Genomic DNA, 112,657 nt, shown 5'->3' with positions numbered 1-112,657 from the left:
CCCCATCACGGCCTTCGCGAGCGTCGAACGGCCCGAGCCGTTGCGCCCGAGCAGCGCGAGCGTCTCGCCCGGCGCGAGCGCGAGATCGACGCCGTCGAGCACGGGCTGCCTCCCGTACCACGCGCGCAGGCCGCGAATGTCGAGCAGCGCGCTCATGCGACGTCGCCGAGATAGGCGGCGCGCACGGCCGGGTCCGCGCGGATCGCGTCGGGCGCACCGGTCGCGACCACCGCGCCGCGCACCAGCACCGTGACGCGCTCGGCGAAGCCGAACACCGCATCCATGTCGTGCTCGATCATCAGCACCGTGCGGCCCTGCGTCGTCGCGCGGATCAGCGCGATCATCCGCGCCGCCTGGTCGCGGTTCATGCCGGCCGTCGGTTCGTCGAGCAGCAGCGTGCGCGCGCCGCTCGCGAGCGCGATGCCGAGATCGAGCGCGCGCTGTTCCGCGTAGCCGAGTTCGCCGGCCGGCGCGTCGCGCCGCGCATCGAGGCCGATGTCGTGCAGCACGCGCGCGGCCGCGCGATCGACCGACGCCGATTCGCGCAGCCGGTTCCACCAGCGCCGCCGCTCGTCCGGCGCATGCAGCGCCGCGCAGCGCAGGTTGTCGAACACGGAGAGCCGCGCGAACGCGCTCGTCTGCTGGAAACTGCGGCCGATGCCGAGCCGGCTCGCGACGACCGGCCCGCGTCCGCGCAGCTCGACACCGTGCAACACGACGCGCCCGCGCGTTGGCCGCGTCGCGCCGGCAATCACGCCGAACAGCGTCGACTTACCCGCGCCGTTCGGCCCGATCAGCGCGTGACGCTCGCCGGCGCAGACGCTCAGCTCGATACCGTCGAGCACCGTCTGTGCGCCGAAGCGCTGCACGATGCCGTGCAGCGCGATCGCGTTGCCGTTCATCGCCCGTCCTCCCGCTTGCCGTGCCCGGGGTGCATCAGCCGCGCGCGCCAGCCCCACAGCAGCATGCCGACGCCGGCCGCCGCGCACGCGACGACCCAGCCGGCCGGCGCATCGGCATCGATGCCCCACGCGCCGAATGCAGTGCCCACGCCGTCGTCCTGCGCGAAGCGCCACGCATAGCCAAGCTCGGCCGCGCAGACGATCGCGACGCCCCAGAACACGCACGCGCCGACGCCGCACAGCACGCGCCAGCGCTCGGCGGCCGGTGCGTCGCGGCGCAACGCATGCGCGAGCGTCTGTGCGACGCCCGCGATCCCGCCGGGCGCCGCGACGACGACCGCGACGAACAGCACGCCCAGATACAGCGCCCACGCACGCGACACGCCGGCGACGACCACGCTCAGCGCGGTCAGCACCACGGCACCGGCCGCCGGCCCGAAGAACGTGCCGGTGCCGCCGATCACCGCGGCGATCAGCACGGTCGCCGAGCGCGCCATCGACAGGCTGTCGGGCGTCGCGATCTCGACGTCGATCAGCGTCAGCGTGCCGGCGATACCCGCGAAGAACGACGCGCAGGTGACCATCGCGAGCCGCACGCGGCGCGGCTCGGTGCCGAGCGCAGCCACGCGCGCGGGGTTGTCGCGCACCGCGTTCGCGAGCCGAGCGAGCGGCGTGCGCGTCAGCGCGCGCATCGCCAGCGCCGACACGATGCACCACGCGGCGATCACCGCGTAGGCCTGCGCCGGCGCGCCGAACTGCCAGCCGCCCCAGGGCGTGCCGCTCGCGCGGTCGATCGGCACGCCGCCGAGGCCGCCGAACCACGCGGGCACGCTCCACGCGGCGGCCGCGACGCATTCGGCGAGACCGAGCGTGATCATCGCGAACACGGTGCCCGCGCGGCGTGTCGCGAGCAACCCGGCGATGAACCCGAAGCCGGCGCCCGCCACGCCGCCGACGAGCGGCAACAGCGGCAGCGGACCGCCGACACGATTGAACCAGTGCGCGGCGGCGAACGCGCCGAGGCCCGCGAACGCGGCATGACCGAACGACAGCAGCCCGGTCGTGCCGAGCTGCAGGTTGTACGACAGCGCGAGCACGACGAGCGCGGCCGTCTGCGTGAGATAGCCGAGCACCGCGCCATGCGGCCACAGCCACGCGGGTAGCGCGACGCACGCGGCGAACAGCACCCAGCGCAGCGCGCCGGCCCGCCTGCGGCTATCCATCGACACGCTCGCCGAACAAGCCGTGCGGACGGGCGACCAGCACCGCGACGAGCAGCAGATACGGCACCAGCGGTGCCAGTTGCGCGATCGATACGGCCGCGACGCCGTCGGGCAGCGCGACGCCCGCCCATTGCGCGAGGTCGCGCAGCGACGTGTCGCTGGACGCCGCGAAGGTCTGCGCGAAGCCGACCGCGAGCGACGCGACGAACGCGCCGCCGAGCGAACCGAGCCCGCCGATCACGACCACCGCGAACACCACCGACCCGACCGTCTCGGCCAGCGCCGGTTCGATCACCGCGAGCGGCGCGCCGATCACGCCGGCCAGCGCCGCGAGCGCGGTGCCCGCGCCAAACAGGCCCGTCATCACGCGCGGCACGTCGTAGCCGAGCGCCTCGACGGCCGCGCGGTGCGTGAGCGCGGCCCGCACGACGAGCCCGATGCGCGACGCGCGCAGCAGCACGCCGAGCGCGACCAGCATCGCCGTGGACATCGCCATCATGAAGAGCCGGTAGCGCGGCAGCGCGAGGCCGAACGCGGTCACGGGCGCGCCGTCGAACAACAGCGGCACCGGGGCCGGCAGCGGCGTGAGGCCCCATACGAGTTTCGCGCCCTCGCCGATCAGGTAGGCGAGGCCGAAGGTCAGCAGCAGTTCGCTCGTGTGGCCGCCGCGCGCCTGCACGCGGCGCAACAGCCAGCGCTCGCAGCCGGCGCCCAGCAGGCCGACGGCGAGCGGCGCGAGCACGAGCGCGGGCCAGAAACCCGCACCGGCCGCGATGCTGTAGCCGACGTACGCGCCAAGCATGTAGAAGCTCGCATGCGCGAAGTTGAGCACGCCCTGCACGCTGAAGATCAGCGTCAGGCCGGCCGACAGCATGAACAGCAGCAACCCGTAGCTGAGGCCGTTGAACGCCTGGAGCGCGAACGCGTGCAGCACCGCGCGCCTGTCAGCCGGCGAGCGGTTCGAGCGCCGCGCGCAGCGCGTCCGGCAGCGGCACCGGGCGGCGCGTGCCGCGATCGACGTACACGTGCACGAAATGCCCCTGCGCCGCCGGCGAGGATTCCCCTGCCGCGAACAGCCCGATCTCGTAGCGCACGCTCGACGTACCGAGCTTCGCGACGCGCAGCCCCGCATCGACCGACTGCGGAAACACGAGCGGCGCGAAGTAGTTGCATTGCGTGTCGACCACGAGCCCGATCGTCTGCCCGTGCTCGACGTCGAGCACGCCCGAGCGGATCAGGTATTCGTTCACGACGGTGTCGAAGTAGCTGTAGTAGACGACGTTGTTCACGTGCCCGTAGACGTCGTTGTCCATCCAGCGGGTCGTGATCGGCAGGAAGTGGCGATAGGCGTCGCGTGGACGCGGCTGCGGCTTGTCGGACATGGCGATGGCGGTCAGGACGAGTGGGACGCCGCGCGGGACGGCACGCCGGTGAGCGGCGAGGTGCCGCGACGCGAGCGTGCGCGGCGCGACGGATGAAATGTCGGAAGCGGCGCGGGCCGTCACTGCCCCGCTCGATCGACGAATTCGAAATCGAGGCCGCGCGCGCGCATCCAGTCGGCCAGCGCGTAGCCGGTGCCGGCGCGCCACGGGCGCAGCAGCGGCGGATCGACGAGCCGGTATTCGAGCAGTTCCGGCGACAGCGCGACGGTGCCCGATGCGCGCACGTGGTACGCGATGATCAGCTCGTTCTTGCGGATGAATTCATAGACGCCGACGAGCGTGACCTGCTCGGCCTTCAGCGCGGTTTCCTCGAACACCTCGCGCGCGATGCCGTCCTCGGGCGTCTCGCCGTTCTCGAGGAAGCCGGTGATCAGCGCGAACATCCCTTCCGGCCAGGCCGCGTTGCGCGCAAGCAGGATCTTGCCGTCGAGTTCGACGATCGCGGCCACCACCGGCAGCGGGTTGTTCCAGTGCACGTAGCCGCACGCATCGTCCGGGCAGGCCCGGCGGACGCGGCCGCCCTCGTGTTCGGGATCGGCGCGCTCGGTGAGCGGGCTCGCGCAGCGCGGGCAAAAACGGTAGTCGGCGGTGGTCATCGATGAGGATCTGGCGGACGCCGGCGGCGGCCCGCAGGCCGCCTCACGCCCGCTCGGCGCGGGAAAGGCTTCATTCTAGCGAGTTTGCCCGCGCCGCAGACGATCCGGCCCCGATGATGTCAGGGTCGCGCGCGCCCGTGCGCGGCGGTCGCCGCGAAGCCGGCGGCCCCGACGAGCAACGCGCCCGCCGCGACCCACAGCGCCGGCGAGAACGACCCGAAACGCGCGGTCAGCGGCGCGGCGACGAGCGGGCCGAGAATCTGCCCGACCCCGTACGACGCGGTCGCATAGCCCATCAGCCCGGCCGCGCGCTCGCCATGCAGCCGCCGCGCCTCGCGCATCGCGAACAGCGTGATCGCGGTGAACGGCAGGCCGAGCAGCGCGCTGCCGACCGAGAAGCCGGCCGCGTTCGGCCACACGATGCCCGCCGCGATCCCGAGCGCCTGCGTCGCGCAGCCGGCAGCGAGCAGCAGCCGATTGTCCCAATGGCCGGGCAGCCGCGCGGCGGCGATCGCGCCGACGATCAGCGCCGCGCCGAACATCGGCCAGAACAGGTCCGGCCACGGCGAGCCGGCCGGCAGCGCGGCGCGCGCGATCACCGGCAGGAACGTCGCGGTGATGATGTAGCCGAAGCCCGGCATTCCGTACAGCACGACGAGCCACGCGGCGTCGGCCCGATGGCGCCGCGCGTCGTGGGGTGCCGCGGTCGGCGTCGTATGCCTGGCAGGAGCGGCCGCCCCCGGCGCGGTGCCGAATATGCGCCAGATCGCGACCGACAGCACCGCGGACAGCGCCGCGAAGCCGAGCCACCCGGGCGCCGCGCGATGGCCGGCGAGCGCGCCGCCGATCAGCCCCGTCAGCACGATACCGACACCGGGCCCCGCGTAGATCACCCCGCTCCACTCGGGCGCGTGCAGCTCGGTGAGCCGCCGCAGCCCCCATTGCGACACGAACACGAACGTCCACGCGCTGACGACACCCGCGACGAAGCGCACCACGAGCCATGCCGAAAGCAGATGGCCGACGCCCATCGCGGCGGTCAGCAGCACGGTGGCGGCGAGGCCGAAGCGCACCATCCGCGCGGGCGCGACCCGCACCGCAGCGCAGCTGACCGCGCCGACGAAATAGCCCGCGTAGTTCGCCGACGCGAGCCAGCTGCCGGCCTTCAGGCCGATCGAGCCGTCGGCGAGCATCAACGGCAGCAGCGGCGTGAACGCGAAGCGGCCGACGCCGAGCGCGACCGCGAGCCCGATCATGCAGGCGAGCGCGGTCGCGCGGGCGCGGCGGTCGGCGTCATCGGACAGGTGGGTGCCGGCGGCGGCACTCGGCGCATCGGAACGGGACATGGCGGCATGGGCCGCGCGCGGTGCGCGCCGGCCGGAACGGAAATCGGAACGCTTGTATCGTAGCTTGACCAAACGTTCTCTAAAAATGAATAATTCAGAATCCACATATCTCCCGGAGAGAATCATGGACCTGGCGGCACTGGCGATTTTCCGGGCCGTCGTGCGCGAGAACGGCGTCACGCGCGCGGCGGCGAAGCTCAATCGCGTGCAGTCGAACGTGACGACGCGCATCAAGCAGCTCGAGGAGGAACTCGGCGCGGCGCTGTTCGTCCGGGATGGCCGCCGGCTGGTGCTCACGCCGGCTGGCGAGACGCTGCTGCCGTATGCGGAACGCTTGCTCGCGCTCGCCGACGAGGCGCGCCACGCGGTGCGCGAGGACCGGCCGCGTGGCCGGCTGCGGCTCGGCGCGATGGAAAGCACGGCCGCGAGCCGCCTGCCCGCGGTGCTCGCCCGCTACCACCAGGCCTGGCCGGAGGTCACGCTCGAACTCGTGACCGGCACGACCGGCTGGCTGATCGACAAGGTCCGCGCGTTCGAGATCGACGCCGCACTGGTCGCCCGGCCGCCCGCGCCGGACGCGTTGCCGGACATGTTCGACACGGTGCAGGTGTTCCGCGAGGAACTGCTGCTGCTCACGCCGCGCGGCCATCCGCCGGTCCGCTCGCCGCGTGACGTGATGCTGCCGACGCTGATCGCGTTCGAACGCGGCTGTACGTACCGCAGCCATGCCGAACAATGGTATGCGGCGCATGGCGTCAAGCCGGCGCGGGTGCTGGAACTCGGCTCGTACCATGCGATCGTCGCATGCGTCGCCGCGGGCGCGGGCGTCGCGGTGGCGCCGCGCTCGGTGCTCGACCGGCAGCCGGAGGCCGAGAACCTGGCGTTGCATGCCGTTCCGGCTTTCGACGCAATCGACACCTTGTTGATCTGGCGGCACGGCCACGCGTCCGCCGCGCTCGGTGCGTTGCGGGACGTGCTGCAGGCGGCGGCTCGCGAAGCGATCGCGGGCGCCCCGGCCAGTCCGCCGGGTCGCGACGTAGCGCTGCCCGCCTGACGTCCGCGGCACGGACAAACAGAAATGGCCCGGCCGGCAAGTGCATGCCGATCGGGCCATTTGATGTAACCGGGTTTCAGAGATCCGTCGTCCGGAACGACGGATGTGGCGCACCGTCACCCTTCGCCCATGCGAAGCGCGACGGTGCGCGGTTCATCACTTCATGACTTCAGCAGACCGGACGATCAGCGATACGCGATCCCGACCGGCTTCACGCCGGCCGCATCGCCGGTTGCACTGTTTCCCTTCAGGACGCCGGAATTACCGCCGGCAAGCGCGCCGAACGTCTGAAGGTAGCCCGGCGTGGTGACGATCTTGCTCGACGTAGTGGAATCCAGCACCCAGCCCCCGTTCAAGCCGACCAGCCCGCCCAGCTTCGCGTACCTCCCGCCGCTCACCGTGCTCGACGACGACGAGCCGCTGACGGTGCCGGAGTAGTTCGTGCCGACCAGCCCGCCGATGTAGCTGCGATCGCCGCCCTTCACCGAACCGCTGGCCGACGAGGATTCGACCGTGCCGTCCTGGAGGAAGCCCACCAGCCCGCCGACCGAGCTGTCGGACCCGGCGAAGACGTCGCCCGTCGCGCTCGAGCCCGATACGCGGCTGTTGCGACCGTAGCTGAAACCGACCAGGCCGCCGGCGTTGCCTGCCCCTACCACCGTCACGGTACCGCTCGCGCTGGATCCGTTGACCGTCCCGCCATTGGCGCCGATCAGGCCGCCGGCCGAGCTGCCGTTGCCGGCCGTGACCTTGCCGGACGCCTTCGACGCGAGCACGTCATCGTCGTTGCTGCCGACCAGGCCGCCCACGCGGCTGTTGGCGCCGGCCGTCACCGCACCGCTCGCCGACGACGCGTCGACGAGCGCCTTGTTGACGCCGACCAGACCGCCCGCCTTCGCGTTGCCGGCCGCCTTGACCTCGCTGGACGAGTTCGATGCACGGATCGTGCCGCGGGTCTTGCCGTTGACGTCGTTGATACCGACGAGGCCGCCGACCACGGCACCTTCGCCGTCCACCTGGACGGAACCGGCGCTCGACGACCCGGCGATCAGGCCGGTGTTGCGCCCGACCAGGCCACCCGCGCCGACGAAGCGGCCCGGCGTCATGCCCTTGACCACGACCTGGACGTCGGCCGTGCTATTGGTGATCGTCGCCTCGCCCACCTCCGGCGGCAACACCGTCAGGTTTTCGCCCACCAGGCCGCCAATCTTGATCGTGCTGCGGTCACCCTCGACGCGCCCCGACACCGACGCGCGATCGATCTGGCCGCTCAGGTTCCAGCCGACCAGGCCGCCGAGAATCGTTGTGCCGCTGCCCGTGCCCGTGACCAGCACGTCACGCGCGGCGACGTTCGAGAGGGTGCCGAAGTTGATACCGACCAGCGAGCCCACGAAGAGCGGCTGGCCAGACGCATACGACGACACGCCGTTGACGGTGCCCCCCTGCAGCTTCAGGTTGGCAATGCGCCCCCAGTTGGTCCCGAACAAGCCTACGCTGTCCGCATCGGCGTCGTTGTAGAGGGTCAAGCCGCTGACCGTGTTGCCGAAGCCGTCGAATACGCCGCCGAACCCGTTCGAGCCGCCGATGCTGCGGAAGCGGCCGCTGCCCTTGATCGCATTGCCCAGCACGTAACGGCCGGACAGGTTCGCGTCCACGTTGCGCAGCCCGGCCAGGTCGTGGATCACCGTATAGTCCTCGCCGTTCGCGCGGAACGACGCGTTCTGGCCCGACAGCGTGACCACCGCATTGGCGTTGGTCAGCGTGTGACCGCTGCCCGAGTTCAGTTCCAGGTGCGCGTTGCGGCCCGTCAGCGTCACCTTGTCATGCACGCGGATCTGCTTCGCCGCGTTCACGGTCAGCCCCGCGTTCTCGCCGCTCGCGTCGAGCGACTTCTTCAGATCCACGTCGCCATGCTGCGACGTCAGCGTCAGCGTGTTGTCGCTCGCCCAGTTCACCGAGCCATCTACCGTCAGGTTGCCCTTCGTATTGGCCAGCTCGACATTCGTCGTGCCCAATGCGCGCGACAGCGTATCCGCGCCGAGTGCGTCACTGCCCGACTCGCTGGAATTGCCGTTCAGTCCCACGCCGGCGTTCGCGGCTTCGATCTTCCATGTGCCCGTGCGACCGCCCGGCGCGCGCGTGTCGACCTGCACGTCGTTCGCCACCTCGACACGCTCGCCGCGCGTCGTCACCACCCCACCCGATGCGTCCGCTTCCTGCCCGCTCGCATCCAGCTTGCCGGCCACCTTCACCAGGTCGCCTTCCAGCGTGATCTTCCCGCTGCGCGAATTCAGTCCCTTCGCCTCGATCGTCCCCGTGTTGTTCACCACCGCGCCCAGCAGGTCACCTGCCGCGCGCGCCGTCATCAGCACCTCGCCGCCGTCCGCTTTCAGCAGGCCGCCGTTGCTCACCTGCGCGTCCACCGCGCCATCGTCAACCTGCAGGTTCAGCAGCCCGTTGCCGTCGAAATTCACGGTCATCGTATTGCCCGCGGCCAGCGCCACGCGCCCCAGCTTCGCCTGGATCGTCCCGCTGTTCGACACCTGCGCGCCCAGCAGCGCCACGCTCCCGCCTTCCGCAGCCGTGATTGTCCCTTCGTTCACCACCGCGTTCTTCGACGTGCCCGTGAACCGGTACTTCCCGTCCATGAAATCCGCGTCCGAGATGTTGCGCGTCGTCGCCACCAGCCCGCCCACGTTCACCTGCGCGCCCTTGCCGAACACCACCCCGTTCGGGTTCACCAGAAATACCTTGCCGTTCGCATCCAGCTGACCCTGGATCTGGCTGCCGTTCGTCCCGATCACCCGATTCAGCGCGATCGACTTGTCCGTCGGCTGATGGAACGACACGCGCTCCCCGCCTGCAATGCTGAAGTCCTGCCAGTTCGTGATCAGCTTGTCCGTGTGCTGGTTCACCGACATCGCCTTGCCGTCCGACGACGTCGCGATGTCGCCCTTGCCGCCCACGATCGCCCCACCCGTCGGCAGCGCGTGCGCGCCCGTCGCCACCAACCCCAGCAGCGATGCCGCCACCGCGATCGCGCGCTTGCCGCCCGAGCGCTTGCCGCGACGGCGGGCCGTTTCCCCTGCCACGGTCCAGCCGCCCTGCACGTCGTTCCATACCAGCGAATACGCGTTGTTCATTTTGGAATCCTCATTTGTTTTATCACTATGTCCCCGTTGCCGAGGGTGGTACTACAGAATTCGCTCAGAAATACTGAGCGGCCTGAACCCAGACGCTCGGCGCACGCGTCGGCGAAGCGAACGGTGAACCGAGTGCCCATGCCGCGGCCAGCGTGACCGTTGAGCTGCACCCGCCCCGTGTCGATGAACGTGCTGAGCTGCAGCCCCGGCGCGGCGCGATAGCGCAGCTCCGCGCTCGCCTGCCAGCCCTGGTCGCCGCTGCCGGCGCTGAACCCGTATGCACGCACGCCGTACGGGCCGCCCAGGCTGAATTTCTCGGACGAATCGAGGTTGCGCGACGCGAGCTGCGCGTTGAACTGTGCATAGAACTGGAAGCGCCGACCGAGCGACTGGACGCGCAGCGCGCTGACGTTCAGCTTCGAGAACGAGCCGATCGTCTTCGCGAGGGTATTCATGCCGATCGGATCGTTGCTGCGCAGCCGGCCGGCGCCGAACGTCACCGACACGCCGTTGCGGCCGCCGCCGAACCAGCGGTCCTCACTGCTGCCGCTCAGGCTGAAGCTCCACAGGCCGACGTTCTTGTCCGTCTGGAGATCGAAGATGCCGTAGGTGTCGTGCAGATTCTTGTTTTCGTACTGGATCTGCGCGGTGAGGTCCATCTGCCGGGCGCGCACGAGCGGCTGCGCGACGAACACGCTCTGCACGCTCGCGCGGCCGTGGTATTCGAGATCCGAGAACTCGCCGGCAAGCCGGTAGTGCATTTCCGAATACGCGACGCCGAGCCGAGTCGACAGCGGGCCCACCGGAACCTGGTAGCCGGCACGGTAGTAGCGCTGCCACTCGTTGCTGACGAGGCCGCGCAGGCTCAACTGATCGCCGAGCCGCAACGGCGAATTGACGTTGACGCTGCCGCCGAGCCGATACCGGCCGGTGGAGGCATCGCCGTAGTTGTCGAACTCGAGCGACCCGGTTGCGAATGGCCCCTTGTCGACATCGACGACGAGATCGGTCGTGCCCGCCGCGTCGCCGGGGCGCAGCGTGCCGCGTGCCGAGACGCCGGCGAGATCGTCCAGCAGCACGAGGCTGCGCTCGAGGTCGCCGCCGCGCACGACGCCGTCCGGGCGGATGCCGGCCAGCGGCTGCCGCACCGCGACATCGAGCACGCGCGAGCGGTTGTTCAGCTCGATCTTGCCGTAGCGACCTTCGACCACGTCGATGCGCACGACGCCGTCGTCGATTTCCTGGTGCGGCAGATAGGCACGCGCGAGCACATAGCCGCGCTCGCGGTAGTAGGTCGTGATTCGGGCGGCCGCCTGCTGCAGCTCGGCGAAGCTCAGGTCGCGCCCGGCAAGATCGGCGACGAGCGGCAGCAGCGTGCCGCTGTCGAACACGCGGTTGCCGTCGAGCGTGAACGCCCGCACGTGCACGCGTGGGCCGGTATCGGGGAGAGGCGCCTGCGCGTCATCGGACTTCGGGATGTCGAGGGCGGGTGCGGCGGTGGAAGGAAGGGTCGGGCGCGGCGTTTCGATATCGCGCATCGCCTGCCCGGCGTTCGGCACTTGTGCGTGCGCGTGCGCGGCGAACAGCACGGCGCCGACACTCACCGCCAGCGCGACGCCGAACGGTGCGCGGCGCCGCAGCGGCGCGGCGCCGTGGGTGCCGTGGGCGCCATGACAAGGACACCGATCGGCACACGATCGGCAACGGTTCCAGCACCGGACATGAGCCAGCTTCCTAACGACACACATCAAACGCACCACTCGAGATTGACAGGACGATCGGGGCCCGATTCGTCAGCGGCGAATGTTACCTAACGCAATCCTTTCCATCTGTAGTACGCGTATCAAAATTAGTTAATTTTCTTCTATTAATAAGTCTCGTTCGAATTTCAATTCCATTCGAATGAAATTCCGCCACGACAAAACAATCGCGATTGCCGACTCAACGGCAAACCCTGCCACAACCGGCTCTCCCGCGCCTGCCGATGGATGGCCGATGGCATTCGGCGCACCGGAAAAATGCGCGGAAATCCAATTCGTCGAATCGAAATAAAAAATCGGTCAAGACAAGATTGACCGAAACGACATGCACGCAAATGGATCAGGGTGTTTCGAGGTATTTCGTCACGCATTTCGCGAATTGAGCGCGGCGACGGCAGCGAATCGCGAAATGGAGGGAGGGGGATGTGTGATGTGGCGGCTCACCGGCCGGCCGCGACCGGCATCCGCACGGACCACCCCTGCGGCGCACGAAGCGCCGAACGTCAGCAAAACCGCCGCGATGCCGGGGGAGAACCGAACATCGCCGGCATCGGGCGACGGCGCCGCGTTGCACGGCGCCGTCGTCGTTCTGATTACAACCGCTCTTCGACCCAGCCCTTCACGCCGGCCAGCGCACCCGGCAGGTTCGCCGGTTCGGTGCCGCCCGCCTGCGCCATATCGGGACGGCCGCCGCCCTTGCCGCCCACCTGCTGCGCGACGAAGTTCACGAGCTCGCCGGCCTTGACCTTCTTGCTCGCATCCGGCGTGACGCCCGCGATCAGGCTGACCTTGCCGCCTTCGACGGCCGCCAGCACGATCGCCGCGCTCTTCAGCTTGTCCTTCAGCTTGTCGACCGTCTCGCGCAGCGTCTTCGCGTCCGCGCCGTCGAGTGTCGCGGCCAGCACATACACGCCGCCGATTTCGGTGGCCTGCTGCGCGAGCTCGTCGCCCTGGCTCGACGCGAGCTTCGACTTCAGCGCGCCCAGTTCCTTCTCGAGCGACTTCACCTGGTCCTGCACCTGCGCGATGCGCTGCGTGAGTTCCGACGGTTGCGCCTTCAGCGCGGCCGCGGCTTCGTTCACGCGCGCATCGAGTTCCTGCACGTAACGCACCGCGTTGTCGCCGGTGATCGCCTCGACCCGGCGGATGCCGGCCGCGACGCCGCCTTCGACGACGATCTTGAAGAAGCCGATGTCGCCGGTGCGATGCACGTGCGTGCCGCCGCACAGTTCGCGCGAGAAGCCAAGATCGAGCACGCGCACTTCGTCGCCGTACTTCTCGCCGAACAGCGCCATCGCGCCGCCCTTCACCGCTTCGTCATACGGCATCACGCGCACGATGCCCGGCGCGTTCGCGAGGATTTCGTTGTTGACGATCTGCTCGACGCGACGGATTTCGTCGTCGGTCATCGGCGCGTTGTGCGCGAAGTCGAAACGGGTTTTCTCCGCATCGACGAGCGAACCCTTCTGCTGCACGTGCGCGCCGAGCACTTCACGCAGCGCCTTGTGCATCAGATGGGTGGCCGAGTGGTTGCGCTGCGTGCGGGCGCGGCGGTGCGCGTCGATTTCCGCGCGCAGCACGTCGCCGATCTTCAGCGTGCCCTGCTCCAGCGTGCCGTGATGGCCGACCACGTCGGCCTGCACCTTCAGCGTGTCGGCCACCGCGAAGCGCGTCGCGGCGTTCGCGAGCACGCCCTGGTCGCCGACCTGGCCGCCCGATTCCGCGTAGAACGGCGTGTGGTCGAGCACCACGACCGCATCCTGGCCGGCCTTCACTTCGTTGACGGCCGAACCGTCGACGTACAGCGCGACGACCTTCGCGTCGTCGAACGCGATTTCCTCGTAACCGTGGAACGTGGTTTTCGCGCCCGAGTATTCGAGCCCCTGCGTGGCCTTGAACTTGCCGGCCGCGCGCGCCTGCTCGCGCTGGCGCGCCATCGCGTCGTCGAATGCCGGCTCGTCGACCGTCATCCCGCGCTCGCGGCACACGTCGGCCGTGAGGTCGAGCGGGAAGCCGTAGGTGTCGTGCAGCTTGAACGCGAGCTCGCCGTCGAGCACCTTGCCGCCCTTCGCCTCGACGTCGGCGAGTGCCGCCTCGAGGATCGACATCCCGTGCTCGATGGTTTCGAAGAAGCGCTCTTCTTCCTGGCGCAGCACGTCGGTCACGCGCTGCTCGGCTTCCTTCAGCTCCGGATAGGCCGCGCCCATCTCGGCGACGAGGTCGGCCACCAGCTTGTGGAAGAACGAGCCCTTGCGGCCGAGCTTGTAGCCGTGGCGGATCGCGCGGCGCACGATCCGGCGCAGCACGTAGCCGCGTCCTTCGTTGCCCGGAATCACGCCGTCGACGATCAGGAACGAGCACGCGCGGATGTGATCGGCGATCACCTTCAGCGAGTTGTTGGTGAGGTCGCTGATCTCGGTCACGCGCGCGGCGGCCTTGATCAGGTTCTGGAACAGGTCGATCTCGTAGTTGCTGTGCACGTGCTGCAGCACCGCGGCGAGGCGCTCGAGGCCCATGCCGGTGTCGACCGACTGCTTCGGCAGGCGCGTCATGTTGCCCTGCGCGTCGCGGTTGAACTGCATGAACACGAGGTTCCAGATCTCGATGTAGCGGTCGCCGTCTTCCTCAGGCGACCCCGGCGGGCCGCCCCACACGTCCGGGCCGTGGTCGTAGAAGATTTCCGTGCACGGGCCGCACGGGCCGGTGTCGCCCATCGTCCAGAAGTTGTCCGACGCGTAGCGCGCGCCCTTGTTGTCGCCGATCCGGATGATCCGCTCGGTCGGCACGCCGACTTCCTTCGCCCAGATGTCGTAGGCTTCGTCGTCTTCCTGGTAGACGGTGACCCACAGTTTTTCCTTCGGCAGCTGGTAGACCGTGGTCAGCAGCTCCCACGCGAAGCGGATCGCGTCGTGCTTGAAGTAGTCGCCGAACGAGAAGTTGCCGAGCATCTCGAAGAACGTGTGGTGGCGCGCCGTGTAGCCGACGTTCTCGAGGTCGTTGTGCTTGCCGCCCGCGCGCACGCTGCGCTGCGCCGTCGTGGCGCGCGAGTACGGACGCGGGTCCGTGCCGAGGAATACGTCCTTGAACTGGACCATGCCCGAGTTCGTGAACATCAGCGTGGGGTCGTTACCGGGCACGAGGCTCGACGAGCGGACGATCGTGTGGCCCTTCGATTCGAAGAATTTGAGGAATTTCTCGCGGATTTCGGCAGCTTTCATGGCGTGCGGGGAATGTCTGGCTGAGACGGCTTCAAACGCCGGCCGTCCTCGCGGACGCACGGCGGGCAAATATCGTAAACGATCGATTATACGATACCGACCGGCGGCCCAGACGGCAGCGGCCCGCCGTGCCGGACGACGCCACCCGCGCGACCGATTCGCCTTAAGATGGTCGGCATGCCGATCCGCGTTGCCCGACGCCAAGCCATGAAAGGAGACGATTCGACGATGGGTGCCCTGAGCCATATCCGCGTGCTGGACCTCACCCGCGTGCTCGCGGGCCCGTGGTGCGCGCAGACCCTTGCCGATTTCGGCGCGGACGTGATCAAGATCGAGCGCCCCGGCGCCGGCGACGACACGCGCCACTGGGGGCCGCCGTACCTGAAGGACGCAGCCGGCGCCGATACGGCCGAGGCCGCGTACTACCTCGCGGCGAACCGCAACAAGCGCTCGGTCACGGTCGACATCGCGACGCCGGAAGGCCAGCAGATCGTGCGCGAGCTCGCCGCGCAAAGCGATGTCGTGCTGGAGAACTACAAGGTCGGGCAGCTCGCGAAATACGGACTCGACTACGAATCGCTGCGCGCGGTGAAGCCCGATCTCGTCTACTGCTCGGTCACGGGTTTCGGCCAGACGGGCCCGTACGCGCATCGCGCGGGCTACGACTTCATCGTCCAGGGCATCGGCGGCTTCATGAGCATCACCGGCGAGCGCGACAGCGAGCCGGGCGGCGGCCCGCAGAAGGCCGGCGTCGCGATCGCCGATCTCGCGACGGGCCTCTATTCGACGATCGCGGTGCTCGCCGCGCTCGCGCATCGCGACCGCACGGGCGAAGGCCAGTACATCGACATGGCGCTGCTCGACGTGCAGGTCGCGCTGCTCGCGAACATGAACACCAACTTCCTCGCGAGCGGCAAGCCGCCGGTGCGCTGGGGCAACGCGCACCCGAACATCGTGCCGTATCAAACCTTCCAGACGAGCGACGGCTGGATCATCGTCGCGGTCGGCAACGACGGGCAGTTCCGCAAGTTCGTCGAGGCCGGCGGCCGCGCCGAGCTGGCCGACGACGAACGGTTCGCGACCAATCCGTCGCGCGTGCGCCATCGCGACACGCTGGTGCCGATCCTCGCGGAGATGGTGAAGACCCGCGCCAAGGCCGACTGGATCGGCACGCTGGAAGCGGCCGGCGTGCCGTGCGGGCCGATCAACGAACTCGACGAAGTGTTCGACAACGAACAGGTGGTCGCGCGCGGGATGCAGGTGTCGCTGCCGCATCCGTGCGGCGCGGACGTGAAGCTCGTGCGCAATCCGATCCGGATGAGCGCGACGCCGCCCGATGCGCGCACGGCCCCGCCGCTGCTCGGCGCGCAGACCGAAGCGGTGCTGCGCGACATGCTCGGCTACGACGCGGCGCGCATCGCCGCGTTGAAGGCGAAGCAGGCGATCTGAGCTGGCCGGGACGTTCGCGTCGCTGCGCCGTCGGCGGCGTGCGACCGATCCTCGACGGCCAGTGAATCGATGGCTAGCGCGCGAGCGCGTCGAGCCAGCCGCGTGCGTCGGGCCAGTCGCCGAGCCCGCTGTCCGCGTTGAGGTGGCCGCGCGGGCCGAGGTCATGGAACGCACTGCCCCACGCGCGTGCGCAGCCGCGCGCGAACGCGAGCGAGCCGTACGAATCGTCGCTGCTCGCGGCCACACAGGTCGGAAACGGCAGCCGTTCGTGCGGCACGGGCCCGAAGCCGTGCGCGTCGGCCGGAAACCCGGGCCCGGCCGGATCGGGCAGCGCGACGAGCAGCGCGCCGCGCACCTTCGCGAGCGCGGCCGGCCGCGCGTAGCGGGTCGCCCACCACGCGGTGGTCAGCGTGCCGAGGCTGTGCGCGGCGATCAACACCGGGCCCGGCGCGGCCTCGACCGCGCGATCGAGCGCGAGACACCAGCCGTTGCGGAACGCACGGTCCCAGTCGGGCATCGCGATGCGCACGAAACGCGCGTCCGCGCGCTCCCAGCGGCTTTGCCAGTGAAGCGGACCGGAGTTGCCGTAGCCCGGCAGCACGAAAACGGGAAAGTTGCTCATGGAGGATTCGTCGACGCATGAAGTCGTTATGTGACGTCGACGAAGTGTCGCACACCCGTTCCTCCCTGATGTTGCCTGTCGAATCGCGGAAGGGATGTGCGAGGTCGTGACGCGGGGCGAACCCCGTCACGACCGGCCGGCGCGCATGCGCGCCGGTGTCGATCAGCGCACGCCGGCGCCGACCAGGCCGCCTGCCGCCGCGCCGGCCACCGTGCCGACCGGGCCGCCCGTGATCAGGTAGCCGAGCGCGCCGCCCGCGGCCGCGCCGATACCGGCATTACGTTGCGTATGCGTCATCGCGCATGCGCCGAGTTGCGACAGGACCGCGACGATCACCGCGGTACGAACGAGAAAAGTGGTCTTCTTCATCATGGATTATTGGCTTCCTCCCGCCAGCAAAAAGGCCCGCCGGCGGCATTGAATCGGTGAAGCCATCATAGGAAAAGCCGAACGCGCCGGGCAATCCGATTTACGTCGTGTTACAGCCGACACATTATCGAGATATTGCGGGACGTAGCGCTCACCGGCGCCTGCGGCGCCACAACCCGCGCGGGACGGACCCCGCTCAGGTAGAATTACAGGATTAAACCGGCGCGACGCGCCGACACAACCTGACGCCAACCGCATGAGCACCGAACGTAACGACGCCCCCGCGGCTTCCAACTTCATCCGCAACATCATCGACGACGACAACCGCACCGGCAAATGGGGCGGCCGCGTCGAAACGCGCTTCCCGCCCGAGCCGAACGGCTATCTGCACATCGGCCATGCGAAGAGCATCTGCCTGAACTTCAGCGTCGCGCGCGACTACGGCGGCGTGTGCCACCTGCGCTTCGACGACACGAACCCGGAAAAGGAAAGCGTCGAGTACGTCGACTCGATCGTCGACGCGGTGCGCTGGCTCGGCTTCGACTGGCGCAAGGATGCGGTCGATCATCAGTATTTCGCGAGCGACTACTACGACAAGCTGTACGAATTCGCCGAGCTGCTGATCCAGCGCGGCAAGGCGTACGTCGACAGCCAGAGCGCCGACGAAATGCGCGCGAACCGCGGCTCGCTGACCGAAGGCGGCAAGCCGTCGCCGTACCGCGCCCGTTCGCCCGAGGAAAACCTCGACCTGTTCCGCCGGATGAAGGCCGGCGAGTTCAAGGAAGGCGAGCACGTGCTGCGCGCGAAGATCGACATGGCGTCGCCGAACATGAACATGCGCGACCCGGTGATCTACCGGATCCGCTACGCGCACCACTACCGCACCGGCGACGCATGGTGCGTGTATCCGATGTACGACTACACGCACTGCATCTCGGATGCGCTCGAGGGCATCACGCACTCGCTGTGCACGCTCGAGTTCGAGGATCACCGCCCGCTGTACGACTGGGTGCTGAACGAACTCGCGGATGCCGGCGTGTTCACGCGGCCGCTGCCGCAACAGATCGAATTCTCGCGCTTGAACCTCACGTACGCGATCACCAGCAAGCGCAAGCTGCTGCAGCTCGTCACCGAAGGTCACGTCGAAGGCTGGGACGATCCGCGCATGCCGACGATCGTCGGGATCCGCCGCCGCGGCTTCACGCCGGAGAGCATCCACCTGTTCTGCGAGCGGATCGGCGTGACGAAGGTCGATTCGTGGATCGACATGAGCGTGTTCGAAGGCGCGCTGCGCGACGATCTCGACGACAAGGCGCCGCGCTCGGTCGCCGTGCTCGATCCGCTGAAGCTCGTGATCGACAACTATCCGGAAGACCTCGAGGAAGCGTGCACGGCTCCCGTGCATCCGCATCATCCGGAGCGCGGCGTGCGCACGTTCCCGATCTCGCGCGAGCTGTGGATCGAACGCGAGGACTTCGTCGAGAACCCGCCGAAGGGCTATTTCCGCCTGTTCCCGGGCAACAAGGTGCGCCTGCGCTACGGCTACGTGATCGAGTGCACGGGCTTCGACAAGGACGCCGACGGTAACGTGACGGCCGTGCACTGCAACTACTTCCCGGACAGCAAGTCGGGCACGGACGGCGCGAACACGTACAAGGTCAAGGGCAACATCCACTGGGTCAGCGCGAAGCATGCGCAGCCGGCCGAAGTGCGGATCTACGACCGGCTGTTCAAGGAGCCGCACCCGGACGCGGGCGGCGCGAACTTCCTCGAGGCGCTGAACCCGGATTCGAAGAAGATCACGCAGGCTTACGTCGAGCCGGGCGCCGGCGATGTCGCGCCGGAAACGCGCTTGCAGTTCGAGCGTCACGGCTATTTCGTTGCCGACCGCGTCGATTCGAAACCGGGCAAGCCCGTGTTCAACCGGATCGTCGGGCTGCGCGACAGCTGGGGCAAGCCGGCGTGACGGCCTGCGGCGCGCGCGGCGTGGGGCTTCGCGCCGACGTCGCGCGACGATGAAAAAAACCGACCCTCGCGGTCGGTTTTTTATTGCGTGCGCGGCATCGAAGCAACAGCGCTCACCCGCCCGTCAACCGCCGATGCAGATCCGCGAGCGACAGCGTCGTGCGAAACAGCCGCGCGAGGCTGCGGCTCGCATACGTATCGACGTCGGCGGGCGCCGTCCAGCGATACGCGTCCATCTCGGGAATCAGCGAGCCGTCGCGACGGCTCGGGAACAGCGACGTGCACGTGCAGTGCGCGGGATCGATCTCGTCGTCGGCGACCTGCACCGCGAACAGGTGCAGGTCCTTGTCGTGACGGTACGCGAAGCGGCCGAGATCGACGAGGCGTGCCGGCGCGAATTCGATGCCGGTTTCCTCGCGCAGCTCCCGCAGCGCCGCGTCGGCCGGCGATTCGCCCGGCTCGCCCTGCCCCTTCGGGATGTCCCAGTGCGTGGTATCCGTCGCATGCGCGAGGAATACGCGGCCGGCCCCGTCGAGAATCACGACGCCGCACGATACCGTGCGCGGCGCACCACTGCGCTTCATCGCACCGCGCTCAGCGTTTCTGCAGTTGCCACTTGCCCGCGGCGGTCTTGCAGAAGACCGGCTTGAGCGTCATCGACTGGCCCTTCGCGGTGATTTCGGTCGCGATTTCGCGGCAGGTCTTGCCGTCGGTTTCGGACGTCGACGGCGTGAGCTTCGCATCGATCTGCGTGCCGCGGCCGTTGCTCTGCCACGTCGTGGTTTCGCCGTCCTTGCCTTCGTCGCGCACCTGCGCGACGGCCTTGGTCAGCGACGCGCGGTCGGTCTTGCTGAAGTAGGTCAGCGGCGTGTCGTTCAGGAAGCCCAGGTTGCTTTGTGCGTGGGCGGGCAGCATCGCGGCTGCGCACGCGGCGCCGGCCAGCACGCGCGTGACGATGGAAAGGGATGCACGCATCGACATGTGTTGTTCTCCTTGGATGTTCGATCGAACGGCGTGGCGCGCGGCCGGCGAACCGGGGGCCGGCCATCCGGCACGCGCCACGCCCGTCAGCGAGCGAGCATAGCATGCGTGCCGCAAGGAACGCCTTCTAGCGCGCAGCCGACTCGGCCGCCGGTTGATATCCGTCGGTCAGCGTGTTCAGGAACGCGATCACGTCCTTGATCTCGGCCGCGTTCAGCGCAGGTGCGTCGCCGCGCTTGCGATCGAACGGCGGCTCGCGGTTGATGTTCGGCCAGTAGCGCTTCGGCAGATCGTCGTACACCTGCACCTTGCCGTGCACGACCGGATAGAACTTCTCCGGATGGATGTCGCGCTCGACGTAGAAGCGCATCACGTCCTCGAGCGAGTGGTACACGCCGTTGTGGAAGAACGTCTTGCGCAGCGCGACGTTGCGCAGCGACGGCGTGCGGAACAGCCCGCAGAATTCGTCGCGGCCCTTCAGGTCGGTGCGCTCGGGGCCGCACGCGCCGAGATCGTGGAAGCGCGGATCGCGATTGACCGGCAGCGCGCGGTTGCGCGGCACCGCGATCGCGATCAGGCCGAAATCGCTGAACTGCGGCGGCGTGCCGTCGAGCGCGCGCTGGCTGATGTGGCAGCTCGCGCAATTACCCTTCTTCTCGTCGTTGAACAGTTGCAGCCCGCGCAGTTCGGCCGGCGTGAGCGGGGCCCGCCCGGCGAGGTACGCGTCGTACTTGCTCGAATACGGCGAGAACAGCTCGGGGGTCTGCTCGAACGTCTCGAGCGCGCGCAGCACGGCCTTGAACGTCGCCGCGTCGTCGTCGAGCACCTGCACGCCGAACACCGCGCGGAACTCGTCCGCATACGGCGCGGCCTTCACGGCCCGTGCGACCTTCGCGGGCGTGCTGTTCATCTCGAACGGCGACGTGAGCGGAATGCGCGCCTGCTCGGCGCCCGTGTCGACGCGGCCGTCCCACGTGAGGCCACCGGTCGGGCCCGCATCGACGCTCTCGTCGCCTTCGTCGTCGGAGTCGTGGAAGTGCTCGGTGAACTGCGGCACGCCCTGCAGATACTTGAGCGACGGCACCGCGCGAAAGCCCGAGCGCTTCATGTCGTCGCCGCCGAACTGCACGGCCAGCGCATTCGGCGGACCGAACGCGTGCTCGGGGCTGTGACACGACGCGCACGCGAGCTTGCCGGAACCTGACAGCGTAGGGTCGAAGAAAAGTTGCTTCCCGAGCGCCGTCATCCGGCGCACGCCTTCGTAAACCTGCGCGCGGGTCTGCGGCTGGTTCGCGGCGACGACCGGGCCGCTCGCGGCGATCGTTGCGGACGCAACCTGCTGCGAGGCACCCGATGCCTGCGAGGCGACGGCGGCCTGTGCGTTCGACGCACCGGCATCCGGCTGTGCGTCACAGCCGGCAAGGGTGGCAAGCGCGGCGGCCAGCGCGAGTGCGCCGCTCAGATGCAGCCACGCGCGCACACACGCGCCGGCTGCCGGTTGGCGAGACTTCATCGATTCGTCGGAAAGTAGGTTCATGAGCGGGCGGAGTTTATGTCAGCCGCATGACCATTCCATGACGGCCTACTGACAGGCAATCGAAAGCACCCCTACACCCGCCTGTCAAATCACGCCCCCAAAATGCGCACTGCCGGACACACGACGGTCACCTTCGGGAACCGGCCGCACACGGATGCTCCGGTCCCCCACGCGACAAGAGAGAGATGAGAGTAGAACGTATGAAAACCCACGCCTGGATTCGCTTTACGCCGCTCGCGATTGCCGCGGCCGTCGCCCTCACCGCCTGCGGCGGCGACGACGTACAGCAGCAAGGTCTGTCGACGGTGAAGAACGTCGTCGTGATCTACGCGGAAAACCGCAGCTTCGACAACCTGTACGGCAACTTTCCGGGCGCTAACGGCCTGCAGAACGTGACGGCTGCCAGCGCGCAGCAGAAGGACCGCAACGGCCAGCCGCTCGCGACGCTGCCGAAGGTCTGGGGCGGCCTGACCGCGAAGGGCGTGACGCCGGCCGTGACCGAGGCGATGACGGCCAACCTGCCGAACGCGCCGTTCGCGATCGATGATCCGAACGGCTTCAACACGCCGATGAGCGTGACGACGCGCGACCTGTATCACCGCTTCTACGAGAACCAGATGCAGATCAACGGCGGCAAGAACGACATGTTCGCCGCGTGGGCCGATTCCGGCGGTCTCGTGATGGGCCACTACACGCCCGACGCGACGAAGCTGCCGCTGTGGAAGATCGCGCAGCAGTTCACGCTCGCCGACAACTTCTTCATGGGCGCGTTCGGCGGCTCGTTCCTGAACCACCAGTACCTGATCTGCGCGTGCGCGCCGTTCTACGCGAACGCGGACAAGAGCCCGGCGGCCGGTTCGATCTCGGCCGTCGCCGCCGACGGCAAGTCGCTGCAGCTCGCGAGCAACTCGCCGGCGTCCGCGCTCGACGGGACGCCGAAGTTCGTGAACTCGGGCAACCTGACGCCGGACTTCTACGCGATCAACACGATGCAGCCGCCGTACCAGCCGAGCGGCAACAAGGCCGCGGCGGGCGGCGATGCGAACCTCGCGGATCCGTCGGCGCCGACCACGCTGCCGCCGCAGACGCAACAGAACATCGGCGACCTGCTGAACAACGCGGGCGTGTCGTGGGCGTGGTATGGCGGTGCGTGGAACCAGGCGCTGCAGGCCGCGCAGAGCGGCACCGCGAACGTGATCTACGGCCCGAACATGACGGCGCCGAACTTCCAGCCGCACCATCAGCCGTTCAACTACTACGCGAACCAGGCGCCGGGCAGCACGAACCGCGCGCAGCACCTGCTCGACGGCGGCACGGACGGCAGCGAGTTCCTCAAGGCGATCGACGCGGGCACGCTGCCGCAAGTCGCGTTCTACAAGCCGCAGGGCAACCTGAACGAACACCCGGGCTACACGGACGTCGCGAGCGGCGACCAGCACATCGCGAACGTGCTCGCGCACCTGCAGGCGAGCCCGCAGTGGAAGAACATGGTCGTGGTCGTCACGTACGACGAAAACGGCGGGTTCTGGGATCACGTGGCGCCGCCGAAGGGCGACCGCTGGGGCCCGGGCACGCGGATTCCGGCGCTGATCGTGTCGCCGTTCTCGAAGAAGGGTTTCGTCGACCATACGCAGTACGACACCGCGTCGATCCTGCGCTTCATCACGCGCCGCTTCTCGCTGCCGCGCCTGGCAGGCCTGCAGCAACGCGACGACGCGCTGAAGGCGAACGGCGCGCAACCGATGGGCGACCTGACGAACGCGCTCGCGCTGTCGCCGAACCTGTAACGGCATCGCCATCACCGCGAACGGGCCGGCCATGCCGCCGGCCCGGACGAACGAAGGGCGACCCTGCTCACGCGGGGTCGCCCTTTTTCATGCGCCGTGCGCGCTACCACCCATACTTCAGCTCAACACCGACGTAGTCCGCGTTGTGCCCGCCCGCCTGCCGGATCGCGTCGCCGACCTGGAAATGCACGGCCTCGACCGCGCCGATCAGGTTCGCGGCGATCGTCCAGTCCGCGCGCAGCTGCACGTACATCCCCGTCCATGAGCCGCCCTTGCCGGCGGTGCCAGGCACCGCGACGTTCGCCTGCTGATAGACGGCGTCGCCGGTCGTCTCGCGCCACTGGAAGCCGAGTGCGCCGAGCAGCGACAGGTTCGGCGCCGGCTTCAGCGTCACCGACGGCTTCACGTGGATCAGGTTCGAGTAGCCCGTGAAGCCGGCCAGCGTGAAGTAATAGCCGTTCGGAAACAGCGGGTTGAAGGTGCCGACGCGGCCGTCGTGCGGATGCCGGTCGCCCGATGCCGCATCGACCTGGAGCGCAACACGTGGGGACCACGGCATGTCGAGCTTGTAGCCCGCGATCGAGCCGACGGCCCACGCGCCGATCGTGTTGTTGCCGACCGTCCCGCTCTGCAGCATCGTCTCGAGATCCCAGTCGAAACGGCCCTGCGTGCCCGAGTAGCGCAGATCCCACACGTCGCGATGCTCGGGGCCGCTCGCATCGAGAAAGCGCGCGTTCTTGCGGTTGTACCGCGACCAGTAGCCGGACAGGTCGCCCGGCCCGATCGACTGCCGCTCGAAGCGCAAGCCGCTGAACGTGAGATTGCGATTGGACACGTCGTCGAAATCGGATGCGTTGCGGTTCTGCACCGGCTGCGTCGCATAGCCGATGAAGCGCCACTTCCCGTATTCGTAATCGGCCCACACCGCATCGAACGATTGCCGCACGTTCGGGCCGTCGCGCGCGGCGATGAAGCGCTGCAAGTCGAACGCCATCTCCTGCCGGCCGACGCGGACCTTGACCGTGCCGCCGCCGAGCTCACCCGTGTAGGTCGCGAACGCCTGCTCGAGATCGAGCGGGTTCCGGTCGACCGGCGACACCGTGTTCTTGCCGAACGCGCGCGCGTCCTGCAATTGCACGAAGAACTGCCAGTGCTGGCCGAGATGCGCATCGGCATGCACCTCGACGCGCTGGATCAGGTAGGTATCCGATTGCGCGGAGCCGATCCCGAACAGCGGCGCGTCGTTGGTCTCCAGCCGCTCGCGCAGGTTCACGCCGAGCGAAAGATAGGATGACGGATCATTGCCGAGCGGAATGTATTTCAGCCCGTCGAGCGGCGCGCGCGGCACACACGGATTCGCGAGCACCGACCAGTCTTCCTGCCAGCGGTTGAACAGCACCGTCGGCCGCTTGGCCGTGCAGGTCGATGCAGTGGTCGCCACGGGTGTCGTTGCCGATGTAGAAACCGATGGCGCAGTCGAAGCCGGCGCCGGTTCTTGCGCCGGCGTCGAGGTCGATGCTGCCGGCGTCTGCGCGAACGCCGCGTCGGCGCCCGCGACCAACAGCCCCGCGACGATCGACAGGCGTGCGGCCCGCGCGAAGCGGCGGCCGTGACGTGTCCGGTGCCTGCCCGCCTCTCGCCCGATCATGCGCGCTCCTGCGTGGCCGGCGCGGCCGCTTGTGACGAACCCAGCGCAAGCGTCGCCAGCGCGCACACCGGCGCGAGCAGCGCCGCAAAGCCGATGTAACGGAACCCGAGCGCACCGCCGGCCGCGCCGAGCGCGAACGCGACGATCGCCGGCAGCATCTTGCCGAAGCGTGCGCGCGCGGCCACGCGGGCGCTGTCCGTCGTGCCGGCCGACAGCAGATCGACGACATCGAGGATCGCCTGCGTGACGTTGCCCGTCATCACCGTGTTCGGCACGCCGGCGCGCGCCATCACGCGCGGATGCGCGTTCTGCACGCCCATCGCGAACGTACCGACGATGCCGGCCACGAGCACCGGCAGGCTGTCGGATTGCGTGACGGGCGTCGCCCACAGGCCGGCCAGGCAGAAGCCGAGCAGCAGCACGGCCTGCACCGTGTGCAGTGCGCGCGTGCCCTGCCAGCCGGGCCGCCCGGACATCGACCGCGCGATCAGGCTCGCCGCGACGACGCCGCACACGAACGCGGGAAACACGCTGAGCTTCAGCACCACGCCCTGGCCGAAGCCCGCGATGCCCGCGCCGATCAGCACGAAGTTGCCGGTCACGTGTGCGGTGAACAGCCCGAACAGCGCGACGAAGCTCAGCGTGTCGACGAAGCCGGCCACCGCGGCAAGGATCGTGTCCTCGTGCTTCATCGCGCCGCGCTCGCGTGGATCTCGGCGACGTAGCCACCCGGGAACTGCACGAGCGCCGCGTCGCGGCCGTCCGATGCGAACGGCGGCACGAGCACGGTCACGCCGGCGGCTTCGGCCTTCTTCAGCGTTGCGGCGAGGTCAGGCACTTCGTAGCCGGTCATCTCGCGCCCGAACGGGTACGGCAGGCTACCGTCCGTCACGAGCACGGTCATCTTGCCGAAGCCCGATTCGATGCGGATGCGGCGGAACGTGTCGTTCGGACGACCGATCTCGACGCCCGGCGCCTTCAGGTTGTCGGACACGACCTTGCCCTTCGAGAACTTCACGAAGTCGTGCACGAACTTGCGCACGCTTTGCGGCGACACGTACACGCGATTCTCGGGAATGGTCTGCAACGCGTCGTAGTGCGGCGCCTGGGTATGCCAGTAGAGCTGCATCTTCACGCCGCCCGTCCACGCGATGATCGCGTCGCGGCCGATCGGATCGGGGAACGTGTCGACGATCACGTCCGCGCCGTGCTCACGCGCCGACTTCACCGCGACGTCCATGTCGGTGACGAGATAACCGGTGCGCTCCCCGCAGAACGGATACGGGATGGGCGTCTTGAAGCCGAACACCGACACCGTGCCGACCGGCGTGAGCACGAGCTGCGACATCGTCTGGCTCGGCGTCGGCGTGACCTGGAACACGCCCTGCTTCGACTTCTTGCCGCCGAACGTCGCGACGAAGCTGTCGGTAAAGCGGTCGAAATCTTCCGGCGCGACGCACACGTGCGTGGTGTCGTACTGCGGACCGACGGCCAGCGTCGGCGTGACCGCGGGCGGCACCGGCGGTTTCGCGAACGCGGCGGGCGCGGCGACGAGACCGCAGGCAATCGTCAGCGCCAGCAGCGCGGAACGAAGGGTTTTCATAACGGAGGTCCTTGTTGTTTGATCAGAGGATGGATCGGCTTGGGCAATCCCGGTCACACGCGGCCGTTGTCGGCCAGTTGCCGCGCATCGTCGACGATGGTCGCGAGCACGAGTGCCGCGATCAGCCCGAGATGCTCAAAAAAGCTGTTCAGCGCCATGAAATGGTCGGCGCCCGAGCGATTCCAGAAATCGTTCGCCACGACCATCGCGACCAGCGTCAGCATCCCGAGGCTGCCCGCGCCGAGCCACGTGAAGCGGCGAAACACCACGCACAGCGAGCCGCCGATCTCGACCGCAATCGCCAGCGCCGCCCACAGCGCGGGCGGGTGCAGGCCGAAATGCGCCTGCTCCGCGATCGCATCGCCGAAGTGCATCGCCTTGTTCACCCCGCCGATCAGGAACGCGGAAACGAGCGCGAGCCGAACCAGCGCGCCGACCCATGGCTGGGAAAGAAGCGCGCGAATCCACCCGGGGCTACATCGGCCGGTCAGGGTCGTCATGTCAGACCGCCCAGCACGAACAGCCGAACGCGCCCCAGAAGCCCTTCGCGTCCGACGTCGGCAACGTGCGGCCCCATGCGTTCGCATGTGCGTGGCCGTGCATCCCGCACGCGGTCGAACAACCGCACGCGGCAGCGGCCGCTGCTGCGCGCTGCAGCGGCGCGCCCTCGCGCTGCGTCGCGCCCCAGCCGCCATAGCCGCCGTACGCGCGCACCGGCGACCAGTCCGGCATCGCCGGCGGAATCGGCATATCGTGCGACGCGAACGGCCCGGCACCCCACACGATCCGCCCGCCGACCACCGTCAGCAACGCGGTCGTGTCGGCGATATCGTCCTCCGCGCACGTGAAGAAATCGCGGTCGGGGACCATCAGGTCTGCCAACTGCCCGACCGCGATGCGGCCCTTCTTGCCCACTTCGTTCGAGAACCACGTCACGTACTCGGTCCACATGCGCAGCGCGGTTTCGCGATCGAGCAGGTTGCGCTGCGGATACAGGCGCGTGCCGCCGACCGTCTTGCCCGTCACGAGCCACGCGAGCGACACCCACGGGTTGTACGACGCCACCCGCGTCGCGTCCGTGCCGGCCGACACCTTGATGCCCTTGGACAGCATCTTCGCGACCGGCGGCGTCGCCTCGGCCGCCTGCGCGCCATAACGCTCGACGAAATACTCGCCCTGATACGCCATCCGGTGCTGCACCGCGATGCCGCCGCCGAGCGCCGCGATCCGGTCCATCGATCGCTCGGAGATCGTTTCCGCGTGATCGAAGAACCAGTTCAGCCCTTCGAGCGGGATGTCCTCGTTGACCTTCTCGAACACGTCGAGCGCGCGGCTGATCGTTTCGTCGTAGGTCGCATGCATGCGCCACGGCCAGCGGTTCTGCGCGAGCACGCGCACGACGCCTTCGAGATCGTCCTCCATCTGCGCGGGCAGATCCGGACGCGCGACGCGGAAGTCCTCGAAGTCGGCCGCGGAAAACACCAGCATCTCGCCCGCGCCGTTGTGGCGGAAGTAGTCGGTGCCGTCGTGATACTTGACGCTCTTCGTCCAGTTCACGAAGTCTTCCTTCTCCGCGTTCGGCTTCTGCGTGAACAGGTTGTACGCGATGCGGATCGTCATCTCGCCCGCGTCGTGCAGCTGGCGGATCACTTCGTAATCGTCGGGGTAGTTCTGCGAGCCGCCGCCCGCGTCGATCACGCCCGTCACGCCGAGCCGGTTCAGCTCGCGCATGAAGTGGCGCGTCGAGTTGTACTGGTACTCGAACGGCAGCTTCGGACCCTTCGCGAGCGTCGCGTAGAGGATCGTCGCGTTCGGGTTCGCGAGCAGCAGGCCCGTCGGGTTGCCCGCGGCGTCGCGCAGGATCGTGCCGCCCGGCGGCTCCGGCGTGTCCTTCGTATAGCCGACGACGCGCAGCGCGGCCGCGTTCAGCAGCGCGCGATCGTACAGGTGCAGGATGAACACCGGCGTATCGGGCGCGGCCGCATTGAGCTCGTCGATCGTCGGCAGGCGCTTCTCGGCAAACTGATGTTCGGTGAAGCCGCCGACCACGCGCACCCATTGCGGCGCGGGCGTGATCGCGACCTGCTGCCGCAGCATCTCCATCGCGACGGCGAGCGAGCGCACGCCGTCCCAGCGCAGCTCCATGTTGTAGTTCAGGCCGCCGCGAATCACGTGCGTATGGTTGTCGGTCAGGCCCGGCAGCACCGCGCGGCCGTCGAGGTCGACGACCTTCGTTGCGCGGCCCGCGAGCGGCATCACGTCCGCGTTGCTGCCGACCGCGACGAAGCGGCCGTCCTTGATCGCCACCGCGGTGGCGACGGGGTTCGCACGATCGAGCGTCGTGATGCGCCCGTTGTGCAGGATCAGATCCGGTTGGGTATCGGTTGCGCTCATTAACATGTCCTCGAAACAGTCAGAAGCCGAGCCAGTGACGCACGGGCCCGATGGCCTGCGCGCCGACCAGCATGCCGGCAAGGCCGATCAGTGCGATCAGCGGCGGCGCCGGCGAGCGCACCTTGATCACGCTGTACACGACGCCGATCAGCAGGCCGGCCGCCAACGACGATAGATAAGATTCCATAACGATTTTTCTCCCGACCGGATTAGAATGACCCGCATCGCGTCGGCCGCATGCTTCGCTGCCTTCGCTTCCTCTTCGCTTCTCTGTCACCCTGTCCGGCCATGCAACATCTTCCTGATCTCGAAGCCTGGGCCATCTTCGCGCGCGTCGCGGAGACCGGTTCGTTCGCGAAAGCCGCGGAACTGCTCGGCATCTCGCAACCGACCGTGTCGAAGGCCATCGCGCGCCTCGAAAAACGCCTCGGCGCGATGCTGCTGTACCGCACGTCGCGCAAACTGTCGCTCACGCCGACCGGCGAGCTGCTGCGCGACCGCGCGATCCGCCTGCTCGCCGATGCGGAACTGATCGAGAGCGAGGCCTGCGCGCAAGCGCTTGAACCGCACGGCCTCGTGCGCGTGAACGCGCCGATGTCGTTCGGGCTGCGCCATCTGTCGCCGCTACTGCCCGCGTTTCTCGAACGCTATCCGCGCGTCGACATCGACCTCGTGCTGACCGACAACATCGTCGACATCGTGTCCGGCGGGTTCGACATCGCGATCCGCATCGCCGAGCTGAGCGATTCGTCGCTGCGCTCGCGCCGCCTGTGCGCGGTGCGCCGTCCGCTCGTCGCATCGCCCGCGTATCTCGAGCGGCGTGGCCGCCCGACGCATCCGCGCGACCTCGAACAGCACGTGTGCCTCACCTACACGAATCTGCCGACGCCCGAGCACTGGCGCTTTCGCAATCCGGCTTCGGGCGAGGATGTCGGCGTGTCCGTGCAGGGACGCATCCGCACCAACAATGCCGACGTGATCGCCCCTGCACTCCTCGCCGGTCACGGCCTCGCGCTGCAGCCCGAGTTCCTCGCGTGGGACGCGCTGCAGAGCGGCGAGCTCGAGGAAGTGATGCCCGAGTGGAAAATCGCCGACGTCAACGTCAACCTCGTCACGCCGCCCGGCATGCTGCGCGCCGCACGCGTGACGGTGCTGCTCGAGTTCCTCGCCGACCACTTCGCGCACGCGCCGTGGGCGTTGCCCGTGGCCTGAGCGAGCGGCGGCCTGCGAAACACCGCGGCCGCCGCATGCGTCGATCGCAGCGGCCGCGGCGAACGCGGCCTGTTGCCCGTTACTTCGCCGGAACCGGCGGAATCGACTCGTGCGGCGTCGCGGTGCGTTGCGGCGCCTTGTGGACCATCGTGTACGCGTAGTCGACGCCCATCCCGTACGCGCCCGAATGCTCCTTCGCGATCGCCATCACCGCGTCGTAGCTGTCGCGGCGTGCCCAGTCGCGTTGCCATTCGAGCAGCACCTGCTGCCACGTAACGGGAACCACGCCGGCCTGCACCATGCGCTGCATCGCGATGTCGTGCGCGGCCTGCGACGTGCCACCCGATGCGTCGGCGACCATGTAGATCTCGTAGTCGCCCTCGAGCATCGCGCACAGCGCGAACGTCGTGTTGCAGACTTCGGTCCACAGGCCCGACACGACCACCTTCTTGCGGCCGTTCGCGGCCAGTGCGTCACGCACCTTCTGGTCGTCCCACGAGTTCATCGACGTGCGTTCGAGCGTCTTCTGGTTCGGGAACACGTCGAGCAGCTCGGGATAGGTGTGGCCCGAGAAGCTGTCGCTTTCGACCGTCGTGATCGTGGTCGGGATGTTGAAGACCTTCGCGGCCTTCGCCAGGCCCACGACGTTGTTCTTCAGCACCTGGCGATCGATCGACTGCACGCCGAACGCCATCTGCGGCTGCTGGTCGATGAAGATCAGCTGGCTGTTCTGCGGGGTGAGTACTTCAAGTTTCGGATTGCTCATGGCGCGTGGAGTCCTGTGAACGAAAAAAAGGGAGGCCTGCCTCGGCCGTGAGAACGGGAGGAGCCGGAAATGCATCACGCCGGATCGTGACCCGGCGCGACGTATTTAATCGGCAAACGCTCGGCGTGACCACCCAAGAAACGGAATCGATGCCATTCCGGAAACGACGTGCGTTCGGGGCCCCTCGCTCTTTTTTTCTTCACGCAAACCCGATACGCTCTCAAGACTTTGACGGCGCTGTTGCGGCGTCGCTCGCCATCACCGGACGCTCCCCATGAAACCGTATGTCCTCTCGCTGCTCGCCGGCATCCTCGCCGGCGTCATCTACGGCGCGATCGGCGTGAACTCGCCCGCGCCGCCGATCATCGCGCTCACCGGCCTGCTCGGCATGCTGGCCGGCGAACAGATCCTGCCCGTCGCGCGGCGCATGCTCGCGGGCCACCGGCTGAACGCCGCATGGCGCGACGCGAAGTGCGGCCAGCACATGTTCGGCCCGCTGCCGGGCGGCAGCACGAACGAACGCACGCCGTCCTGATGCACGCTTCCCGCACGCACCGCGCATGAGCAACGTCGAGCTGTTCCATTACCTGCTGCTGTTGATCTGCGGCGCGGGCGCGCTCACATGGCTCGCCGAGCGGATCTCGATTCCGCCGGCCGTCGTGCTGCTGCTCGGCGGCTGTGTAGTGGCCGTTGCCGGCAAGCGCGTGCCCGACATGGACCCGGCGCTGCTGCTCGCGGCCGTGCTGCCGCCGCTCCTGATGTCGAGCGGCTTCTACACCGCGTGGAAGGAATTCCGGCACGAGCTCGCGTCGATCGCATCGCTCGCGCTCGGCGCGGTGGTGTTCACGACGGTGGCGGTCGCGCTCGCCGTGCATGCGCTCAATCCGGCGCTGCCGTGGGCCGCGTGCTTCACGCTCGGCGCGATCGTGTCGCCGCCCGACGCGGTCGCCGCGAAGGCGATCCTGCAGCGTCACCCGCTGCCCGCGCGGCTCGTCGCGGTGCTCGAAGGCGAAAGCCTCGTCAACGATGCGTCGGGCCTACTGCTGTATCAGATGGCCGTGTCGGCCGCGCTCGCCGTCACCATCACGACCGCGAGCGCCACCGGCCTGTTCTTCTCGCTCACGCTGATCGGCATCGCGGTCGGCCTCGCATGCGGCCATGCGATGTGCTGGGTGCTGCCGCGCCTGCGCGAGCCGATGCTCGGGATCGTCGTGACCTTCGCGATGGCGTGGGGCAGCTACGGGATCGCGGAAGCCGTGCACGGCTCCGGCGTGCTGTCGGTCGTGACCTGCGGCCTCGTGCTCGGCGTGCGCCAGCATCGCGTGTTCGACGCCGACCTGCGGATCAAGGCGAAGGCGACCTGGGAAGCGATCGTGTTCGTGCTCGACGCGCTGGTGTTCATCCTGATCGGCCTCGCGCTGCACGCGATCCTCGCACGCGTGAACCACGAAGGCGCGCTGCTGATGGCCGGCCTGCGCGTCGCGCTGCCGGCGACGGCCGCCGCGATCGCCGCGCGTGTCGTGTGGGTGTTCGTCGCGATGTGGCTGCCGGGCCGTCTGCGCGCACGGCGCGCGGGCCATCCGCCGTGGTCGTGGCGCGAGGCCGTCGTGCTCGGCTGGTCCGGCATGCGCGGCGTCGTGAGCCTCGCGGCCGCGATCGCGCTGCCGAGCGATTTCCCCGGCCGCGACCTGATCCTGTTCAGCACGTTCCTGCTGATCATCGCGACGCTGGTCGTGCAAGGCGGCACGCTCGCGCCGCTGATCCGCGTGCTGAAGCTGCGCCCGGCCGCGCGGCACACGATGTCCGAGCACGCGGTGCGCGCGCATACGTTCGGCGCGGCGCTCGCCGAGCTCGATGCACGCGAGCAGCGCGGCTCGGGCCTCGAACGCGCATCGCTCGACCGGCTGCTGACCGAATATCGCAGCCGCGTCGCATTCAACGAAAGCGCGCATCGCGACGGCGCGGAACCGGCGGGCGTGCGCGCGCGGATGCTGCGCGTCGAGCTCGAGCTGGTCGGCGTGTCGCGCGACGCGCTGCTCGACCTGCACCGCGACGGCCGGGTCGACGACGCGGTGCTGCACCGCATAGAATCGGAGCTGGATTTCGAGGAACTGCGGCTGCAGCGTCTGCTCGAACCGTAACGCCGGGCCGGCAGCCGGCCCGCCTCCCCTTTCCCCACCTGGAACTGCAATGAGCGAACTGTCCGTCGAAGCGAGCATCGGCTCGGTCGATTACCTGGTCCATTTCACCGACGGCGTTCATCAATGGCGCGCCGACGAGCCGACTGCGCTCGGCGGCGGCGACGCCGCGCCGACGCCCGTCGCGCTGCTGCTGTCGAGCCTCGGCGCGTGCACCGCGATCACGCTGAAGATGTACGCGCAACGCAAGGGCTGGCCGCTCGCCGAAGTGCACGTGAAGCTCGCGCACGAATCGGGCAGCGCGGGCAGCACGATCGTGCGCCGCATCACGCTCGACGGCGACCTGTCGGACGAGCAGCGCGAGCGCCTGCTGCAGATCGCGAATGCATGCCCGGTGCACAAGATCCTCACGCATCCGATCACGATCGACACGGCGATCGCCTGACCCACCGAACACGAGAGTCTCACCATGTCCGCATCGATCAAGACCGTACTCACGCCTCGCGAAAGCGACATCGGCAACCTCGTCGTGCGCCGCGTGCTGCCCGCGCGCGCCGCGCGCCTCGTCGGCCCGTTCATCTTCTTCGACGAAATGGGGCCGGCCGTGCTGCCCGCCGGCAGCGGCATCGATGTGCTGCCGCATCCGCACATCGGTCTCGCGACCGTCACCTACCTGTTCGACGGCACGCTGATGCATCACGACAGCCTCGGCTTCCGGCAGAAGATCGTGCCCGGCGACGTGAACTGGATGACGGCCGGACGCGGCATCGTCCACTCGGAGCGTTCGCCCGACGAGGACCGGCCGCTCGAGCAGCCCGTGCACGGAATCCAGACCTGGGTCGCGCTGCCGGTCGAGCACGAGGACACGGCGCCCGCGTTCGCGCATCACGCGGCCGACACGCTGCCGTCGTTCACGCGCGACGGCGCGAGCGTGCGCGTGATCGCGGGCACCGCGTTCGGGCTCACGTCGCCGGTCGCCGTGTTCTCGCCGACGCTCTATGCGTATGCGGAATTCGCGGCGGGCGGCCAACTCGCGCTCGACGCGGAGCACGACGAGCGCGGCGTGTATCTCGTCGACGGCGACCTCACGATCGACGGCACGCCGCTCGCCCCCGCGACGATGGCCGTGCTGGAACCGGGCGCGACCGTGGCGCTCGCGAGTGCGAACGGCGCGCGCGTGATGCTGCTCGGCGGTGCGCACCTGCCCGGCGAGCGGTTCATCGAATGGAATTTCGTGTCGAGCGAGCGCGCGAAGATCGAGGCGGCCCGCAACGCGTGGGCCGCGCAGACCTTCGGCAAGGTGCCGGGCGAGGAAAACGAATGGACGCGCCAGCCGGCGCGCAAGGCGCAGTAAGCCGGCATCGGTCGGTCCATCCCCATCCATACACGGCGGCCGGCATTCACGCCGGCCGCCGAGCGCTCACCGCTTCAATCCCATCAGCTTCGCGAGCGTCGGCCAGCGTTCGAGCGATTCGACGAACGCGCGCCGCGCCTGCTCGTCGACATAACGGGCCGGGTCCAGCGCGGGCAGGTGCCGCGCGAGGCCGAGCACGTCGTTCGGCTGCGACAGGCGATCGTCGTCGCCTTCGCCGATATTGATCACTGTTCGTCGATCCATACGCCATCCGGAGTCTTGACCGCGTAGCCCGCGCTCGTCTGCATCGTCACCGTGCCTTCGTTCTCGCCCACCATCCGCGTGCGCGGCAGGTCGGCCGCATATTGCGCGAGCGTCGTGCCCGGCTTGAACGGGCTGTTCGATACAAGGTTCGACAGCAGCTGCGAGAGCGCGAGGAAGCTCGTCGGCTGGTCGATCACGGTCGTCTGGCCGTGATTGCCGGCGAAGCCGACGAGCCGCACGCCGACCGGCCCGTGGACGATGCGCGGCGTCGGAATCTCGCGCAGGCCGGCCACTTGGTTCTTGTCGCCGCGCAGCGCGGCGCCGTGCTCGGGCACGAACACGATCACCGCGCGCCGGCCCGACTGCGCGATCAGATCGGCGAGCCGGTCGAAGTCGCTCATCAGCTTGTTGGCGCGCTGCGGATACGAATCGATGCTGGCGAGCGGGCTGCCCACCACGCGGTTGCCGTCGTGCAGGCTGATCGTGTTGTAGTACAGCGCGACCGGGCCCGGCACCGACGCGCGCTGCGCGTACCAGTTCGCGAGCGTGCCGTAGTCGTCCTTGATCGCCGTGCCGTCGAACGCATGCATCGCGACCGGCGCGGCCGCGTTCGGGATCATCGGCGCGTCGGGCACGCCGATGTTGTCGTGAATGACCTGCAGGAAGTTGTCGAAGTGGCCGTCGTGGTTCAGCAGCGACTGCACCGTGTAACCGGCGGACGCGAGCTGCGAGAACAGGTAGCACTGCTGCGGCGCGCTCTTGTACAGGTCCGCGTGCGCTTCCTGCCCGCAGCTCGCGCGCAGCACGCGGATCGCGGCCGGGCCGCTGTAGCTCGCGGCCGTGCTGAAGTTGTTGAACAGGTAGTCGAAGTGACTCAACATCGGGTGGTTGCGCACCTTCGCCGCATCGAGATCGTCCCACGACAGCGAGCAGATGTGCAGCACGATCACGTCGAACTGCGCGGACGGATCGCTCGGGAGATGGCCGAACGCGACCTGCCGCTGAGACTCCTGCGCGCGGAACGTCGCGAGTGCCGCGTTGTGATCCTCGGGCTGGTCGGAGCGCCCGCCCGTCGCGCCGACCTGCTGCTGCGGCGGCGCGACGACGCGCGCCATCAGCCCGTTGCCGGCCTGCCACAGCGGCATCACGATCAGCACGGCGAGCACGAAGGTCGCGACGCGCACCCAGCGGTTGACGATGAAATAGACGATCAGAACGCCCACCACCGTCAGCACGAGCACCGGCGGCAACAGGCGCGGCAGCAGCTCCATCCAGTAGTCGACGCGGAACGTGCTGACTTCGCGCGCGGCTTCGGCGAGGCGCGCGAGCGGCGGCGCATGCAGTTCGCGCGCGAGCAGCGGCACCGCGATCGCGATCGCGACGAGCTGCCGCACGATCCGCCATCCGCGCTGCCGCACCGGCGCGCTCGCCGCGAGCGCCAGCGCGAACGCGAGGTTCGCGAGCCACAGCGGCTGCAGGTGGCCGGTCGCGAACAGCGCGAACTTCAGGATGAAATACAGATTCCAGAACGTCATCTAAACCACTCCGTGATGGGCGCCGCGTCAGTCGCGCGCCCGATCGAGCTTCGGTGCCAGCATCGACTGCACGCCGCGCGCGACACCCTTCCACATCCGTACGTAACCGTCGAGGCCCACGCGCAGCACTTCCTTCAGCCCGCGCAGCGGCGTGTCCGTGCGCGTGCTCGCGTGCCAGTCGAGCCACGCGTCCGCGCGGCCGAACGTGCACTGCACGAGCTGGCGCTCCTGCTCGAGCGTCAGCGCCTCGAAGCTCACGCCGACGTGGGTCGGCGTCACGCGGCTCACGCGTACCGGGAACGGGAACGGCCGGTCGCCGCGCGTCACGCACACCGTCAGCGTGTCGCCGATCGCGAGCGGCAGCCCCGGCACCGCCTCGAGGCCGAGGCCGCCGGTCGAGTAGTCGCTCGTGAAGCACGCGGCCGTCGAGCCGTCGGCGAGCAGCAGCGTCGCCGGCACGCGCATCGCGATCCGGTGCGTGACGCGCACCTGCTTGGTTTCGCGCGCAACCGCCAGCGCCGCGCCGAGCATCGCGAGGTTGTAGACGGTCCAGCCGAGCGTGATCAGGATCGTCGAGGCCTCGTCGCCCTGGTCGGCCACGAGCCGCCACAGCCCGGCCGCGATCGCGAGCACGTTCAGCGCGAACAGCACGAGGTACGGCTTCGACGTCGACCAGTCGACGTAACCTTCGTCGATCTTGCCGCCTTTATCGGTCACGTTGAACTTGCCGTGCTTCGGGCTTAAGAACGCGACGGTGGTCGGCAGCGCGATGTACCACGCGAGCACCGATTCGTAGACCTCGGCCCAGAACGAATGGCGATAGCGGCCCTGCATCCGCGAGTTCGCGACGTTCGCGAGCACCAGGTACGGGATCACGTAGCTCGCGAGCGCGATCGACGACGCGTTGATGAAGTACAGGTGGAAGAACAGGTACGCGAGCGGAATCGTCAGGAACACGAGCCGCGGGATCCCGTAGAAGAAATGCAGCATCGCGTTGCCGTAGCAGATCCGCTGGATGAAGCCGAGCCCGCGCCCGAGGAACGGGTTGTCGATGCGGAAGATCTGCGCCATCCCGCGCGCCCAGCGCGTGCGCTGCTTCACGTGGCCCGCGAGGCTCTCGGTCGCCAGGCCGGCCGCCTGCACGGTCGGCAGGTACGCCGACGTGTAGCCGCGGCGATGCAGCTTGAGCGCGGTGTGCGCGTCCTCGGTCACGGTCTCGACCGCGACGCCGCCCACCTCCTCCAGCGCGGTGCGCTTGAGCACCGCGCACGATCCGCAGAAGAACGTCGCGTTCCACAGGTCGTTGCCCGACTGCACGAGCCCGTAGAACAGGTTGCCCTCGTTCGGGATCTCGCGGAACGTGCCGAGGTTGCGCTCGAACGGATCGGGCGAGAAGAAATGGTGCGGCGTCTGCACCAGCGCGCATTTCGGGTCGCGCAGGAACACGCCCATCGTGGTCTGCAGGAACGAGCGCGTCGGCACGTGATCGCAGTCGAAGATCGCGATGTATTCGCCGTGCGTCTTCGGCAGCGCGCGGTTGATGTTGCCGGCCTTCGCGTGCAGGTTGTCGTCGCGCGTCAGGTAACCGATGCCGGCCTCCCGCGCGAACGCCGCGAACTCGGGGCGCTTGCCGTCGTCGAGCAGGTACACGCGCAGCTTGCCGGTCGGCCAGTCGATGCTCTGCGCGGCGAACACGGTCGGCTTCACGACCGACAGCGGCTCGTTGTAGGTCGGGATGTAGATGTCGACGCTCGGCCAGCTGTCCGGGTCGTCGGGCAGCGGCACGATCGGCCGGTCGAGCGGCCACGCGGTCTGGACGAAGCCGAGCAGCAGGATCATCCACGTATAGGCTTCGGCGCCGTACAGCAGGTAGCCGGCGACCGCCTCGACCGGGCTGCGGAAATCGAGCGTCTGGGTCGTGCGCCACCACACGTAGCGCAGCGTGGCGAGCAGCGCGAGCGATGCGAGCGCGAGGGTCGGCAGATGGCCCGGCAGGCGGCGCAGCGCGAGCGCCAGCACCGCGACGATCGCGAAAAACGCGAACTGCGCGCCGGGCATCAGCGGCGACATCGCGGCCGCGGCCCACATGAGCCCGCCCGCGCACAGCAGCAGCGGCGCGAGCCAGCGGTGCCGGCCGACGCCGTTCGCGCGCGCGTCGAGCCAGCCGCCCCAGCGTGCCCACGGCAAACGCTCGAGCTGTGCGCCGATGCGTGCGCCGAGCGCGCGGACTACGACGTAGACCGGCACGACGAACGTGTCGAACCACGCGAGCGGATCGCGCGCGGGCTGCTCGCCGGCCGCGCGCGGCGCGCGCACGATCGCGCGCCACAGCCATTCACGCGGGCTCAGCGGCTGCAGCACGCCCCATTCGCGCGCGAGCCAGAGGAACGCGGTGCGCGCCCGGCGGCGGATAGGGTCGGGCCGGCCGGGCGGCGGCGCATGGAAGAACAGCCGCACGAGCCAGTCGAGCAGCGTGCGCTCGGCCGGCAGCCCGATTCCGCGCGCGCACCAGTCGGTCGCACGTCGGACCGTGGCGCGCCAGCGCGACGCGAACGCGGCTTTCATCGCGACGCTCCCGCACGGCCGGCCGCGGCCGCCGTGAGCCACGTATCGACCCAGTTCGCGACGCCGTTCAGGTCGTGCGACGCCTGCGAATACGGCGCGTCGTCGAAGATCCAGCTGCCGCGCGCGAGCGTTTCGGGCACGGCCGCGTCGACGTGAATGCGCTGCTCGAGCATCGACTCCGGCCCCACGACGCCCCGCAGCATCGCGAGCGCATCGCGCTGCATGTCGCGCGCGGGGTTCAGCCGGTTCACGACGATCTGCAGGTCGCCGCGGCCGGCACGCAGCGCGTCCAGGCGCGCGGCGACGGTCGCGCACGCGGCCGGTTCGGGCGGCACGACGACGAGCGTCAGGTCGGCGCGGCGAATCGCCTGCTCGGCCTGCGGCGACGGATAGCGGGCCGTGTCGACCAGCACGACGCCCTCGGCCGGCAGCGCGATCTCGTCGAGCGCACGCGACAGCCAGTCCGGCTCCGCCGCGAGCCGCGCATCGCAGGCGGCGGCGCCTGCCGCGTCGACCTGCCCGTACGGCACGAACAGCACGCCGTCGGCATTGCGCCATGTATGCGCGTGCCACGGCGCGGCGTCGGCAGGATCCGCGAGAAGGCTGTGCGCGAGCCCGTGTTCGGCCAGCGTGTCGAGCCCGAGCGTCGCGCCCATCAGGTTCTGCGCGTCGAACTCGACCGCGACGACCGGCCGGCCGCGGCGCGCGAGCAGCACCGCGAGCGCGCCGGCGAGCGTCGTGCGACCCGCGCCGCCGGTGGTCGAGATGATGGCGATCGTCTTCATCGCACGGCCTCGTCGGTGCGCTCGGCGTCGGGCAGCAGGCGTCCGCGCAGCGCGATCGGCACGAGTTCGCACGGCACCGCGTCGCGCCGGTGCAGCCCCCGCGGCGCATGAAAACCGCGGCCGATGCCGAGGTGCTGCGCGACGATCCACACCGGCACCGCGATCGCGATGCCAACGATGAATCCGATGACGAGTTCGGCGATCATGCGCCCTCCGGCTTGCGCAGCGGCATCGCGCTGCGGATGGCGCCGCGCGCACGCGCGGCGGGAATGTCGGCAGACGGTGCTTGCGCTGCGGCGGCCGGCACGGTTTCTTCGTCGCGCACACGCGGCGGCGCGTTGTCGATGGTCGGAGCGAGCACGCCGCCCGCTTCGGCATTCACCGTGCCCTCGCCCTCGCCCGCGCGTTCGGCCGTCACGCGCGTCGCGCCCGCTTGCTTCGCCGTCGCGAACAGGTCGCTGTAGTCGGCGATCGGCGCGCGCCGGTTCTCGGTCTTCAGCGCATCGAGCTCGGTGTCGATGCTGCCTGCCCCGAGACACACGACGCGATCGGACAGCGTATCGACCGGCACGTCGAAGATCCGCGCGAGCGCGTCCTCGGCATCGACCGGTTCGCACGCGAAAAGGAACACGTACAGATGCGCGGCGTCGGCCGTCACGACGTCGCCCGCGCGGCGCGGCCGGCAGTGCCGCAGCGCGTCGACGTGCGACACGCCGGGCAGCAGCGCGATCTTCGCGAGCGTATGCGGCAGCGCGAGCACGGCGCCGCGATCGAGCACCGCGCGAATGCGCAGGCAGAACGCGCCGACCGGCAGGTAGCCGAGCACCGAATCGCCGAGCGCGGCCGCGAGCGCCGCGCGATAGTCGGGTGCGACGGGCCGCGCATAGAGTTGCCCGTGCAGCGCGTTCACCGCGGCCTGCATCCGCGACAGCGGCAGGTCGCGCGCGACGACGCGGTTCGCGCCGACGCTCAGCAACAGCATCTCGAACTGCTGGCGCAGCACCTCGCCGCGTTCGACGACGGCGATCTTCAGCGCGCCGCCGCATTGGCGGCGCAGCGCGTGCACGGCCGCGCACAACGCCTCCAGCTGCGGATGCGAGCGGAACGCGAGCACCGCGGTCGCGGCCTGCGCGTGCGCACAGGCAGCAACGACCGCTGCGTTATCCTCAACGATTTCCCATCCAGCGGGCACGCGGCCCGCATCGTCGAGCGCCGCGCGGCTGGCGACGACGCGATCCTCGTCGGTCGCGAGCTTCATTCCGCGCGACGGCTGGACGGCGCCACCGTCGACGATCGCCGCGAGCCGGCCGCCCGGCGCGAAGCGCAGCGGCCGCACTTCGCCGGCCGCGAGCGTGTCGCCCGCGCGCCAGAAATCGACGACCCACAGCAGCTCGCCGTGCGTGCGCTGCAACTGCGCGACGCCCGAGCACACGCCGTGAAAGCCGCTGCGCGGCGCACGATTCGCGACGCGCACGAGCGGCGGATCGTCGGTGTCGGGCGCGGCGCCGGTGCGCACGATCTCGGGATCGACCAGCAGCACCAGCGCGATCCGGTGCGTGCGGCACCAGTCGGCGAGCGCGTGCGCCTCTTCCGCGAGCGCGGCCGGATCGTCCCAGCTGAACCAGCGTTGCGCGCCTTCGATGAAATACAGCGAGCGCGTGCGAAAGCCGTAGCGCTTCATCGCGCGCAAGCCGCCCGCGAGCCGTGCGAACGGCGCGGGCGCCGCTTGGCGCGGTGTGCCCGGTTCGATCGCGGCGTCGCCGTCGGCTGCCGCGGACGCGGACGCCGGCGGCATCGCCAGCACGTTCAGGTTGCGCGGCCAGCCGGCCGGCTGTGCGCCGCCCGCGAAACCGCGCGCCTGCATCTGCGCGGCCACGCGCGCCGCGTCGCGTGACAGCACGAGCGTCACGTCGCGCGTGCGCGACTGCCGCGCGCTTTCCCATACCAGCGCGTCGCACGCCGGCGTGCCGGTGGCGGCATAGACGGCGTACAGGCCGCCTGCTTCCAGTTGCGTCCACGCATCGGGCAGCCCGTCGATCGCGAGCCGGCTCAGCGGGCCGGCGCGACCGCCGGCCGGGCCCGTGCGCAGCAGCGCGCGCAGGCGGCCCAGCAGGCCGGCGGCGCCGAGCGCGGGACGGGTTGCGTCGATTTCGGTATTCACGCGTTCCATATGCAAGCAGACCCTAGTAATCCGAATAAAGCCGCACCGGCGTCGGCGTGACGAGCCAGCTGCGCTGCGCGCGCGCGTCGAACGCATAACGCAGGTACACGAGCGCCGAACTCGGCGCATAGTCGTGCGACCGGTCGACATGCAGTTGCGCGCCGACGCTCAGGTGCGGATTCACGCGATACTCGACGATGCCGTTCACGCCGTACGAAAACGACACGCCGCGCGTCGAACTGCCCGTGTAGACCAGCCCGGCCGCCTCCTGCGCGGCGCGCTGGCCCGCGAAGGTCGGGTAGAACAGCGAATCCTTTTCATAGCTGTTCGAGATCCCGGCCGTGACGGTCAGATCCCACGACAGCGCGTCGCGCCGCCCCGCCCACTCGATCGGCACGCCGAGCGACAGGTAGCGCTGGGGGCTGTAGTAGCCGCCCTGCCCGTACGTGTAATAGCGCAGGTTCTGCGCGTAATGCCACGCATTGCCGACGAGCCCCGTGCTCACCCGCATCGTCGCGCGTTCGTACACGGGCACCGTGAAGCCCGAGCGCAGCGTGACTTCCGCGTTGCGCTCGACGTTGCGGCCGGACAGCACGCCCGCGCCGAGTTCCGCGAACAGGTTCACGCGGCCGACGTCGACCGCCGCACGCAGGTTCACGCCGTCGCGGCGCACGCCGCCCCACACCGCACCGGTCCACGGGTCGCGCATCCCCGCATACGACAGCACGCTGCTCGTTTCCGGCCGGCGCGACGCGTTCACGGTGAAGCTCGCCGGGCCCGCGTCGAAGTGGTAGCGCACGCCGCCGACCAGGTAATGCACCGGGAAACCGAGCGGCGACGTGCCGAGATCGACGCGCCACGCGTCCGTGCGGTAGCCGGCGCCGAGCGCGACGCCCGTCGTCGGCTGGTGCAGGTCGCCGCGCGGATGCGCGATCAGCTCGGCGGCCGACGGATTCGGCGCGAACGGCGCAGGCAACCCGAGCGGCGCGTTGAGCGCGGCGTAGGTCCCGAAGGTCTTCAGCGTATACGCGTTCGGGTTGCTCGTATCGAGCGTGCCCGCGTCCAGATGCACGGTGTCGAGCTGCAGGAACGCATGCCCGTCGTAGCGCACCGGCACCTGCACGTAGATCGGCACCTGCTGCGCGCGGTACGCGGACACCCCTTCGTCGCCCGACTTGTACGCGGGCAGCCAGCCGGTCTCGATCTCCGGGTCGCGCCGCTGCTCGAGATCCGCGAACGCGGCCTGCGCCGGCGTGCGGCCGTCGCGGCCCGGGCTCACGCCGCTCGTGCGCTCCTGCGACAGCGACAGCCGGTACAGCGACGCGGCATCGTCGTAGCGGCCCTGTGCCTCGGCCACTCGCCCGGCTGCCACCGTCACGTCGGCGCGCGCCGGATACGCGGCCTGCAGCGGGCCGGTCACCTGCGCGGCTTCGTCCGGGCGGCGCAGCGCGTTCAGGCGGCGCACGACCGACAGCCGCGTATCGACGTCGTCGTCCGGCGTGCGTGCGAGCACGCTCTGCACGCGCGCGAGCGCCGCCGCGCGATGACCGCTGTCCTCGTCGATCCGCGCGAGCGCGAGCTGCGTATCGGCATCGTCCGGCGTGCGTGCGACGACCGGCGCGAGCGCGTCGCGCGCCGCGTCGTAGTGCCCCTGCGCGCGTTCGAGGTCGGCCAGCTCCAGTGCGTAGCGCTTGTCCGCGCGGCCGGCGTCGCTCGCCCGACCGAGCAGCGTGCGGGCGCGTGCATAGTCCTGCCGCGCGATCGCATCGTCCGTCTGCCGCAGCACGAGCCGCAGCGACTGATCCTCGATGCGCGCGGTCTGTGCGGCCGTCAGCGCCGGCTCGCGGCGCAGTGCGTCGAGCCACGCGGCGAGCGCGTCGTCACGCCCGGCGCTGCCGAGCAGATCGCCGTAGCGCAGCCGGACGTCGGTATCGGCATCGCGGGGATGCGCGGCGATCCAGTCACGCAACGGCGCGAGGCCGCGCTCCGGGTCGCCCGCGTCGATCCACTGTGCGCCGATCGCCGCGAGCATGTCGGGATCGTCCGGCGCGCTCGCCTGCGCATGCGCGAGTGACGCGGCGAACGCCGCGCGATCGCCGCGGCCGAGCGCGCCGCGCGCGTCGGCCAGCGCACCTTCCGCGTCGAGCTTGCGCGCGAGCGCACGCATGCCGTCCGAGCGGTGCGCGTCGTCGACGCCCGCGAGCGCGGCCTGCGCGCCGGCGACGTCGTCGAGCGAGTTGCGATACAGCGCGGTCGCATAGCGCATCTCGGGCGTGTCGCTTTGCGCGAGCCCGTCGTCCATCACCGTGCGGCCGAGCTGCGGCAGCCCCATGTCGCGATACAGCCGCGCCAGCGCGAAACGCGTCCACGGCGCATCGGGCGCCGCACGCACCGCGGCTTCGTAGCGTTGCGCAGCCGGCCCGCGTTCGCCCTTGTCGGCGAGCGCGCGCGCCTGGCTCGCGAGCAGGTCGGCACGCAGCCCGTCGAGCGCGCGGTGATCGTCGCGGCCCGTCACGCGACCCTGCAGCGCGTCGAGCAGCGGGCCGACGCGATCCGCGCGGCCGGTGTTCTCATACAGCATCGCGGTGCCGCGCACCGCCGACAGCGTCGGCGAACGGGCGGCCAGCAGTTCGCGCAGCAACGGCTCCGCGCGTGCCCAGTCGCGCTGCGCGAGCAGCGCATCGACAAGCTGCAGCTTCGCGTCCGGGCTGGCGGGCTGCATCGCGAGCGCGGCGCGCGCCGCGCGTTCCGCATCCTGCGGCCGCCCGGCCGAAGCCGCCGCGCGGCCCTGCGCGAGCAGCCCCCAGAACTGCGCGGTGCGCGCGAGGCCCTGCCACTTGCCGCGCTGGTCGGTCGAGCGCGCCGCGGCGCGCGTGAACAGCGCCCGCGCTTCGTCGTGCCGGCCTTCGCGCAGGCGCAGCAGGCCGAGCCCGCCGAGCGCATCGGCGTCGTCGGCGCGCGCCTGCGCGGCGCGCGCGAGCAGCGGATCGGCGCCGGCCAGATCGCCGCGCGCGAGCGCCTGCAGGCCGCGCTGCTGCGCGATGTAGTCGGGATCGCGTTCGAGCCGGCGTTGCGCGTCGAGCTGCCGGTCGAGGGTCGCGGCGCGATCGCGGAATTCGGTGTCGTCCGGCACGAGCGCCAGATACGCATGCAACGCGTCGAGATACGCGGGATCGGCACCGGCGGACTGCAGCACGCGGCGCCACAGCGCCATCGATTCCGTATGATCGGTGTCGGCCCGCTTCGCGAGCGACCACGCGATCCGGTTCGCTTCGGCGCGCGTGTCGTCGCGCTGGTTCAGCAGCCGCGCGAGCGCCAGCGCCGCGCTCACATCCTGCGGGTCGGCCGCGACCGCGCGGCGCAGCGCAGCGATCGCCGGTTCGCGTCCGCCCGGCGCGTTCGACACGATCTGGTAGTACTCGGCGCCGAGTGCGCCGGACGGCGCGCCGTTCGGAAACAGCGCGACGATCCGCCGGGCCGCTTCGTCGGCGCGGCCGCTGCGCGCGAGCAAGCGGATCTGCGCCATCTCGCCGCGCCCGCTCGTCGCGACGCGGTATTCGTCGGCCGCCCGCCGCGTGCCGGGTGCCGCGGGTGCCGCGGGCGCACGCGCCTGCAGGCGCGCCAGCGCGGCCTGCGCGCCTTGCGCGTCGCCGAGCCGCAACAGCACGCGCATCTGCTCCGCGAGCAGGTCGGGATCGTCCGGCGCGATCAGCAGCCCCTTGCGCAGCGCGTCGCGCGCGAGGTCGTCGCGATGCTTCGCGCCCCACATGCGGGCGGTCGAGAGCTGGCGCTGCGCGTCGGCCCGATCGGTCGTGGCTGCCGCCGTGGCCGGCGCGGCTTTCGGCGCGACGGTTTTCGGCGGCGGAGCAACCGCGGCGGCGGTGGTGGCAGCAGCCGCGGCCGGCGCCGCCGCGCAGACCGACGACGCGAGCCACGCGAACCCCGCGACGCGCGGTGCGGTGCGCTTCATCGGGCCGCGCATGGATGCCCCTCCCAGCGCGCGTCGAGCGAGCCGTCCGCGCCGAACCGGTAGCGGCCCTCGCGCCAGCCGAGGCCGAACAGCGTCAGCACGCTCGTGTAGTAGCCGGGCGCCGACTGGCGCGCGAGCGTATCGACCCGCGCGGCCTGCGCATCGGCGAGCGCACGCTGGCCGCGCGCGTCGAGGAACGGCACGGCCGCCGCGGAGAAGCCGCCGTTGCCGTCGTTCGGGCCCGCGACGCCGGTCGTCGTGTCGACCTTCTCCGGCGGCGCGCCATGCGCGGCGATGTAGTCGGCAAACGGTGCAAACCGCGCGAGCAGCGGCGCGGCGAGCGGATCGGCGCGATCGAGCATGCCGGCCCACAGATACACGCGGATCGCGTTGTACGCGCTTTCCGCGCGGGTTTGCGGATCGGGTCCGAAGCCGGCGCCCGCGCGATACAGCGCCCAGTCCGGCGAGAAGCCCTTCGGCGCGGTGTCGAGCAGCACGCGGCCAGTGCTGGCCGCGAGCGCGGCCCAGCGCCGATCGTCGGGCAGGCGCGTGGCGAGCCCGCGGATCACCTGCGGCGGCGAATAGCTCGGGTTCACGCGCCATTGACCGTTGGCCAGCTTGAAGCCGGTCGGCCCGGGCAGCAGCGTGAGGCCGAGGCCCGGCACGCTGGCCGTCTCGTCGTCGAGCACGCGCTTCGCGAGCAGCGCGCCGCGCGCCGTGTAGCTGCGCTCGCGCCACAGCCGGCCGGCTTCGACGAGCGTGTATGCGATCCACAGGTCGGCGTCCGACGCCGCGTTCGCGTCGAGCACGCGCCATGCGCCGTCCGGCGCGCGGCCCCACAGCCACGCCGGCAGACGGGCGCTCAGGTCGCCCTGCGCGAGGTTGTTCTCGGTCCATGCGAGGATCGTGTCGAACGTGCGCCGGTCGTTCGCGACCAGCGCGAAGAACAGCCCATACGCCTGCCCCTCCGATACCGTGCGCGAATCGGCCGAGCCGACGTCGATCACCCGGCCGTCAGCCGACACGAAATCGCGCTTGAACGCGTCCCAGCGCGGCCACGCCGCGCCGCACTGCACGTCGGCCGCGCCGCTTTGCGCCGCCTGCGCGCGCCCGGCGGCGCCGGTCGCCGCGCACGCCGCCGCGACCGCCAGCACGAGTGTCGTGCCGACGCGCCGCGCCGGCCGCGTTGCCCGTCGCCTTGCGAATGCCCACGCCATCCGTTACATCCCCCGTCGACGCGCGGCGATTCTCTGCAGCACGCTGAACACGCCGAGCGCGAGCAGCAGCCCCGCGGCGACGCCGACCACGCCGAGCACGACCGGATGCCGCGCCGCCTGCGTCCAGACGCGCGCATACCACGGCACGAAGCCGACCACGTACGGCTCGCCCACACGGAGGCTGTCCACCTGCCCCGGCCGCACCAGCGCGAGGTCGCCCTGCAGCTGCGACACGAGGCCCGGCTTCTCGAATACGTCGAGCAGATCGGCCAGGCGCGTCTGGTCGGTCGCCGTCAGCGCGACGACGCTGCGGCCGTGGCTGCCCGGCAGCTCGAAGCCGGCGAGCGCGGCGAGCGAGCCCGTCTGCTCGATATGCGCGCCGCCGTCGGCCATGCCGATGCCGTTGCGCCAGCGTTCCTTCACCGAGAAGGCGACCCGCGTCGCGCCCGTGCCGCCCTGCTGGTCGATCGTCAGCGGCAGCGCGGCGCGCCAGTGCGACAGCAGCGGCGACGCGGGCGAGCCGTCGATCACGAGCAGGTCCTTGCGCCCTGCCAGCGCGGCGACGTCGCCGGGCCGCGCAACCTCCACGCGCAGCGCCGGGAAGCCGGTCCACTGGCCCATGTGGCCGAGCATCGTCAGATAGGCTTCGAGCTCCTGCGGCGATGGCCGGTCCGGGATCACGACGGCCGTCTGCGACAGGTCGGCGAAGCGCGTGAACGGGAAGCCGCTGTTCGCGAAGAACGCGAGGTTCGGCAACTGCGCGTAGTGGACGAAGTGCGAGAAGTCGATCGTCGAATCGGGATCGATCGCCGCGCGCTGCGGCTCGGTCGCGGTGCTCGAGCAGAGCCCCGTCTTCTGCGAATCGAGCGTGAAGCGGAACTGCAGCTGATTGCCGCTGCCGACGCGAAACGCCGGGATGTCGACATCGCTCGTCACGCGCCCTTCCGGCACCGCGAGCAGCGGCAGCTGCATGCGCCCGCGCGCGTCTTCCGCATGGGCCGGCCCGAGCCGGTACGACTTCACGAGCTGTTCGTTGATCTCGACGGCGAGCGTCGAGTCGTCCTGCACCGTCGGCGCCGTATAGCGGTAGCGCAGCGTGATCGGCACGCCCGAGCCGTTCCACGAATGGAGATCGGCCGGCACGCGCAGGTTCAGGCGGATCGCGTCGGGCGTCGTGCCGCGCACTTCGAGCTCGCGCGGGTCCGACACGAGCTCGCGGAAGGTGATCGGCCGGTTCACCGGCAGCCAGCGCGGCGCGTCGTACGGTTTGCGGGGCGCGCCGAGATCGACGTGCGCGACAGTGGCCGCCGGGCCCGACAGCGCCGCACGGCCGAGCACCAGCGCCGCGACCGCGTCGTCGACTTCGGCCGCCGTGCGGCCCGTCACGACCAGCAGCTTGCGGCCCGGCGCGGCCGGGTTGTCGGCCACCGCGAGCAGCGGGCCGTTGACCGACGGCAGCGCGAGGCCGGCCGGCAGGTTCGCGGCCGTGCCGACCACCACCGCCTGATCGTCGGCCGGCAGCGTCGCCGCGACCGGGAAGCGCGCCTGCCGGTAGTCGGCCTGCGCGCCGAACCACGACGCGAGCACGCCGGCGCTGCGCAGCGTCGCCGAATCGGGCGATGCCGGCAGCACGAACGGCAGCCGCAGCAGCCCGTTGTCGCGCCGGTCGAAGAACGGCGCGGGCAGCAGCGCGAGGTCGTTCGGCAGGCGCAGCGGCGATTCGTCGAGGATCAGCTCGCTCGTTGGGCTCACGTCGGCCCACAACGCCGAGTTCGACGGGTCCTCGCAATGGTCGAGCGTGTAATGCGCGATCAGGCGCAGGCCGATCTGGTTGAAATCGGAGAAGTAGCGCGGATCGATCGGGATGTCCTGCGTGACCGTGCGGCCCGCGCGCTTCGCGTCGAACGGGACCGTCGCGATCACCTCGCCGTTCATCGACACCTTCAGGTGCGACATGGGAAACACCAGCGACGGCGAATACGCGTAGGTCAGACGCAGCCGCGCGCCGGTCACCACGCGATCGAGCCGCACGCCCGCGTTGATCGTGCGCGCGTCGTCGGCGCCGCGCAGGCGCACCGGATCGAATGCGCCGAGCGACGCGAACGGCAGGTGCACGGTCGTCGTCGGCAGCCCGGCGGACGCCACGCTGGCGGCATTCGGCACGGCCGCGCCGCTGGCGGGCGACGGCGCGGCCGGAGTCCCGGCGGACGCCGACGCGGCAGCAGGCACCGCCGGCATCGGTGCGGCCGACAGCGCGGCTGCATGGAGCGCGCCGAACGTGGCCACCGACAGGACGAACAGCGAAACGGCCGGCTTCATGCGCGGCTCCGCATCGTCGTGATCGTCCGGTTATCAAGCGCGTCGCGACCGACGCGCGCACAGCAGCTCTGCCCGCGAGTGCACATCCCCACTGCTTCCCCTCAATGTCTGGCCTGAATGCAATTATCGAAACGACGCGGCGAACTCTCTGGCTGCCGATTCGTCAGACGGTGCGCGCGCCTGGCACAGGCGCTCGCACATTCGTCACACTATCTCAAAATCAGGGCGAAACTCACCGTGATTCGCGCTGACGAAGCGAAAAACAACTCAATTCGGTCGGAAATGCTGCGCGCCGCGATTGAATGGCAAGAATTACGCCGTTGCTGCCTGCCGGACCGGCCGGCATACTGCCGGCGCGCCCGGACTGGCCGGTCGAACACCCGACTACCGGCCGAATGCCGGTTGCGACCCCTTGCGGGCCGCCCGGAATGCGCTGCCGCGCGAGCGGCGCGTATGCTACCGCAAGCTCGCGCCGAGCGCCGCGCTTTCTTCATGGAAAACTGACTTGGATCAATTCGTCGACACCGCCACGCCGTCCCCCGAGGCCTCGATCTGGGCGGCGTGATGGCTTAGCGCTCGGATACGGTTGCGCCGGTGGGCGGCGACGAGTTTGCAGTGATCCTGCCGAACGTCGGCGGCCGCGACGACGTCGACGCGCAACGCGCCCGGCTCGCGCGGAAGGTTGGCGAGCCGTTCGAATTCGACGGGCATCCGCTGCGGCTCGGCGTCAGCGTCGGCATCGCGATGCTGCCCGACGACGGCACCGACATGAACGCGCTGATCGAACATGCGGATCGGGAGATGTACGAGGTGAAGCGCACGCGGACGCGGCGGGAGGCGCAGGTGTGACGCGTGACTCAGATCGCGTCTGGCCGCCCGGGCCACGCACGCACGACTAACCCACCCGCGGCACCGCGATCGCCAGCCCGACCACGATCCACTGCACGATCGCGACCAGCACGGCGGCACGGCACAGCCCGACCGCGCCGCGCACGCGGTCGTCCAAAGCGCGTCCGGCCTTCCCTGCATCGATCCAGCCGAGCTCGACAAGCGCGCGATCGAGCGCGGCGAGCCCGTCGTCGACCGACGCATCGCACGACGCCGCCCGCGCCAGCGCGGCGAACAGCCGGCGGTCGATCTCGATGCGCACCGCGTACCACAGCGCGGCAATCCCCGACCCGGTACTGACCACGGCCAGCAGCACGCGCGCGATCGTCGCCGGCGCCCAGCCCGACGCGATCCACCACCCGGCGCCGGCCGCGGCCAACGCGGCCGCGATCGCCCACGCGCCCGCATCGAGCGCACCGCGCGCGGCGGCGATCCGGAACGGTGCGGACGGGTCGCGCATCACGGCCCTCCCGTCACGCGGCGGCGGTCGATCCAGTCCTGCAGCACGGCCACGCCGTCGTCCGACCATACCGCGCGCGGCCGCACCGCCCGTACCGCCGCGAGCGCGTCGCGCGCATCGCCCAGCCCGCGCCGCGCGGCGACCCACGCGGCCGCGCACAACACGCTGCGCCCGTAGCCGAGCGCGCAGCAGACCAGCACGTCGCGCCCTTCCGCATGCAGGCGTTCGAGTGCCGCGACGGCCGCCGCGAGCTGCGCGGGCGTGGGCGCGACGAGGTCGAGTTGCGGCACCGCCACATACGCGAGAGACGCGTCGGTCGCGGCCCAGCGCGGCATCTCGGCCGTCAGGTCGACGAGCGCCGTGAAGCCGTGGCGCCGCACGTCACGCGTGGTCGGCGTGCGGCCGATCCACACGCGCTCGTCGATCCGCACCGCCGCCGGCTGCCGGAACGTCCATAACCGCGAATTGACGAACGCCCCGGCGATCGTCGGCGCGAGCAGCCAGCGGACGGACACCGGCAAGCGGCCCGCATCGTCCTTCTGGAACGCGCCGGGCGCGCCGCGCCAATAGATCGACGCAACGCACGCGAGCGCCAGCGCACCCCACCCGGCCGCCAGCGCCGCGCACGGCGCACGCGGCACGCAGTAAAGCGCCGCGAGCGCGACCAGCGCCGCGCCGAGCGCGTAGCGGCGCGCCAGCGCGCGGCCGGCGGCGGACGGGAAAGCGGCTGCACCCGGCAACCGCCCCGCGGCGTCACGCAATGGAAACAGGAACAACGCGAAACAACCGACGGCCGCGCCGGTCGGCACGTCGATCATGTGATGCTGATAAGTCGTCAGCACCGACACGCCGATCGCCGCGAACCACGCATGCAGCACGATGCGCGCGGCGGTGCCGCGCAGATGCTTCGCATAGACGGCCCACAACACGACGAGCAGGCCGATGTGCAGCGACGGCGCCTGGTTGAACGGCTTGTCGAATCCCATCAGCAGCGTGAACAGCGCGCCGGCCGCGCCGCCCGCATCGGGCCGCTCGAAGCCGAAGCGCAGCGGCCATGCGATGAAGCACGCGACCGAGATCAGCTGCACGGTCAACAGCCGCTTCACGTGATCGAGCAGATCGTCGCGGCGAGTCCAGAAGAAGAACGACAGCGCGTACAGCAGGTCGATCGACCAGTACGGCACGATGGTCCACGGCACGAACGGAATCGCGTGCTCCCAGCCGAACGCGAAGGTCGGCACCTCGGCGCGGCGCGCGGCGAGCCAGTTCGCGAAGCCGTAGGTCGAGAAGAACACCGCGCCCATCGCCGCGAGCCAGCCGACGCGCAGCGCGAACGACGCATCGCGCGCGCCGGCCGCCGGCTCGGCCAGACCGCCGCCCGCGCCACCGCCGAGCGCGCTCACGACGCGTCGACCCGCTGCGCGAGGCTCACCGTGAAGATGCCCATCTCGTCGATGCGCTGGTCGAGCTTGCGGAAACCGGCGCGCGCGACGAGCTCGTCCATCTCGGCCTGCGAGCGGCGGCGCATCACCCAGGTCGCGTCGCCGCGATGGTTGTTCAGCGCACGCGCGATGAATTCGAGCTGCGGATGCCACGGCTGCCCCGTATAGACGAGATAGCCGCCGGGCGGCACCGCCTGCGCGAGCCCGCGCAGCGAGCGCTCGATCAGCGCGTTCTCGCCGAACAGTTCATACAGCCCCGACACGATCGCGAGCGTCGGGCGCGGCTCGAGCGTCGCGAGCGACGCCTCGTCGAACGCGTCGCCGCGCTCGAAGCGCGCGATCGGCTCGAGGCCGCGCTGCGCGATCAGCACGCGTCCGGCCTCGACGTTCGGCGGGCTGTAGTCGCGCAGCGTGATGTCGTCGGGCGCCGCGCCGTCGCGTTCGGCGGCCGTCGCGATCGCGTCGAGCACATAGCGTCCGTGCCCGGCCGCGATGTCGACGATCCGCACGGGTTCGCCGAGGCCGCGCAGCCGCCCGATCGCCGCGCCGATCAGCTCCTGCAGATGCACCTTGCGCTGACGGATGCCGACCCAGCCCGGCGAATCGAGATAGGTGCGGTCGATCAGCGCGCCGACGCCGAGCCGGCCCTGCGCGCGGTTGCGGTACACGTAGTCGAGCGTCGAGCCCGAATCGAAGCCGAGCCGCAACCCGAGCGCGATGCCGTCCGACAGCGCGCCGCCTGCCTTCAGCCCCGCCCGCGTGATCGCCCAGTACGCGCGGGCGAACGGGTTCGCGGGCGGCCGGCCGAGCGCCGCGTATTCGTCGTGGAATGCGCCGCGCCGGTCGGCGTCGGCGAGCGACACGCGCGGGCTCGGCGTATCGAACTCGCGCAGCACGAAGGTGCGCAGCGGCGCGAGCGCCTGCGCGCGGTCGCGCTCGCCGAGCGTGTCGTGATAGAAGCCGGGCAGCACGATGCGCTCCTTGCGCACGGCGCCGAGCCGCTCGAAGAAGCGGTCTTGCGGGCCGCGATGGACGACCCAGTCGGCGCCGGAGATCAGCAGCTGCGTCGGCACGGTGATCGCGGCCGCATCGGCGACGATCCGCTTCGCGGTGTCGTGCAGGTCGAGCAGCATGTTGACGGCGATCGGCCGCGTGATCAGCGGATCGGCCGCATAGCTCGCGATCCGTTCGGGGTCATGCGTGAGGAATTTCGGTTTCACGTAGCTGTTCACGTAGAACAGCCCGCGCAGCTTGTGCATCAGCCGCAGCCCCGGCCGCGCGAACGGCACGTAGAGCTTGATGTGGAACGCCGGCGACGCGACCACGAGGCAGCGGATCGGCGGCGCGTAATCGTGTACCCAGGTGGCCGCGAGCACCGCGCCGACGCTCTGCCCGACCACGGCGATGTCCTCGATCGCGATGCCGTGCGTGTCGCGGATATGCTCGACGAAGATCTGCAGGTCGCGCACCGACGCGGCCGCGCTCGGGCTGTAGCCGCGCGCGCCGGGCGAGCGGCCGTGGCCGCGCGCATCCCATGCGAAGAACGCGAAGTCCGGCAGGTCGAGCTCGTCGACGAGATGCGCGACGCGCGCCGAATGTTCGTGGCCGCGATGCAGCAGCACGATCGCGCCGCGGCAGCGCGGGCCCGTCGCGGGCCAGTGACGATAGAACAGCGTTTCGCCGTCGTGCGTGATGAAGTCAGCCTCGCGGGCCGTGCGTGCGCTCATGCGTTTCTCTCGTTTCGTTGTTCGAATCATGCGGCGCCGCCCTCAGGCGCCGGCCCATCCGTTGACCGTCAGCCGCCCGCTTCGGCGACGCCGGCCTGCACGCGCCGCACCACCGTCACGATCGACAGCACGATCAGCACGCGCCACAGCCACGCGGCGACGCTGCCGACCGGCAGGCCGAAGCCGATCCACAGCGCGAACGCGCCGAGCGCGAGCGCGCGGTCGCTCTTGCCGAACGGGCCGTCGTAGCGGCGCGTCGCACCGGCGAGCGGGCCGATCAGCCCCGCGCATTCGACGATGACCGCCATCAGCGCGAACAGCCAGACGTCCGCCGGAGCGAACGCGGGAATCGCGAGGAACGGCAGCACGAGCGCGACATCGGACACGACGTCGCCGAGCTCGTTCAGGTACGCGCCGAGCGTGCTCTTCTGCCCGTGTTCGCGGGCGAGCATGCCGTCGATCGCGTTGAGCGCCATCCGCGCGAACAGCCAGATCGGGATCAGCAGGAACAGCACGCGGGCGAACACGCCGAGCCCCGCGAGCGCGCCGACGACGATCGAGCCGCCGGCCGCGAACAGCGTGACCTGGTTGGCGGTGACGCCGCGCTCGGCAAGCGAATCCGCGAACGGACGCAGACGGTTCTGGAATTTCGGTTTGAGTGCGTAGAGGCTCATCGTTTTATTGGTTCTGCTCATTCGGACACGTTTCCAGCCGCCATGCCCCGGGCGGCGCAACCGTCGGCATCGACGGCTTTTCGACAGGTGGCCGTAATCGTCGCCGAGCGGCCCCGACGCGTCAAGCAGCACGCCGCTGGCGCCGCGCGGGCAATCTGGCGTTTTTGACGGAAACTCGCGATAATCCGCTGGCCCGATCGCAGCAAGATCCATTCGAACTGCAAACGGGCGCTCGTGCAACAGGCGATTATCACGCCGCCGACCGGCGACCGCGCCGCGACGTCCGCCGGCGCATCGTCCGATTATCGCGGCCCTGCGACAGGCAGCCACGAATTTGAAAAAACTTAAACAATGGCCGTCCGGTGCGCATCCTGCCGCGCCGGCATTCCGGGATTCCGCCTGCCGCGCGTGCGCGGCCGCGGGAGCATGCAGGCAGGAGGCGCGGCGCCGATGAACATCCTGAACGTCTGGCAGCGCGATTTCCTGCTGTCGATCGTCCGGCTCGTCGCCGGCGCGTATCCGGTCTGGCATCAGGCGCCGCCGTCGCCGACGCAGAAGATCTACTTCTCGAACCACACGAGCCACATCGATACGCTCGCGATCCTGGCCGCGCTGCCGCGCGACGTGCGCGCGGTCGTGCGGCCGGTCGCCGCGCGCGACTACTGGGACAGCAGCGACCTGAAGCGCCATATCGCGCAGAAGCTGCTGAACGTCGTGCTGATCGACCGGCATCGCGAAAACGGCGGCAATCCATTGGATCCCGTGCGCGATGCGCTACGGCAAGGCCACTCGATCATCATCTTCCCGGAAGGCACGCGCGGCGCCGACGTGCTGCCGCAGCCATTCAAGAGCGGCCTGTTCCATCTCGCGACGGAGTTTCCCGACGTCGCGCTCGTGCCGGTCTATCTCGAGAACCTGCAGCGCATCATGCCGAAGGGCGCGATCTGGCCCGTGCCGCTGATCTGCAAGGTGCACGTCGGTGCGAACGACGCGCTCGGCGCCGGTGAAGACAAGCCGGCCTTTCTCACTCGCATGCGCGACGCGATCGTCGCGCTCGCGCCGCCGCAGCGGCCGGCCGGCTGATCGCGGCGCCCTCCTCTCCCTTTTCCGGACCTCTTCATGCGAACTCTCTTCTGGGAACTGGTCGCGGGCGTCACCGGCGTGCTGGTGCTCGCGACGGTGATCGGCGCGATCCTCGGCGCGCGCAGCGGCGGCGCGAGCGCGACCGTCGTCAACCTGAATCAGCGCATCCGCGCGTGGTGGGCGATGATCGCGATCATGGTCATCGCGATCAGCCTCGGCAACAACGTCACGTACCTGGTGTTCGCGCTGCTGTCGTACCTGACGCTGCGCGAATTCATCACGCTCACGCCGACCACCGCGAGCGACCATACGACGCTCTTCATCGCGTTCTTCGTCGCGATTCCGGTGCAGTACGTGCTGCTCGGGATCAACTGGTACGGGATGTACTCGATCTTCGTGCCGGTCCACCTGTTCTTCGCGATGTCGCTGGTGTCGGCGCTCACGCAGGACACGCGCGAATTCCTGAGCCGCAACGCGAAGATCAACTGGGCGCTGATGGTCTGCGTGTACGGACTGAGCCATGCACCGGCCGTGCTGATCCTCGACATTCCGCGCTACGCGGGGCAGAACGCGCTGCTGCTGTTCTTCTTCCTGTTCGTCGTGCAGATCAGCGACGTGCTGCAGTACGTGGTCGGCAAGCTGTGCGGGCGACGCAAGATCGCGCCGCGCCTGTCGCCGTCGAAGACGGTCGAGGGCTTCATCGGCGGCGGCCTGCTCGCCACGCTGTGCGGCGCGTCGCTGTATCGCGTGACGCCGTTCAGCTTCGGCGCGGCGTTCGGGATCTCGCTCGCGATCGTGATCGCGGGCTTCGTCGGCGGCCTCGTGCTGTCGGCCGTGAAGCGCTCGCTCGGCACCAAGGACTGGGGCTCGATGATCGCGGGCCACGGCGGGATGCTCGATCGCGTCGACTCGATCTGCTTCGCGGCGCCGGTGTTCTTCCACCTCGTGCGCTACGTGTACGTGTGACGGGCGGGCGGCGCGATGCCGCCCGGATCCGCGGTTCTGCGGTACCCCGCACGGGCCGCTCAATACCCGTCGCGCACGGCCTTCGGCACGATGTAGCGGCCGCGCGCCGCGTCGAACTTCACCGTATGGCGCGCGTGAATCGCGCGATTGCCGCGCGTGCCGGTCTCGGTGACGATCAGCGGATAGACGCTATCGTTGACGCTCGTGTCCGGCGCGATCGCGAAGCGGCGTGCCTCGCAGCGCGCGGGATCGTTCGCGCATTCGTTCGATTCCGCATTGTCGAGCGCTTCGTCGATGCGCGCCGCCGCCGGCACCAGCGCGTCTCCGTACGGCAGCCAGATCGAGCGCATGCTTTGCGTATAGCCTTGCCGCGAGTCGCTGTTGCCGAGAACGAAACCGAACAGATGCGGCCCAAGCCGCTGGATGCTTACCGTGCCCGGCTCGCCGCGGCCGCCGGACACGATGCCCGTCTTCTTCAGCGCCGGTTCGAGCGTCGCGCCGTCCTGCGAAGGACGAAGCACGTACAGGTCGATGGTGCCCGGCGTCGCATCGGAATCCATCCCCGGCATGCCGTTCTGCACGGCGTCCTCGGTCTCGCCGCACATCGCGAGCAGCGTGCGCGGGCCGTCGGCCGTCGCGACGCGCAGCGATCCGCACGACGCGTAAATGAAATCACCGGCGTCCGACTGCCAGCCCTTGCGATCGGCGCGCCAGTTGCCGTAGGTGTCGTGGATGAACTTTTGCAGTTGACGCTCGGGATGCGCCGGCTCGGCGGCATTGGCCGGTGATGGCGCGACGAGCGCGGTGAGTGCCGCGACGGCGGACAGTGCGGCGAGGGTCGCCGCGGGCAGCTTGATACGCGATTTCACGTTCCGGATGTCCATGTCGGAGTTCGATTGGGTGAGTCAGGCCGGCGATCACGGTTGCCGCGGCGCGATGCCGGTACCGTCGCGCTTCAGCCGCGCTGTCGGCACCCAGCCGTCGGCCCGGCTTTTCGTGCGGGGGTTCAGGTAGGTGACCGACGTGAACCGGCCGTATTCGGTTCGCGCGGCGACGTGATCGTGCTCGACGATGAACAGCCCGCCGATTCGGCATGCGTCATCCGGCGCGGAAAAGAACGGCAGTCGCCCCTTGCCTGTCACGATGCGTCCCGCGTCGCGGATCGTCACGACGTCGCCCCGCTCCTGTGCGCGACGGTTCAGCGCGTCACAATCGATCGCGCCGGGAGCGGATGCGATGGTCCTGGCAGGCGCGGCCGGGGCGATACACGTCGATATGTAGCGCGACAGCGCGTGCGGGTCGATCGCCAGCACATCAGGCTGCGCCGGATCGCGCGTGACGTCGAGCGCACGCAACGCATGTGCGTCGAGCGTGACCCAACCGATCGTCGCGTCCTGGTTCGGCGTGCCCGGATGGTCGGGCTTCACGAACAGCCTGACGCCGTACACGCCTTCCGGTTGACCGGTCAGCTCCGCCGGCTCCGCATGGATCGCGCGCCGCTCGAACGCGGGATGCCGCAATGCCGGCACGATCAGTCGTGTCAGCCCTTCGTCGCACGACACGGGCACCGCCGCGTGCGCGGCAGCTACGCCCAGTCCCGCCAGCGCGACATACACCGCAATCGCCGCGAACCATCCACCGCGCATGGCCGCGCCCTTCACGCCCTCCAGCGTGATGATCTCGTTCTTCATTCCAGGATCCGGTCGATGCGCGCGGCCCCTGCCGCACGCGCGGGCGATGCCCGCGAGGCCGTAGCGTACACGCACGGCGCGGCATCGCAAGTGCGCATCGCACTCGCCCGGCGCGCGCCGCGTCACACCCGCGCGGTATCGGCCGTTTGCGGCTGCGCCAGCTTGAATTCGCCCACTATTTGCGCGAGCTGCGCCGCCTGCTCGCGCAACAGCGCCGCGGCCGCGGCGGACTCCTCGACGAGCGCCGCGTTCTGCTGCGTCGAATGATCGAGCTGCGACACCGCCTGGTTCACCTGCGCGAGGCCGGTGCTCTGCTCGTTCGCCGCCACCGTCATTTCGGCGATCACGCTCGTGATGCCGCGCACGCCCTCGACGATCTCGTCCATCGTGGCGCCCGCCGTGTGCACGAGCCCCGACCCGCCCTCGATCTTGTCGACGGACGCCTGGATCAGTTGCTTGATTTCCTTGGCGGCCTGCGCGCTGCGCTGCGCGAGCGTGCGCACCTCGCCCGCGACGACCGCGAAGCCTCGCCCGTGCTCGTTCGCGCGTGCCGCCTCGACGGCCGCATTCAATGCGAGGATGTTGGTCTGGAACGCGATGCCGTCGATCACGCCGATGATGTTCGAGATTTCGTTCGACGCCGCCGTGATCTCGCCCATCGTCGCGACCACCTGGCTCACCACCTCGCCGCCGCGCATCGCCACGCCCGACGCCGATTCCGCGAGGCGGTTTACCTGCGTCGCCGCGTCGGCCGAGTTGCGCGCCGTGCCGGCAATCTCCTCGAGCGCCGCCGCGGTTTCCTGGAGGCTCGACGCCGCATGCTCGGTGCGGCCCGACAGGTCCTGATTGCCCTGCGCGATCTCCGCGCTCGCCACGCTCACGGATTCGCTGAACCCGCGGATCTGCAGCAGGATCGCCGAAATCTTTTCCGCAAACAGGTTGAACGCGCGCGCGATCTGCGCGGCCTCGTCGTTGCCGTCCGCCCGCAGCCGCTTGGTCAGGTCGCCGCTCCCGCTGGCGACGTCGGTCAGCGCATCGCGCACCAGCAGCACGCGCTTGAATGCCGCGTTCGTCAGCGCGCCGACGAGCGCGGCCGCGATACAGGCCACGATGACGATGGCCACGAGCGTCGTCGTCGCGACGGCCCGCATGCCGGCCGTCACGTCCGACCGGTCGAGCGCCATCACGAGCGACCAGTCGGTACCGGCGATCGGTTGCGCGCGCAACAGCTTGGTCACGCCGTCCACCGCGATCGCCACCGGCTCGCTCGCGCTCTGCAGGCTCGCGAGGTGCTCGGGCGTCAGTTCCGGCGACAACTGCACGGCCGGTTTCATGATCAGGTCGGTCTTCGCGCCCGCGATGAGGCGCCCGCCGCGGTCGACGAGAAACGCGAAACTCGCCGGCGTCGGGTGCATCGACGCGACGATCGCGCTCGCGCGTTCCATGTAGAGACTCGCCGCCAGCACGCCCTTCAGCGTGCCGCCGCGCATGATCGGCACCGCGAATGCAAACGCCGGCTTGCCGGTCGACGCGTCCTGATACAGCGCGGTGACGACGAGCCGGCCGGCCTCAACCGCCTGCTTGTACCACGGGCGCGCGGTCGGATCGTAACCGGGCGCGAGCGGGATGTTCGAGAAGGCCGTGTGGTCCGGCAGGCCGAGCGTCAGCACCTGGAACCCGCCCGACTTGCCGAGCAGCGTGAGTGCCGGCAGCGGATCGCCTTCGCCGACCGCCAGCGTATCCGCCAGCGCCTGGGTCTGCTGCGCGCGGCCGGCGACCCACTCGTCGAGCGCCAGCGCGTGGCCGGCCAGGACGGACTGGAGGTTCCGGTCGATGGTTTCGTCGTTGTGTCGCTTGACGACCTGGTACACGAGGCCGCCGGTGACGGCGAGCGCCGTGACGACGATAGCGACGCAGGTCGCCACGATCCGGGCGCGAATTGATGACAGCATGATGACGACGATCTCCGGTTGCGCGTTGTTATCGGACAGTTAATGAGTACGCAAACGGATTTAACGACCGGCCGTGCGGCAACTTGAGGTTAGACTGGTCAGACCATGCAAAAAAATCTGCGGAGACACCCGGCTCGGCCTCCGGAGTCTCGCGCCGTGCCACGCCCGTACGTTACAGGCGAACCAGTCGAGCACGCAGGCGCGGCGCCGCGAACGGCCGATTCCGCAACCGCGAACGTGACCATGAGCGCACGCCCCGCCAGCGACGCACACCGTCACATCATCACGCCGGCTCCGGCACCTCGATCGCCAGCAGCGCCGAACTGACCGACTTGCCGTGCGCGTCCAGCGCGAGCGAGCGCGTGACGCCGCCGCCCAGCGCATCGCGCAGCACGAAGTTGAACGCGGCCAGCGCCGGCAGCTCGTAGCGCACGACGTCGCCGTGCACGATGCCCGCGAGCCACGTCTTCACCGCCCGCGCATCGAGATGCGTGCGCAGGTGCTCGTAGTGTCGCGGATCGCGGCAGATGACCGACACGTTCAGCGTATTGCCCTTGTCGCCGGTGCGCGCATGCGCGAGTTCACGCAGTTGCATCAGGCCTCCACGAATGAAAACGACGGCGTCACGGCCGCGCGCGGCAGCAGCACCGACTGCACCGCGATCACCTCGCGGGTCGACTTGAACGCGCCGCCGCCGCCGGCCGGCCCGTTCGTATACAGCGTCTCGACTTCATTGCCGATCCGCGCGGCCTCGGCGGCAGTCGCCGCGCGGCCAGCCACCCGCACGCGGACTTCGGCCGGCTCGCCGCGCACGACGGGCGTCGCGTCGCCGTACAGCGCGTCGACGCCGATCAGATCGGAGCGCAACTCGGTCGCGGCCACGCCGGTGAGCGCAAGCCGCTCGCGCACGATGTCGAGCGCGAGCCGCGCGCGCGCCAGCGCCCCCGGCCCGCCGTACGAGATCTGTCCTTCGCCGATATGACCGTCGACATACGCGACCGACACCTTCAGGGTGTCGGGGCGCGCGGTGCCGCGCCCGCCCGTCACGCGCACGCGGTCCGGCGCCTCCTCCGCGACGGCCACGCGCGTGAAATCCGCGACGACGTCGGGCTGCAGGTAGCGCGCCGGATCGTGGATCTCGTACAGCAGCTGTTCCTTGCAGGTCGCCGCGCTCACGCGGCCGCCCGCGTGCGGCACCTTGGTGATCACGACCGAGCCGTCGGCCGCGACCTCGCCGATCGGGAAGCCGAGCCGCGCGAGATCCGGCACGTCCTTGTAGCCGGGGTCGGCGAAATAGCCGCCCGTCACCTGCCCCGCGCATTCGAGCAAATGGCCGACGACCGTCGCGGCCCCCAGCGTGTCCCAGTCGTCCATCCGCCAGCCGAACGCATGGATCAGCGGCGCGGCGAACAGCGACGGATCGGCGACGCGCCCGGTCAGCACGACGTCCGCGCCGGCCGCGAGCGCGTCGACGATCGGCGCGGCGCCGAGATACGCGTTCGCGGATACGATGCGCTCTCGATACGCGGCGACTTCGTCGCCCGACTCCTCGAAGCGCAACGCGCCGCGCAGCACGACGTCGAGCACGTCGTCGCCTTCGACCGCCGCGACCTTCAGCCCCGCGAGGCCGAGCGACCGCGCGATCTGCGCGGTGCGCCGCGCGGCCGCGCGCGGGTTGGCCGCGCCCATGTTCGACACGATCCGCACGCGCTTGGCCGCGGCCACCGGCAGCACGGCCTGCATGCGCGCGTCGAGCAGCGGATCGTAGCCGAGCGACGGATCCTTGCGCCGCGCCTGCTGCGCGATCGCGATCGTGCGCTCGGCCAGGCATTCGAAGACGAGATAGTCGAGCTGTCCGTGTTCGGCCAGTTCGACCGCCGGCTCGATCCGGTCGCCCGAGTAGCCGGCGCCCGCGCCGATGCGCACGCGCCGTTCGTGTGGTGGCTTTGCTGTCATGTCGGTACCGTCATCCGGCGCGCGCGCCGGGAACAATCAAAAAACGCCCAGCACGACGCACGCGATCGTCATCACGATCGAGGCGCCGAACAGCAGCGGGAACGTGAACTTCTGGTGCTCGGCCAGCTCGATCCCGCACAGGCCGACGACGAGGAACGTCGCGGGCGTCAGCGGGCTGACCGGAAAGCCGGTCGTCATCTGGCCGAGCAACGCGGCCTGCCCGACATGCACGGCCGGCACGCCGAACTGGCCGGCCACCTCCGCGATCACCGGCAGCACGCCGAAGTAGAACGAATCGGGATCGAACAGCATGCTGAGCGGCATCGACGCGAGGCCGAGCGCGACCGGAATGTGGCCGGCCATCGACGGCGGCACGAAGCCGACCGCCGCCTGCGCCATCGCCTTCAGCATGCCGCTGCCCTGCATGATCCCGGTAAACACCCCGGCCGCGAGCAGGATGCCGGCCATCATCAGCGCCGCGCGCGCATGCGCGTCGATGCGCTTTCGCTGCATGTCGACGTTCGGGTAGTTCACCATCAGCGCGACGCACAGCCCGACCATGAACATGATCGCCGGCGGAATCTTCTCGCCCATCACGACCATCGTGCCGAGCACGACGAGCGTCAGCACCAGGTTGAACCAGAACAGGTGCGGCCGGCGCAGCGCCTGCTCGTCGGGCGTCAGCTCGCGTTTGGGCAGCGGAATCGATGCATCGTCGCGCGACAGGCCAAGCCGCTTCTCCTCGCGCCGGCCGAGCCAGTACGCGACGCCGAACACGAACACGAGCCCGATCGCCTGCACCGGAATCAGCGGATTGAACAGCGCCGACACCGGCAGGTGCAGCGACGCCGACGCGCGAATCATCGGCCCCGTCCACGGCAGGAAGTTGATCCCCGCGGCCATCGACACGGCCGCGGCCAGCACGCGCCGGTCCATCTTCAGGCGGTCGTACAGCGGCAGCACCGCGGGAATCGTCACGAGAAAGCAGACGGCGCCCGAGCCGTCGAGGTGGATCAGCAGCGCGAGCAGCGTCGTGCCCATCACGATGCGCGTGGGCCGCGTGCCGACCGCGCGCAGGATGCGATCGATGATCGGATCGAGCGTGCCGGCGTCGGTGATCGTCCCGAAATAGAGGATCGCGAAGACGAACATCCCGACCACGGGCGCGAGGCCCTTCAGCCCGTCGATCACGAATTTGCTCGTATGCAGCCCGAAGCCGCCGATCAGCGACGCCGCGATCGGCACGATGATCAGCGCGACGAGCGGCGACATCCGCTTCGACAGAATCGCGGCCAGCAGCACGACGATCGTGCCAAGCCCGAGTAACGGCAGCATCCGTGTCTCCTACCTTGTCTTTTGTTGGAGACGAGCGTAAGGTCGGCGCAGCAATAGCACAATTGAAATGATTTGATCGCAGCAATCACGAATCGTTATGGATCTGAATCTTCGCGACATTCGCGCGTTCGTCACCGTCGCCCACGCCGGCAACTTCACGCGTGCGGCCGCGCGGCTGCATCTGTCGCAGCCGGCGCTGACCGTGCAGATCCGGCGGCTCGAGGAAATCGTCGGCGCGCGGCTGTTCGACCGCAACAGCCGCAGCGTCGCGCTCACGCAAACCGGGCGCGAACTGCTGCCGCTGCTGCAGCGCTCGCTCGACGACATGGAGCGCGTGCTGCGCGATGCGCGTGCGCTCGGCGAAGGCGCGAGCGGCACGGTGCGGCTCGCGTGCCTGCCGACCTTCGCGTCGAGCCTGCTGCCGGAGCTGATCCAGTCGTTCCGGCACGACGTGCCGCGTGCGGGCTTCGAGATTCGTGACGGGGTCGCGAGCCTCGTCACCGCGCTGGTGCGCAACGAGGAAGCCGATCTCGGCCTGACGGGGGGCGATGCGTTCGATGCGTCGCTGGAGGTGCTGTACGTGGGCGCCGACCGGCTCGTCGCCGTGTGCCCGAAGGATCATCCGCTCGCGCGCAAGCGGCGCGTGCGCACCGCCGACGTCGCTGCCGTGCCGCTCGTGCTGACCGCGCGCGGCACGAGCGTGCGCGGCGTGGTCGATGCCGCACTGGACGCGGCCGGCTGCACGCCCGACATCGCGTGCGAGCCAACCTACATGATGACGGCCGTCGCGATGGTGCGCGGCGGACTCGGCGTGACGATCCTGCCGGCGACCGCGCGCGAGGTGCGCGCCGAGCCCGATCTCGTCGCGAAGCCGATCGACGACCCCGCGTTCGTGCGGCCGATCGCGCTCGTCGTGAAGCGCGGGCGCACGCTGCCGCGCGTCACGCAGGCGTTCGCCGACGCGATGCTCGCGGCATTGAAAAAGCGTGCGTGAGCCGCGCGCCTGGAACTGCGGCCGAGCGCCGGCCGGCGGCTTACTGTGGGTCCGGCTAGCCCGGATCGACGTGCAGCGATTCGCCGATCGCATAGAAGTTGCCGCCCGCGATGTAATGCAGGCTGCGCAGCGCCGGATCGGCCGATTCGAAATACCAGTGACCGTCGCGGAACACGCGCGTGTCGGACCACGCGCCGACCACCTCGCCGATGAACAGGTCGTAGGTCTGCTGGTTGTGCGGCTCGTGAATCAGCTTGCACGCGAGCCAGCCGGAGCAGCCGGCGACGAACGGCAGGTCGTGGCCTGGCACGTCGAACAGCGTGACGCCCGCGTCGCGCAGCTTGTCGGGCCGCTCGGCGAGACTGTGGCTGCCGACCGCATGCGTGAGCTGTAGCTGCGCGGCCGTCGGCACCTGGATCACGAACCTGCCGCTGCGCTCGACGAGCTCGCGCGTCTTCGCGGACTTGTCGAGCACGACCGTCAGCTTCGGCGGCAGGAAATCGAGCGCGCAGGCCCATGCGGCGGCCATCACGTTGTCGACACCGTCGTGGCGGGCCGACACGAGCACGGTCGGGCCGTGGTTGAGGAGACGGTAGGCTTTCTGCAGCGCCACCGGCGCGATGTGACTGTCCATGCGGGTTCCCTGGTGAGCGGCGCGGCGCGCGCCGGCCGAAGGGCGAATTCTCGCACTCAATGCCGATCGCCGCCGACGCTGCGCGCGCCCCGCCCGGCACATGCCGGCGCGCCGCGTGGCATCAGCGCCGCCCCGCCGCCCAGTCGAGCGCCGCGTCGAACAGCGCGAGCCCGGCCGGCGACAGGTTCGCGAACGTGTCGTTGGCGAGGAAGAACATCACGCGGCGTGCCGGCGCGAGCGCTTCGTAGTCCATCGTCGCCCCCTTCTCGTACGCGAAAATCGCGGCCTTGTCCGGCTGCCCGTACACGGTCGCGATCGTGATCGCGCCGAGCCCCGGCCTGCCCCAGCTCATCGGCGCCTGCTTGCCGTACACGTCGGCCACGCCGGCCGGCAAGCCGGCCGAGATCGAATGCGGCGCGTTGACGAGCCACAGATAGCGTTCCTTGCCCGTTTCGCCGAAGTCGACGTCGTGGCGCTTGCCCGTCATCGCGAGATCGTCGAGCAGGTCGTTCTCCCACGTGACGAGCGGCTTGTCGAGCGTGCGCCAGCCGGGCCGCACGTTCTTCGACGACACCGTCGACGAGATCACGACGAGGTCGGCATCGCGCGCCGCGTCGGGCGTCGCGCTCTCGTCGATCAGCCGCACCGCGTAGCCGCGCTCGCCGAGATGCTGGCCGATCCGTTCGTCGACCTTCAGGTTCGGGCCGTGCAGCTGCACGAGCATCGCGACGCGCGTGACGGCCGGCGCCGCAACCGCCGCCGCTGCATCGGCGGCGAGCGCAGGCGCGCTGGCCGACAGGCACGCGCCCAAGGCGAACGCCGCACCCGCGAGCGAGCGCAACGCGCGCCGCCGCGTGCCGGTAATCGCGGCGCGCGCGGCGCCCGTCTTGATCTTCCGGTTCATCAGGTTCTTCTCCGAAGCCGCGCGTCGTCATGCGCGACGTGCGGCGATTGCATGAAACAAGTGGGACACGTGCAATAGCATATTCGGGCCGCATCGCGCGATTCGATTCCATTAAATAATGAATTGACGAATCCATGACAAACGCCGTTTTAGCGAAATCCGACCGAAAATCCCCCGGAATTATCACGAATCCAGCAATACGCCGATCTCACTATCTTGAAATTCAGGTCGATTAGCACACAGCGCACAATAATCTGAATCTCTCAACAGGCCTTTGCGCAGCATGCGGCTGTCTGCTTTAGGTCACATCGGAGAATTCCATTTTTGCCGTTCGGCGGCGGCTCTGTAGTCTCCTGCCATTCCGGTTCACCCACGCCCATGGCAAGGAGATGAAAATGAAACGCACGACCCTCTCGCTGATTTCGCTTGCGTCGTTCGCCGCGATCCCCGCCGCGCACGCGCAGTCGAGCGTGGCGCTGTACGGCGTGATCGACACGTCGATCACGTACGTGAATCACGCGCAGGGCAAGGACAACGCATGGATGCTCGGCAACAGCAGCGCGGGCAACCTCTCCGGCAGCCGCTGGGGCGTGAAAGGCACCGAAGATCTCGGCGGCGGGCTGAAGGCGCTGTTCCAGCTCGAGAATGGCTTCGACCCGAGCAACGGCCGGCAGGGCCAGGGCGGCCGCCTGTTCGGCCGGCAGGCATTCGTCGGGCTGACGAGCGAGCGCTACGGCACGCTCACGTTCGGCCGCCAGTACGATCCGCTCGTCGACCTCGTGCAGGGCATCACCGCCGACAACTATCTCGGCAGCGTGTTCGCGACGCCGGGCGACGTCGACAACTACGACAACAGCTTCCGCGTCGACAACGCGGTGAAGTACACGTCGGCCGTGTATTCGGGCCTGCAGTTCTCCGCGATGTACTCGTTCGGCGGCATCGCCGGCAGCACCGGCGCCGCGCAGTCGTATTCGGCGGCCGTGTCGTACAACAACGGGCCGTTCAGCGTCGCCGGCGGCTACTTCCACGCGACCAACAGCCCCGCGTCGAACGGCCTGCGCGACGGCTGGACCAGCTCGTCGGACGGCACCTTCGACGGCCCGATCAACAGCGGCTACGCGAGCGCGCATTCGATCGGCATCGCCCGCATCGCGGGCCAGTACGTCGCCGGCCCGTTCACGTTCGGCCTCGGCTACAGCAACGCGCAGTACCGTCGCGACGCAAGCTCGGCGTTCGACTCGAACGAGCACTACAACACCGGGCAAGGCTTCGTGAACTACCAGGCGACCGATGCGCTGCTCGTCGGCGTCGGCTACAGCTATACGCGCTCGGGCGGCGATACGTCGGCGACCTATCACCAGGTGTCGGCCGGCGCGGACTACAGCCTGTCGAAGCGCACCGACGTGTACCTGAGCGCCGCGTATCAGCATGCGAGCGGCCAGACCGGCGACGGCCACGGCGGATCGATGGCCGCGCAGGCGTCGATCGCGTCGTACGGCTATGCGGGCACGAGCTCGCAGACGATGGTCAACCTCGGGCTGCGTCACCGCTTCTGAGCGACGGGGGGCGGCTGTGGGCGGTGTCGTGATGTCGCGGCGCCGGCCGGTCGGTATCGGATCGCGGATGCCGGATGGCGGATTCGCCAAGACGGCGGCTACGGCCGCCGCCGCCGTTTCCAGTTCGCGCAGCGGCGGCCGCACCATGTTCGTTTCACATCGCTGCATGATTCATCGCAGTATTCCGCATTCACGGAGCAACTGACGCGCGACGTCAGTATTGCGACTCCGCTCGAGCGTCGGCATGCGCGCGAAAATCAGCCGTTTTTACCGATTCCATCCGATCGCGCGGCGATCCCGGCGCAGCGGAAAATGCGCGATAAACGCACCGGCAAATGCAAAGGAAAGTTTGACGCGAGCCATTTGACTGCGCGCTATGGCACACTTCGCGTCTGCGTAATTTCCTTGCACCGGGCGGCCGGATCCCGCCCCATCCTGCCATGCCGCGTCATACTGCCCGTTCGATCAGCCACGCCACGCCGAAGATCGCCGCGACGATCGCGCTGTCGTGCGCGCTGCACGGAGCCGCGTGGGCCGATTGCCTCGACGACGCAGCCACGTTCCAGCACGTGAGCGTGAGCCTGTTGCGCGGCATCGCGCAGGTCGAATCGGGGATGAATCCGAACGCGATCAACACGAACACGAACGGCACCGTCGACATCGGCCTGATGCAGATCAACAGCACCTGGCTGCCGACGCTCGCGCGCGAAGGCATCACGCGGGAAAGCCTGTTCGATGCGTGCACCAACGCGTACGTCGGCGCGTGGATCCTGTCGCAGAACATCCGCCAGCTCGGCGCCAACTGGACCGCGATCGGCGCGTACAACGCCGCGTCGCCCGACAAGCGCCTCGCGTATGCCCGCAAGGTCTATGATGCAATCCGGACCATGCCGGATTCGCCGGATACTCCCATGCCCATCCTGCCTCCTTCCTTTACGCCGCCGCAGCAGGTGCAGGCGTACAACCCGTTCGCGAGCCTGAGCGTATCCGCGCCGCCGGCCGCACGGGCCCGCACGCTGTCACCGGCCGCCCCGCCGCCGCCGCAAGGCGGTCCCGCCGGCCCGGCCGGCACGTACAACTTCGGCTGGACCGTCACGGGCGCCGACCAGGCCAAGCCGACCCAGGTGTTCGACGACGGCGCGCGGATCTACGTGCAGTTCAGCGACATGAAGCATATGCCGGCGATCTTCACCGAAACGTCGTCCGGCCGCGTGCTGATGTCGTGGGAGCTGCAGTTCCCGTATGCCGTTCTGACGCGCCCCGCGCAAACGTTGATCTTCCAGCTCGGGCCGTTCGAGGCGCGCGCGCAGCGCGGCGCGGCGGGTGCAACGACGCAGGCAGGAGCTGGCGCGGCGGCGGGAGCATCACGTTCGGGGGCAACGACGGCTGCCACGACGCCTGCGGGGAAACCGCACGCGAATGCATCGGCCAAGCGCACGGCGTCGGCCGACGCGCTGTGGTATCTGAACACGCCGTCGACATCGGGATCGGCAGCGACGGCGAATACCGCCCCAACGACAACCTCGTCGGCGTCGTCGAACACGCCGGCCACGTGGCCCACCGCGGTGACGTCGAATACGCCGCCGCCGGCCGCCACACCTCAGGCGCCAGCCGCGCGCGTCAGCACCGACGCGCTCTGGTATATCTCGAAGTAACGCGCACGGGTTCGCACGCCCGTCGCGGCCGGCAAACGGCATGCGACTCGGCCGGCCCCGCCGGCCTCATCGATCACCCGCGCCGCACCCAGATCACCTTGCCGTCGCGAATGCCGAGGTCGCGGCGCTCCTCGCGATAGTCCATCGTGCCCGGCAGCGACTTGCCGTCGCGCTCGAGCACGCGCCACAGGCAGCCGTCGAGCAGTGCGGTCGCCTCGGCTTCGGTCTTGCCGATCAGCGCATCGTCCGGCGCCGCGTCTGCGCTGCACATCGGCGCGGTGTTTCGCGCCGCGCCGCCGACGGTCGCGTTGGGGTGCTTCGTGTTCATGTCCCCACATCCTGAAAAGGTTGCGCTCGCAACGAGTGCAACGAGCATCGCGATCGTGTTCTTCACTGGCTTCTCCGTGTCGCGGCCCGGCGATCCATGTACGACAGTCGCGCACGGCCGGGCATTGCATGCGTGATGGGTGTCGCGCGTCACCGGCCGCTTCCTGACGGGTGCCGGCCGGCACACGGCGGCGTTGCGCGACGCGGTCGAATCGATTCGGCGTGTGTGCGTCGCAGGCCCGGCGTGGTGCCGGAGCCGCCTGCATGTTACCGCATGCGATGCCCGGCAACGGCGCGACGCCAACGCATCACGGGCGACATGCGTGCGCCAGTCTTTCGTTCAGAACTTGTAGGTCGCGCCCGCCATCCCGTAGTAGTTGCTGCGCGACTGGACGATCGGGCTGTCGCCGTAGCGGCCGAGCAGCCGCGTCACGCCGCCCGTCGCGAGCACCGACCAGTGCCGCGACAGGTTCCAGTTCCATGCGACCGACACCGTCGCACTGTCGATCCCGCCGCTCGTCGAATAGGGCCGGAAGCGGCTCGTCATCGACTGCGCATCGGTCACGCCGTAGAACGTCTGCGTATAGCGGCCGGTGCCGGCATGCACGCTGCCCGTCACGACGATCTCGTGCTGCGCGGTCTTGAACACCGGCACCGCCAGGTCGACATGCCCGGACACGCCGCGCGACGTATGCGTCACCGGCGTGTCGACCGTGACGCTCAGTTCGGCCGCGTCGAGCAGCGTCACGCCGGCCCGCACGCCGATGAGCACCGAGCCCGGAATCCGGCCCATCCCCTTCAGGTAGTCCGAACCCGGCAGGTCGAAGCGGTTCTCGTCCGCGCGGCCGGGGTCGTAGCTCACTGCCGCCGACACGAACGCACCGTGCGGCAGGTCCAGCCGGTAGCCGGCGCCTTCGCGACTATCGATGAAGAAGCCTTTGCCGAACTTCGCGGAAAGCCCCGGTGCGACGATGCCGCGATACTGGTTGCTGCCCGGGTAGCGCGGCGCGAACCCGCCGCCGAGCGAAATCGAATACTGGTTCTCCGCGTGAGCGGCCGCGGCAAGGGTCAGGCCGGCAAGCGGCACGCAATAGCGGGAACGGCGAAGGGTTGAGCGCACAATATTGAGATATGAGTGACGGAGCCCGCAGTCTAGGTGCCGCCGTGCAGCGGTGTTGTCCGTAATCTGCGGGGAATCTGTGCTCAATTGTGTTTGATTGTTCGCGATTGTCGTCCTGCTGCCCGGGGCGCCGGAACGCCGGCTAGAATTCGCGTGCCGCGCCGCGCGCCCGCGTGCGGGGAGCCGGGACGACGCGCGCATATCGAGGAGACCATGTACGACAATCCGCTCAAATACCGTGTGCTGCTGATCGAGGACGACGACCGCCTCGCGCAGCTCGTGCGCGAATACCTCGACAACTATGAATTCACGGTGACGGTCGTGCGGCGCGGCGACCTGGCCGTCGCGGCGGTGCGCGAGCACGAGCCCGCGCTCGTGATACTCGACCTGATGCTGCCGAATCTCGACGGGATGGAAGTGTGCCGGCGCATTCGCGCATTCACCAACGTCCCGGTGCTGATTCTCACCGCGCGCGCGGACGTCTACGACCAGGTCGCGGGCCTCGAAACCGGCGCCGACGACTACGTGACGAAGCCGATCGAGCCGCGCGTGCTGGTCGCGCGCGCCCGCGCGCTGCTGCGCCGGGCACGGCCGGCCGCGACGGAAACCCGCGCCGCCGCGCCCGACGCGCTGATCTTCGGCGAACTGACGATCTCGCCGCCGAACCGCACGGTCACGTGGCGCGGCGAACCGGTCGACCTGAAGACGGCCGAATTCAACCTGCTGCTGATCCTCGCGCGCGCGGCCGGCACCGTGCTGAGCCGCGACGACATCCTGAAGCAGTTGCGCGGGATCGAGTTCGACGGGCTCGACCGCTCGGTCGACTCCGGCATCTCGAAGCTGCGGCGCCGTTTCGAGGATGCGTCGTCGGAGCCGCACAAGATCAAGACGATCTGGGGCCGCGGCTACCTGTTCAGCCCTTCCGCGTGGGACGAATAAATGCTGCGTCCGTTGATCAGGCTGTACCTCATCGTGATCCTGTGCGGCGCCGGATCGATCGCGTTCATCCAGTTCTCGTTCGACCGGATCTTCTACGAACGCGCGGCGCAGGCGCAGCGAGACTCGCTGACCACCTACGCGTTCGTGCTGAACGATTATCTCGAACGCCATCCGGGCGCGCAGCGCACGCTCGCGCTGCGCGAGCTCGCGAAGCACGGCAAGGAAGGATTCGACTTCGTGACGATGGCTGAAGCCCGCGCGCAACTGAGCGGCGCGCCACTGCGCGACCTCGACGCCGGCAAGATCGCGATCGGCTATGACGGCAAGGATTACTACATGCCGCTCGCGGACGGTTCCGTGCTGCATGCGCGCCCGATCCAGCCCTTCGACCTCGACATCAAGATCTACGCCTACTTGCTGCTCGCGCTTGCCGCGCTGTTCGCGGTCGTGCTGTGGATCTCGTATCACTGGCGCGACCTGCGCAGGCTGCAGGCCGCCGCCCATGCGTTCGGCGCGGGCCGCCTGTCGACCCGCGTGAAGCTGTCCGGCCGGTCGAACATCTACGAGCTGTCGCAGCAGTTCAACGACATGGCCGAACGGATCGAGGCGTCGATCAAGCAGCAGCGCGAGATGATGCACGGGATCTCGCATGAGCTGAAGACGCCGCTCGCCCGCCTCGAATTCGGGCTCGCGCTGCTCGCCGAATCCGACGAGAGCGGCCGGATGCGCGAACGCCGCGACGAACTGCGGCGCGACGTGCGCGAACTCGACGAACTGGTGACCGAGCTGCTGACGATCGGGCGGCTCGAACAAGGCGCCAGCGAGCTCGCGCCGATGGACGTCGTCGTCGATGCGCTGATCGACAGCGTCGCCGGCAACGTCGCGAACGACCTCGCCGATCGCGGCATCACGCTCGACGTGTCGACGACCGGCGCACCCGCCACCCACGTGTGCGATCCGAAACTCGTCGCTCGCGCGCTGCTCAACCTGATCCGCAACAGCGCGCGCTATGCGGCGCGCACGGTGCTGCTGTCCGCGACGCACGATGCGTCAGGGGCGCTGGTGCTGAGCGTCGACGACGACGGCCCCGGCATTCCGGCCGCCGAGCGCGCGCGCGTGTTCGAACCGTTCCAGCGGCTCGATTCGAGCCGCGACCGGCAGACGGGCGGGTTCGGTCTCGGGCTCGCGATCGTGCGGCGCGTTGCGCTCGTGCACGGCGGCAACGTGCGGCTCGAGGATTCGCCGCTCGGCGGCGCACGCTTCGTGATTTCGCTGCCGGCGCGGACCTTGCCGGACTTCCGCGGCAACGCGCAGGCGAGTCCGGCATGCGGCCGGGCCGATCTCGCCGGCGCGGCTTCATTGCTCAGCTGAGCGGATGCGCGGCGGAGCGGTGGCGAGGTGGCGAGGTGGCACGGCGGCACGGCGGCACGGCGGCACGGCGGCACGGCGGCACGGCGGCACGGCGGCACGGCGGTACATGATGCGCCGCCCCACTCCCGCCCGCCGCGCATCGGACCGCCGCTGCATGGTCCATTGTCAGCGTAATCACGCGTCCGGCAGAATCACGACCTTGCCCTTGACCTGCCGGTTCGCCATGCGCGCGATCGCGTCGGCCGCACCCGACAGCGGCACGCGCTCGGTGATCGCCGGCCGCACCTTGCCGGCCGCGAACCATTGCGCCAGCTGGCGCATGTTCACCGCGTGCTCCGCGGGATCGCGCCGCACCGCGTCGCCCCAGAACACGCCGAGAATATCGCGCTCCTTCAGCAGCGCCAGGTTCAGCGCGATCTTCGGAATCTCGCCGGCCGCGAAACCGACCACGAGGAACCGGCCGCGCCACGCGGTCGCGCGCAGCGCCGCCTCGCTGTACGCGCCGCCGACCGGATCGTAGACGACGTCCGCGCCGCGCCCGCCCGTCAGTTCATCGACGCGGCGCCGCAGGTCCTCGGTCGCATAGTCGATCGTGTCGTCGGCGCCCGCTGCGCGGCACAGCGCGAGCTTGTCCGCGCTCGACGCGGCCGCGATCACGCGCGCGCCCAGCGCCTTCGCGATCTCGATCGCCGCCAGCCCGACGCCGCCCGCCGCCCCCAGCACCAGCAGCGTCTCGCCCTGCTGCAGACGCGCGCGCTGCTGCAGCGCATGCAGCGACGTGCCGTAGGCCAGCACCAGCGCCGCGCCCTGCTCGAACGTCATCCCCGGCGGCAGCGCCGCGATCTGGTGCACGTCGGCCACACACTGCTCGGCGAAGCCGCCGTGACCGGTGAACGCGACCACCTCGTCGCCCGGCTGCCACGCGCTCACGCCGTCGCCGACCGCGTCGATCACGCCGGCGAATTCCGCACCGGGCGAGAACGGCAGCGCCGGCTTCACCTGATACAACCCCTGGACGATCAGCGCATCGGGGAAGTTGAGCGACGCCGCCTTCACGCGAATCCGCACCTGGCCCGCGGCCGGTTCGGGAATCGCGACGTCGTCGATACGCAAGCGGTCGATCGGGCCGAATGCGGTACACATCAGGGCTTTCATGCTTTCCTCTCTCCTTGCGCGACGTCGCCGCGCATCGATACGGCAGCGGGACACGCCCGCGCAAGCGGCGCGCGGCGCACGCACATCGGCCTGCACCGCGGCACCGTCATCCGTGCATCGCGACGCTCAGAACCATGCGTCGCGCATCTCGAGCGTCGTCGTATCGACGCTCGCCAGCAGATCGAGCTGCGCATCCACCTTCGGCAGCTCCCAGCGAAAGAAGTAACGCGCGGCGGCGCGCTTGCCGTCGTGGAAATCGCTGTCGTGCCCGTGCGCGGCAAGCGTCACGTCGAGCCACAGCCACGCGACGACCAGATGGCCGAACGCCTCCAGGTAGACGCTCGCATTCGCGAGCCGTACCTGCGGATCGTCAAGCGCGGCCAGCGCGCGCGTGAGCTCGACGAGCCGCGCCCAGCGCCGCGCGAGCGCATCGGCATGCGAGTGCGGGTCGCCGTCCGCGGCCCGTGCGCGCTGGAGCGTCGCGCCGATGCGCGCATCGAGCGTGCGCAGCAGCGCACCGTCGTCCTGGCCGACCTTGCGGCCCAGCAGGTCGAGCGCCTGGATGCCGTGCGTGCCTTCGTGGATGGGGTTCAGGCGGTTGTCGCGATACAGTCGCTCGACCGGATAGTCGCGTGTATAACCGTAGCCGCCATGCACCTGGATTGCGAGATCGTTGGCCGCGAGGCACCACTGCGACGGCCAGCTTTTCGCGATCGGCGTCAGGATGTCCAGCAGTTGCGCGGCCTCCACGCGCAGCGCCGCATCGTCATGCGCGCGCGCTTCGTCGACGAGCCGCGCGCAGTACAGGATCAGCGCGAGCCCGCCTTCGACGTACGCCTTCTGCGCGAGCAGCATGCGTCGCACGTCCGGATGCGCGACGATCGGCGCCTGCGGCGCGGCCGCGTCCTTGCCGGCCGGTCCGAGCGCACGCCCCTGCGGCCGGTTGCGCGCGTAGTCGAGCGCGTGCAGGTAGCCGGTGTAGCCGAGCGCCACCGCGCCCGCGCCGACGCCGATGCGCGCCTCGTTCATCATGTGGAACATGTAGGCGAGGCCGTGATTCGGTTCGCCGACCAGATAGCCGATCGCGCCGGCGCGACCCTGCGGACGATGGCGCGTGCCTTCGCCGAAGTTCAGCAGGCAGTTGGTCGTACCGCGATAGCCCATCTTGTGATTCAGGCCGGCCAGCACCACGTCGTTGTGCTCGCCGCGCGCGGCGCCGTCGTCGGTCGGCAGGTACCTGGGGACGATGAACAGCGAGATGCCGCGCGTGCCGGGCAGAAGCCGGCCCTGTTCGTCGGGAATCTTCGCGAGCACGAGATGGACGATGTTCTCGGCCAGCTCGTGCTCGCCGCCGGAAATCCACATCTTGTTGCCAGTGATCCGGTAGCGCGGGCCGAGCGGCGACGCACACTCGAAATCGGCGCGCGTGACGATGTCGGACAGCGACGAGCCGGCCTGCGGCTCCGACAGGCACATCGTGCCGAAGAAGCGCCCTTCCAGCTCGGGACGCGCGAACGCGTCGATCTGCGCGGGGCTGCCGTGCGCGAGCAGCAGGTTGGCGTTCGCGACGGTGAGGAACGGATACGCGGCGGTCGCGATGTTCGCGGCCTGGAAGAACAGGAACGATGCGGCTTCGACGAGCTTCGGCAACCGCATCCCGCCGAACGCTTCGTCCTGGCCCGCGGCGATCAGGCCGGCAGCCGCGAAGGCCCGCACGGCCGGCTCGACTTCGGGGATCAGCGTCACGCGCTCGCCGTCGAACCGCGGCTCCTCGCGATCGCCGCGCGCCGCGTGCGGCGCGAACAGGTCGGCGGCGATTCGCTCGCTGGTATCGAGCACCGCATCGAAGGTCTCGCGGCTGTGCTCCGCATAGCGCGGCAGCGCGCCGAGCGCGTCGGCATCAAGCCAGTCGTACAGCAGGAACGCGAGATCGCGTCGCGACATCAGCAGACTCATCGTGACGCCCTCCGCGTGGCCTGCGTTTTCCCCATCGCCGACGGCCGCGCGTGCGCGGTCCGACCGTGCGCGGCCCGGTCGATCCACGGGTGCTCGATCGATGCATGCTCCATCACGTCTGTCTCCTGTCGACCAGAGTTAGCGCTTTAGCGCTTACTCTGGTCCCATGCTTCGCGGTCGACCAGAGTTGGCGCTTTAGCGCTTGCTCTGGTTCCATGCTTCGCGGTCGGGCGGCGCGTCGGCGCGCCCGTGGGCGCCGGCTGCCGGCACCGGATGATTGGGTCGGTGACTGCAAGTGCTGGCGCAGAATTTAGCACGGTCGTTCGCAAACAACAATGCTCCGGCTTCGCGCCTCCGTTCGACGAGCGCAAGTGTTCGATCGGTGCGCGGCGCCGGCGGCGCCGCCAACCCGTGCGCGCGCCGCACCCGGCGCGCGACAGCGTATCAACCGACCTTTTGCTTCGCGAGCTGATCAGCGACGGGCAGGCTGCGAATCCGCGTGCCGGTTGCCGCGAAGATTGCGTTGGTCAGCGCCGGCGCGACCGGCGGCAGGCCCGGCTCGCCCACGCCGCCGAGCGGTGTCGCGTAGTCGTCCGGCGCGACCAGATGCACGCGGATTTCACGCGGCGCCTCGTTCATCCTGAGCACCTGGAAGCCGTTGAAATTGCTCTGCTCCGGTTGCCCGTCCTTGAACGTGATCTCGCCGTGCAACGCGATGCCGAGCCCCATCACCACCGCGCCTTCGAGTTGCGAGCGCACGCGCTCCGGGTTGACCTGCGGCCCGCAGTCGATCGCGATGTCGACACGCGGCACCGAAATCGCGCCGTCCGCGGCCACCTGCACTTCGCACACGACCGCCGTGTACGACACGAAGCTGCGATGCGCGGCGATCCCCAGCCCGTGCCCCTTCGGCAGCTTGCGGCCCCAGCCGGCTTCGCGCGCGACCGTCTCGATCACGCGCCGCAGCCGTCCGGTGTCGACCGGATACAACGCCGGATCCTCGCCGTAGTTCACGTTCTTCACCGTGATGTGCGGCTCGAAACGCCGCGCCGGCCCGATCAGGTCGAGCAGGAAATCCTTCGGGTCGCGGCCCGCCGCGTGCGCGAGTTCCGACACGAAGCTCTGGATCCCGAACGCGTGCGGAATGTTGTACACCGAACGGAACCAGCCGATCCGCGTGTGCGCTTGCGCGGCCGGGTTCTCGATCCGTACGTTCGGGACTGCGAACGGCAGATCGGCGATACCCTGCGCGAGCTCGCCCGGCTGCTCGTGCACGACGCCGGCCCTGAAGGTCGACTGGATCGACGGCGCGACCGTGCGATGCTGCCACGCGACCACCTTCCCCGCCGCATCGAGGCCGCCGTCGAACGCTTCCAGCGACACCGCGTGGAAATAGTCGTGTGCGATGTCGTCCTCGCGCGTGAACGTCAGCTTGACGGGCGCCCCCACCGCCTTCGACAGCAGCGCGGCCTCCACCACGTAGTCCGGTTTCGACTTGCGGCCGAAGCCGCCGCCGAGCAGCGTCACGTTGACCGTGACGCGCTCGCTCGGCAGCGCGAGCGCCTTCGCGATTTCGTCGCGCGTGGTCTGCGGCGCCTGCGTGCAGGTCCAGACTTCGCAGCGGCCGTCGGCCACGCGCGCGACGGCCGCGGGCGGCTCCATCGTCGCGTGCGCGAGATGCGGAATGTAGTACGTCGCACGCACCCGCTTCGCGGCGCCCGCGAGCGCCGCGGCCGTATCGCCATCATCGCGGATCACGTCGCCCGGTTGCGCGGCCGCCGCTTCGAGCGTCTTGCGGTAGGCCGCCGAATCGTAGCCTGCGTGCGGCCCGCGCTTCCAGTCGATCTTCAGTCGGGCGCGTGCCTGGATGGCTGTCCACGTGTCGCGTGCGATCACGGCCACGCCGCCGAGCGGCTGGAACCCGGACGGCAGCGGCGCAGACGCGAGCTGCACGACCTTGACGACACCCGGCAGCTTTTCCGCGGCGGACGCGTCGAACGACGCGACCGTATCGCCATAGGCCGGCGGACGCGCGACGACCGCGTACAGCATGCCGTCGAGCCGCGTGTCGATCCCGTAGTGCGCGCGGCCGCCGACGATGTCGCGGCCGTCGATCAATGCCGTTTCCCCCTTGCCGATATAGCGGAACTCGGCCGGCGCCTTCAATGCCACGCTCTTCGTATCGGGTACGGGCAGCGCGGCCGCCTTCGCGGCCAGTTCACCGAAGCCGAGCTTGCGCCCGGTTTTCGTATCGACGACCTCGTGCACCGTCGCCTTCACTTGACGCACGTCGACGCCCCAGGTCGCCGCCGCGGCCTGCTCGAGCATCGTGCGCGCGGCCGCCCCCGCGCGGCGCAGCGCCGCGAAACTCTGGCGCAGGCTGCGCGAACCATCGGTGTTCTGGTTGCCGTAGCGCGGCTCGTCGCCGACGGCCTGCGCGACCTTCACGCGTGCCCAGTCCGCGCCCAGCTCGTCGGCGACCACGAGCGCGACGCTCGTGCGCACCCCTTGTCCCATCTCCGAGCGAATGCAGGTCACCGTCACCGTGCCGTCGGGCGCGATCGCGACGAACAGGTGCGGATCGTCACGCAAGCCGTGCGGCATGCCCGCGCCGCCGTACTGCGGATTCGGGCTGACCGGCGGCTGCACGGGCGCGGCCGCGCGCGCAAGCGACGGCACGCCGAACGCGAGCAGCAGTCCGCCGGATGCGAAGCCGAGCAGCAATGCGCGGCGGCTTTCGTTGTGGACGGAGAGTTCCGGCGCGTTCATGCGGCACCTCCGCGGCGCACCGCCAGCCGGATCGCCGCGCGGATGCGCGTATAGGTACCGCAGCGGCAGATGTTGCCGGACATCGCGTCGTCGATGTCGGCGTCGCTCGGATGGGGATTCGTCTTCAGCAGCGACGCGGCCTGCATGATCTGCCCGGACTGACAGTAGCCGCATTGCGCGACGTTCAGTTCCTGCCACGCTTGCTGCAGCGGATGGTTCACGTCCGTCGAGAGGCCCTCGATCGTCGTCACCTTCTTGCCGGCGGCCGCCGCGACGGGTGTGATGCACGACCGGATCGCGACGCCGTCGAGATGCACGGTGCAGGCGCCGCACAGCGCCATCCCGCAGCCGAACTTGGTGCCCGTGTGGCCGAGGACATCGCGCAGATACCAGAGCAACGGCATGTCGGGATTGCCGTCGAAATGCCGTTCGCCACCGTTGACGGTCAGCGTGATCATCGTTCACCTCCTGGTTGCGACGCCGCGTCGCGCGGGCGTCGTGTGGGGATTTGAACGGCGCTGGGCACATTCCGAACGACCAAGTGGGCCTGACGCCGTTTCGCTTTCCGGATTGCGACGGGTGACGACGCAATCGGGGCGATGCTGCCGCCTGGTTGCCTGTGCAACGGTTCGGCGGGATTCGCACCATTGCTCGTTCGCGTGGATCGCCGCGCGTATTATCAGATGAATCGCGGTTTGTCGTCGGACGGCGGGCGATTTGGGGTGATTCGGGCGATTCCGCGAACCTGCAGAACGCGCGATGAGTGCACGCGTTTCGGCATTGCGCGCATGCTCGCGCAGGCCGGACGTCAGCGCTTTCGCGGGACCGGCCTCGGCACCGTCAGGGCGCAATCCCGTGCTGCAATGCGCCGCCGATCCAGCGCTCCTCCGACGCCTGAAGATGGGCGCGCATCGCGGTTTGCGCCGCGATCGGATCGCCCGCTTGCAACGCCTTCAGGATCTGCTCGTGCTCGCGCACCGCGGCGGCCCAGGTTTCCGGGCTTTCCGAATGTCCGCGAATCGCGGCGGCAATCGGATCGTGTCGGCTATCGAACAACTCGCCCACGAAGCGGCTCAACACGGAGTTGCCTGCCACCTCCGCAATGAGCATATGAAACTGCCGGTCCGCGTCGACGGGCGATTTGCCCGCGACGGCGAGCCGCTTCATGCGCTCGACCGTGCGACGCAATCGGTCCAGCGTGGCTGCCGAGAATCGCGCAGTCGCCAGCACGATCACCGAACCCTCGATGGCCCCGCGCGCCTGCATCAGCTCCGACGGGCTCTCGCCCAGCGCCGGCACGCCGCCGCTGTCGCTCTCGCCCGGATCGCGAACGTAGACCCCGGAGCCGAGACGTATCTCGATCTGCCCGCCGATTTCGAGGGCGATCAAGGCTTCGCGCAACGACGGGCGCGAGACCCCGAGCGTCGTCGCGAGCTCGCGCTCGGGCGGCAGTCGCCCACCGGCGGGAATGCCTCCCTGACGGATCAATGCGAGGATTTGCGCGGCCACGGATTGGTAAAGCCGCTTGGGTTCTGTCTGCTTCATGATCCGAAAAATGGTCGACGGAATTGGCCGGAGCTTCGCGTTCACGCGGAGTCTATCACGGCGGCGAAACCCCCGACCAGCATGGGATAGACCCGGCACAAGGGTTTACACCATTGGTATGGTCACTTCAAAATAATCACAATTGGCTTGACCAGATGAGCGCTACATCCTCGAATTCATCGCAACTGGACTGGCCAGTTGCCGCTCGACGAACGCGCCAGTGACCAACGGAGACACGCATGACCCCTGCCGACTTGCGGCAATCGCCACCCCTTCCGCCCGGCGGGCCGACTGCTCGAACCGTCCTGCAGCTGCAGGGCGTGGGCAAGCGCTTCCCCGGCGTCGTGGCGCTCGACGGCATCGATCTGGATCTACGAGCGGGAGAAGTTCATGCCGTCTGCGGCGAGAACGGCGCGGGCAAGTCGACGCTGATGAAAATCATCAGCGGGCAATACCGCGCGGACGACGGCGTCGTCCTCTACGACGGGGCGCCCGTACAGTTTTCGTCCGCCACCGACGCACAAGCCGCGGGCATCGCGATCATTCATCAGGAACTGAACCTGGTGCCCCACTTGTCGGTGGCGGAGAACATCTACCTGGCGCGCGAGCCGAAGCGCGGCCCGTTCGTCGACTACCGCGCGCTGAACCGCGCCGCACAGTTGTGTCTGCAACGAATCGGCTTGAACGTGTCGCCTACGACGCTGGTCGGCGCGCTCTCGATTGCCCAGCAGCAGATGGTGGAAATCGCGAAGGCGCTGTCACTCGACGCGCGGGTGCTCATCATGGATGAACCCACCTCGTCGCTGACCGAATCGGAAACGGTCCAGCTGTTTCGCATCATCAAGGAGCTTCGCAGCGAAGGCGTCGCCATCCTTTACATCTCGCACCGACTCGACGAGATGGCCGAAATCGTGGATCGCGTCACGGTGCTGCGCGATGGGCGCCACATTGCCACGAGCGATTTTGCATCGACGTCGGTGAACGAGATCGTCGCCCGCATGGTGGGCCGTCCGCTCGACGATGCCTACCCGCCGCGTCGATCCACGCCCACCGATCAGGTGCTGCTGAAGGTACGCGACCTGCAACGAACCGGCACGTTCGGCCCTGTGTCGTTCGAACTTCGCAAGGGCGAAATTCTCGGCTTCGCAGGCCTGATGGGAGCGGGACGCACCGAAGTCGCCCGCGCGATCTTCGGCGCGGAGCGGCCCGATGCCGGCTCGATCCTGCTGGGCGATACGCCGGTCGAGATCAACTCGCCGCGCGAAGCCATTCGCCACGGGATTGCCTACCTGTCCGAAGACCGGAAAAAGGACGGCCTCGCGCTGGCGATGCCGGTCGCCGCAAACATCACGCTGGCCAACGTCGCGGCGATCTCGTCGCGCGGCTTCCTGCGTTTCGCCGACGAAACGGCCATCGCCGAGCGTTACGTGCGCGAACTGGGCATCCGCACACCGACGGTCGCGCAGATCGCGCGGAACCTGTCCGGCGGAAACCAGCAAAAGATCGTCATCAGCAAATGGCTATACCGCGGCTCGCGCATCCTCTTTTTCGACGAGCCGACGCGCGGCATCGACGTCGGCGCGAAATACGCGATTTACGGGCTGATGGACCGCCTCGCGGCGGACGGCGTCGGCGTCGGCGTCGTCCTGATCAGTTCGGAACTGCCCGAGTTGCTCGGCATGACCGATCGCATTGCCGTGTTTCACGAAGGACGTATCACCGCGGTGCTTGAAACCGGAAAGACCAATCAGGAGGAGATCTTGCATCATGCATCAGGAAGAAGTCATGCTTGACATCACATCGGGCCGCACGCCGGCCGTCGATAAACAGGCACGGCAGCGACGCCGCGACCTGATCCAGAAATTTGCCGCGCTGGGCAGCCTGGTCGTGCTGATCGTCGCGTTTTCGCTGACCAGCGCCGCATTCTTCTCCGTCGGCAACCTGATGACCGTGTCGCTTCAGGTGACGTCGATCGCGTATCTCGGCGTGGCCGCGACGTGCGTGATCATTACCGGCGGCATCGACCTGTCGGTCGGATCGGTCCTGGCACTGGCCGGCGTTGCCGCCGCGCTGCTCGTCAAGGCCGGCATTCCGGTCCCCGTCGCGATGCTGGGCGGCATGCTGGTCGGCGCTGCATGTGGTTGGGTCAACGGGATCTGCGTCACGCACATGGGGCTGCCGCCGTTCATCGCCACCCTCGGCATGATGCTGGTCGCCCGCGGGCTCGCGTTGCAGATCACCGGCGCCCGACCCGTGTCGGGGCTCGGCGACGCGTTCGGCGAACTCGGCAACGGCGCCCTTTTCAAGATCTCGCACATCGGGGCCGACGGCTTTCCCGACACGATCTTTCCCGGCATTCCGTACCCGGTCGTCATCATGGTGGCCCTGTTCGTGGCGGTCTCGGTGCTGCTGTCGCGAACGTCGCTCGGCCGCCACATCTACGCGGTCGGATCGAACGCGGAAGCGGCACGTCTGTCCGGCGTGAACGTGCAAGGCGTCAAGCTGTTTACCTACGTCCTTTCCGGATTGCTGGCCGGCGCCACGGGCTGCGTACTAATGTCGCGTCTCGTCACGGCGCAGCCGAACGAAGGCGTGATGTACGAACTCGACGCCATCGCCAGCGCGGTGATCGGCGGCACGTCGCTGATGGGCGGCGTCGGTACGATCTCCGGCACCGCCATCGGCGCATTCGTGATCGGCGTGCTGCGCAACGGCCTGAACATGAACGGCGTGTCGAGCTTCATCCAGCAGATCATCATCGGTGTCGTCATTCTCGGCACCGTGTGGATCGACCAACTCCGCAACCGGAAGTTGTAATCACAAGACGAAGTTCCAACCACCAACAAGGAGCGAGACATGAAAAAACTATCCGTACTGGCAGCGGCGGCAATCTTGTGCGCGATGTTCGGCGCGCATGCGCAGGCCGCCGGAGGCGAAATTGCCGTGATCGTGAAGACGGCCAATTCGAACTACTGGCAGAACGTGCAGAAAGGCGCCACCGCCGCCATGGCCAATGCGAAGGGATACACGATGACGTTCCAGGGTCCCGCCGCGGAATCGGCGATCGCCGACGAAGTCAACATGGTCGAGAACGCGGTGAACCGGCATGTCGCCGGCATCGTCCTCGCGCCGTCGGATCCGGATGCACTCGTGCCGGCCATGAAGAAAGCGTGGGAAGCACATATTCCGGTGGTGTTGATCGACTCGACCGTATCCGATGCCGGCAAGCAGTACTACCAGTCGTTCCTGTCGACCGACAACGCGAAAGCCGGTGAGCTCTGCGCGAAGGCGATGATCGACCGCGTCGGGCAGACCGGCAAGGTCGCGGTCATGTCGTACGTGCCGGGTGCCGGTTCGGAAGTCGGCCGCGTCGGCGGATTCCGCAAGTACATCGCCGCGCATTCGAAGTTGCAGGTGGTGGGGCCGTTCTATTCGCAGTCGCAGATGGCGAATGCGCTGAACCAGACGACCGACGTCCTGTCGGCGAACCCCGACCTCAAGGGCATTTTCGGCGCCAACGAACCGACCGCCGTCGGGATGGGGCGCGCGCTGCAGCAGTCGGGCAAAGGCGGCAAGGTCGTGGCGATCGGTTTCGACGGCAATCAGGACCTCCAAGGATTCGTTCGAGACGGCACGATTCAGGCCATCGCCGTTCAGAGCTCGTACCAGATGGGCTACAAGGGCATCGAGACCCTCGTCAACGTGATCGAGCGCAAGCCTGTTTCCAAGCAGGTGGACACGGGCGTGCTGATGGTCGAAAAGCAGAACCTCGACTCGCCCGCGGCGAAGAACGTCCTGTACTGACGAACGCGCCGTCGCGGCGGCTCTGCCGGGCCTCCCGTCGGCATCTCCTCCATTCACATACACGCCATGAAAGCCATTGCAACGCACGCGCTACCCCGTAGCGGATTGGTCATGAGCACACTGGGCTTCGGTTGCTCGCAACTGGGCGGCCTCTACAAGGCGATGTCGACCGCCGACGCCCATGCGCTCGTCGACTGGGCGTGGGATGCCGGCATCCGCTATTTCGACACCGCGCCGTTCTACGGCTACACGCTGTCGGAGCGGCGCGTCGGACAATCGCTGCAGGCGCGGGCGCGCAAACGCTATGTACTGAGCACCAAGGTCGGCCGGCTCATGCGGCCCGACGATACGGTTCAGCCCGGCGACGACGGTTGGGCGCACCCGTTGCCGTTCCGGCCTCACTTCGACTATACGTTCGACGGCATCATGCGTTCGTACGAGGACAGCCAGCAACGCCTCGGCATGCGCACAATCGACATCCTCTATGTTCACGACATCGGTGCCGCCACGCACGGCGATCGGCATGCCCACTACTGGGAACAGCTGACCCGCGGAGGCGGATTCCGGGCGCTCGCCGAGCTGCGCGATGCCCGTGCCATTTCCGCCATCGGACTCGGCGTCAACGAGTGGGAAGTCGCCGTCGATGCGATGCAGGAGGCGGATCTCGACGTCGTGCTCCTCGCGGGCCGCTACACGCTGCTCGAACAGGAGGCGCTTTCGCCGTTGCTCGATAGATGCGTGCGCAACGATGTCCGGATCGTCGCCGGAGGCGTGTTCAACTCGGGCGTGCTGGTCGGAAACGGCAAGTTCAACTATGCGGATGCGCCGGCCGAAGTGATCCGAAAAGTCGCGCGTCTCGCCGACGTATGTGCCGGCTTCGGCGTACCGCTTGCCGCGGCCGCACTTCAGTTTCCGCTGGCGCACCCGGCCGTGGTGTCCTGCGTGGTCGGGGCGCGCAGTATCGAGCAGTTGCAGAAGAACATCGCATGGCTCGAAACGCCGCTTCCGCCGGAGCTGTGGACTGCGTTGCAACACGATGGGCTGATCACCGCAGCCGCGCCGGTTCCGGAGGTGTGCGCGTGACGTTCCGCATCGACGCTCATCAACACTTCTGGCAGATGGCCAGTCGCGACGGTTATTGGCCCCCGCAAACGCTGGACGCCATCTATCGGGACTTCGGTCCGCAGGATCTCGAACCGCTGCTTGCGCGCTCCGGTGTGCAGCGGACCGTCGTTGTCCAGTCGCTACCGACTCAGGAAGACACGCGCTATCTGCTCGACGTTGCATCCCGGACGAGCTTCGTGGCGGCCGTCGTCGGATGGGTGGACCTCAAATCGACGGATGCGCCGGCCGATATCGCGTCGCTCGCCCGTGATCCGAAATTCCGCGGCATTCGCCCGATGCTGCAGGATCTTGCCGATGACGACTGGATCGACGATCCGGTTCTCGAGCCGGCCATCGACGCCATGCTCGCGCACGATCTCGCTTTCGATGCACTCGTCACGCCGCGCCATTTGCCCGCGCTGCTCGCGTTCGCGCGCCGCTACCCGCGCCTTCGCATCGTGATCGATCACGCCGCGAAGCCACCCATCGCATCGGGCCGAAGTGAAGCGTGGCACGTTGCGATGAGCGAACTCGCCGCGCATCCGAACGTGCACTGCAAGCTCTCCGGACTGTGGACGGAAGCCGGCCCGCATCCCGATCTCCTGCGCGTCGAACCGTACGTGCGCGCGGTCTGCGACTGGTTCGGCGCGTCCCGGCTGATCTGGGGCAGCGACTGGCCCGTCTCGCGCCTTGCCGGCCATTTTGGTGACTACGGCGCGTGGCTCGCATGGTGCGAACAATGCTGCGACCGCTTCCTCGGGCCCGACGCACGTGCGCGCGTTTTCGGCGGCAATGCATGCCACTTCTACAGAATCGATCGGCCGTCCGGCGATCAACACGCTCAATAACGAGGACGTCACCATGCTCAGCATCATTTGCGAATCGCCCGGCGTACTGCGCCACGAAGATCGCGCACCGCCTTCCCGCGCCGATGGCGAGATATTGTTGCGCGTGCAGCGAGTCGGTATTTGCGGCACCGACATGCATATCTATTCGGGCAATCAACCGTACCTGCAATATCCGCGCGTCATGGGCCATGAACTGTCCGCGATCGTGGCCGAGGCCGATCCCGGCGCGCATGTCGTGCCAGGAGACGCGGTCTATGTGATGCCCTATCTGTCATGCGGACAGTGCATCGCGTGCCGACAGGGCAAGACCAATTGCTGCGTCAACATCAAGGTGCTCGGCGTGCATCGCGACGGCGCGTTGACCGAATATCTGTCGGTGCCCGCGCAGTTCGTGCACAAGGCCGAAGGGGTCACGCTGGACCAGGCGGCAATGATCGAATTCCTGGCCATCGGTGCGCACGCGGTGCGGCGTGCTGCCGTGTCCGCCGGCCAAAGAATCCTCGTGGTCGGTGCGGGGCCGATCGGCATGGCGGCGATGCTGTTCGCCCAGCTGAGAGGCGCACACGTCACGTGCCTGGACACGCGCGCCGATCGCCTTGCGTTCTGCCAAGAACACTTCGCCGTTGCGACGGTGCAGACGGGGCCGACCGACGTCGACGAATTGTCGACGATGACCAACGGCGAGTTCTTCGACGTGGTGTTCGATGCGACGGGTAACGTGAAGGCCATGAATCGCGGTTTCGAGTTCATTGCCCACGGCGGCAAGTACGTGCTGATTTCGATTGTCCCCGGCGAGATCACGTTCTCCGATCCGGAGTTTCACAAGCGCGAAGCCACCCTGCTCGGCAGCCGCAACGCCACCGCCGAAGACTTCGAGACGGTCCTCGACGCGATGCGCGCCGGCCGCATTCCGGACAAGGCGCTCAATACACATCGGATGAGCCTGTCGGACGTTCCCGTCGAGTTCCCGAAACTGATGGAACCCGGGCAGACCGTCGTCAAGGCGCTGGTCGAGTGCTGACCGAATTCGCGGGAACCGTTCGAGATGAGTGAACCGATTCTTCAGTTTGGCACCAGCCGGTTTCTCCAGGCCCATGTCGCCCTGTTCGTATCGCAGGCGCTGGAGCGTGGCGATGCGATCGGCGGGATCCGCATGGTGCAGACCACCGACAATCCGGCAAGCCATGCGCGCATCGCCGCTTTGGCCCAGTCAGGCAGTTATCCGGTGAAGATCCGCGGCAGGGAACACGGCGCGATCGTGGATACGGTCGTCCACTGCCGCGCCGTGCGCGCCGCGTGGATCGCCGATCGCGACTGGGCGATGATCCGGCATGCGGTCACGCATGACGTCCGCGTGATTGTGTCGAACACGGGCGACGCCGGCTACCGTCTCGACGAGCGCGATTCGCCGGCGCTGCTCGCGCTGGAGAGTCACGTCCCGCGCAGCTTCCCCGCCAAGCTGCTCACGCTGCTGCATGCACGATGGCGCGCACGGCCCGGTGCGGGCGTGTCGATCTTTCCGTGCGAACTCGTCGCGCGCAACGGCGACACGCTGCGCACGCTGGTCATCGGCCTCGCTGAACAATGGGCGCTGCCCGCGCCCTTCGTCACGTACCTGTCGCAACGATGCATCTGGGTCAACTCGCTGGTCGACCGGATCGTGTCCGAACCGATCGAACCGGTGGGCGCCGTGGCCGAGCCCTACGCGCTCTGGGCCATCGAACGACAACCGGGCATGGAACTGCCGTGCACGCACGAACATATCGTCGTGACCGACGACCTGCTCAGCCACGAGCGGCTCAAGCTGTTCTTTCTGAACGTCGGGCATACCTGGCTTGCCGACCAGTGGCTCGTGCAGCGCCGCAGCAGCGCGCAGACCGTGTTCGACGCGATGAACGATACGACGCTGCGCGAGGGCATCGAGGGCGTCTGGGGCGAGGAAGTCCTGCCCGTGTTCGATGCGCTCGGGATGCGCGTTCGCGCTGAGCAATACGTTGCAAGCGTGCGCGAACGGTTTCTTAATCCGTATCTGAACCATCACATCGCGGACATTGCCGGCAACCATGTCGAAAAGGTCCGGCGGCGGATTCTGCCGCTGATCGAACTGGCCGATTCGCTCGGGGTCGCGCCTGATCAGACGCGGCTGCGCGATACGCTCGCGCGGCATGGCGTGACACCCTCAACCAAAGAGGCAAATGCATCATGAATGATCGGATGGTCGTCACTCTTCACGGCGACGACAACGTAGCGGTGGCATTGAGAACGTTCGAGGCCGGCACGACAATTGAAGTGAACGGCCTGTCGATGATCGCTGTGACGTCCATTCCGGCGGGCCACAAGATAGCGACCCGTCGCATCGTGCGAGGCAGCCCGGTGATCAAGTACCGGCAAACGATCGGTGTCGCGCTGAACGATATCGCGCCCGGCGAGCATGTTCACGTTCATAACGTCGGGATGCCCGAGCATCACGCGCATCGTGCCGCGCACATCGATGCCGGTCACGCGCTCGCGCCGGCAGACCGATTGGAGACGTTTCAGGGTTTCGTGCGCGCGGACGGACAGGTTGGCACACGCAACTACATCGGGGTCATCGCCAGCGTCAACTGTTCCGCCAGCGTCTGTCACGCGATTGCGGACGCGTTCAAGGGCGACGCGATGGCTCCGTTCGAATCGGTGGACGGCGTAGTTGCGATCACGCATCAGAGCGGCTGCGGGATGTCCGCAACCGGAGACGGCATCGCCGTACTTCGTCGCACGCTGACCGGCTACGCGTGCAATCCGAACTTCGCGGCCGTGCTGCTGGTGGGCCTCGGTTGCGAGGTGAACCAGGTCGGTGCCCTTGCAACGTCCGTTGAAACAACGCACGGTGCGCCGGTCAGGACCCTCGTCGTCCAGGATGAAGGCGGCGTGCGCGAAACCGTCGCGCGCGGCGTCGCGATCGTCCGCGAAATGCTGACGGCAGCCAATCGCATGACGCGTACCGAAGTTCCCGCCGCGCGGCTGAAAGTGGGCCTGCAATGCGGCGGCTCCGACGGCTACTCGGGGATCACCGCGAATCCCGCGCTCGGCGCAGCGGTTGATCTGCTCGTTCGCCACGGTGGCACCGCCATTCTTTCCGAGACACCGGAGATCTACGGTGCCGAACATTTGCTGACCGCACGCGCTTCCGGCGTCGTAGCCGAGCGGCTCCTCGACAAGCTGCGCTGGTGGGAACGGTATGCGGGCGAATCGGGCGGCGACATGAACAACAACCCTTCGCCCGGCAACAAGGCCGGCGGCATCACGACCATTCTCGAAAAGTCGCTCGGCGCGGTTTCGAAGGGCGGCAGCAGCCCGCTCAACGCCGTCTATGACTATGCCGACCGCGTATCGGAGTCGGGCCTGGTCTTCATGGACACGCCCGGCTACGACCCGGTATCCGCAACCGGACAGATCGCCGGCGGCGCCAATCTGGTGTGCTTTACGACGGGGCGCGGCTCAGTGTTCGGCTCCAAGCCGGTTCCCACCATCAAGCTGGCGACGACCACCGGACTATTCGAGCGGATGCGCTCGGATATGGACTTCAATGGTGGCGAGATCGTCGACGGTTCGCTTTCCGTCGGGCAGGCCGGGGCGCAACTGTTCCGGTTGATGCTGGACGTCGCGTCGGGCGTACGCACCTGCAGCGAGCAGAACGGCATGGGCGACCGCGAGTTCGTGCCCTGGCTGCGCGGCCCGATCATGTGATGCCCCGCCCTGCTCCCACCCATCTCCGGCAATCGCCACCCATGGACATGAACCCGCCCGAATCGGCGCCGCGCGATCGCACAAGCGAATTGCGGCTATCGGCGCAGCAACAAGATTTGCTCGATGAGGCGCTCTCGCTCCTGATCGACATGCGCTCGCACGCGCTGGACATTGCGGCTCAGGTCTGTCGACGTCAAGGCGGCGTCGTGCCGGATGTCCACGATTTTCAATTGCCCGCGATCATCGACCTGCAACGGCGGCTTGCGGCAGCATGTGTAACACCCGACGTGACGGTGTTGCATTCGGAATCGCAAGCGGCCACGACCGTACTATTCGGCATTCCGCGACGATCGGGCAAACGTGCGGCACGTATTTCGTTACCCGTTAATACGTGATCCTGAGCAGTCGACGGTTCACGCTCGCCGAGCGCTTTCCAACATGAGGTCGCTATGCGCTACTGTCTCGCACTGGATCTGAAAGACGATCCTGATCTGATCGCTCGCTACGAGGAGCATCACCGTGCCGTATGGCCCGACGTGCTGCGGCATCTTCGCGAGCATGGGGTGCGCGGTATGGAAATTTTCCGCCTCGGCACGCGCATGACGATGGTGATGGACACCGATGACGCGGTGTTCAATGCCGAACGCATGGCCAAAGCCGCGGAAGCAAATCCGACGGTTCGTGCTTGGGAAGACGTGATGTGGACATTCCAGGCCCCAACGCCGTGGACACCGGCCGGTTTGAAGTGGACACCGATGACCTGCATATTCGATCTGCGAACGCAGACGTGAGCGTGCGACTCGCGGACATCGTTTCCTTGAGTTTCGCCACGATCACCTGAATGGCATCAGCCGGTGCCCTTTCGCGCGGCGGGCGCCGGCTTCAATGGATCGTGCCGCCTACACGTCGATCCACGCGCCGGTGCCCTGCCGATACTGGATCACACCGCCGTTGAACCGCACCCGCAGGTTGCCATCGGACAGCGGAACCCATGTCGTCATGTCGAGGCTCTGCATCAGCCCGGCGAAGAAATCTCGCAGCTGTTGCGGCTCTTCAGCCTGCCAGACTTCGATGCGCCCGAGGCACGCACGGAGGTTGCCGGTCGGCTGCATGATCGCGCCGACCTGTCCGGCCACGTTCGACGCCGGATCGTAGACCAGCGTACCGTCTGCGCTGACGATCGATAGATGGATCGCGCGCACGGACGTCGGTTTGCCCGGCGTCTGCTCGACGAGCGCGATGCAGCTCGTCATCGCACCGAAATCGATTTCCGTCGCGTCTCCCCAAATGCGCTCGCCAACCGACAGCGGCGCGGGACCTTGTACGTTCTGAATGATGTAGGGCATGGGTTCCTCGCATGACTCGATGGGACTGCTGGTGGCGCAGCCGCGACGTGTTCGGGAAGCGGACGTGCGTCGGCCCTGCTGCTCACTTTCCGCCTCCGGGCTGACGGCGCGGCGGATCGTGTCGATTGATTCTTTGTCGCTGAGCACACCGGAGTCAATCGACCTGTGTTCACGGGGACGATTGCACGGGACGTTCGTCTTCGACTCGGTAATGGATCTGCCTGTCGTGGCCGACGCGGGTTGCTTCTCCGTCGTCGTGCGGGCAGGCGATCTCGGTGGTGCACACGGTAGCCATTTCTTGATCTGTCGGTGTACTTATTGTTTCTCCGCTCACTCCCGAGGATCGGCAGGTTGGAAGTCCGCCGCCACCGGCTCGCACTACGCACCCTTCTTGTCCAACAGCGCCTGATACTTCTGCAGACTCTCGTCGATCTTGTCGAGCGCGACGCTCGCAGCCTCCCCTTCGATCGCTTCCGCGGCGCCCGCGACGAGCGCCGCGGTCGCGACGAACAGGTCCGTCAACAGCAGGCCCATCGCATCCATCGCCATCCCGGACACGTTCTCGTCGATGGTCTTCTGCGCGAGATCCTTCATCAGCACGCTCTTGCCCGCGATCGCCAGCGACGTCGACGCCTCGAAGTAGTTGGCCGCCGCCTGCGCAACCATGCCGCCCGCCTGCGTGATCAACATGTTCGGACCGACCGCGATCTGCGTCGTCGCGTAGGACGCCGCTTCCGCGTTGATCGCCTGCACGGTCTGCAGCGCGGAGCCGCCGGCTCCGGCCCCGCCCGCGATCTCGTTCGGCGCCTTCAGCGCATCGGTGAACCTGCGCAGCCGGTTGACCGGCCACGCGCGCGCGCCGACCTTCGACGCCGCGGCGACCGGCGCGACATCGGCTGGCGTCGCGGCGTCGGCTTCGGCTGCGGCGTCGTCGACGTCGCCCGATGTCTGTGGCGCGTCGTCGCCGCGCCCGCCCAAAAGGCCTTTCATATTCATGGTTCAGGTATCCCGAGAGTCTGCACGTGCTAATGCGTGGTACCCGTGTGCGGCCCGCTCGTCGCGCCGTGCGGCGCGCCACCCGATGCGGCGCCCGATGCGCCCGCCGACGCCCCCTTCGGCGACGCTTCGACGGACAGGATCATCGCCACCGCTTTCGACACGACGGCATTCGAAATCTGGTTGAGCGCCGCCTGCTGCTGCGTCATGTTCTGTGCGGAGATGCCGACGGCCTGGCTGAACATCTGGTAAAGCGTGCCCAGCGCCTGGGCCGGGGATCCGGCCACGACGTTGACATTGGTCTGCGTCAGCGCGTCGGTAACCTGCTCATTGACTTTGTCTGCCACGAGGCCTCCTCGAATCTCGGCTCCGGCATGCGGTTGAAGGAACGGGCGGGCCGGCAGGCCATCGACACCGCGTATGTCGTTAGGAACGCTGCGTCCCCGCATTCGTGAACGTGCTCAAGCGAGGCCGTCGCGCAATTTCTTGCGCAGCAGCTCGACGCGCTTTCTGGCAAGCGGCTCGTTGATGCCGAGCGTCGCCGCGATATGCGGATACGGCATGTCCTCCTCGAACTTCAGCGTGAACAGCATCTGCTGCTGCTGCGGGAGCATCGACAGCGCCTGGTCGAGACGCAGCAGTTGCTGTCGGTGCACCAATTGCTGCTCCATCGACGGTGCGTGGCCCGCCAGCTCGGCGACGTGATCGTCGTCCCAGCTCGAGTCGTATTCGAGCATGCCGTTTTCGCGCTGACGCTGGCGCGCGCCAGAGAGGAACGCGTGGTTTAGCGCCAGAAAGAGAAAGCCGGCCAGGTTCCGAACACGCTCGGGCGAACGCTGCAGGTAAATGTGAACCTTGAGTGCGGTATCCGAAAGCAGTTCGTCGGCACGGTAAATGTCCCCCTTGCACAAGAGGCGCGCGCGCCGCCGCAATTTCCCCTGCATTTCACGCCACGTACGATCGAGCTGCTGCGCCTGTGACGCGGCCGGCGGGGCAGCGTGCGGGTTCGAGGTTGTCATTCCGTGCCTCCGTTTTTATGGAAAACACAGAATCGATTTGATGCCGAGAGCGGCGCTGTTACCCGCGTTACACCGTTATTGAGATAATCGTTTTGGTCAATTTTCTTGATTATTGTGAACGGAAATTTTTAACCCACGGGCGTCGCCCGTTCCGCCGTATCAGGCACTCCGCCGGGCGTAAATAACGGCATTGCGATGAAAAAAGAACGACTGGCGTCGCGACGCGTTCGCGCGCCGGCACGCCGCTATCGATGTCGGTCGCCCGAACGTCATTGCCGCCAAAGTGCCGTCGCGTCCGGACTGCTCGTCGATTATTTCGGTATCTTCATTATTTTTTCACGCAGTACCAGAAGCAGCGTTTTCCGCTAGGTGGCCGCATCGTCAAACAACCTCGCACGGAAAACATGCCTGCCCTTGCTAACGCTCGAACGCTGCGCAATATACGGATACTCACCGATCTTCCGGAAAGCCTGCTCGCCCACGTCGAGCGGCATCTCATGCCGTGGCCCGAACACGGCAACCGAATGTTGTTCTTCAAGGGCGACCCGGAAGAATTCGTCGCCTTCGTACACCGCGGCCGCGTCTACAAGACACTGCACGAACCCGGCGGACGCGAAATCATTCTCGGCCATTCGGTGCCGGGCGAACTCATCGGTGAAAGCACCCTCCTTCGCGCGCACCGGCGCAGCTTCACCGCCCAGTTGAGTCACGACTGCCGCATTTCGCTGCTGCATCGCCAGCACTTCGCGCCGCTGCGGGCCAACGCCGATTTCATGGAGCGCATCTACGAGCAGCTGTGCCTGCACATCCACGAGTTGAGCGACTTCGCCGAATCGGCGTGCCTGTACCGGCTCGAAGCAAGGCTCGCGCGCCATCTGCTGAATCGCATGCAAGGGAACGACGTCGAAGTGGCACTGCCGGAGAATCAGAGCATCCTGGCCGCGATGCTCAACGTCAGCCGTCCGCGACTGAACGGCACGCTGCAGAAGATGCAGCGCGACGGCCTGATCCGGCTGCACGAACACGGTGTGACGATCGAGAAACCGGAGCGGCTCCGGTATATCGCCGACGCCAATTGATGCCGCGGCGCGCACGTCGTCGTGCGGTGCCGCGGCGTGAGGAGGTTGCGCGCACGAATATGCGGCGCGCGGTGAAGATCAGCTGCGCCAGTGACCGATGGCGTTCATCAACTGCGCGACGGCGGCCAGTTGCGACACGAAGCTGTCGTTCGACGATCGTGCCGCGGCAGCCGCCGCCACCGGCGAGCCGGCATAGAGCTGCATGATGCCGACGGTCGTCGCGGCGAGGTTGGACGCCGCCTGGTTCGCCTGCATCTGCACCGCGTTGTGAAGCAGGACCGCGGACGCGTGGCTGTTCGACTGCATGAGCGTGCCCAAGGCCACGGCGGGCGCTTCGCCCACCACCTTGACGTTGGCTTGCGTGACTGCATCGGCAATCGCGGCGGAGGCCTGTTCCGGCATGTCGTTACTCCTGTGGTTGCTCGCCGCAGCGGCGCGGTCGACGCGGTCACGGCGAAAGCATGAGTGGGTCGGTTGGCGAAGCGCGCCGCGCGGCCGTCGATGCGGCGCGGGCGGCGGCCTTCGCGGATGTCGGCACGACGTCGGGTGCCTGGCGGCGGCCACCGCGGCTGCCGCCAGGCGTCAACGCCGGGTTGCGCGTCAGGCGAGCGCCTTGCCGATCGCGAGCACGTCAGCCAGCACGGAAAGCACGCCGCTCGAGCCGATTTCCGTTGCGGCGGCGCCCGCGCTCGCCGGCCCGAGCGTGTAGAGCTGCATCGTCCCCACGTTCGTCGACGTCGGCAGTTGCACCGCGGCCTGCGACTGCTGCTGCACGGCGTTTTCGAACAGCACGCTGAGCGAATGGCTCTGGGCCTGGTACAGCGAGCCCGTCGCCATCGCGGGCGCTTCGCCCACGACCTTGACGTTGGTCTGCGTGACCGCATCGGTGATCGCGGCATTGACCGCGCAGGTCTTGCAGTCGCAGGCGTCGGTCGGGTCGCCAATGATCGGATCGTTTTCGTTTCCCATCGAGTTTCTCCTGGTTTGCGATCGGGCGCCGCATCGAATCGGCTCTGCCCGTTCTGTCAGTTCTGTCAGTTGCTCCGGAACACCACACGGCACCGCTGTGCTGGTGGCGGCCGCCGTGCTGCGGATCCGCGGCGCGGCGGCGGCATTGGTGATTCGTACCGCTTGCGCCGCCGCTCAACCACGGTGTTGCGACGGCGCCTTAACGTGCCACCGCCTTGCCGATCGCGATCACGTCGGCCAGCAGCGAGATGATCCCGTTCGAGCCGATTTCCGTGGCGGCCGCGCCCGCGCTTTCCGGCCCGATCGTGTAGAGCTGCATCGTCCCCACGTTCGTCGACGTCTGCGACTGGATCGCGGCCTGCGATTGCTGTTGCACCGCGTTCTCGAACAGGATGCTCAGCGAATGACTTTGGGCCTGGTACAGCGAGCCCATCGCCATTGCCGGCGCTTCGGCGACCACCTTGACGTTGACCTGTGTGACCGCATCCGTAATCGCGGGATTGACCTGGCACACTTGACACTTTTCAGCCATTTGTTGCTCCTTGGTTCACGTAGTTGAGAAGGCGCACATCGGGGCTGGCCGTTTTTTGCGTTGAGCCGCATGACCCGTGTGCTACTACATGGACGCTGGGCCGGGGGTGTCGTGAACGACCGCGGTGGCGGCGGCATCCGGTGCGGTTGATTCGGGCGATTCGGGCGTGGTGGCGCCGATACTTTGGAGGCGGTCGTATATCGCATCGAGCCGGACGGTGAGCAAATCGACGTATTGCCGGAAGCATGCATCGATTTCCTGCCGGATGAGGCCCGTCAGCTGTTCGCCAATCAGCGCCATTGCCTCGCGTGTGCTGTCCTGGATGTCGGCCGCGCCGGATGCCTGAGCGTCGGCCGGCGGCTCGTGCGCGTCGAGTACGCCGGACACCTTCCGCTGTTCCGACGCCAGCATGCCGAGGGTTGTTTCGTTCTGCGCATCGATCGTCTGCAGGATGCCGCGCATCTTCTCGTACGCCTTTTGCTGGTTGAGCTGCAGGAAATGCTTGATCTGCTCGCGCGCCTCCTGCCGGGTTTTCGGCTGTGGCAGCGGTGGGTTCGCGGGGTGCGCCTGCGTGGCGGCCGTGCCGACGGTTGGCGCCGGCTGGTTGGCGTGCCTGCTCGGCAGCCGCTCCAGCAGTGCCTGTTCTTCGCCCGGCTCGAGTGGCCGCCCCAATCGCTTCTCGGCGAACCGTCGCAGCAGCGGGTCAAGTGCTTCGTTGCTCATGGCTCACACCTCCTCGATGTTCGGCCGCTGTGCCGGTGCGTGCGGGGCGGGTTCGAGGTCAGATGGATGCGGCGCAGACACGCGTGCGTCGGAGTGCTGCAACGGATATCGCATGATGTTCTCCCGAGAATGGATGCGCGACGGCCTTGCCGGAAATTCGGCAGGACTGCTGCAGGGACGAACCATGCGAAGGGTCTGTGAAATCGGTTGTCGTTGCGTCGGTGCGTGTTGATAGATGGATTGCGTGATCGCTACGCTCACGATCGTGGACAACTACACGCGGGAATGGTTGACTTCTCGCGTCCACGCGAGCCGACCGACATCGCGAAGAACGAATCATTCAAGGGGCGCTTCCGGGGAAGAATGCCTAGACCGGCGAGCCCACCAGCTGACGAAGGTGGACTCAGCGGGGTACGGTCCGGTGCCAACGATGCATTAGCCAGAAGACAAATCCCGACGCTCGGGTACCGGGGGATGCCATGACAATCAAGACGCGCATCGAGCGACTTGAGGAGGCGCTCGCTGCTCAGTCCGTCGAGACGAACGTTACCTATTGCGTGCTGATCTACGATCCTAGCAACCCGCCGGACTTCGACGCGGTTGCGCGAGAGCGCGACCTGACTCACGTCGTTTGGTTACCGGATAACGGCCGTCGCGACCGTGAAAAAAGGGGGGTGCTATGCGGCGAAAATACACAAACCCTACCCGGTGAGCGAGGCGACGACTGAACTCGTCGTTTTGCCTGCCCTCCCGCGTCAACTTGCACAACCTCGACGCTGTGCGCCGGGAAATGGCGAAAGTCTACCGCGACATGCGGACGAACCGGATCGACAGCCAGGACGGCGCGCGCTTCGTCTTCGCGCTGTCGCAGATCGCGAAGATGTTCGAAATGTGCGATCTCGAACAGCGCATCAGTTCCTTGGAACGGCAAACCAATGTGTTGTGAGTCGGTGCGCGTGACCGCCATGTTGGCCCCGTTTCAATTTTGCAACCGGAAGTGCGGTCGGGACGTCTTCAAGTGAGCCAATGTTCCTGCTTGATGGCGATAGCCGTTCTACAAGTCGAATCTGGTACGAATACGCGAACCCATGATGTCTCGCGATGAAGCGGAAACGCGCAAGAATCTTTCTTGTGCGCATTTAGTACGAGCACGTCCTCACACAATTGAGGGTTTACAGGTGGGGTAAGCACGAAGTAGGTCTAGTTTCAAAGCTGAATCAACACGGTATGGGTGCTCTGCCCGACATCGCTTCCCCATTCTCTAACCGATCTCGGCTGCGCGTCAGGGAGAGGTGGCATATCTGATGCATGCTCGATTCACGCGCGTTCTGCGCTAAATAGAAATCGGGGAATAAACAACAAGCGCGTTGGCGGCGACCATCGGCTGGTACACGGCGCGCAATGCGAATCGGGGAAAACGATGAAAACGATATGGGTAGTAACGGGACTGTTGTCCCTGAGCGGTTGTGCCTCGATCATCGACGGCTCGACGCAGGTGGTGTCCGTCGAGACGCGAAGCGCGGCGGAAGCGGTGACCAGCGCGAGCTGCAAGCTTACGAACGATAAGGGTACGTGGTTCGTCACGACGCCTGGTTCAGTTTCTCTGCATCGATCGATGGGGGACCTAAACATCAAGTGTGACAAGGAAGGGCGCGAGCCGGGTATCTCTACCGTGGCTTCATCAGCGCGCGGCATGGTCGCCGGCAACCTTCTGTTCGGCGGCATCGTCGGCACGGCAATCGATATGGGTACGGGAGCCGCTTACGACTATCCGACGCTGATTACCGTCAGCATGGGTGCGGCGAAAATGAGTGCGGCTCCTGCGGCTGCGAGCGGGGCACCTTCAATGATCCCAACGTCTTCTCCGGCACCGTCCCCTGTCGGCACTGCCGCAGCAACTCCCGTTGCTGGTCCAACCGAAGCGCGAAACTTCGCCCTCCTCCCGTCGTGCTCGACGATCACAACCGGGCCGCGAGTTAATTGCACGATCCCCTGACTACCGCGAGAAGGTGCGACGCGCGCCAGCAAAGGGCGGCGATGCCGCCCATTCACCAACAGGAAAACACCATGAAGGTTCATCAGCATCACGCCGCAAGCATCATCGCGACGAGCGCGCCGATTGTCGACGCACATCTCCAAACGGTCGCGGTTACGCAACAGGACACGCAACCGAAACGCATCAATGACGATAACACCGGAGTTCAAACAGTGCTTGTCATGCTACAGCGGGCGCGCTGACGTGCAGTTCGCATACACGATCGCGTCCGACGGCGCGCTACTGGCCCGCGAGCGCAGTGTGCACGATGGTAAGTGGATGTCGTTCGAATCGAGCCTGCATTATGCCGAGTTCATCAACCTTCGCGCGCCGCCCGACGTGCTCGCCGAGTCCGGCAGTCGGTCTGGACCGATGATCGCAAATGGGTCACATGTGCGCAACTCATCGCGTGGCACGCCGCCGCCATCGAGGCCCTTGAGTCGTACCGGGCGCGCTTTCCCGGCAAGACAGAGAACATTCAAATGCGCAAGCGCGAGGTCGCCATGCTTGAGGGCGCGCTCGACGAATACGATCAGAAAGGCAGCACGCAGTGACGACTGTGCTGGCCCGCGTCGCCGCGATTCCGATGCCCGAGCAGGTTCGCGTGCTGCGTGATTAACATGTTTAAGCACCGGCTAGAGACGGGGCGCTGCCAGCGGCGTCATTTTTGTCATGTATTTCGTCGCGCCGTCGATTGTCGCCTGCAAGGCCGATCACTCCGACTATCGCGCGATCCCGACGACGAACTTTCTTGTCGGGTGGGCGGTCATCGGCTGGATCTACGCGATGATCTGTGCGCAGAAACGGACGTGATCATGCGCGAATGCGAAAGGCGCTTGAGGACTTGCACATGAAAGTAGCGATCATCGATACCGAAACAACTGGGGTTGCGGCGCACGACGAGCCGATCAGTATAGGAATCCTGCTTGTTGAAATCGAACCAGGTTCAGGCGTTCTCGTTCAGGAAATTGGCCGATACCACGGCTTGCGCGAGCCATGTGTGCCGATCCATCCGAAGGCTCAGGCGGTACACGGCATGACTGCCGCCGATCTTTCTGGAAAGGTGCTTGACCTCGCCTGGATCACGTCACTGATCAACGAGGCAGATGTGCTGATCGCGCACAATGCTCAGTTCGACGCAAGGATGCTGGCGGTCGTCTGCGACGCTGGATCAGCAAAGTCGTGGCGCTGTTCACTCCAGCAGTTTCCGTGGCCCGCTGCCGTCGGCAGGAAGAAGCTCGATTCGGTCTGCGAGTTCTATGGCGTGGTCAAGCAGCTCCGTCATGACGCGCTTGGCGATTGCCAAGCCTTGCTTGCGGTACTTCTAATCCACACAGGGAAAACCACGCGAAGCCGAACGTATCTCGCGCTGCTCCTGGCAAAGGCGCCTGTCGTGTTAGACGCCGCGCCGCAAGCCGCCATGGGCCGATCTCCAGCATACCAGCAACCGCCCGCGTATCGTATGCTTGAACCGCGTCAGCCGGTCAGGTCCGCGTGGGACCAAGACCCGGTCGAATACAAGCGGCCACAACGGCGGCGGCAGTCTCTGTCTGTGGCCGAGATCATGGTGTGGGCTGTTGTCTTGTTGATCGCTATGTTTGTCGGCCTTGCTGCTCATGGGTGAAGCCTTCGTCTCTTAGCTGAGGAGCGATCGCCATGCAAAGAAATTCATGCATATCTGTAATTGCGGGTGTTGTATGTGCTCTTTTCTCATTCGGCGCATGCGCGTATAGCACCAACTTTCAACCGCGTATCGAAGGCGATAGCAATCGTGAATCAGACAGACCTGAACTTAATAGTGCGCCTCATCACCTATTGGTTCTCCGAGGGGAAAAGGATCCATCCATTGAAGTTTGGCTTGGCGTACAATTCGCGACAACGAACGAACAATGCCAATCACGGTCTCAATTCCAATCTCAGATAAACGCCCCATTCCGCGACCAGTCTGTCGAAAGCCTTGTTCGCGTACCATCTGGGCAGACCAATTACTCCGTACAATTTCTTTTAGATCAATACCTGCCCGGTCGATGCGGGTGGCGACCGGTGGGAATTGTGCATACGGAATTCGTTCCTGATTCGAACACGGGGTCGATTGCGCTGAGCGGTGTAACGACCATTCGAGATGATGGTGTCAGTGAATTGGCCATCGAGTGGATTTGTCAACAAAAATCGTATTCACTAAAAGGCTCGGGGCCATTGCCGTTGCATCTGAGTTGCATGTCGCATAACAAAATTGGAAAACCTGATCCTCCTATTTCTACTGACGGCGCAGTGATCGATATGAATTTTCAATTGGCGCCCGGGGTGGGACACTGAAAGCGCGCTCATGAAGAAATGAATTTTCTCTATGACGCCCGACACCCGATCTGTCGGGATAGGGCCGGTTTCTTGGCCCCCCGGGGGCTGGAGACACTGGCTCCATCGAGACTTGCCCGTTCCCAATCGATCTGATCATGCTCGCGCAGCCGACGAAGCATCGCCAGATGCAGCCGCTCCCATACGCCGGCGTCCTGCCAGTCTCGTAGACGTCGCCAGCACGTCATACCGCTGCCGAAGCCCAACTCCTGGGGGAGGTCTTCCCAAGGAATACCGGTCTGCAGTACATTCAGGATGCCGTTCAGCGCTGCTCGATCATCGACCGTGTGCCGCCGCCCGCCCTTGGGAGATGGCGTGAACGCCGAAATCAACGGTTCCAGCACCACCCACAACTCGTTACTGATTTTGCGTCTCGCCATGCCGCGACGATATGACGTTCGCAGCCTCATGTTCAGGTTGTGTTAGCGACTCTTAATCAAGCAGCTCCCCTTGGATTGTGGAGAACCGGGACTGTACACAAAGGCCCCATCAATTTAGCAAGGCCTCGTCGTATCTAGGTCGATGCGGCGTCGCTAGATTCTGTATCGAGACGCGATCCTGGAATCCACCGAGTGCGGCGCGCGTGCATTCCAAAACTTGTGTGCGGCATGGTCCTCGCCCCGAATTGATGAAATCAGGTTACATAGCGGTTACATGGAACTCCAGTACGGAGACGTGCGTCGAGGAAGGCAACCGCAGAAGCTTGATCAGACTGGCCCGCCCTACACGATTCGAACGTGTGACCTACGGCTTAGAAGGCCGTTGCTCTATCCAACTGAGCTAAGGGCGGTCGAGGGAAAAGACACGGCCACAAAAACCCGGACCGCATTTAACGCACGAAGCTTCGAGCCCACCCCCAACAACCACGAACTCAAAGCCCCGAAACGAAACGGGCCCGGCATGAAGCCGAGCCCGAAATTATACCCGATCATCGCGTCATATCACGCGCGACCGGCGCCGCAACCGTCAAACCGGCTGCGGATGCAGCATGAACCAGCCGAGGAAGAACACGCCGGCGATCACGCAATACACGCCGAACGAAGCCAGCCGCCCGCGCCCTTCGAAATAGCGCATCAGAAACCGCACGCTCAGATAAGCGGCAATCGCCGTCAGCACGCCGCCGAGCAGCGCGTCCATGAGCTGGTCGCGCGCATGAAAGAGCTTCGGCAACTCGAGCACGCCCGCGGCAAAAATGATCGGCGTGCCGAGCAGGAATGAAAACTCCGCCGCCTTCTCCGCCGTCAGCCCGGCTACATTGCCGGCGATCATCGTCAGGCCGCTGCGCGAAAATCCCGGAATCAGCGCGCCGATCTGCGCGAGGCCGACGAAGAACGCCTGCTTGAACGTCATCTTCTCCGGCGCCTGGTGCGCACGGCTGCGCTGAATGCGGTCGCCGACCCACAGCAGCACGCCGTTGATGATCAGCGCGACCGCAACGATCCGCAGATCGTGAAACACGCGCTCGAGGCGCTTCTCGAGCAGCAGGCCGACGATCCCGGTCGGGATCGTGCCGATGATCAGCGCCCACATCAGGTGCCCGTCGTCGTTCTTGCGGCCGCCGAGCTGCGCGAAGAAGCCGCTGATCAGCGCGATCCAGCGCGCACGGAAATACCACAGCAGCGCGAGCGCGGTGCCGAGGTGCAGCGCGACGAGGAACGGCAGCAACTGCGGCGCATGCTTGTCGATGTGCATGCCGAACAACGCCGGCACGAGCAGCGTGTGGCCGAGACTGCTGACGGGGAAGAGTTCGGTAACGCCCTGCAGGACGCTCAGGAATACCAGAAACCAGAGACTCACGCGTCGGTCCTTTTAGTGATGAGCAATCGGGTGAACAAGCGGACGACGCAGCGCGCGTCCGAAAAAAACGCGCCCCGATTATGCCCAGCCAGGATTACCGCGCCAAGGCATTTGGCAGGTTATTGCGGCAATGCACACAAACGCTTGCAATTTGTAAGCGTTCGGAAAGCAAAAAGCCCGCCATTTGCATGGCGGGCCTTTCGATTCCGGCAGAAATTGCCGTCAGCGGCCGAGCTGGTAGAAAAACAATACCGTGCTGCCGGTGAACATGCCGAACAGTGCGATTCCCATTGCCATTGCCAGATCCATGGCCGCTCCTCGAAGTGTCATGACCCGGCAACCTCACCGGTTTAGAGGCATTATCCCGACAGCTGACAATCTGAAAAACTCGCGATTTCCCCGAGAAGGGTTTTCCCCGACCGCGTCGCGGCCCGATAATGGAGCGCGCCATCGCGCACCCCCGCCCACCCCGTTCATACCGATTCGCCATGCCGATCTTCCAGCAGCACGACATTCACGAACTTCACGCCGGCCCGTCGCTCGTTCGGGTCGCCCCGCAATTCGGCGGCCGCCTGCTGTCGTGGCACGTCGACGGCGAGCCGATCATCTTCTGGCCGGAAACGGCCGACTGGAGCAACCTCGCGCGCGTGCGCGGCGGCAATCCGCTGCTGTTCCCGTTCCTCGGCCGCCACCGCGTCGACGGCGAACTGGGCCGCTGGCGCGATGCCGCCGGCGTGGTCCGCGACCTGCCGATGCACGGTTTCGCACGTGACCTGCCGTTCGCGGCACAACCGTCGGCCGACGGCGCCGCACTCACGATGACGCTGGAAGGCAACGAAGCACTGCACGCGAGCTACCCGTTCGATTTCCGCTTCGAAACGACCTACCGGCTCGCCGACGCGCACACGCTGGAGGTCGCGCTCACCACGACCAACCGCGGCGACACGCCGCTGCCCTACTACGCGGGCCACCATTTCTATTTCGCGCTGCCGCACGGCGAGCGCGCGCAAACCACGCTCGAGCTGCCGCCCACGCACCGCTGCGCGCAGAACGCCGACGGCTCCATCAGCGCGCCCCAACGCGGGGAAGCGCGTTACACGCTCGACGATCCGGACATCCTCGACCGCTTCCACTGCCTCGACGGCGCGCCGTCCACGCCGGTGCGCATCGTGATGCCGGGCCGCCGCCGCACGATCGAGATCGCGCTCGACGTACCGGGCTCGATCCCGTGGTACGCAGTCACGACCTGGACCGAAAAGCCGGAATCGGACTTCTACTGCGTCGAGCCATGGCTCGGGCTGCCGGACGCGATCCACAACGGTCTCGGGCTACGCATGCTTGCGCCGGGTGCGACCGAAACGGCCACGCTGCGCATCCGCGTGGTGCCGCTCGCGGGCTGATGCCGTCACGCGCCGAAATGGCGCGCGAGGGTGCGAAACTGCGGCGCTCGGGTCGAACCCGTTAAAATCTGACGTTTTGTATTGCCTGCCGCGTCGCGCGGCAGGGTTTTGCGAGGTTCAATGTTCGGAACAACAACGAAGCGACTCGTCGCGGCCGCCTGCGCCGCGCTGCTCGTCGCGTGCGGCTCCGCGCCCGTCGGCCCGGGTTACTACCGCGTCGAGCGCGGCGACACGCTCTACAAGATCGCGCGCGCGAATCGCACGTCGATGGCGAACATCGTGCGCTGGAACCAGATCACGAACCCCGATGCGATCGAGGTCGGCCAGGTGTTGCGCGTCGCGCCGCCGCCCGGCACCACGACCGCGTCGACCACTGGCACCGGCAGCGCGGGACGCAGTCGCCCCGCGCCTTCCGCGCCGGTCGAATCGGCCGTCAAGCCGGCCAGCAGCATCGCGCTGATCTGGCCGGCCGCCGGCAACGTGGTGCGCACGTTCGACGGTTCGAAATCCAAGGGCATCGATATCGCGAACGCCGCAGGCTCACCGGTGCTGGCTGCCGCGCCGGGCACGGTCGTCTATGCGGGGAACGGATTGCGCGGCTACGGCAACCTGATCATCCTCAAGCACAACGCCGATTACCTGACGGCGTACGCACACAACCGTGCGCTGCTCGTGAAGGAAGGTCAGTCGGTCACGCAGGGGCAGACGATCGCGGAGATGGGCAACAGCGACAGCGATCGCGTCGCGCTGCATTTCGAGCTGCGTTACGGCGGCCGCTCGATCGATCCGGCACGCTACCTGCCGGCGCGCTGAACGCGCCCGGCATCGACAAGGCGACACGCGATGCCGGCATGCATCGCATGTCGTCGCGAGGAGAATCGGGAAGGTTGTGTCAGCGCTTGCGCAGACGGCCGGTGAAACGGCCGGACAACGGATCGACGCGGCTGGCAAACACCACCAGCGCCCCGATTCCGAACAGGCTGAACCCCGCAGCTATCAAAAGCAAATCCATGGTCACATCACTGTTTTGTCGTGATCTTATGCGTCATTGCGGAATCGTGCACTGAGCCGCACCCGTTGGACGAGTCCGCACATTCCCTATCTCTCGCACGCCATTGTGGTCAGGTCGCGTGAAATGTTGATGTAAACCATCGACCTGATCCGTCGATCGACATGAAGGAGACCCGCGATGCTGCCCGCCGCCGAACGCTACGACGACCTGCTCTCCCGCTTCCAGTGGGAGGTTCCGGCCCGCTACAACATCGCGGTGGACGTCTGCGACAAGTGGGCCGATGGCAGCGGACGGCTCGCGCTGATCCACGAAACGTCGCAAGGCGACGTGTCGCGCCTCACATTCGACGACCTGAGGAATGCTTCTAACCGGCTCGCGAACAGCTTTGCGCGTGCAGGTTTGCAACGCGGCGACCGGATCGCCATCTTCCTCGCGCAGGGCCCCGAAACCGCGATTGCCCATCTCGCCGCGTACAAGCTCGGCGCGATCGCGGTGCCGCTGTTCACGCTGTTCGGCACCGACGCGCTCGAATACCGGCTCGCGAACAGCGAAGCCGCCGCGCTCGTTACCGACGCGGCCGGCTATGCGAAGATCGCGCCGCTGCGCGCGCAACTGCCGACGCTGCACACGTGCTACTGCATCGGCGACGACGTGCCCGACGCGCCGGGCGTGCTGCGCTACGACGCCGCCCTCGCGGCCGAATCGCCGGACTTCGTGCCGGCTGACACCGCCGCCGACGATCCGGCGGTGATCATCTATACGTCCGGCACGACCGGCAAGCCGAAAGGCGCGCTGCACGCCCATCGCGTGCTGCTGGGCCATTTGCCGGGCGTCGAGATGTCGCAGCAATGCTTTCCGCGCGACGCGCGCCTGTTCTGGACGCCCGCCGACTGGGCGTGGATCGGCGGCCTGCTCGACGTGCTGCTGCCGTCATGGCATCACGGCGTGCCCGTGCTCGCGCGCCGCTTCGAGAAGTTCGACGGCGAGGCCGCGTTCGCGCTGATGGCGCGGCACGGCGTGACCCATGCGTTCCTGCCGCCCACCGCGCTGAAGCTGATGCGCGCGGTTCCGGCACCGCGCGAGCGCCACACGCTGGCGCTGAAATCGGTCGCGAGCGGCGGAGAGTCGCTCGGCACCGAGCTGACGGCCTGGGGACGCGACGCGCTCGGCGTGACGATCAACGAGTTCTACGGACAGACCGAATGCAACATGGTGCTGTCGTCGTGCGCCGCGCTGTTCGACGCGCAGCCCGGCGCGATCGGCAAGGCCGTGCCCGGCCATACGGTCGCGATCGTCGACGAGCAAGGCACGCCGCTGCCGCCGGGCGTCGAGGGGCGCATCGCGGTGCGCCGCCCCGACCCGGTGATGTTCATCGAATACTGGCGCAACCCCGCCGCGACGCGCGACAAGTTCGCGGGCGACTACCTGCTCACCGGCGACACCGGCACGATCGACGCGGATGGGTTCGTGCGCTTCGTCGGCCGCGATGACGACGTGATCACGAGCGCCGGCTACCGGATCGGCCCGGGGCCGATCGAGGACTGCCTGCTCACGCATCCGGCGGTGCGGATGGCGGCCGTCGTCGGCGTGCCCGACCCGACCCGCACCGAAATCGTCAAGGCGTTCGTCGTGCTGAACCCCGGCCATGTCGGCGACGACGCGCTCGTCCAGGCGCTGCAGGCGCACGTGCGCACGCGCCTCGCCGCGCACGAATACCCGCGCGCGATCGCGTTCGTCGACAGCCTGCCGATGACGGCGACCGGCAAGATCGTGCGCTGCGCGCTGCGCGACGCTTGAACCGTCGTGGGCCGTGCCGGGCGGCCGGCCGCCGGGATGGTTTATAGTGGCGCCACGCAGTCTTTCCAACGCACAACGATGTCCTCCGACCAACACGAATCCGCCGCGGGCGCGTCGCACAGCCCCCTCTACGCCAAACTCCTCGGCGAAACCGCCAAGATCGACTGGTGCGATCTCGAGCGCTTCTTCGCGCAGGGCAAGCTGCTGTCGGTCGCGCGCGATCTCGATCTCGTCAGCGTCGCGGAAGCGATTGCCGGCGACGATGCGCAACAGGTCACGCGCTGGCTGTCGTCCGGCCTCGTCGCGCGCATGCCGGCGGAAACGGCCGCCGACTTCGCGGCGCGCAATCCCGAGCTGTGGGCGGTCGTCGTGTCGCCGTGGGTCTGCGTGCAGGAACGCGCCTGACGCGTCCGCCATGTCCGATTCCGCATTACCGCACGCAGTCGGCACCGGATCGGCCGTCGTCTCGCACCGGCGCGTCCTCGCGCTCGCGTTCCCGATCGTCCTGGCGAACCTGACCCAGCCGATCCTCGGCGCGGTGGACACGGCCGTCGCCGGCCACCTCGACGGCGCGCAGTATCTCGGCGGCGTCGCGCTCGGCGGACTGTTCTTCAATTTCGTGTTCTGGGGCTTCGGCTTCCTGCGCATGGGCACGACCGGCCTCGTCGCGCAGGCGCACGGCGCCGGCGACGCGGCCGGCATCCGCCTGAACGTGCTGCGCGCGCTGATCGTCGCGTTCGCGCTCGGCGCCGCGGTGCTCGCGCTGCAGGTGCCGCTGCTGTCGTTCGCGCTGTCCGCGCTGGGCGGCAGCGACGCGGTGCGCGCAACTGCGCTGGCCTACGGCCACGCGCGGATCTGGAGCGCACCGTTCGCGCTCGCGAACTACGTCGTGCTCGGCTACCTGCTCGGCGTGCAGCGCGTGCGGCTCGCGCTCGTCGCGCAGGTCTTCATCAATGCGGTGAACATCGGTGCCGTGCTGTTGTACGTGTACGGCTTCGGCTGGGGCATTGCCGGGATCGGTGCGGCGACCGCGACCGCCGACGCATGCGGCTTCGCGCTCGGCGCCTGGATGCTATGGCAGCTGCGGCCGCGCGGCCTCGCGCCCATCCCCACGCGTGCGCTGGCGGACCGTGCGGCGCTCAAGCGGCTGATCGTGCTCAATCGCGACATCTTCCTGCGCACGATGTGCCTGCTCGGCGCGTTCGGCTGGTTCGCGCATGTCGGCGCGAAACAGGGCGATGCGACGCTCGCGGCCAACGCTTTGCTGCTGAATTTTCAGACATTCATGGCGTACGGGCTGGACGGCTTCGCGCATGCGGCCGAGGCGCTCGTCGGCGCCGCGGCCGGCGCGCGCGACCGCGCCGGATTCCGGCAGGCCGTGCGCGTCACGTTGCTGTGGTCCGCGCTCGGTGCGCTGCTGTTCGCGCTCGTCTACTGGGCGGCCGGCGGATGGATCGTCGCGCGGCTGACCGACCAGGCCGAGATCCGTGCGGTCGCGCTGCAATACCTGCCATGGGCGGCGATCTCGCCGATCGTGTCCGTGTGGGGGTTCCTGCTCGACGGCGTGTTCATCGGCGCGACGCAGACGCAATCGCTGATGCGCGCGATGGTCGCGTCGTTCGCGATCTTCATTGCCGCGACGCTGACCGTCGTCGGCCCGTTCGGCAATCACGGGCTGTGGTTCGCGCTGCTGTTGTTCATGGTCGCGCGCGGTGCGACGCTCGCACGCTACCTGCCGGCGCTCGTGCGGCGGATCAGCGCCGACGCGCCCGCGGCCGGCGCCTGACGGCCACGCGGGCCGGATGTTATTGCGCGGGTGCAGGTGCCGGCGCCGGCGCCGGCGCGCCGAGCATCGATGGCGGCGTCATGTCGGTCGGCACGCCGTGGTAATCGGCCGGATCTTGCGGCGGGTGGCCACGACGGGCCTGGCGGGGATCGCTGGAACAGCCGGCAAGAATGGACGCGGCCAGCACGGCCAGCATGAAACGGGTCATCGGGAAGGCTCTCCGGAAAACGGCGCGCCCATCGCGCGCCAGGACCGCGCCGAGTCTAGCGGAATTCCGGGTTAGGGGTCGTCCCGCGGATGTTCTAGTATGAAGGCATGGCGCTGTGCCCGTTGAAAGGAGGCTGCCATGTCGTCTGAAGAGATCGCTGGCCTGATCGGCCTGTTCGTCGGCCTGATGGTGCTCGTCGCCCTGTCGTACTTCGAATCGCGCGAATACAAGCGCAGCCACGGCGGCGAAGGGATGGTCCATCACTGGATGGCCGAACACCATCTGCTCGACTGGCGGCGCAAGCACTAGGCAAGCCGCCTGTCGTCCGGGTCGCCGCCTGCGGGACCCGCCCCGAACGTGCGCCCGCGCGCACGGCGGTTGCTGCGTACCGTTCAAATTAACAGGGCCGGATAAGCCGACCTCGTCCGAATAGCCGAACGCCGTCGCGTGGCAGGTGCCACGCGACGGCGTTCGCATGCGTGCGCGCCGCAACGGGCGCGCCGCGCGATCCGGTTTGCTCAGCCCAGGAAGTGGCGGGCGTAACGGGCGTTGATGTCCGACAGCCGGAACAGCGTCAGGAAATCCGCGCAGTTGAAGTCGGGATCCCAGGCCGGCGCGCCGCAAATCTTCGCACCGAGGCGCAGATAGCCCTTGATCAGCGGCGGCGGCGCGACGACGGTGCCCGTCTGCAGTTCGTCGACCGGCAGCGCCGTATGCGGGAACGCGCGATATTCGGGCGCCGTCAGCGCGTTAGCCGACAGCGACTGATACAGGTTCGCCGCATAGTGGCCGCCATCGGCCATCGACACGCTCGCGCAGCCGAGCATCGTCTCGTAGCCGTTCTGCATCATGTAGGCGCCGAGGCCGCCCCACAGCGCCATGATCACGGCGCCGCTGCGGTAGTCGCTGTGCACGCACGAGCGGCCGACCTCGACCATCTTTCCGCGCAGGTGAGTCAGGCGCGACAGGTCGAATTCGCCTTCCGCGTACAGACGGCCGACACGCGCGGCCTCGTGCGGCGGCAGCACGCGGTACGTGCCGACAACCTTTAGCGTGTCGAGATCGCGCACCAGCAAGTGGTCGCAATAGGCATCGAACGGATCGACGTCGAGACCGGAGGGGCCGCTGAGCTGCGCGCCCATCTCTTCGGCGAAGACGGTGTAACGCAGGCGCTGCGCCTCGCGCAATTCGTCTTCCGTGCGCGCCCATGCGGCACGCAGACGGTACTCGGATGTGACGGTTTCAGCAGCGCGCGGCAGGTGACGCCGCGTCGTGTCGAGGGGAAGCGAGGCAAAAGGGAGCGTAGGCGTCGGCAGTTCTCGCATTAGGCTTTCCTGGTCGTAAGGAATAGGACGACATGCCAGCCAATGTAGTAACTGGCCGTTACCATTCTGTGGCACGACCGTGTCCATTCAATGACGTGTCGCCGAATTGACTTTAGCAGAAAGCTTGCGAAACCGTATGATCAATACGGTCAAACCCCGTCACACAAGGTCCGGCGGCAACAACGCGCGCAGTACGGCCTGACGACTGCCGTCACGCGTCCGGCTTGCGATCCACACGATGCCGCCCTTCTTGATGCTCCAGCTGTCACCGTTGCCGGCGATCAGGTGCGCGACGACGCTGCCGAGCGTCGGCTGGTGTCCGACGATCATGACCGTCGGCGCGATGCCGTCCGGCCAGCCGGCGGCGGTCAGCACGTCGTCGACGCTGCCGCCCGGCGCGAGCGCATCGACGGTCCGGTACTGGTCGGTCAGCGCCTCGACGGTTTGCACGGTACGTGCCGCCGGGCTCGCGAGAATCACGCTGTTCGACTCGAGCCGGCCGCGCAGCCATTTAGCCATTGTCTGCGCTTCCTTGCGCCCGCGGCTCGTCAGCTGGCGCGCGAGGTCGTTTGCCGCGTAGTCTTCGGCTTCGGCGTGGCGCCACAGGATCAGGTTCATCATGATGTCTCTCCATGCATCGGCGAACGATCCGGTCGCGCAGGTGCGTGCCGGACGCTCACACTCTGAATTGTCGCCAATCGTGAACGGTTCGGGATGATGTGGGCGATATGCATAACTTGATTGACCCGATCACCCATTAGACGATAGAATATTTGGCTCGTCGGAGCGTAGCGCAGCCTGGTAGCGCATCTGATTTGGGATCAGAGGGTCGTAGGTTCGAATCCTATCGCTCCGACCAAAGGAATCAAGGGGTTACATGTCAAAAGCATGTAACCCCTTTTTCTTTAACCGATCCATGTACCCTCATGTAACCCGATTCAGCCGAGATCGAGCTACCTCGGATCCATCTCGTCCCCACCGATTTCACATCCCCCACTCCCATCCGGCGGCTATCCTGCTAGCTGAGTTTTGGATGAGACGTCAAAGTTTATAGGCTCGGGGCAATAGCCACCATGCAGAGCGCGTTCCGGACTTGCAGATCAAAGGCGGCTAATCGTCCCCGAATGTCGGCAACCCAACACTATCTCAGCCCACACTCCAATGATGCAGCAGTACCTGCGCATTGACTGACAAGGCTTATCCCTGAAAGCTACGCGAAGACCTACGCTGAGGCCGCTAACGCCACAATTCAATGCCGGGAGAACTCGTTGGCTGATCTCGTGGCGCTGCAAGCCCCATCGACCACGAAATCGCTAATTCGCTAATCATTCCGACACCGGAAGCATGGCGGACTGCTGAGATGATCGTAACGCGTACTGGCGAGCGGGACCGCCTCGAAATGGAGATCACGAACCCGGACGGGATGATGGACATCGTCCTGCCGACGAAGGAGATCATTTCCGCTCTTCAGCAATTGGTTGACTTGCATTGCGGACAGAGGGAAGTTTGGGTAAAGGCCGTGTACTCAGTGGCAATGATCGAGTCTGCACAATGGCGCTACTCCGCAACCTTCGAGTACGCGACATGAGCCGGCGTAACGGCCTAGACCGGAGGCGGTAGCTGTCACTCGCCATCGCCAGCAACTGGCCGGATGGCGAACTTCGAGCAATCTTGTTCGAGCCGCTGGTAAACTCGGGCTCCCGCCCATTGCTGTTGCAAATCCGCAGGACGCAAAAAAGCCCGCTCGCAGCGGGCTTTTCATGCGCAATTCGCCAAGCAATCCAAATGCCGCGCACATAACGCACAATGTGAGAACATCGGAAAGCACGGTTCCTCTACATCGAGGCCCGGTACAAATCGAAAACGTCTACGTCCGCTTGCTCAAGCAAATCCTCAAACTCACTCTCTCCTCGCGCACGAAGGATTTCCAGCTCAGCCTTCGAAATAGGAATCCCTTGTAACCAATTGACCTTTACTCCACTGTCCAATTCAAGTTGCTTAAAATGCCCTTCGCTCCACAAGAATGGTGCAGTCAAGTACAAGTGCGGGACTAATGTGTCGCTGTAGTATTCTGCAACATACCCTTCCAGCACACTCCCCGGCATCACCGCCCGCCGCGATCGCATCAGCGCAAAAACAGCGGAGGCAAGCACATTAGGCCACTGCTCAATATCAACGGGCATCGCGCCACACAACTCAACTCGAGTACCCAATTCCGTCTCGTTCCCCAAAACAGTCTCAAATAGACCTATCGTGCTGTACGACACGAGATCAGGTTCGGGGGAGTCCGCGACCGAAAGTACATCAACAGCCATGGGCAAATCATCATGCAGATATTCCTGCACCTTGGGTTTACCGCCGAACACCGATAA

The 112,657-nt window shown here is 67.8% G+C and carries 108 protein-coding genes, 2 tRNA genes and 1 pseudogene (2 of these 111 running past the window's edge); 45 read left to right on the top strand and 66 right to left on the bottom strand.

Annotated features, from left to right (window positions below; genetic code table 11):
* The 7 genes from BAMB_RS06560 to BAMB_RS06530 all read right to left on the bottom strand — a co-directional run.
* Nucleotides 1-156 carry the 5' portion of an ABC transporter ATP-binding protein gene (locus tag BAMB_RS06560; protein WP_011656619.1) on the bottom strand. The gene continues 549 nt to the left of window position 1, outside the view, so the window shows 156 of its 705 coding nt (coding positions 1-156); its start codon is at nt 154-156; its stop codon lies beyond the left edge, outside the window.
* Nucleotides 153-902, bottom strand: a complete 750-nt coding sequence (locus BAMB_RS06555) for an ABC transporter ATP-binding protein (protein WP_011656618.1) — start codon at nt 900-902, stop codon at nt 153-155. The genes BAMB_RS06560 and BAMB_RS06555 overlap by 4 nt, the downstream gene beginning before the upstream one ends.
* Nucleotides 899-2,125: a branched-chain amino acid ABC transporter permease gene (locus BAMB_RS06550; protein WP_011656617.1), complete on the bottom strand. Its 1,227-nt coding sequence runs from the start codon at nt 2,123-2,125 to the stop codon at nt 899-901. Before BAMB_RS06550 ends, BAMB_RS06555 begins: the two co-directional genes overlap by 4 nt.
* A complete protein-coding gene (locus BAMB_RS06545; RefSeq protein WP_041491346.1) occupies nt 2,118-3,056 on the bottom strand; it encodes a branched-chain amino acid ABC transporter permease in 939 nt (312 codons plus the stop codon). Before BAMB_RS06545 ends, BAMB_RS06550 begins: the two co-directional genes overlap by 8 nt.
* Nucleotides 3,057-3,069: 13 nt before the next feature.
* Nucleotides 3,070-3,507, bottom strand: coding sequence for an acyl-CoA thioesterase (locus tag BAMB_RS06540; protein WP_011656615.1), 438 nt, complete (start codon nt 3,505-3,507; stop codon nt 3,070-3,072).
* 119 nt (nt 3,508-3,626) lie between these two features.
* On the bottom strand, nt 3,627-4,163 hold the full coding sequence (locus BAMB_RS06535) for an NUDIX domain-containing protein (RefSeq protein ID WP_011656614.1): 537 nt from the start codon (nt 4,161-4,163) through the stop codon (nt 3,627-3,629).
* 119 nt (nt 4,164-4,282) lie between these two features.
* The gene (locus BAMB_RS06530; RefSeq protein WP_011656613.1) at nt 4,283-5,509 is read right to left on the bottom strand and encodes a YbfB/YjiJ family MFS transporter; all 1,227 of its coding nucleotides are present in this window, start codon (nt 5,507-5,509) and stop codon (nt 4,283-4,285) included.
* A gap of 124 nt (nt 5,510-5,633) precedes the next feature.
* Here BAMB_RS06530 and BAMB_RS06525 point away from each other — a divergent pair, with 124 nt between their 5' ends.
* Nucleotides 5,634-6,563, top strand: coding sequence for a LysR family transcriptional regulator (locus BAMB_RS06525; protein WP_011656612.1), 930 nt, complete (start codon nt 5,634-5,636; stop codon nt 6,561-6,563).
* Between the two features lie 185 nt (nt 6,564-6,748).
* Here BAMB_RS06525 and BAMB_RS06520 read toward each other — a convergent pair whose 3' ends face one another.
* The 3 genes from BAMB_RS06520 to alaS form a co-directional block, all read right to left on the bottom strand.
* A complete protein-coding gene (locus BAMB_RS06520) occupies nt 6,749-9,706 on the bottom strand; it encodes a two-partner secretion domain-containing protein (RefSeq protein WP_011656611.1) in 2,958 nt (985 codons plus the stop codon).
* Entirely contained in the window at nt 9,703-11,310 is a 1,608-nt protein-coding gene (locus BAMB_RS06515) for a ShlB/FhaC/HecB family hemolysin secretion/activation protein (protein ID WP_227739447.1), read from the bottom strand. The genes BAMB_RS06520 and BAMB_RS06515 overlap by 4 nt, the downstream gene beginning before the upstream one ends.
* 749 nt (nt 11,311-12,059) lie before the next feature.
* Nucleotides 12,060-14,684 (bottom strand): alanine--tRNA ligase, encoded by a 2,625-nt coding sequence (gene alaS / locus BAMB_RS06510; protein WP_011656608.1) that lies wholly within the window; start codon nt 14,682-14,684, stop codon nt 12,060-12,062.
* Between the two features lie 228 nt (nt 14,685-14,912).
* Between alaS and BAMB_RS06505 the strand changes: the two genes are divergently transcribed.
* Nucleotides 14,913-16,133, top strand: a complete 1,221-nt coding sequence (locus tag BAMB_RS06505; RefSeq protein WP_041491151.1) for a CaiB/BaiF CoA transferase family protein — start codon at nt 14,913-14,915, stop codon at nt 16,131-16,133.
* Nucleotides 16,134-16,206: 73 nt separating this feature from the next.
* Here BAMB_RS06505 and BAMB_RS06500 read toward each other — a convergent pair whose 3' ends face one another.
* Together BAMB_RS06500 and BAMB_RS06495 are read right to left on the bottom strand one after the other, a co-directional pair.
* Nucleotides 16,207-16,755: an RBBP9/YdeN family alpha/beta hydrolase gene (locus tag BAMB_RS06500; RefSeq protein ID WP_011656606.1), complete on the bottom strand. Its 549-nt coding sequence runs from the start codon at nt 16,753-16,755 to the stop codon at nt 16,207-16,209.
* Between the two features lie 162 nt (nt 16,756-16,917).
* The gene (locus BAMB_RS06495) at nt 16,918-17,127 is read right to left on the bottom strand and encodes an ornithine acetyltransferase (RefSeq protein WP_011656605.1); all 210 of its coding nucleotides are present in this window, start codon (nt 17,125-17,127) and stop codon (nt 16,918-16,920) included.
* 253 nt (nt 17,128-17,380) lie between these two features.
* Between BAMB_RS06495 and BAMB_RS06490 the strand changes: the two genes are divergently transcribed.
* Nucleotides 17,381-19,090, top strand: a complete 1,710-nt coding sequence (locus tag BAMB_RS06490; protein WP_011656604.1) for a glutamine--tRNA ligase/YqeY domain fusion protein — start codon at nt 17,381-17,383, stop codon at nt 19,088-19,090.
* A gap of 112 nt (nt 19,091-19,202) precedes the next feature.
* Here the strand turns inward: BAMB_RS06490 and BAMB_RS06485 are convergent, their stop codons facing one another.
* The 3 genes from BAMB_RS06485 to BAMB_RS06475 all read right to left on the bottom strand — a co-directional run bounded on the left by BAMB_RS06485 (nt 19,203) and on the right by BAMB_RS06475 (nt 21,583).
* Entirely contained in the window at nt 19,203-19,673 is a 471-nt protein-coding gene (locus BAMB_RS06485) for an NUDIX hydrolase (protein WP_011656603.1), read from the bottom strand.
* Nucleotides 19,674-19,683: 10 nt separating this feature from the next.
* Nucleotides 19,684-20,070 carry a hypothetical protein gene (locus BAMB_RS06480; RefSeq protein WP_011656602.1) on the bottom strand — a complete coding sequence of 129 codons (387 nt, stop codon included), beginning with the start codon at nt 20,068-20,070 and terminating at the stop codon, nt 19,684-19,686.
* A gap of 127 nt (nt 20,071-20,197) precedes the next feature.
* Nucleotides 20,198-21,583, bottom strand: a complete 1,386-nt coding sequence (locus tag BAMB_RS06475; RefSeq protein WP_041491344.1) for a cytochrome-c peroxidase — start codon at nt 21,581-21,583, stop codon at nt 20,198-20,200.
* Between the two features lie 209 nt (nt 21,584-21,792).
* Here BAMB_RS06475 and BAMB_RS06470 point away from each other — a divergent pair, with 209 nt between their 5' ends.
* Nucleotides 21,793-23,394 carry an acid phosphatase gene (locus BAMB_RS06470; protein WP_011656600.1) on the top strand — a complete coding sequence of 534 codons (1,602 nt, stop codon included), beginning with the start codon at nt 21,793-21,795 and terminating at the stop codon, nt 23,392-23,394.
* A gap of 103 nt (nt 23,395-23,497) precedes the next feature.
* Here the strand turns inward: BAMB_RS06470 and BAMB_RS06465 are convergent, their stop codons facing one another.
* Genes BAMB_RS06465 through BAMB_RS06440 form a run of 6 tightly spaced genes read right to left on the bottom strand, consistent with a single transcriptional unit; the run spans nt 23,498 to nt 29,226 of the window.
* Nucleotides 23,498-25,042, bottom strand: a complete 1,545-nt coding sequence (locus BAMB_RS06465; RefSeq protein ID WP_011656599.1) for an alginate export family protein — start codon at nt 25,040-25,042, stop codon at nt 23,498-23,500.
* Nucleotides 25,039-25,734 (bottom strand): YoaK family protein, encoded by a 696-nt coding sequence (locus tag BAMB_RS06460; RefSeq protein WP_011656598.1) that lies wholly within the window; start codon nt 25,732-25,734, stop codon nt 25,039-25,041. The genes BAMB_RS06465 and BAMB_RS06460 overlap by 4 nt, the downstream gene beginning before the upstream one ends.
* Nucleotides 25,731-26,645 carry a VOC family protein gene (locus tag BAMB_RS06455; protein WP_011656597.1) on the bottom strand — a complete coding sequence of 305 codons (915 nt, stop codon included), beginning with the start codon at nt 26,643-26,645 and terminating at the stop codon, nt 25,731-25,733. The genes BAMB_RS06460 and BAMB_RS06455 overlap by 4 nt, the downstream gene beginning before the upstream one ends.
* 53 nt (nt 26,646-26,698) lie before the next feature.
* Nucleotides 26,699-27,145, bottom strand: a complete 447-nt coding sequence (locus tag BAMB_RS06450) for a DoxX family protein (RefSeq protein ID WP_011656596.1) — start codon at nt 27,143-27,145, stop codon at nt 26,699-26,701.
* Nucleotide 27,146: 1 nt separating this feature from the next.
* The gene (locus tag BAMB_RS06445) at nt 27,147-29,039 is read right to left on the bottom strand and encodes an amidohydrolase (protein ID WP_011656595.1); all 1,893 of its coding nucleotides are present in this window, start codon (nt 29,037-29,039) and stop codon (nt 27,147-27,149) included.
* A 19-nt stretch (nt 29,040-29,058) separates the two neighbouring features.
* Nucleotides 29,059-29,226, bottom strand: a complete 168-nt coding sequence (locus BAMB_RS06440; protein WP_011656594.1) for a DUF1427 family protein — start codon at nt 29,224-29,226, stop codon at nt 29,059-29,061.
* Nucleotides 29,227-29,327: 101 nt separating this feature from the next.
* On the opposite strand from BAMB_RS06440, the gene BAMB_RS06435 reads away from it, so the two are divergent.
* Nucleotides 29,328-30,251 (top strand): LysR family transcriptional regulator, encoded by a 924-nt coding sequence (locus tag BAMB_RS06435; protein WP_041491149.1) that lies wholly within the window; start codon nt 29,328-29,330, stop codon nt 30,249-30,251.
* Between the two features lie 79 nt (nt 30,252-30,330).
* Here BAMB_RS06435 and BAMB_RS06430 read toward each other — a convergent pair whose 3' ends face one another.
* The gene (locus BAMB_RS06430) at nt 30,331-31,017 is read right to left on the bottom strand and encodes a hydrolase (RefSeq protein WP_011656592.1); all 687 of its coding nucleotides are present in this window, start codon (nt 31,015-31,017) and stop codon (nt 30,331-30,333) included.
* 274 nt (nt 31,018-31,291) lie between these two features.
* Between BAMB_RS06430 and BAMB_RS06425 the strand changes: the two genes are divergently transcribed.
* The 4 genes from BAMB_RS06425 to BAMB_RS06410 are packed head-to-tail and all read left to right on the top strand — an operon-like array spanning nt 31,292 to nt 34,509.
* Nucleotides 31,292-31,552, top strand: coding sequence for a XapX domain-containing protein (locus BAMB_RS06425; protein WP_011656591.1), 261 nt, complete (start codon nt 31,292-31,294; stop codon nt 31,550-31,552).
* A gap of 25 nt (nt 31,553-31,577) precedes the next feature.
* Entirely contained in the window at nt 31,578-33,158 is a 1,581-nt protein-coding gene (locus BAMB_RS06420; protein WP_011656590.1) for a cation:proton antiporter, read from the top strand.
* Nucleotides 33,159-33,207: 49 nt separating this feature from the next.
* A complete protein-coding gene (locus tag BAMB_RS06415; RefSeq protein ID WP_011656589.1) occupies nt 33,208-33,600 on the top strand; it encodes an OsmC family protein in 393 nt (130 codons plus the stop codon).
* Nucleotides 33,601-33,624: 24 nt separating this feature from the next.
* The gene (locus BAMB_RS06410) at nt 33,625-34,509 is read left to right on the top strand and encodes a pirin family protein (RefSeq protein WP_011656588.1); all 885 of its coding nucleotides are present in this window, start codon (nt 33,625-33,627) and stop codon (nt 34,507-34,509) included.
* Between the two features lie 66 nt (nt 34,510-34,575).
* Here the strand turns inward: BAMB_RS06410 and BAMB_RS06405 are convergent, their stop codons facing one another.
* Genes BAMB_RS06405 through bcsB form a run of 9 tightly spaced genes read right to left on the bottom strand, consistent with a single transcriptional unit; the run spans nt 34,576 to nt 49,325 of the window.
* Nucleotides 34,576-34,773 (bottom strand): hypothetical protein, encoded by a 198-nt coding sequence (locus BAMB_RS06405; RefSeq protein WP_012363646.1) that lies wholly within the window; start codon nt 34,771-34,773, stop codon nt 34,576-34,578.
* On the bottom strand, nt 34,755-36,308 hold the full coding sequence (gene bcsG, locus BAMB_RS06400) for a cellulose biosynthesis protein BcsG (RefSeq protein WP_011656586.1): 1,554 nt from the start codon (nt 36,306-36,308) through the stop codon (nt 34,755-34,757). The genes BAMB_RS06405 and bcsG overlap by 19 nt, the downstream gene beginning before the upstream one ends.
* A 27-nt stretch (nt 36,309-36,335) precedes the next feature.
* Nucleotides 36,336-38,873 carry a UDP-forming cellulose synthase catalytic subunit gene (gene bcsA / locus BAMB_RS06395; protein WP_011656585.1) on the bottom strand — a complete coding sequence of 846 codons (2,538 nt, stop codon included), beginning with the start codon at nt 38,871-38,873 and terminating at the stop codon, nt 36,336-36,338.
* Complete coding sequence (gene bcsQ / locus BAMB_RS06390) at nt 38,870-39,658, bottom strand: cellulose biosynthesis protein BcsQ (RefSeq protein WP_011656584.1); 789 nt, start codon at nt 39,656-39,658, stop codon at nt 38,870-38,872. Before bcsQ ends, bcsA begins: the two co-directional genes overlap by 4 nt.
* Nucleotides 39,655-39,864: a hypothetical protein gene (locus BAMB_RS06385; RefSeq protein WP_041491148.1), complete on the bottom strand. Its 210-nt coding sequence runs from the start codon at nt 39,862-39,864 to the stop codon at nt 39,655-39,657. Before BAMB_RS06385 ends, bcsQ begins: the two co-directional genes overlap by 4 nt.
* The gene (gene bcsE / locus BAMB_RS06380; RefSeq protein ID WP_041491343.1) at nt 39,861-41,819 is read right to left on the bottom strand and encodes a cellulose biosynthesis protein BcsE; all 1,959 of its coding nucleotides are present in this window, start codon (nt 41,817-41,819) and stop codon (nt 39,861-39,863) included. The genes BAMB_RS06385 and bcsE overlap by 4 nt, the downstream gene beginning before the upstream one ends.
* Nucleotides 41,820-41,841: 22 nt before the next feature.
* A complete protein-coding gene (locus BAMB_RS06375) occupies nt 41,842-45,801 on the bottom strand; it encodes a cellulose synthase subunit BcsC-related outer membrane protein (protein ID WP_041491147.1) in 3,960 nt (1,319 codons plus the stop codon).
* Nucleotides 45,786-47,006: a cellulose synthase complex periplasmic endoglucanase BcsZ gene (gene bcsZ / locus BAMB_RS06370; RefSeq protein WP_011656581.1), complete on the bottom strand. Its 1,221-nt coding sequence runs from the start codon at nt 47,004-47,006 to the stop codon at nt 45,786-45,788. Before bcsZ ends, BAMB_RS06375 begins: the two co-directional genes overlap by 16 nt.
* Before the next feature lie 3 nt (nt 47,007-47,009).
* A complete protein-coding gene (gene bcsB, locus BAMB_RS06365; RefSeq protein ID WP_011656580.1) occupies nt 47,010-49,325 on the bottom strand; it encodes a cellulose biosynthesis cyclic di-GMP-binding regulatory protein BcsB in 2,316 nt (771 codons plus the stop codon).
* A gap of 298 nt (nt 49,326-49,623) precedes the next feature.
* Between bcsB and BAMB_RS35205 the strand changes: the two genes are divergently transcribed.
* Both BAMB_RS35205 and BAMB_RS06360 read left to right on the top strand, forming a co-directional pair.
* Complete coding sequence (locus BAMB_RS35205; RefSeq protein WP_127456355.1) at nt 49,624-49,890, top strand: hypothetical protein; 267 nt, start codon at nt 49,624-49,626, stop codon at nt 49,888-49,890.
* A gap of 50 nt (nt 49,891-49,940) precedes the next feature.
* Nucleotides 49,941-50,174, top strand: a complete 234-nt coding sequence (locus BAMB_RS06360) for a diguanylate cyclase domain-containing protein (RefSeq protein WP_232625456.1) — start codon at nt 49,941-49,943, stop codon at nt 50,172-50,174.
* 46 nt (nt 50,175-50,220) lie between these two features.
* Here the strand turns inward: BAMB_RS06360 and BAMB_RS06355 are convergent, their stop codons facing one another.
* The 4 genes from BAMB_RS06355 to BAMB_RS06340 form a co-directional block, all read right to left on the bottom strand.
* Nucleotides 50,221-50,673, bottom strand: coding sequence for a hypothetical protein (locus BAMB_RS06355; protein WP_011656577.1), 453 nt, complete (start codon nt 50,671-50,673; stop codon nt 50,221-50,223).
* Entirely contained in the window at nt 50,673-52,076 is a 1,404-nt protein-coding gene (locus BAMB_RS06350) for a phosphatase PAP2/dual specificity phosphatase family protein (protein WP_011656576.1), read from the bottom strand. Before BAMB_RS06350 ends, BAMB_RS06355 begins: the two co-directional genes overlap by 1 nt.
* Nucleotides 52,073-53,842, bottom strand: coding sequence for a bifunctional alpha/beta hydrolase/class I SAM-dependent methyltransferase (locus tag BAMB_RS06345; protein ID WP_041491146.1), 1,770 nt, complete (start codon nt 53,840-53,842; stop codon nt 52,073-52,075). The genes BAMB_RS06350 and BAMB_RS06345 overlap by 4 nt, the downstream gene beginning before the upstream one ends.
* A gap of 68 nt (nt 53,843-53,910) precedes the next feature.
* Nucleotides 53,911-54,516 (bottom strand): CDP-alcohol phosphatidyltransferase family protein, encoded by a 606-nt coding sequence (locus BAMB_RS06340; RefSeq protein WP_011656574.1) that lies wholly within the window; start codon nt 54,514-54,516, stop codon nt 53,911-53,913.
* A 450-nt stretch (nt 54,517-54,966) separates the two neighbouring features.
* Between BAMB_RS06340 and BAMB_RS06335 the strand changes: the two genes are divergently transcribed.
* On the top strand, nt 54,967-55,599 hold the full coding sequence (locus BAMB_RS06335) for a lysophospholipid acyltransferase family protein (protein ID WP_011656573.1): 633 nt from the start codon (nt 54,967-54,969) through the stop codon (nt 55,597-55,599).
* Nucleotides 55,600-55,635: 36 nt separating this feature from the next.
* Nucleotides 55,636-56,565 (top strand): phosphatidate cytidylyltransferase, encoded by a 930-nt coding sequence (locus BAMB_RS06330; protein ID WP_011656572.1) that lies wholly within the window; start codon nt 55,636-55,638, stop codon nt 56,563-56,565.
* A 59-nt stretch (nt 56,566-56,624) separates the two neighbouring features.
* On the opposite strand, the gene BAMB_RS06325 is transcribed toward BAMB_RS06330, so the two are convergent.
* The 6 genes from BAMB_RS06325 to BAMB_RS06300 form a co-directional block, all read right to left on the bottom strand.
* On the bottom strand, nt 56,625-57,449 hold the full coding sequence (locus BAMB_RS06325) for a hypothetical protein (protein WP_011656571.1): 825 nt from the start codon (nt 57,447-57,449) through the stop codon (nt 56,625-56,627).
* Between the two features lie 33 nt (nt 57,450-57,482).
* On the bottom strand, nt 57,483-58,256 hold the full coding sequence (locus tag BAMB_RS06320; RefSeq protein ID WP_011656570.1) for a hypothetical protein: 774 nt from the start codon (nt 58,254-58,256) through the stop codon (nt 57,483-57,485).
* A 122-nt stretch (nt 58,257-58,378) separates the two neighbouring features.
* Complete coding sequence (locus BAMB_RS06315; protein WP_011656569.1) at nt 58,379-60,208, bottom strand: methyl-accepting chemotaxis protein; 1,830 nt, start codon at nt 60,206-60,208, stop codon at nt 58,379-58,381.
* A 283-nt stretch (nt 60,209-60,491) separates the two neighbouring features.
* Entirely contained in the window at nt 60,492-60,803 is a 312-nt protein-coding gene (locus BAMB_RS06310) for an AtuA-related protein (protein ID WP_011656568.1), read from the bottom strand.
* Nucleotides 60,803-62,164 carry an acyclic terpene utilization AtuA family protein gene (locus tag BAMB_RS06305; protein ID WP_011656567.1) on the bottom strand — a complete coding sequence of 454 codons (1,362 nt, stop codon included), beginning with the start codon at nt 62,162-62,164 and terminating at the stop codon, nt 60,803-60,805. The genes BAMB_RS06310 and BAMB_RS06305 overlap by 1 nt, the downstream gene beginning before the upstream one ends.
* 36 nt (nt 62,165-62,200) lie before the next feature.
* Nucleotides 62,201-63,499 (bottom strand): CitMHS family transporter, encoded by a 1,299-nt coding sequence (locus tag BAMB_RS06300; protein ID WP_011656566.1) that lies wholly within the window; start codon nt 63,497-63,499, stop codon nt 62,201-62,203.
* Between the two features lie 97 nt (nt 63,500-63,596).
* Between BAMB_RS06300 and BAMB_RS06295 the strand changes: the two genes are divergently transcribed.
* On the top strand, nt 63,597-64,493 hold the full coding sequence (locus BAMB_RS06295) for a LysR family transcriptional regulator (protein ID WP_011656565.1): 897 nt from the start codon (nt 63,597-63,599) through the stop codon (nt 64,491-64,493).
* A gap of 55 nt (nt 64,494-64,548) precedes the next feature.
* Here the strand turns inward: BAMB_RS06295 and BAMB_RS06290 are convergent, their stop codons facing one another.
* Together BAMB_RS06290 and BAMB_RS06285 are read right to left on the bottom strand one after the other, a co-directional pair.
* Nucleotides 64,549-65,127 (bottom strand): flavin reductase family protein, encoded by a 579-nt coding sequence (locus BAMB_RS06290; protein ID WP_011656564.1) that lies wholly within the window; start codon nt 65,125-65,127, stop codon nt 64,549-64,551.
* Between the two features lie 121 nt (nt 65,128-65,248).
* Complete coding sequence (locus BAMB_RS06285; RefSeq protein ID WP_011656563.1) at nt 65,249-66,031, bottom strand: hypothetical protein; 783 nt, start codon at nt 66,029-66,031, stop codon at nt 65,249-65,251.
* Between the two features lie 395 nt (nt 66,032-66,426).
* Here BAMB_RS06285 and BAMB_RS06280 point away from each other — a divergent pair, with 395 nt between their 5' ends.
* Together BAMB_RS06280 and BAMB_RS06275 are read left to right on the top strand one after the other, a co-directional pair.
* Nucleotides 66,427-67,587: a porin gene (locus tag BAMB_RS06280; protein WP_011656562.1), complete on the top strand. Its 1,161-nt coding sequence runs from the start codon at nt 66,427-66,429 to the stop codon at nt 67,585-67,587.
* A 440-nt stretch (nt 67,588-68,027) separates the two neighbouring features.
* A complete protein-coding gene (locus BAMB_RS06275) occupies nt 68,028-69,242 on the top strand; it encodes a lytic transglycosylase domain-containing protein (RefSeq protein ID WP_011656561.1) in 1,215 nt (404 codons plus the stop codon).
* 73 nt (nt 69,243-69,315) lie between these two features.
* On the opposite strand, the gene BAMB_RS06270 is transcribed toward BAMB_RS06275, so the two are convergent.
* Both BAMB_RS06270 and BAMB_RS06265 read right to left on the bottom strand, forming a co-directional pair.
* On the bottom strand, nt 69,316-69,636 hold the full coding sequence (locus tag BAMB_RS06270; RefSeq protein ID WP_041491145.1) for a hypothetical protein: 321 nt from the start codon (nt 69,634-69,636) through the stop codon (nt 69,316-69,318).
* 273 nt (nt 69,637-69,909) lie between these two features.
* The gene (locus BAMB_RS06265; RefSeq protein ID WP_011656559.1) at nt 69,910-70,656 is read right to left on the bottom strand and encodes a MipA/OmpV family protein; all 747 of its coding nucleotides are present in this window, start codon (nt 70,654-70,656) and stop codon (nt 69,910-69,912) included.
* A 246-nt stretch (nt 70,657-70,902) separates the two neighbouring features.
* Here BAMB_RS06265 and BAMB_RS06260 point away from each other — a divergent pair, with 246 nt between their 5' ends.
* Nucleotides 70,903-71,628: a response regulator gene (locus BAMB_RS06260; RefSeq protein ID WP_011656558.1), complete on the top strand. Its 726-nt coding sequence runs from the start codon at nt 70,903-70,905 to the stop codon at nt 71,626-71,628.
* On the top strand, nt 71,629-72,999 hold the full coding sequence (locus tag BAMB_RS06255) for an ATP-binding protein (protein ID WP_011656557.1): 1,371 nt from the start codon (nt 71,629-71,631) through the stop codon (nt 72,997-72,999). It abuts the gene before it with no gap.
* A 174-nt stretch (nt 73,000-73,173) separates the two neighbouring features.
* Here BAMB_RS06255 and BAMB_RS06250 read toward each other — a convergent pair whose 3' ends face one another.
* From BAMB_RS06250 to BAMB_RS06230, 5 genes are all read right to left on the bottom strand, one after another.
* Nucleotides 73,174-74,154, bottom strand: coding sequence for an NADPH:quinone oxidoreductase family protein (locus tag BAMB_RS06250; RefSeq protein ID WP_011656556.1), 981 nt, complete (start codon nt 74,152-74,154; stop codon nt 73,174-73,176).
* Between the two features lie 126 nt (nt 74,155-74,280).
* Nucleotides 74,281-76,110 (bottom strand): acyl-CoA dehydrogenase, encoded by a 1,830-nt coding sequence (locus BAMB_RS06245; RefSeq protein ID WP_011656555.1) that lies wholly within the window; start codon nt 76,108-76,110, stop codon nt 74,281-74,283.
* Nucleotides 76,111-76,554: 444 nt separating this feature from the next.
* On the bottom strand, nt 76,555-78,879 hold the full coding sequence (locus BAMB_RS06240) for a xanthine dehydrogenase family protein molybdopterin-binding subunit (RefSeq protein WP_011656554.1): 2,325 nt from the start codon (nt 78,877-78,879) through the stop codon (nt 76,555-76,557).
* Nucleotides 78,876-79,337, bottom strand: coding sequence for a (2Fe-2S)-binding protein (locus BAMB_RS06235; protein WP_006754739.1), 462 nt, complete (start codon nt 79,335-79,337; stop codon nt 78,876-78,878). The genes BAMB_RS06240 and BAMB_RS06235 overlap by 4 nt, the downstream gene beginning before the upstream one ends.
* 382 nt (nt 79,338-79,719) lie before the next feature.
* Nucleotides 79,720-80,424, bottom strand: coding sequence for a FadR/GntR family transcriptional regulator (locus BAMB_RS06230; protein WP_041491341.1), 705 nt, complete (start codon nt 80,422-80,424; stop codon nt 79,720-79,722).
* A gap of 239 nt (nt 80,425-80,663) precedes the next feature.
* Between BAMB_RS06230 and BAMB_RS06225 the strand changes: the two genes are divergently transcribed.
* The 10 genes from BAMB_RS06225 (at nt 80,664) to BAMB_RS06180 (ending at nt 90,697) form a co-directional block, all read left to right on the top strand.
* Nucleotides 80,664-82,217: a sugar ABC transporter ATP-binding protein gene (locus BAMB_RS06225; RefSeq protein ID WP_011656551.1), complete on the top strand. Its 1,554-nt coding sequence runs from the start codon at nt 80,664-80,666 to the stop codon at nt 82,215-82,217.
* Complete coding sequence (locus BAMB_RS06220; RefSeq protein ID WP_041491144.1) at nt 82,210-83,241, top strand: ABC transporter permease; 1,032 nt, start codon at nt 82,210-82,212, stop codon at nt 83,239-83,241. The genes BAMB_RS06225 and BAMB_RS06220 overlap by 8 nt, the downstream gene beginning before the upstream one ends.
* 39 nt (nt 83,242-83,280) lie before the next feature.
* Nucleotides 83,281-84,228, top strand: coding sequence for an ABC transporter substrate-binding protein (locus BAMB_RS06215; RefSeq protein ID WP_011656549.1), 948 nt, complete (start codon nt 83,281-83,283; stop codon nt 84,226-84,228).
* 66 nt (nt 84,229-84,294) lie between these two features.
* A complete protein-coding gene (locus BAMB_RS06210) occupies nt 84,295-85,311 on the top strand; it encodes an aldo/keto reductase (RefSeq protein ID WP_011656548.1) in 1,017 nt (338 codons plus the stop codon).
* Nucleotides 85,308-86,180, top strand: coding sequence for an L-fucono-1,5-lactonase (locus BAMB_RS06205; protein ID WP_011656547.1), 873 nt, complete (start codon nt 85,308-85,310; stop codon nt 86,178-86,180). The genes BAMB_RS06210 and BAMB_RS06205 overlap by 4 nt, the downstream gene beginning before the upstream one ends.
* A gap of 13 nt (nt 86,181-86,193) precedes the next feature.
* The gene (locus BAMB_RS06200) at nt 86,194-87,201 is read left to right on the top strand and encodes a zinc-binding alcohol dehydrogenase family protein (protein ID WP_011656546.1); all 1,008 of its coding nucleotides are present in this window, start codon (nt 86,194-86,196) and stop codon (nt 87,199-87,201) included.
* A 24-nt stretch (nt 87,202-87,225) separates the two neighbouring features.
* Complete coding sequence (locus BAMB_RS06195) at nt 87,226-88,386, top strand: mannitol dehydrogenase family protein (protein ID WP_011656545.1); 1,161 nt, start codon at nt 87,226-87,228, stop codon at nt 88,384-88,386.
* Nucleotides 88,383-89,906 carry a UxaA family hydrolase gene (locus BAMB_RS06190; RefSeq protein ID WP_011656544.1) on the top strand — a complete coding sequence of 508 codons (1,524 nt, stop codon included), beginning with the start codon at nt 88,383-88,385 and terminating at the stop codon, nt 89,904-89,906. The genes BAMB_RS06195 and BAMB_RS06190 overlap by 4 nt, the downstream gene beginning before the upstream one ends.
* Before the next feature lie 41 nt (nt 89,907-89,947).
* A complete protein-coding gene (locus BAMB_RS35830) occupies nt 89,948-90,301 on the top strand; it encodes a hypothetical protein (protein ID WP_175783420.1) in 354 nt (117 codons plus the stop codon).
* A gap of 54 nt (nt 90,302-90,355) precedes the next feature.
* Entirely contained in the window at nt 90,356-90,697 is a 342-nt protein-coding gene (locus BAMB_RS06180; RefSeq protein WP_011656542.1) for an L-rhamnose mutarotase, read from the top strand.
* Between the two features lie 108 nt (nt 90,698-90,805).
* Here BAMB_RS06180 and BAMB_RS06175 read toward each other — a convergent pair whose 3' ends face one another.
* The 4 genes from BAMB_RS06175 to BAMB_RS06160 form a co-directional block, all read right to left on the bottom strand.
* Nucleotides 90,806-91,252 (bottom strand): hypothetical protein, encoded by a 447-nt coding sequence (locus BAMB_RS06175; protein ID WP_011656541.1) that lies wholly within the window; start codon nt 91,250-91,252, stop codon nt 90,806-90,808.
* Nucleotides 91,253-91,630: 378 nt separating this feature from the next.
* Nucleotides 91,631-92,248 carry a hypothetical protein gene (locus tag BAMB_RS06170; protein WP_011656540.1) on the bottom strand — a complete coding sequence of 206 codons (618 nt, stop codon included), beginning with the start codon at nt 92,246-92,248 and terminating at the stop codon, nt 91,631-91,633.
* A 29-nt stretch (nt 92,249-92,277) separates the two neighbouring features.
* Nucleotides 92,278-92,595 (bottom strand): RebB family R body protein, encoded by a 318-nt coding sequence (locus tag BAMB_RS06165; RefSeq protein WP_011656539.1) that lies wholly within the window; start codon nt 92,593-92,595, stop codon nt 92,278-92,280.
* A 114-nt stretch (nt 92,596-92,709) separates the two neighbouring features.
* Complete coding sequence (locus tag BAMB_RS06160; RefSeq protein ID WP_011656538.1) at nt 92,710-93,267, bottom strand: RNA polymerase sigma factor; 558 nt, start codon at nt 93,265-93,267, stop codon at nt 92,710-92,712.
* A gap of 251 nt (nt 93,268-93,518) precedes the next feature.
* Between BAMB_RS06160 and BAMB_RS06155 the strand changes: the two genes are divergently transcribed.
* Nucleotides 93,519-94,346 (top strand): Crp/Fnr family transcriptional regulator, encoded by an 828-nt coding sequence (locus tag BAMB_RS06155; protein ID WP_011656537.1) that lies wholly within the window; start codon nt 93,519-93,521, stop codon nt 94,344-94,346.
* A gap of 78 nt (nt 94,347-94,424) precedes the next feature.
* Here the strand turns inward: BAMB_RS06155 and BAMB_RS06150 are convergent, their stop codons facing one another.
* From BAMB_RS06150 to BAMB_RS06135, 4 genes are all read right to left on the bottom strand, one after another.
* Nucleotides 94,425-94,748 carry a RebB family R body protein gene (locus BAMB_RS06150; RefSeq protein ID WP_011656536.1) on the bottom strand — a complete coding sequence of 108 codons (324 nt, stop codon included), beginning with the start codon at nt 94,746-94,748 and terminating at the stop codon, nt 94,425-94,427.
* A 198-nt stretch (nt 94,749-94,946) separates the two neighbouring features.
* Nucleotides 94,947-95,315, bottom strand: coding sequence for a RebB family R body protein (locus tag BAMB_RS06145; protein ID WP_011656535.1), 369 nt, complete (start codon nt 95,313-95,315; stop codon nt 94,947-94,949).
* A gap of 199 nt (nt 95,316-95,514) precedes the next feature.
* Complete coding sequence (locus tag BAMB_RS06140) at nt 95,515-95,847, bottom strand: RebB family R body protein (protein ID WP_011656534.1); 333 nt, start codon at nt 95,845-95,847, stop codon at nt 95,515-95,517.
* A gap of 84 nt (nt 95,848-95,931) precedes the next feature.
* The gene (locus BAMB_RS06135) at nt 95,932-96,570 is read right to left on the bottom strand and encodes a hypothetical protein (RefSeq protein ID WP_011656533.1); all 639 of its coding nucleotides are present in this window, start codon (nt 96,568-96,570) and stop codon (nt 95,932-95,934) included.
* Nucleotides 96,571-97,049: 479 nt separating this feature from the next.
* Between BAMB_RS06135 and BAMB_RS06130 the strand changes: the two genes are divergently transcribed.
* The 8 genes from BAMB_RS06130 to BAMB_RS35190 all read left to right on the top strand — a co-directional run bounded on the left by BAMB_RS06130 (nt 97,050) and on the right by BAMB_RS35190 (nt 100,921).
* Nucleotides 97,050-97,298: a hypothetical protein gene (locus BAMB_RS06130; RefSeq protein ID WP_011656532.1), complete on the top strand. Its 249-nt coding sequence runs from the start codon at nt 97,050-97,052 to the stop codon at nt 97,296-97,298.
* A gap of 32 nt (nt 97,299-97,330) precedes the next feature.
* The gene (locus BAMB_RS06125; protein WP_050812308.1) at nt 97,331-97,516 is read left to right on the top strand and encodes a hypothetical protein; all 186 of its coding nucleotides are present in this window, start codon (nt 97,331-97,333) and stop codon (nt 97,514-97,516) included.
* 474 nt (nt 97,517-97,990) lie between these two features.
* Nucleotides 97,991-98,566, top strand: coding sequence for a hypothetical protein (locus BAMB_RS35820; protein ID WP_175655932.1), 576 nt, complete (start codon nt 97,991-97,993; stop codon nt 98,564-98,566).
* Nucleotides 98,567-98,637: 71 nt separating this feature from the next.
* Nucleotides 98,638-98,808: a hypothetical protein gene (locus BAMB_RS35200; protein WP_158380520.1), complete on the top strand. Its 171-nt coding sequence runs from the start codon at nt 98,638-98,640 to the stop codon at nt 98,806-98,808.
* A 72-nt stretch (nt 98,809-98,880) separates the two neighbouring features.
* Nucleotides 98,881-99,159 (top strand): hypothetical protein, encoded by a 279-nt coding sequence (locus BAMB_RS35195; protein WP_127456358.1) that lies wholly within the window; start codon nt 98,881-98,883, stop codon nt 99,157-99,159.
* A 118-nt stretch (nt 99,160-99,277) separates the two neighbouring features.
* Nucleotides 99,278-99,418, top strand: a complete 141-nt coding sequence (locus BAMB_RS33480) for a superinfection immunity protein (RefSeq protein ID WP_082089576.1) — start codon at nt 99,278-99,280, stop codon at nt 99,416-99,418.
* A 37-nt stretch (nt 99,419-99,455) separates the two neighbouring features.
* Nucleotides 99,456-100,229: an exonuclease domain-containing protein gene (locus tag BAMB_RS06120; RefSeq protein WP_158380521.1), complete on the top strand. Its 774-nt coding sequence runs from the start codon at nt 99,456-99,458 to the stop codon at nt 100,227-100,229.
* Between the two features lie 32 nt (nt 100,230-100,261).
* Entirely contained in the window at nt 100,262-100,921 is a 660-nt protein-coding gene (locus BAMB_RS35190) for a hypothetical protein (protein WP_162487079.1), read from the top strand.
* A gap of 45 nt (nt 100,922-100,966) precedes the next feature.
* Here BAMB_RS35190 and BAMB_RS33475 read toward each other — a convergent pair.
* The 4 genes and pseudogenes from BAMB_RS33475 to BAMB_RS35815 form a co-directional block, all read right to left on the bottom strand.
* Nucleotides 100,967-101,340, bottom strand: a pseudogene (locus BAMB_RS33475) (transposase); the annotation flags it as partial.
* 333 nt (nt 101,341-101,673) lie between these two features.
* Nucleotides 101,674-101,750, bottom strand: a tRNA-Arg gene (locus tag BAMB_RS06115).
* A 176-nt stretch (nt 101,751-101,926) separates the two neighbouring features.
* Nucleotides 101,927-102,757: an undecaprenyl-diphosphate phosphatase gene (locus BAMB_RS06110; RefSeq protein WP_011656527.1), complete on the bottom strand. Its 831-nt coding sequence runs from the start codon at nt 102,755-102,757 to the stop codon at nt 101,927-101,929.
* A gap of 222 nt (nt 102,758-102,979) precedes the next feature.
* On the bottom strand, nt 102,980-103,087 hold the full coding sequence (locus BAMB_RS35815; RefSeq protein WP_006750334.1) for a hypothetical protein: 108 nt from the start codon (nt 103,085-103,087) through the stop codon (nt 102,980-102,982).
* A 158-nt stretch (nt 103,088-103,245) separates the two neighbouring features.
* On the opposite strand from BAMB_RS35815, the gene BAMB_RS06105 reads away from it, so the two are divergent.
* The 5 genes from BAMB_RS06105 (at nt 103,246) to BAMB_RS06085 (ending at nt 108,752) form a co-directional block, all read left to right on the top strand.
* Nucleotides 103,246-104,157, top strand: coding sequence for an aldose epimerase family protein (locus BAMB_RS06105; protein ID WP_041491141.1), 912 nt, complete (start codon nt 103,246-103,248; stop codon nt 104,155-104,157).
* 120 nt (nt 104,158-104,277) lie between these two features.
* Nucleotides 104,278-104,970, top strand: coding sequence for a peptidoglycan DD-metalloendopeptidase family protein (locus BAMB_RS06100; protein ID WP_011656525.1), 693 nt, complete (start codon nt 104,278-104,280; stop codon nt 104,968-104,970).
* 376 nt (nt 104,971-105,346) lie between these two features.
* Nucleotides 105,347-106,966, top strand: coding sequence for an acyl-CoA synthetase (locus BAMB_RS06095; RefSeq protein ID WP_011656524.1), 1,620 nt, complete (start codon nt 105,347-105,349; stop codon nt 106,964-106,966).
* A gap of 78 nt (nt 106,967-107,044) precedes the next feature.
* On the top strand, nt 107,045-107,371 hold the full coding sequence (locus BAMB_RS06090) for a DUF2288 domain-containing protein (RefSeq protein ID WP_041491140.1): 327 nt from the start codon (nt 107,045-107,047) through the stop codon (nt 107,369-107,371).
* Between the two features lie 10 nt (nt 107,372-107,381).
* On the top strand, nt 107,382-108,752 hold the full coding sequence (locus tag BAMB_RS06085; protein WP_011656522.1) for an MATE family efflux transporter: 1,371 nt from the start codon (nt 107,382-107,384) through the stop codon (nt 108,750-108,752).
* 19 nt (nt 108,753-108,771) lie between these two features.
* Here the strand turns inward: BAMB_RS06085 and BAMB_RS06080 are convergent, their stop codons facing one another.
* A complete protein-coding gene (locus BAMB_RS06080; RefSeq protein WP_011656521.1) occupies nt 108,772-108,960 on the bottom strand; it encodes a hypothetical protein in 189 nt (62 codons plus the stop codon).
* A gap of 138 nt (nt 108,961-109,098) precedes the next feature.
* Here BAMB_RS06080 and BAMB_RS35185 point away from each other — a divergent pair, with 138 nt between their 5' ends.
* Nucleotides 109,099-109,269 carry a hypothetical protein gene (locus BAMB_RS35185; protein WP_006750326.1) on the top strand — a complete coding sequence of 57 codons (171 nt, stop codon included), beginning with the start codon at nt 109,099-109,101 and terminating at the stop codon, nt 109,267-109,269.
* Nucleotides 109,270-109,478: 209 nt separating this feature from the next.
* Here BAMB_RS35185 and BAMB_RS06075 read toward each other — a convergent pair whose 3' ends face one another.
* Together BAMB_RS06075 and sixA are read right to left on the bottom strand one after the other, a co-directional pair.
* Complete coding sequence (locus BAMB_RS06075) at nt 109,479-110,285, bottom strand: GNAT family N-acetyltransferase (protein ID WP_011656520.1); 807 nt, start codon at nt 110,283-110,285, stop codon at nt 109,479-109,481.
* A 159-nt stretch (nt 110,286-110,444) separates the two neighbouring features.
* Complete coding sequence (sixA, locus tag BAMB_RS06070; protein WP_041491139.1) at nt 110,445-110,906, bottom strand: phosphohistidine phosphatase SixA; 462 nt, start codon at nt 110,904-110,906, stop codon at nt 110,445-110,447.
* A 161-nt stretch (nt 110,907-111,067) separates the two neighbouring features.
* On the opposite strand from sixA, the gene BAMB_RS06065 reads away from it, so the two are divergent.
* Together BAMB_RS06065 and BAMB_RS06060 are read left to right on the top strand one after the other, a co-directional pair.
* A tRNA-Pro gene (locus BAMB_RS06065) sits at nt 111,068-111,144 on the top strand.
* 501 nt (nt 111,145-111,645) lie between these two features.
* Nucleotides 111,646-111,873 carry a hypothetical protein gene (locus BAMB_RS06060; RefSeq protein ID WP_041491138.1) on the top strand — a complete coding sequence of 76 codons (228 nt, stop codon included), beginning with the start codon at nt 111,646-111,648 and terminating at the stop codon, nt 111,871-111,873.
* A 247-nt stretch (nt 111,874-112,120) separates the two neighbouring features.
* Here the strand turns inward: BAMB_RS06060 and BAMB_RS06055 are convergent, their stop codons facing one another.
* Nucleotides 112,121-112,657: the 3' portion of a suppressor of fused domain protein gene (locus BAMB_RS06055; protein WP_011656518.1), read on the bottom strand. It continues 51 nt past the right edge of the window; the window shows 537 of its 588 coding nt (coding positions 52-588); its start codon lies off the right edge, out of view — the gene reads right to left on this strand; its stop codon occupies nt 112,121-112,123.

The sequence above is a fragment of the Burkholderia ambifaria AMMD genome (assembly GCF_000203915.1).
Lineage (GTDB): Bacteria > Pseudomonadota > Gammaproteobacteria > Burkholderiales > Burkholderiaceae > Burkholderia > Burkholderia ambifaria.
The sequence above is the reverse complement of the archived record's forward strand: the minus strand, read 5'-3'. Positions and strand labels throughout refer to the sequence as shown.

Bases quoted from the DNA above. Each gene is read 5' to 3' on its own strand.
- BAMB_RS06555 (WP_011656618.1), bottom strand. From the start codon at position 902: ATGAACGGCAACGCGATCGCGCTGCACGGCATCGTGCAGCGCTTCGGC.
- BAMB_RS06550 (WP_011656617.1), bottom strand. From the start codon at position 2,125: ATGGATAGCCGCAGGCGGGCCGGCGCGCTGCGCTGGGTGCTGTTCGCC.
- BAMB_RS06540 (WP_011656615.1), bottom strand. From the start codon at position 3,507: ATGTCCGACAAGCCGCAGCCGCGTCCACGCGACGCCTATCGCCACTTC.
- BAMB_RS06535 (WP_011656614.1), bottom strand. From the start codon at position 4,163: ATGACCACCGCCGACTACCGTTTTTGCCCGCGCTGCGCGAGCCCGCTC.
- BAMB_RS06530 (WP_011656613.1), bottom strand. From the start codon at position 5,509: ATGTCCCGTTCCGATGCGCCGAGTGCCGCCGCCGGCACCCACCTGTCC.
- BAMB_RS06525 (WP_011656612.1), top strand. From the start codon at position 5,634: ATGGACCTGGCGGCACTGGCGATTTTCCGGGCCGTCGTGCGCGAGAAC.
- BAMB_RS06520 (WP_011656611.1), bottom strand. From the start codon at position 9,706: ATGAACAACGCGTATTCGCTGGTATGGAACGACGTGCAGGGCGGCTGG.
- alaS (WP_011656608.1), bottom strand. From the start codon at position 14,684: ATGAAAGCTGCCGAAATCCGCGAGAAATTCCTCAAATTCTTCGAATCG.
- BAMB_RS06505 (WP_041491151.1), top strand. From the start codon at position 14,913: ATGGGTGCCCTGAGCCATATCCGCGTGCTGGACCTCACCCGCGTGCTC.
- BAMB_RS06500 (WP_011656606.1), bottom strand. From the start codon at position 16,755: ATGAGCAACTTTCCCGTTTTCGTGCTGCCGGGCTACGGCAACTCCGGT.
- BAMB_RS06495 (WP_011656605.1), bottom strand. From the start codon at position 17,127: ATGATGAAGAAGACCACTTTTCTCGTTCGTACCGCGGTGATCGTCGCG.
- BAMB_RS06490 (WP_011656604.1), top strand. From the start codon at position 17,381: ATGAGCACCGAACGTAACGACGCCCCCGCGGCTTCCAACTTCATCCGC.
- BAMB_RS06485 (WP_011656603.1), bottom strand. From the start codon at position 19,673: ATGAAGCGCAGTGGTGCGCCGCGCACGGTATCGTGCGGCGTCGTGATT.
- BAMB_RS06480 (WP_011656602.1), bottom strand. From the start codon at position 20,070: ATGTCGATGCGTGCATCCCTTTCCATCGTCACGCGCGTGCTGGCCGGC.
- BAMB_RS06475 (WP_041491344.1), bottom strand. From the start codon at position 21,583: ATGAAGTCTCGCCAACCGGCAGCCGGCGCGTGTGTGCGCGCGTGGCTG.
- BAMB_RS06470 (WP_011656600.1), top strand. From the start codon at position 21,793: ATGAGAGTAGAACGTATGAAAACCCACGCCTGGATTCGCTTTACGCCG.
- BAMB_RS06465 (WP_011656599.1), bottom strand. From the start codon at position 25,042: ATGATCGGGCGAGAGGCGGGCAGGCACCGGACACGTCACGGCCGCCGC.
- BAMB_RS06460 (WP_011656598.1), bottom strand. From the start codon at position 25,734: ATGAAGCACGAGGACACGATCCTTGCCGCGGTGGCCGGCTTCGTCGAC.
- BAMB_RS06455 (WP_011656597.1), bottom strand. From the start codon at position 26,645: ATGAAAACCCTTCGTTCCGCGCTGCTGGCGCTGACGATTGCCTGCGGT.
- BAMB_RS06450 (WP_011656596.1), bottom strand. From the start codon at position 27,145: ATGACGACCCTGACCGGCCGATGTAGCCCCGGGTGGATTCGCGCGCTT.
- BAMB_RS06445 (WP_011656595.1), bottom strand. From the start codon at position 29,039: ATGAGCGCAACCGATACCCAACCGGATCTGATCCTGCACAACGGGCGC.
- BAMB_RS06440 (WP_011656594.1), bottom strand. From the start codon at position 29,226: ATGGAATCTTATCTATCGTCGTTGGCGGCCGGCCTGCTGATCGGCGTC.
- BAMB_RS06435 (WP_041491149.1), top strand. From the start codon at position 29,328: ATGCAACATCTTCCTGATCTCGAAGCCTGGGCCATCTTCGCGCGCGTC.
- BAMB_RS06430 (WP_011656592.1), bottom strand. From the start codon at position 31,017: ATGAGCAATCCGAAACTTGAAGTACTCACCCCGCAGAACAGCCAGCTG.
- BAMB_RS06425 (WP_011656591.1), top strand. From the start codon at position 31,292: ATGAAACCGTATGTCCTCTCGCTGCTCGCCGGCATCCTCGCCGGCGTC.
- BAMB_RS06420 (WP_011656590.1), top strand. From the start codon at position 31,578: ATGAGCAACGTCGAGCTGTTCCATTACCTGCTGCTGTTGATCTGCGGC.
- BAMB_RS06415 (WP_011656589.1), top strand. From the start codon at position 33,208: ATGAGCGAACTGTCCGTCGAAGCGAGCATCGGCTCGGTCGATTACCTG.
- BAMB_RS06410 (WP_011656588.1), top strand. From the start codon at position 33,625: ATGTCCGCATCGATCAAGACCGTACTCACGCCTCGCGAAAGCGACATC.
- BAMB_RS06405 (WP_012363646.1), bottom strand. From the start codon at position 34,773: ATGGATCGACGAACAGTGATCAATATCGGCGAAGGCGACGACGATCGC.
- bcsG (WP_011656586.1), bottom strand. From the start codon at position 36,308: ATGACGTTCTGGAATCTGTATTTCATCCTGAAGTTCGCGCTGTTCGCG.
- bcsA (WP_011656585.1), bottom strand. From the start codon at position 38,873: ATGAAAGCCGCGTTCGCGTCGCGCTGGCGCGCCACGGTCCGACGTGCG.
- bcsQ (WP_011656584.1), bottom strand. From the start codon at position 39,658: ATGAAGACGATCGCCATCATCTCGACCACCGGCGGCGCGGGTCGCACG.
- BAMB_RS06385 (WP_041491148.1), bottom strand. From the start codon at position 39,864: ATGATCGCCGAACTCGTCATCGGATTCATCGTTGGCATCGCGATCGCG.
- BAMB_RS06375 (WP_041491147.1), bottom strand. From the start codon at position 45,801: ATGCGCGGCCCGATGAAGCGCACCGCACCGCGCGTCGCGGGGTTCGCG.
- bcsZ (WP_011656581.1), bottom strand. From the start codon at position 47,006: ATGGCGTGGGCATTCGCAAGGCGACGGGCAACGCGGCCGGCGCGGCGC.
- bcsB (WP_011656580.1), bottom strand. From the start codon at position 49,325: ATGAAGCCGGCCGTTTCGCTGTTCGTCCTGTCGGTGGCCACGTTCGGC.
- BAMB_RS06355 (WP_011656577.1), bottom strand. From the start codon at position 50,673: ATGCGCGACCCGTCCGCACCGTTCCGGATCGCCGCCGCGCGCGGTGCG.
- BAMB_RS06345 (WP_041491146.1), bottom strand. From the start codon at position 53,842: ATGAGCGCACGCACGGCCCGCGAGGCTGACTTCATCACGCACGACGGC.
- BAMB_RS06340 (WP_011656574.1), bottom strand. From the start codon at position 54,516: ATGAGCCTCTACGCACTCAAACCGAAATTCCAGAACCGTCTGCGTCCG.
- BAMB_RS06335 (WP_011656573.1), top strand. From the start codon at position 54,967: ATGAACATCCTGAACGTCTGGCAGCGCGATTTCCTGCTGTCGATCGTC.
- BAMB_RS06330 (WP_011656572.1), top strand. From the start codon at position 55,636: ATGCGAACTCTCTTCTGGGAACTGGTCGCGGGCGTCACCGGCGTGCTG.
- BAMB_RS06325 (WP_011656571.1), bottom strand. From the start codon at position 57,449: ATGGACATCCGGAACGTGAAATCGCGTATCAAGCTGCCCGCGGCGACC.
- BAMB_RS06320 (WP_011656570.1), bottom strand. From the start codon at position 58,256: ATGAAGAACGAGATCATCACGCTGGAGGGCGTGAAGGGCGCGGCCATG.
- BAMB_RS06315 (WP_011656569.1), bottom strand. From the start codon at position 60,208: ATGCTGTCATCAATTCGCGCCCGGATCGTGGCGACCTGCGTCGCTATC.
- BAMB_RS06310 (WP_011656568.1), bottom strand. From the start codon at position 60,803: ATGCAACTGCGTGAACTCGCGCATGCGCGCACCGGCGACAAGGGCAAT.
- BAMB_RS06305 (WP_011656567.1), bottom strand. From the start codon at position 62,164: ATGACAGCAAAGCCACCACACGAACGGCGCGTGCGCATCGGCGCGGGC.
- BAMB_RS06300 (WP_011656566.1), bottom strand. From the start codon at position 63,499: ATGCTGCCGTTACTCGGGCTTGGCACGATCGTCGTGCTGCTGGCCGCG.
- BAMB_RS06295 (WP_011656565.1), top strand. From the start codon at position 63,597: ATGGATCTGAATCTTCGCGACATTCGCGCGTTCGTCACCGTCGCCCAC.
- BAMB_RS06290 (WP_011656564.1), bottom strand. From the start codon at position 65,127: ATGGACAGTCACATCGCGCCGGTGGCGCTGCAGAAAGCCTACCGTCTC.
- BAMB_RS06285 (WP_011656563.1), bottom strand. From the start codon at position 66,031: ATGAACCGGAAGATCAAGACGGGCGCCGCGCGCGCCGCGATTACCGGC.
- BAMB_RS06280 (WP_011656562.1), top strand. From the start codon at position 66,427: ATGAAACGCACGACCCTCTCGCTGATTTCGCTTGCGTCGTTCGCCGCG.
- BAMB_RS06275 (WP_011656561.1), top strand. From the start codon at position 68,028: ATGCCGCGTCATACTGCCCGTTCGATCAGCCACGCCACGCCGAAGATC.
- BAMB_RS06260 (WP_011656558.1), top strand. From the start codon at position 70,903: ATGTACGACAATCCGCTCAAATACCGTGTGCTGCTGATCGAGGACGAC.
- BAMB_RS06255 (WP_011656557.1), top strand. From the start codon at position 71,629: ATGCTGCGTCCGTTGATCAGGCTGTACCTCATCGTGATCCTGTGCGGC.
- BAMB_RS06250 (WP_011656556.1), bottom strand. From the start codon at position 74,154: ATGAAAGCCCTGATGTGTACCGCATTCGGCCCGATCGACCGCTTGCGT.
- BAMB_RS06245 (WP_011656555.1), bottom strand. From the start codon at position 76,110: ATGAGTCTGCTGATGTCGCGACGCGATCTCGCGTTCCTGCTGTACGAC.
- BAMB_RS06240 (WP_011656554.1), bottom strand. From the start codon at position 78,879: ATGAACGCGCCGGAACTCTCCGTCCACAACGAAAGCCGCCGCGCATTG.
- BAMB_RS06235 (WP_006754739.1), bottom strand. From the start codon at position 79,337: ATGATCACGCTGACCGTCAACGGTGGCGAACGGCATTTCGACGGCAAT.
- BAMB_RS06230 (WP_041491341.1), bottom strand. From the start codon at position 80,424: ATGAAGCAGACAGAACCCAAGCGGCTTTACCAATCCGTGGCCGCGCAA.
- BAMB_RS06225 (WP_011656551.1), top strand. From the start codon at position 80,664: ATGACCCCTGCCGACTTGCGGCAATCGCCACCCCTTCCGCCCGGCGGG.
- BAMB_RS06220 (WP_041491144.1), top strand. From the start codon at position 82,210: ATGCTTGACATCACATCGGGCCGCACGCCGGCCGTCGATAAACAGGCA.
- BAMB_RS06215 (WP_011656549.1), top strand. From the start codon at position 83,281: ATGAAAAAACTATCCGTACTGGCAGCGGCGGCAATCTTGTGCGCGATG.
- BAMB_RS06210 (WP_011656548.1), top strand. From the start codon at position 84,295: ATGAAAGCCATTGCAACGCACGCGCTACCCCGTAGCGGATTGGTCATG.
- BAMB_RS06200 (WP_011656546.1), top strand. From the start codon at position 86,194: ATGCTCAGCATCATTTGCGAATCGCCCGGCGTACTGCGCCACGAAGAT.
- BAMB_RS06195 (WP_011656545.1), top strand. From the start codon at position 87,226: ATGAGTGAACCGATTCTTCAGTTTGGCACCAGCCGGTTTCTCCAGGCC.
- BAMB_RS06190 (WP_011656544.1), top strand. From the start codon at position 88,383: ATGAATGATCGGATGGTCGTCACTCTTCACGGCGACGACAACGTAGCG.
- BAMB_RS35830 (WP_175783420.1), top strand. From the start codon at position 89,948: ATGGACATGAACCCGCCCGAATCGGCGCCGCGCGATCGCACAAGCGAA.
- BAMB_RS06180 (WP_011656542.1), top strand. From the start codon at position 90,356: ATGCGCTACTGTCTCGCACTGGATCTGAAAGACGATCCTGATCTGATC.
- BAMB_RS06175 (WP_011656541.1), bottom strand. From the start codon at position 91,252: ATGCCCTACATCATTCAGAACGTACAAGGTCCCGCGCCGCTGTCGGTT.
- BAMB_RS06170 (WP_011656540.1), bottom strand. From the start codon at position 92,248: ATGAATATGAAAGGCCTTTTGGGCGGGCGCGGCGACGACGCGCCACAG.
- BAMB_RS06160 (WP_011656538.1), bottom strand. From the start codon at position 93,267: ATGACAACCTCGAACCCGCACGCTGCCCCGCCGGCCGCGTCACAGGCG.
- BAMB_RS06155 (WP_011656537.1), top strand. From the start codon at position 93,519: ATGTCGGTCGCCCGAACGTCATTGCCGCCAAAGTGCCGTCGCGTCCGG.
- BAMB_RS06150 (WP_011656536.1), bottom strand. From the start codon at position 94,748: ATGCCGGAACAGGCCTCCGCCGCGATTGCCGATGCAGTCACGCAAGCC.
- BAMB_RS06145 (WP_011656535.1), bottom strand. From the start codon at position 95,315: ATGGGAAACGAAAACGATCCGATCATTGGCGACCCGACCGACGCCTGC.
- BAMB_RS06140 (WP_011656534.1), bottom strand. From the start codon at position 95,847: ATGGCTGAAAAGTGTCAAGTGTGCCAGGTCAATCCCGCGATTACGGAT.
- BAMB_RS06135 (WP_011656533.1), bottom strand. From the start codon at position 96,570: ATGAGCAACGAAGCACTTGACCCGCTGCTGCGACGGTTCGCCGAGAAG.
- BAMB_RS06130 (WP_011656532.1), top strand. From the start codon at position 97,050: ATGACAATCAAGACGCGCATCGAGCGACTTGAGGAGGCGCTCGCTGCT.
- BAMB_RS35820 (WP_175655932.1), top strand. From the start codon at position 97,991: ATGAAAACGATATGGGTAGTAACGGGACTGTTGTCCCTGAGCGGTTGT.
- BAMB_RS35200 (WP_158380520.1), top strand. From the start codon at position 98,638: ATGAAGGTTCATCAGCATCACGCCGCAAGCATCATCGCGACGAGCGCG.
- BAMB_RS33480 (WP_082089576.1), top strand. From the start codon at position 99,278: ATGTATTTCGTCGCGCCGTCGATTGTCGCCTGCAAGGCCGATCACTCC.
- BAMB_RS06120 (WP_158380521.1), top strand. From the start codon at position 99,456: ATGAAAGTAGCGATCATCGATACCGAAACAACTGGGGTTGCGGCGCAC.
- BAMB_RS35190 (WP_162487079.1), top strand. From the start codon at position 100,262: ATGCAAAGAAATTCATGCATATCTGTAATTGCGGGTGTTGTATGTGCT.
- BAMB_RS35815 (WP_006750334.1), bottom strand. From the start codon at position 103,087: ATGACACTTCGAGGAGCGGCCATGGATCTGGCAATGGCAATGGGAATC.
- BAMB_RS06105 (WP_041491141.1), top strand. From the start codon at position 103,246: ATGCCGATCTTCCAGCAGCACGACATTCACGAACTTCACGCCGGCCCG.
- BAMB_RS06100 (WP_011656525.1), top strand. From the start codon at position 104,278: ATGTTCGGAACAACAACGAAGCGACTCGTCGCGGCCGCCTGCGCCGCG.
- BAMB_RS06095 (WP_011656524.1), top strand. From the start codon at position 105,347: ATGCTGCCCGCCGCCGAACGCTACGACGACCTGCTCTCCCGCTTCCAG.
- BAMB_RS06090 (WP_041491140.1), top strand. From the start codon at position 107,045: ATGTCCTCCGACCAACACGAATCCGCCGCGGGCGCGTCGCACAGCCCC.
- BAMB_RS06085 (WP_011656522.1), top strand. From the start codon at position 107,382: ATGTCCGATTCCGCATTACCGCACGCAGTCGGCACCGGATCGGCCGTC.
- BAMB_RS06080 (WP_011656521.1), bottom strand. From the start codon at position 108,960: ATGACCCGTTTCATGCTGGCCGTGCTGGCCGCGTCCATTCTTGCCGGC.
- BAMB_RS35185 (WP_006750326.1), top strand. From the start codon at position 109,099: ATGTCGTCTGAAGAGATCGCTGGCCTGATCGGCCTGTTCGTCGGCCTG.
- BAMB_RS06075 (WP_011656520.1), bottom strand. From the start codon at position 110,285: ATGCGAGAACTGCCGACGCCTACGCTCCCTTTTGCCTCGCTTCCCCTC.
- sixA (WP_041491139.1), bottom strand. From the start codon at position 110,906: ATGATGAACCTGATCCTGTGGCGCCACGCCGAAGCCGAAGACTACGCG.
- BAMB_RS06060 (WP_041491138.1), top strand. From the start codon at position 111,646: ATGATCGTAACGCGTACTGGCGAGCGGGACCGCCTCGAAATGGAGATC.